116 protein-coding genes and 1 tRNA gene (1 of these 117 running past the window's edge) are annotated in these 112,051 nt (G+C 59.0%); 59 read left to right on the top strand and 58 right to left on the bottom strand.

Annotation, left to right across the window (positions count from 1 at the left end; all coding sequences use genetic code 11):
• Nucleotides 1-240 precede the first annotated feature (240 nt).
• The gene (locus ACR0EL_RS02310; protein WP_353006984.1) at nt 241-480 is read left to right on the top strand and encodes an SPASM domain-containing protein; all 240 of its coding nucleotides are present in this window, start codon (nt 241-243) and stop codon (nt 478-480) included.
• Here the strand turns inward: ACR0EL_RS02310 and ACR0EL_RS02305 are convergent.
• Nucleotides 469-1,092: a helix-turn-helix domain-containing protein gene (locus ACR0EL_RS02305; RefSeq protein WP_353006982.1), complete on the bottom strand. Its 624-nt coding sequence runs from the start codon at nt 1,090-1,092 to the stop codon at nt 469-471. The two genes, ACR0EL_RS02310 and ACR0EL_RS02305, sit on opposite strands and share 12 nt — an antisense overlap.
• Before the next feature lie 64 nt (nt 1,093-1,156).
• Between ACR0EL_RS02305 and ACR0EL_RS02300 the strand changes: the two genes are divergently transcribed.
• The 5 genes from ACR0EL_RS02300 (at nt 1,157) to ACR0EL_RS02280 (ending at nt 7,012) form a co-directional block, all read left to right on the top strand.
• Nucleotides 1,157-2,674 carry a class I adenylate-forming enzyme family protein gene (locus ACR0EL_RS02300; RefSeq protein WP_480497862.1) on the top strand — a complete coding sequence of 506 codons (1,518 nt, stop codon included), beginning with the start codon at nt 1,157-1,159 and terminating at the stop codon, nt 2,672-2,674.
• Nucleotides 2,671-3,327, top strand: coding sequence for a DsbA family oxidoreductase (locus tag ACR0EL_RS02295; RefSeq protein ID WP_480497860.1), 657 nt, complete (start codon nt 2,671-2,673; stop codon nt 3,325-3,327). Before ACR0EL_RS02300 ends, ACR0EL_RS02295 begins: the two co-directional genes overlap by 4 nt.
• Before the next feature lie 78 nt (nt 3,328-3,405).
• Nucleotides 3,406-4,632: a multidrug effflux MFS transporter gene (locus tag ACR0EL_RS02290; protein ID WP_480497858.1), complete on the top strand. Its 1,227-nt coding sequence runs from the start codon at nt 3,406-3,408 to the stop codon at nt 4,630-4,632.
• A gap of 41 nt (nt 4,633-4,673) precedes the next feature.
• A complete protein-coding gene (locus tag ACR0EL_RS02285) occupies nt 4,674-6,338 on the top strand; it encodes a tetratricopeptide repeat protein (RefSeq protein WP_480497856.1) in 1,665 nt (554 codons plus the stop codon).
• Nucleotides 6,335-7,012: an SH3 domain-containing protein gene (locus tag ACR0EL_RS02280; protein WP_480497854.1), complete on the top strand. Its 678-nt coding sequence runs from the start codon at nt 6,335-6,337 to the stop codon at nt 7,010-7,012. Before ACR0EL_RS02285 ends, ACR0EL_RS02280 begins: the two co-directional genes overlap by 4 nt.
• Here ACR0EL_RS02280 and mfd read toward each other — a convergent pair.
• Nucleotides 7,009-10,464 carry a transcription-repair coupling factor gene (gene mfd / locus ACR0EL_RS02275; RefSeq protein ID WP_480497852.1) on the bottom strand — a complete coding sequence of 1,152 codons (3,456 nt, stop codon included), beginning with the start codon at nt 10,462-10,464 and terminating at the stop codon, nt 7,009-7,011. The genes ACR0EL_RS02280 and mfd overlap by 4 nt on opposite strands.
• Before the next feature lie 21 nt (nt 10,465-10,485).
• A complete protein-coding gene (locus ACR0EL_RS02270; protein WP_480497850.1) occupies nt 10,486-11,010 on the bottom strand; it encodes a component of SufBCD complex in 525 nt (174 codons plus the stop codon).
• Nucleotides 11,011-11,128: 118 nt separating this feature from the next.
• Between ACR0EL_RS02270 and hemB the strand changes: the two genes are divergently transcribed.
• The 4 genes from hemB to ACR0EL_RS02250 all read left to right on the top strand — a co-directional run bounded on the left by hemB (nt 11,129) and on the right by ACR0EL_RS02250 (nt 15,979).
• Nucleotides 11,129-12,127, top strand: a complete 999-nt coding sequence (hemB, locus tag ACR0EL_RS02265) for a porphobilinogen synthase (RefSeq protein ID WP_480497849.1) — start codon at nt 11,129-11,131, stop codon at nt 12,125-12,127.
• Between the two features lie 144 nt (nt 12,128-12,271).
• Nucleotides 12,272-12,844 carry a lipid-binding SYLF domain-containing protein gene (locus ACR0EL_RS02260; RefSeq protein ID WP_480497847.1) on the top strand — a complete coding sequence of 191 codons (573 nt, stop codon included), beginning with the start codon at nt 12,272-12,274 and terminating at the stop codon, nt 12,842-12,844.
• Nucleotides 12,845-13,007: 163 nt separating this feature from the next.
• Nucleotides 13,008-15,470, top strand: a complete 2,463-nt coding sequence (locus ACR0EL_RS02255) for a penicillin acylase family protein (protein WP_480497844.1) — start codon at nt 13,008-13,010, stop codon at nt 15,468-15,470.
• A gap of 107 nt (nt 15,471-15,577) precedes the next feature.
• The gene (locus ACR0EL_RS02250) at nt 15,578-15,979 is read left to right on the top strand and encodes an SgcJ/EcaC family oxidoreductase (protein WP_480497842.1); all 402 of its coding nucleotides are present in this window, start codon (nt 15,578-15,580) and stop codon (nt 15,977-15,979) included.
• Here the strand turns inward: ACR0EL_RS02250 and hflX are convergent.
• The 4 genes from hflX to trkA all read right to left on the bottom strand — a co-directional run bounded on the left by hflX (nt 15,976) and on the right by trkA (nt 20,531).
• The gene (gene hflX / locus ACR0EL_RS02245) at nt 15,976-17,247 is read right to left on the bottom strand and encodes a GTPase HflX (RefSeq protein ID WP_480497840.1); all 1,272 of its coding nucleotides are present in this window, start codon (nt 17,245-17,247) and stop codon (nt 15,976-15,978) included. The genes ACR0EL_RS02250 and hflX overlap by 4 nt on opposite strands.
• On the bottom strand, nt 17,247-17,486 hold the full coding sequence (gene hfq, locus ACR0EL_RS02240) for an RNA chaperone Hfq (RefSeq protein ID WP_010440340.1): 240 nt from the start codon (nt 17,484-17,486) through the stop codon (nt 17,247-17,249). Before hfq ends, hflX begins: the two co-directional genes overlap by 1 nt.
• A gap of 130 nt (nt 17,487-17,616) precedes the next feature.
• Nucleotides 17,617-19,155 carry a TrkH family potassium uptake protein gene (locus ACR0EL_RS02235; protein WP_480497838.1) on the bottom strand — a complete coding sequence of 513 codons (1,539 nt, stop codon included), beginning with the start codon at nt 19,153-19,155 and terminating at the stop codon, nt 17,617-17,619.
• On the bottom strand, nt 19,155-20,531 hold the full coding sequence (gene trkA, locus ACR0EL_RS02230; protein WP_480497836.1) for a Trk system potassium transporter TrkA: 1,377 nt from the start codon (nt 20,529-20,531) through the stop codon (nt 19,155-19,157). The genes ACR0EL_RS02235 and trkA overlap by 1 nt, the downstream gene beginning before the upstream one ends.
• A gap of 96 nt (nt 20,532-20,627) precedes the next feature.
• Between trkA and ACR0EL_RS02225 the strand changes: the two genes are divergently transcribed.
• A complete protein-coding gene (locus ACR0EL_RS02225; RefSeq protein ID WP_480497834.1) occupies nt 20,628-21,107 on the top strand; it encodes a hypothetical protein in 480 nt (159 codons plus the stop codon).
• Here ACR0EL_RS02225 and ACR0EL_RS02220 read toward each other — a convergent pair.
• The 7 genes from ACR0EL_RS02220 to dusB form a co-directional block, all read right to left on the bottom strand.
• Complete coding sequence (locus tag ACR0EL_RS02220) at nt 21,099-22,262, bottom strand: MFS transporter (protein WP_480497832.1); 1,164 nt, start codon at nt 22,260-22,262, stop codon at nt 21,099-21,101. The genes ACR0EL_RS02225 and ACR0EL_RS02220 overlap by 9 nt on opposite strands.
• Before the next feature lie 43 nt (nt 22,263-22,305).
• Complete coding sequence (locus ACR0EL_RS02215; RefSeq protein WP_480497831.1) at nt 22,306-22,902, bottom strand: helix-turn-helix domain-containing protein; 597 nt, start codon at nt 22,900-22,902, stop codon at nt 22,306-22,308.
• A 27-nt stretch (nt 22,903-22,929) separates the two neighbouring features.
• A complete protein-coding gene (ntrX, locus tag ACR0EL_RS02210; protein WP_170530335.1) occupies nt 22,930-24,339 on the bottom strand; it encodes a nitrogen assimilation response regulator NtrX in 1,410 nt (469 codons plus the stop codon).
• Nucleotides 24,336-26,624: a sensor histidine kinase NtrY-like gene (locus tag ACR0EL_RS02205; protein WP_480497829.1), complete on the bottom strand. Its 2,289-nt coding sequence runs from the start codon at nt 26,622-26,624 to the stop codon at nt 24,336-24,338. The genes ntrX and ACR0EL_RS02205 overlap by 4 nt, the downstream gene beginning before the upstream one ends.
• A gap of 99 nt (nt 26,625-26,723) precedes the next feature.
• A complete protein-coding gene (locus tag ACR0EL_RS02200) occupies nt 26,724-28,091 on the bottom strand; it encodes a response regulator (protein WP_353006924.1) in 1,368 nt (455 codons plus the stop codon).
• A complete protein-coding gene (locus ACR0EL_RS02195; protein WP_480497827.1) occupies nt 28,091-29,173 on the bottom strand; it encodes a two-component system sensor histidine kinase NtrB in 1,083 nt (360 codons plus the stop codon). Before ACR0EL_RS02195 ends, ACR0EL_RS02200 begins: the two co-directional genes overlap by 1 nt.
• Nucleotides 29,170-30,153 carry a tRNA dihydrouridine synthase DusB gene (gene dusB / locus ACR0EL_RS02190; RefSeq protein WP_480497825.1) on the bottom strand — a complete coding sequence of 328 codons (984 nt, stop codon included), beginning with the start codon at nt 30,151-30,153 and terminating at the stop codon, nt 29,170-29,172. Before dusB ends, ACR0EL_RS02195 begins: the two co-directional genes overlap by 4 nt.
• A gap of 196 nt (nt 30,154-30,349) precedes the next feature.
• Here dusB and ACR0EL_RS02185 point away from each other — a divergent pair, with 196 nt between their 5' ends.
• From ACR0EL_RS02185 to ACR0EL_RS02165, 5 genes are all read left to right on the top strand, one after another.
• The gene (locus ACR0EL_RS02185; protein ID WP_480497823.1) at nt 30,350-31,480 is read left to right on the top strand and encodes a bifunctional 2-C-methyl-D-erythritol 4-phosphate cytidylyltransferase/2-C-methyl-D-erythritol 2,4-cyclodiphosphate synthase; all 1,131 of its coding nucleotides are present in this window, start codon (nt 30,350-30,352) and stop codon (nt 31,478-31,480) included.
• Nucleotides 31,477-31,974, top strand: coding sequence for a phosphatidylglycerophosphatase A family protein (locus ACR0EL_RS02180; RefSeq protein WP_480497821.1), 498 nt, complete (start codon nt 31,477-31,479; stop codon nt 31,972-31,974). Before ACR0EL_RS02185 ends, ACR0EL_RS02180 begins: the two co-directional genes overlap by 4 nt.
• Nucleotides 31,971-32,447, top strand: a complete 477-nt coding sequence (locus tag ACR0EL_RS02175) for a CinA family protein (protein WP_480497819.1) — start codon at nt 31,971-31,973, stop codon at nt 32,445-32,447. The genes ACR0EL_RS02180 and ACR0EL_RS02175 overlap by 4 nt, the downstream gene beginning before the upstream one ends.
• Nucleotides 32,448-32,732: 285 nt before the next feature.
• Entirely contained in the window at nt 32,733-33,410 is a 678-nt protein-coding gene (locus tag ACR0EL_RS02170) for an orotate phosphoribosyltransferase (protein WP_480497817.1), read from the top strand.
• A gap of 201 nt (nt 33,411-33,611) precedes the next feature.
• On the top strand, nt 33,612-35,102 hold the full coding sequence (locus tag ACR0EL_RS02165) for a replicative DNA helicase (protein WP_480497815.1): 1,491 nt from the start codon (nt 33,612-33,614) through the stop codon (nt 35,100-35,102).
• Nucleotides 35,103-35,105: 3 nt separating this feature from the next.
• On the opposite strand, the gene ACR0EL_RS02160 is transcribed toward ACR0EL_RS02165, so the two are convergent.
• The gene (locus tag ACR0EL_RS02160; RefSeq protein ID WP_480497813.1) at nt 35,106-35,645 is read right to left on the bottom strand and encodes a GNAT family N-acetyltransferase; all 540 of its coding nucleotides are present in this window, start codon (nt 35,643-35,645) and stop codon (nt 35,106-35,108) included.
• Between the two features lie 228 nt (nt 35,646-35,873).
• On the opposite strand from ACR0EL_RS02160, the gene alr reads away from it, so the two are divergent.
• The 10 genes from alr (at nt 35,874) to ACR0EL_RS02110 (ending at nt 44,750) form a co-directional block, all read left to right on the top strand.
• Nucleotides 35,874-36,908, top strand: coding sequence for an alanine racemase (gene alr, locus ACR0EL_RS02155; protein ID WP_480497811.1), 1,035 nt, complete (start codon nt 35,874-35,876; stop codon nt 36,906-36,908).
• Complete coding sequence (locus ACR0EL_RS02150; RefSeq protein ID WP_480497809.1) at nt 36,905-37,687, top strand: MlaE family ABC transporter permease; 783 nt, start codon at nt 36,905-36,907, stop codon at nt 37,685-37,687. Before alr ends, ACR0EL_RS02150 begins: the two co-directional genes overlap by 4 nt.
• Nucleotides 37,684-38,430 carry an ABC transporter ATP-binding protein gene (locus tag ACR0EL_RS02145; protein ID WP_480497807.1) on the top strand — a complete coding sequence of 249 codons (747 nt, stop codon included), beginning with the start codon at nt 37,684-37,686 and terminating at the stop codon, nt 38,428-38,430. The genes ACR0EL_RS02150 and ACR0EL_RS02145 overlap by 4 nt, the downstream gene beginning before the upstream one ends.
• Complete coding sequence (locus ACR0EL_RS02140) at nt 38,430-38,813, top strand: hypothetical protein (protein WP_480497805.1); 384 nt, start codon at nt 38,430-38,432, stop codon at nt 38,811-38,813. The genes ACR0EL_RS02145 and ACR0EL_RS02140 overlap by 1 nt, the downstream gene beginning before the upstream one ends.
• A 13-nt stretch (nt 38,814-38,826) precedes the next feature.
• Nucleotides 38,827-39,276 (top strand): paraquat-inducible protein A, encoded by a 450-nt coding sequence (locus ACR0EL_RS02135; protein WP_480497803.1) that lies wholly within the window; start codon nt 38,827-38,829, stop codon nt 39,274-39,276.
• Nucleotides 39,277-39,401: 125 nt separating this feature from the next.
• Nucleotides 39,402-40,763, top strand: coding sequence for a DNA repair protein RadA (radA, locus tag ACR0EL_RS02130; RefSeq protein ID WP_480497801.1), 1,362 nt, complete (start codon nt 39,402-39,404; stop codon nt 40,761-40,763).
• Nucleotides 40,764-40,803: 40 nt separating this feature from the next.
• On the top strand, nt 40,804-41,394 hold the full coding sequence (locus ACR0EL_RS02125) for a CvpA family protein (RefSeq protein WP_353006891.1): 591 nt from the start codon (nt 40,804-40,806) through the stop codon (nt 41,392-41,394).
• Nucleotides 41,395-42,039: 645 nt separating this feature from the next.
• The gene (gene purF / locus ACR0EL_RS02120) at nt 42,040-43,563 is read left to right on the top strand and encodes an amidophosphoribosyltransferase (RefSeq protein WP_480497799.1); all 1,524 of its coding nucleotides are present in this window, start codon (nt 42,040-42,042) and stop codon (nt 43,561-43,563) included.
• Nucleotides 43,564-43,815: 252 nt separating this feature from the next.
• Nucleotides 43,816-44,064: a hypothetical protein gene (locus ACR0EL_RS02115; RefSeq protein ID WP_353006886.1), complete on the top strand. Its 249-nt coding sequence runs from the start codon at nt 43,816-43,818 to the stop codon at nt 44,062-44,064.
• Between the two features lie 41 nt (nt 44,065-44,105).
• Nucleotides 44,106-44,750: an SDR family NAD(P)-dependent oxidoreductase gene (locus ACR0EL_RS02110; RefSeq protein ID WP_480497797.1), complete on the top strand. Its 645-nt coding sequence runs from the start codon at nt 44,106-44,108 to the stop codon at nt 44,748-44,750.
• A gap of 61 nt (nt 44,751-44,811) precedes the next feature.
• On the opposite strand, the gene ACR0EL_RS02105 is transcribed toward ACR0EL_RS02110, so the two are convergent.
• From ACR0EL_RS02105 to ACR0EL_RS02090, 4 genes are all read right to left on the bottom strand, one after another.
• Nucleotides 44,812-45,654: an ATP-binding protein gene (locus tag ACR0EL_RS02105; protein WP_480497795.1), complete on the bottom strand. Its 843-nt coding sequence runs from the start codon at nt 45,652-45,654 to the stop codon at nt 44,812-44,814.
• Nucleotides 45,655-45,771: 117 nt separating this feature from the next.
• A complete protein-coding gene (gene tatC / locus ACR0EL_RS02100) occupies nt 45,772-46,647 on the bottom strand; it encodes a twin-arginine translocase subunit TatC (protein ID WP_170530388.1) in 876 nt (291 codons plus the stop codon).
• Nucleotides 46,644-47,102 carry a Sec-independent protein translocase protein TatB gene (gene tatB, locus ACR0EL_RS02095; protein ID WP_480497793.1) on the bottom strand — a complete coding sequence of 153 codons (459 nt, stop codon included), beginning with the start codon at nt 47,100-47,102 and terminating at the stop codon, nt 46,644-46,646. The genes tatC and tatB overlap by 4 nt, the downstream gene beginning before the upstream one ends.
• Nucleotides 47,103-47,108: 6 nt before the next feature.
• Nucleotides 47,109-47,324 carry a twin-arginine translocase TatA/TatE family subunit gene (locus ACR0EL_RS02090; RefSeq protein ID WP_170373887.1) on the bottom strand — a complete coding sequence of 72 codons (216 nt, stop codon included), beginning with the start codon at nt 47,322-47,324 and terminating at the stop codon, nt 47,109-47,111.
• Nucleotides 47,325-47,545: 221 nt separating this feature from the next.
• On the opposite strand from ACR0EL_RS02090, the gene ACR0EL_RS02085 reads away from it, so the two are divergent.
• Together ACR0EL_RS02085 and ACR0EL_RS02080 are read left to right on the top strand one after the other, a co-directional pair.
• The gene (locus ACR0EL_RS02085) at nt 47,546-47,851 is read left to right on the top strand and encodes a hypothetical protein (protein WP_480497791.1); all 306 of its coding nucleotides are present in this window, start codon (nt 47,546-47,548) and stop codon (nt 47,849-47,851) included.
• A 21-nt stretch (nt 47,852-47,872) separates the two neighbouring features.
• Complete coding sequence (locus ACR0EL_RS02080) at nt 47,873-48,544, top strand: helix-turn-helix transcriptional regulator (RefSeq protein ID WP_480497789.1); 672 nt, start codon at nt 47,873-47,875, stop codon at nt 48,542-48,544.
• 63 nt (nt 48,545-48,607) lie between these two features.
• Here the strand turns inward: ACR0EL_RS02080 and ACR0EL_RS02075 are convergent, their stop codons facing one another.
• From ACR0EL_RS02075 to ACR0EL_RS02035, 9 genes are all read right to left on the bottom strand, one after another.
• On the bottom strand, nt 48,608-49,789 hold the full coding sequence (locus ACR0EL_RS02075; protein WP_480497787.1) for a peptidoglycan DD-metalloendopeptidase family protein: 1,182 nt from the start codon (nt 49,787-49,789) through the stop codon (nt 48,608-48,610).
• A 64-nt stretch (nt 49,790-49,853) separates the two neighbouring features.
• A complete protein-coding gene (locus tag ACR0EL_RS02070) occupies nt 49,854-50,504 on the bottom strand; it encodes a protein-L-isoaspartate(D-aspartate) O-methyltransferase (RefSeq protein ID WP_480497785.1) in 651 nt (216 codons plus the stop codon).
• Nucleotides 50,501-51,283, bottom strand: coding sequence for a 5'/3'-nucleotidase SurE (surE, locus tag ACR0EL_RS02065; RefSeq protein ID WP_353006869.1), 783 nt, complete (start codon nt 51,281-51,283; stop codon nt 50,501-50,503). Before surE ends, ACR0EL_RS02070 begins: the two co-directional genes overlap by 4 nt.
• A gap of 112 nt (nt 51,284-51,395) precedes the next feature.
• Nucleotides 51,396-52,439 (bottom strand): ABC transporter ATP-binding protein, encoded by a 1,044-nt coding sequence (locus ACR0EL_RS02060; protein WP_480497783.1) that lies wholly within the window; start codon nt 52,437-52,439, stop codon nt 51,396-51,398.
• A gap of 121 nt (nt 52,440-52,560) precedes the next feature.
• On the bottom strand, nt 52,561-53,610 hold the full coding sequence (locus ACR0EL_RS02055; protein WP_480497781.1) for a methyltransferase domain-containing protein: 1,050 nt from the start codon (nt 53,608-53,610) through the stop codon (nt 52,561-52,563).
• Nucleotides 53,611-53,706: 96 nt separating this feature from the next.
• Nucleotides 53,707-54,819 carry a hypothetical protein gene (locus ACR0EL_RS02050; RefSeq protein WP_480497780.1) on the bottom strand — a complete coding sequence of 371 codons (1,113 nt, stop codon included), beginning with the start codon at nt 54,817-54,819 and terminating at the stop codon, nt 53,707-53,709.
• Between the two features lie 2 nt (nt 54,820-54,821).
• Nucleotides 54,822-55,601 carry an SDR family oxidoreductase gene (locus ACR0EL_RS02045; RefSeq protein WP_480497779.1) on the bottom strand — a complete coding sequence of 260 codons (780 nt, stop codon included), beginning with the start codon at nt 55,599-55,601 and terminating at the stop codon, nt 54,822-54,824.
• A gap of 55 nt (nt 55,602-55,656) precedes the next feature.
• The gene (locus ACR0EL_RS02040) at nt 55,657-56,364 is read right to left on the bottom strand and encodes a hypothetical protein (protein WP_480497777.1); all 708 of its coding nucleotides are present in this window, start codon (nt 56,362-56,364) and stop codon (nt 55,657-55,659) included.
• Nucleotides 56,365-56,403: 39 nt separating this feature from the next.
• Complete coding sequence (locus tag ACR0EL_RS02035; protein WP_480497775.1) at nt 56,404-56,766, bottom strand: SnoaL-like domain-containing protein; 363 nt, start codon at nt 56,764-56,766, stop codon at nt 56,404-56,406.
• A 110-nt stretch (nt 56,767-56,876) separates the two neighbouring features.
• On the opposite strand from ACR0EL_RS02035, the gene ACR0EL_RS02030 reads away from it, so the two are divergent.
• The 4 genes from ACR0EL_RS02030 (at nt 56,877) to ACR0EL_RS02015 (ending at nt 61,758) form a co-directional block, all read left to right on the top strand.
• Nucleotides 56,877-58,484 (top strand): peptide chain release factor 3, encoded by a 1,608-nt coding sequence (locus ACR0EL_RS02030; protein ID WP_353006855.1) that lies wholly within the window; start codon nt 56,877-56,879, stop codon nt 58,482-58,484.
• Nucleotides 58,485-58,497: 13 nt separating this feature from the next.
• The gene (locus ACR0EL_RS02025; RefSeq protein ID WP_480497773.1) at nt 58,498-59,289 is read left to right on the top strand and encodes a hypothetical protein; all 792 of its coding nucleotides are present in this window, start codon (nt 58,498-58,500) and stop codon (nt 59,287-59,289) included.
• On the top strand, nt 59,286-60,215 hold the full coding sequence (locus tag ACR0EL_RS02020; RefSeq protein WP_480497771.1) for a glycosyltransferase family 2 protein: 930 nt from the start codon (nt 59,286-59,288) through the stop codon (nt 60,213-60,215). Before ACR0EL_RS02025 ends, ACR0EL_RS02020 begins: the two co-directional genes overlap by 4 nt.
• Before the next feature lie 184 nt (nt 60,216-60,399).
• Nucleotides 60,400-61,758 (top strand): DEAD/DEAH box helicase, encoded by a 1,359-nt coding sequence (locus tag ACR0EL_RS02015; RefSeq protein WP_480497769.1) that lies wholly within the window; start codon nt 60,400-60,402, stop codon nt 61,756-61,758.
• 8 nt (nt 61,759-61,766) lie between these two features.
• Here ACR0EL_RS02015 and ACR0EL_RS02010 read toward each other — a convergent pair whose 3' ends face one another.
• Genes ACR0EL_RS02010 through ACR0EL_RS02000 form a run of 3 tightly spaced genes read right to left on the bottom strand, consistent with a single transcriptional unit; the run spans nt 61,767 to nt 63,789 of the window.
• Nucleotides 61,767-62,669: an EamA family transporter gene (locus tag ACR0EL_RS02010; RefSeq protein ID WP_480497767.1), complete on the bottom strand. Its 903-nt coding sequence runs from the start codon at nt 62,667-62,669 to the stop codon at nt 61,767-61,769.
• 21 nt (nt 62,670-62,690) lie between these two features.
• Nucleotides 62,691-63,593, bottom strand: a complete 903-nt coding sequence (locus tag ACR0EL_RS02005) for a fatty acid desaturase (RefSeq protein ID WP_480497765.1) — start codon at nt 63,591-63,593, stop codon at nt 62,691-62,693.
• Entirely contained in the window at nt 63,586-63,789 is a 204-nt protein-coding gene (locus ACR0EL_RS02000) for a DUF2061 domain-containing protein (RefSeq protein ID WP_480497763.1), read from the bottom strand. The genes ACR0EL_RS02005 and ACR0EL_RS02000 overlap by 8 nt, the downstream gene beginning before the upstream one ends.
• 108 nt (nt 63,790-63,897) lie before the next feature.
• Between ACR0EL_RS02000 and ACR0EL_RS01995 the strand changes: the two genes are divergently transcribed.
• The gene (locus ACR0EL_RS01995; RefSeq protein ID WP_480497761.1) at nt 63,898-64,770 is read left to right on the top strand and encodes a helix-turn-helix domain-containing protein; all 873 of its coding nucleotides are present in this window, start codon (nt 63,898-63,900) and stop codon (nt 64,768-64,770) included.
• A gap of 85 nt (nt 64,771-64,855) precedes the next feature.
• Nucleotides 64,856-65,038, top strand: coding sequence for a hypothetical protein (locus ACR0EL_RS01990; RefSeq protein WP_353006831.1), 183 nt, complete (start codon nt 64,856-64,858; stop codon nt 65,036-65,038).
• A gap of 6 nt (nt 65,039-65,044) precedes the next feature.
• On the opposite strand, the gene ACR0EL_RS01985 is transcribed toward ACR0EL_RS01990, so the two are convergent.
• The 3 genes from ACR0EL_RS01985 to bcoG are packed head-to-tail and all read right to left on the bottom strand — an operon-like array spanning nt 65,045 to nt 68,221.
• The gene (locus ACR0EL_RS01985; protein ID WP_480497759.1) at nt 65,045-65,806 is read right to left on the bottom strand and encodes an SDR family oxidoreductase; all 762 of its coding nucleotides are present in this window, start codon (nt 65,804-65,806) and stop codon (nt 65,045-65,047) included.
• Nucleotides 65,803-67,269, bottom strand: a complete 1,467-nt coding sequence (locus tag ACR0EL_RS01980; protein WP_480497757.1) for a carnitine 3-dehydrogenase — start codon at nt 67,267-67,269, stop codon at nt 65,803-65,805. The genes ACR0EL_RS01985 and ACR0EL_RS01980 overlap by 4 nt, the downstream gene beginning before the upstream one ends.
• 28 nt (nt 67,270-67,297) lie before the next feature.
• Entirely contained in the window at nt 67,298-68,221 is a 924-nt protein-coding gene (gene bcoG, locus ACR0EL_RS01975; RefSeq protein ID WP_480497755.1) for a 3-dehydrocarnitine:acetyl-CoA trimethylamine transferase BcoG, read from the bottom strand.
• A 131-nt stretch (nt 68,222-68,352) separates the two neighbouring features.
• Between bcoG and ACR0EL_RS01970 the strand changes: the two genes are divergently transcribed.
• On the top strand, nt 68,353-69,339 hold the full coding sequence (locus ACR0EL_RS01970) for a GlxA family transcriptional regulator (RefSeq protein WP_480497753.1): 987 nt from the start codon (nt 68,353-68,355) through the stop codon (nt 69,337-69,339).
• A gap of 69 nt (nt 69,340-69,408) precedes the next feature.
• Here ACR0EL_RS01970 and ACR0EL_RS01965 read toward each other — a convergent pair whose 3' ends face one another.
• The 3 genes from ACR0EL_RS01965 to ACR0EL_RS01955 are packed head-to-tail and all read right to left on the bottom strand — an operon-like array spanning nt 69,409 to nt 72,419.
• On the bottom strand, nt 69,409-70,455 hold the full coding sequence (locus ACR0EL_RS01965) for an aldo/keto reductase (RefSeq protein WP_480497750.1): 1,047 nt from the start codon (nt 70,453-70,455) through the stop codon (nt 69,409-69,411).
• 34 nt (nt 70,456-70,489) lie between these two features.
• Nucleotides 70,490-70,948, bottom strand: a complete 459-nt coding sequence (locus ACR0EL_RS01960; RefSeq protein ID WP_480497748.1) for a DNA polymerase III subunit chi — start codon at nt 70,946-70,948, stop codon at nt 70,490-70,492.
• 4 nt (nt 70,949-70,952) lie between these two features.
• Nucleotides 70,953-72,419 (bottom strand): leucyl aminopeptidase, encoded by a 1,467-nt coding sequence (locus ACR0EL_RS01955; RefSeq protein WP_480497746.1) that lies wholly within the window; start codon nt 72,417-72,419, stop codon nt 70,953-70,955.
• A 229-nt stretch (nt 72,420-72,648) separates the two neighbouring features.
• Here ACR0EL_RS01955 and lptG point away from each other — a divergent pair, with 229 nt between their 5' ends.
• The 5 genes from lptG to rsmA all read left to right on the top strand — a co-directional run bounded on the left by lptG (nt 72,649) and on the right by rsmA (nt 79,041).
• A complete protein-coding gene (lptG, locus tag ACR0EL_RS01950; RefSeq protein WP_480498414.1) occupies nt 72,649-73,749 on the top strand; it encodes an LPS export ABC transporter permease LptG in 1,101 nt (366 codons plus the stop codon).
• The gene (locus ACR0EL_RS01945) at nt 73,749-75,908 is read left to right on the top strand and encodes an LPS-assembly protein LptD (RefSeq protein ID WP_480497744.1); all 2,160 of its coding nucleotides are present in this window, start codon (nt 73,749-73,751) and stop codon (nt 75,906-75,908) included. Before lptG ends, ACR0EL_RS01945 begins: the two co-directional genes overlap by 1 nt.
• A gap of 41 nt (nt 75,909-75,949) precedes the next feature.
• Nucleotides 75,950-77,152 carry a peptidylprolyl isomerase gene (locus ACR0EL_RS01940; RefSeq protein ID WP_480497742.1) on the top strand — a complete coding sequence of 401 codons (1,203 nt, stop codon included), beginning with the start codon at nt 75,950-75,952 and terminating at the stop codon, nt 77,150-77,152.
• Complete coding sequence (pdxA, locus tag ACR0EL_RS01935) at nt 77,149-78,114, top strand: 4-hydroxythreonine-4-phosphate dehydrogenase PdxA (protein WP_480497740.1); 966 nt, start codon at nt 77,149-77,151, stop codon at nt 78,112-78,114. Before ACR0EL_RS01940 ends, pdxA begins: the two co-directional genes overlap by 4 nt.
• An 84-nt stretch (nt 78,115-78,198) precedes the next feature.
• The gene (rsmA, locus tag ACR0EL_RS01930) at nt 78,199-79,041 is read left to right on the top strand and encodes a 16S rRNA (adenine(1518)-N(6)/adenine(1519)-N(6))-dimethyltransferase RsmA (protein ID WP_480497738.1); all 843 of its coding nucleotides are present in this window, start codon (nt 78,199-78,201) and stop codon (nt 79,039-79,041) included.
• Between the two features lie 197 nt (nt 79,042-79,238).
• Here rsmA and ACR0EL_RS01925 read toward each other — a convergent pair whose 3' ends face one another.
• The 4 genes from ACR0EL_RS01925 to prfA form a co-directional block, all read right to left on the bottom strand.
• Nucleotides 79,239-79,796, bottom strand: a complete 558-nt coding sequence (locus tag ACR0EL_RS01925) for a hypothetical protein (RefSeq protein WP_480497736.1) — start codon at nt 79,794-79,796, stop codon at nt 79,239-79,241.
• A gap of 234 nt (nt 79,797-80,030) precedes the next feature.
• Nucleotides 80,031-80,621 carry a DUF4167 domain-containing protein gene (locus tag ACR0EL_RS01920; protein WP_170530454.1) on the bottom strand — a complete coding sequence of 197 codons (591 nt, stop codon included), beginning with the start codon at nt 80,619-80,621 and terminating at the stop codon, nt 80,031-80,033.
• Nucleotides 80,622-80,862: 241 nt separating this feature from the next.
• A complete protein-coding gene (gene prmC, locus ACR0EL_RS01915; protein WP_480497734.1) occupies nt 80,863-81,708 on the bottom strand; it encodes a peptide chain release factor N(5)-glutamine methyltransferase in 846 nt (281 codons plus the stop codon).
• Entirely contained in the window at nt 81,705-82,760 is a 1,056-nt protein-coding gene (prfA, locus tag ACR0EL_RS01910; RefSeq protein ID WP_480498412.1) for a peptide chain release factor 1, read from the bottom strand. The genes prmC and prfA overlap by 4 nt, the downstream gene beginning before the upstream one ends.
• Before the next feature lie 63 nt (nt 82,761-82,823).
• Here prfA and ACR0EL_RS01905 point away from each other — a divergent pair, with 63 nt between their 5' ends.
• Nucleotides 82,824-83,105: a hypothetical protein gene (locus ACR0EL_RS01905; protein ID WP_480497732.1), complete on the top strand. Its 282-nt coding sequence runs from the start codon at nt 82,824-82,826 to the stop codon at nt 83,103-83,105.
• A 7-nt stretch (nt 83,106-83,112) separates the two neighbouring features.
• Here the strand turns inward: ACR0EL_RS01905 and ACR0EL_RS01900 are convergent, their stop codons facing one another.
• The 4 genes from ACR0EL_RS01900 to ACR0EL_RS01885 all read right to left on the bottom strand — a co-directional run bounded on the left by ACR0EL_RS01900 (nt 83,113) and on the right by ACR0EL_RS01885 (nt 86,751).
• Nucleotides 83,113-83,508: a DUF1499 domain-containing protein gene (locus ACR0EL_RS01900; RefSeq protein ID WP_480497730.1), complete on the bottom strand. Its 396-nt coding sequence runs from the start codon at nt 83,506-83,508 to the stop codon at nt 83,113-83,115.
• Between the two features lie 56 nt (nt 83,509-83,564).
• Complete coding sequence (gene speB / locus ACR0EL_RS01895; protein ID WP_480497728.1) at nt 83,565-84,512, bottom strand: agmatinase; 948 nt, start codon at nt 84,510-84,512, stop codon at nt 83,565-83,567.
• Between the two features lie 89 nt (nt 84,513-84,601).
• Complete coding sequence (gene speB, locus ACR0EL_RS01890) at nt 84,602-85,576, bottom strand: agmatinase (RefSeq protein WP_480497726.1); 975 nt, start codon at nt 85,574-85,576, stop codon at nt 84,602-84,604.
• Between the two features lie 11 nt (nt 85,577-85,587).
• Nucleotides 85,588-86,751, bottom strand: coding sequence for a M20 aminoacylase family protein (locus tag ACR0EL_RS01885; RefSeq protein WP_480497724.1), 1,164 nt, complete (start codon nt 86,749-86,751; stop codon nt 85,588-85,590).
• Nucleotides 86,752-86,817: 66 nt separating this feature from the next.
• Between ACR0EL_RS01885 and mazG the strand changes: the two genes are divergently transcribed.
• The 4 genes from mazG (at nt 86,818) to ACR0EL_RS01865 (ending at nt 89,566) form a co-directional block, all read left to right on the top strand.
• The gene (mazG, locus tag ACR0EL_RS01880) at nt 86,818-87,675 is read left to right on the top strand and encodes a nucleoside triphosphate pyrophosphohydrolase (RefSeq protein WP_480498410.1); all 858 of its coding nucleotides are present in this window, start codon (nt 86,818-86,820) and stop codon (nt 87,673-87,675) included.
• A 61-nt stretch (nt 87,676-87,736) separates the two neighbouring features.
• Nucleotides 87,737-88,678, top strand: coding sequence for a nucleoside hydrolase (locus ACR0EL_RS01875; RefSeq protein WP_480497722.1), 942 nt, complete (start codon nt 87,737-87,739; stop codon nt 88,676-88,678).
• On the top strand, nt 88,675-89,124 hold the full coding sequence (locus ACR0EL_RS01870) for a GNAT family N-acetyltransferase (RefSeq protein ID WP_170530469.1): 450 nt from the start codon (nt 88,675-88,677) through the stop codon (nt 89,122-89,124). Before ACR0EL_RS01875 ends, ACR0EL_RS01870 begins: the two co-directional genes overlap by 4 nt.
• A 160-nt stretch (nt 89,125-89,284) precedes the next feature.
• Nucleotides 89,285-89,566: a hypothetical protein gene (locus ACR0EL_RS01865; RefSeq protein WP_353006772.1), complete on the top strand. Its 282-nt coding sequence runs from the start codon at nt 89,285-89,287 to the stop codon at nt 89,564-89,566.
• A gap of 47 nt (nt 89,567-89,613) precedes the next feature.
• Here ACR0EL_RS01865 and eno read toward each other — a convergent pair whose 3' ends face one another.
• From eno to ACR0EL_RS01840, 5 genes are all read right to left on the bottom strand, one after another.
• A complete protein-coding gene (gene eno, locus ACR0EL_RS01860; protein WP_480497719.1) occupies nt 89,614-90,888 on the bottom strand; it encodes a phosphopyruvate hydratase in 1,275 nt (424 codons plus the stop codon).
• 138 nt (nt 90,889-91,026) lie between these two features.
• Nucleotides 91,027-91,905, bottom strand: coding sequence for a DMT family transporter (locus tag ACR0EL_RS01855; RefSeq protein WP_480497718.1), 879 nt, complete (start codon nt 91,903-91,905; stop codon nt 91,027-91,029).
• Nucleotides 91,906-92,041: 136 nt separating this feature from the next.
• Nucleotides 92,042-92,455 carry a Fur family transcriptional regulator gene (locus ACR0EL_RS01850; protein ID WP_170530477.1) on the bottom strand — a complete coding sequence of 138 codons (414 nt, stop codon included), beginning with the start codon at nt 92,453-92,455 and terminating at the stop codon, nt 92,042-92,044.
• Nucleotides 92,456-92,539: 84 nt separating this feature from the next.
• Entirely contained in the window at nt 92,540-93,244 is a 705-nt protein-coding gene (locus ACR0EL_RS01845) for an endonuclease/exonuclease/phosphatase family protein (RefSeq protein ID WP_353006766.1), read from the bottom strand.
• A 76-nt stretch (nt 93,245-93,320) separates the two neighbouring features.
• On the bottom strand, nt 93,321-94,739 hold the full coding sequence (locus ACR0EL_RS01840; protein ID WP_480497716.1) for a protein adenylyltransferase SelO: 1,419 nt from the start codon (nt 94,737-94,739) through the stop codon (nt 93,321-93,323).
• A gap of 86 nt (nt 94,740-94,825) precedes the next feature.
• Here ACR0EL_RS01840 and ACR0EL_RS01835 point away from each other — a divergent pair, with 86 nt between their 5' ends.
• Both ACR0EL_RS01835 and ACR0EL_RS01830 read left to right on the top strand, forming a co-directional pair.
• Nucleotides 94,826-95,245 (top strand): cupin domain-containing protein, encoded by a 420-nt coding sequence (locus ACR0EL_RS01835; RefSeq protein ID WP_480497714.1) that lies wholly within the window; start codon nt 94,826-94,828, stop codon nt 95,243-95,245.
• Nucleotides 95,246-95,249: 4 nt separating this feature from the next.
• Entirely contained in the window at nt 95,250-96,140 is an 891-nt protein-coding gene (locus tag ACR0EL_RS01830) for a fatty acid desaturase (RefSeq protein WP_480497712.1), read from the top strand.
• Between the two features lie 64 nt (nt 96,141-96,204).
• Here ACR0EL_RS01830 and ACR0EL_RS01825 read toward each other — a convergent pair whose 3' ends face one another.
• From ACR0EL_RS01825 to ACR0EL_RS01815, 3 genes are all read right to left on the bottom strand, one after another.
• Nucleotides 96,205-96,666: a hypothetical protein gene (locus tag ACR0EL_RS01825; RefSeq protein WP_480497710.1), complete on the bottom strand. Its 462-nt coding sequence runs from the start codon at nt 96,664-96,666 to the stop codon at nt 96,205-96,207.
• Between the two features lie 10 nt (nt 96,667-96,676).
• A complete protein-coding gene (locus ACR0EL_RS01820; RefSeq protein ID WP_480497708.1) occupies nt 96,677-96,967 on the bottom strand; it encodes a hypothetical protein in 291 nt (96 codons plus the stop codon).
• Nucleotides 96,968-97,047: 80 nt separating this feature from the next.
• Nucleotides 97,048-98,121, bottom strand: coding sequence for an anhydro-N-acetylmuramic acid kinase (locus tag ACR0EL_RS01815; RefSeq protein ID WP_480498408.1), 1,074 nt, complete (start codon nt 98,119-98,121; stop codon nt 97,048-97,050).
• Between the two features lie 260 nt (nt 98,122-98,381).
• Here ACR0EL_RS01815 and ACR0EL_RS01810 point away from each other — a divergent pair, with 260 nt between their 5' ends.
• Together ACR0EL_RS01810 and tyrS are read left to right on the top strand one after the other, a co-directional pair.
• Nucleotides 98,382-99,674 carry an MFS transporter gene (locus ACR0EL_RS01810; RefSeq protein ID WP_480497706.1) on the top strand — a complete coding sequence of 431 codons (1,293 nt, stop codon included), beginning with the start codon at nt 98,382-98,384 and terminating at the stop codon, nt 99,672-99,674.
• A gap of 87 nt (nt 99,675-99,761) precedes the next feature.
• A complete protein-coding gene (tyrS, locus tag ACR0EL_RS01805; protein WP_480497704.1) occupies nt 99,762-101,006 on the top strand; it encodes a tyrosine--tRNA ligase in 1,245 nt (414 codons plus the stop codon).
• A gap of 81 nt (nt 101,007-101,087) precedes the next feature.
• Here the strand turns inward: tyrS and ACR0EL_RS01800 are convergent, their stop codons facing one another.
• Nucleotides 101,088-101,903 carry a hypothetical protein gene (locus ACR0EL_RS01800; protein WP_480497703.1) on the bottom strand — a complete coding sequence of 272 codons (816 nt, stop codon included), beginning with the start codon at nt 101,901-101,903 and terminating at the stop codon, nt 101,088-101,090.
• A 213-nt stretch (nt 101,904-102,116) separates the two neighbouring features.
• Between ACR0EL_RS01800 and ACR0EL_RS01795 the strand changes: the two genes are divergently transcribed.
• Together ACR0EL_RS01795 and ACR0EL_RS01790 are read left to right on the top strand one after the other, a co-directional pair.
• Nucleotides 102,117-102,872, top strand: a complete 756-nt coding sequence (locus ACR0EL_RS01795) for a 3-hydroxyacyl-CoA dehydrogenase (protein WP_480497701.1) — start codon at nt 102,117-102,119, stop codon at nt 102,870-102,872.
• A 9-nt stretch (nt 102,873-102,881) separates the two neighbouring features.
• Nucleotides 102,882-103,430: a sugar O-acetyltransferase gene (locus ACR0EL_RS01790; protein ID WP_480497699.1), complete on the top strand. Its 549-nt coding sequence runs from the start codon at nt 102,882-102,884 to the stop codon at nt 103,428-103,430.
• Here the strand turns inward: ACR0EL_RS01790 and ACR0EL_RS01785 are convergent.
• The 3 genes from ACR0EL_RS01785 to ACR0EL_RS01775 all read right to left on the bottom strand — a co-directional run bounded on the left by ACR0EL_RS01785 (nt 103,427) and on the right by ACR0EL_RS01775 (nt 106,582).
• Complete coding sequence (locus ACR0EL_RS01785) at nt 103,427-105,235, bottom strand: ABC-F family ATP-binding cassette domain-containing protein (RefSeq protein WP_480497697.1); 1,809 nt, start codon at nt 105,233-105,235, stop codon at nt 103,427-103,429. The genes ACR0EL_RS01790 and ACR0EL_RS01785 overlap by 4 nt on opposite strands.
• Nucleotides 105,236-105,303: 68 nt before the next feature.
• Nucleotides 105,304-106,044, bottom strand: a complete 741-nt coding sequence (locus ACR0EL_RS01780) for a GNAT family N-acetyltransferase (protein ID WP_480497695.1) — start codon at nt 106,042-106,044, stop codon at nt 105,304-105,306.
• Nucleotides 106,045-106,144: 100 nt separating this feature from the next.
• On the bottom strand, nt 106,145-106,582 hold the full coding sequence (locus ACR0EL_RS01775; RefSeq protein ID WP_353006730.1) for an outer membrane protein assembly factor BamE: 438 nt from the start codon (nt 106,580-106,582) through the stop codon (nt 106,145-106,147).
• Between the two features lie 125 nt (nt 106,583-106,707).
• On the opposite strand from ACR0EL_RS01775, the gene ACR0EL_RS01770 reads away from it, so the two are divergent.
• From ACR0EL_RS01770 to ACR0EL_RS01735, 8 genes are all read left to right on the top strand, one after another.
• Nucleotides 106,708-107,244, top strand: coding sequence for a YceD family protein (locus tag ACR0EL_RS01770; RefSeq protein ID WP_480497692.1), 537 nt, complete (start codon nt 106,708-106,710; stop codon nt 107,242-107,244).
• A gap of 206 nt (nt 107,245-107,450) precedes the next feature.
• On the top strand, nt 107,451-107,657 hold the full coding sequence (rpmF, locus tag ACR0EL_RS01765) for a 50S ribosomal protein L32 (RefSeq protein WP_170530503.1): 207 nt from the start codon (nt 107,451-107,453) through the stop codon (nt 107,655-107,657).
• Nucleotides 107,658-107,681: 24 nt separating this feature from the next.
• Entirely contained in the window at nt 107,682-108,770 is a 1,089-nt protein-coding gene (gene plsX, locus ACR0EL_RS01760; protein WP_480497690.1) for a phosphate acyltransferase PlsX, read from the top strand.
• A 21-nt stretch (nt 108,771-108,791) separates the two neighbouring features.
• Entirely contained in the window at nt 108,792-109,763 is a 972-nt protein-coding gene (locus ACR0EL_RS01755) for a beta-ketoacyl-ACP synthase III (RefSeq protein WP_480497688.1), read from the top strand.
• 96 nt (nt 109,764-109,859) lie between these two features.
• Nucleotides 109,860-110,162, top strand: coding sequence for an integration host factor subunit alpha (gene ihfA / locus ACR0EL_RS01750; RefSeq protein WP_008755922.1), 303 nt, complete (start codon nt 109,860-109,862; stop codon nt 110,160-110,162).
• Nucleotides 110,163-110,180: 18 nt separating this feature from the next.
• Nucleotides 110,181-110,765: a MerR family transcriptional regulator gene (locus tag ACR0EL_RS01745; RefSeq protein WP_480497686.1), complete on the top strand. Its 585-nt coding sequence runs from the start codon at nt 110,181-110,183 to the stop codon at nt 110,763-110,765.
• A gap of 60 nt (nt 110,766-110,825) precedes the next feature.
• A tRNA-Pro gene (locus ACR0EL_RS01740) sits at nt 110,826-110,902 on the top strand.
• A gap of 61 nt (nt 110,903-110,963) precedes the next feature.
• Nucleotides 110,964-112,043: a 2'-deoxycytidine 5'-triphosphate deaminase gene (locus ACR0EL_RS01735; RefSeq protein WP_480497684.1), complete on the top strand. Its 1,080-nt coding sequence runs from the start codon at nt 110,964-110,966 to the stop codon at nt 112,041-112,043.
• A gap of 3 nt (nt 112,044-112,046) precedes the next feature.
• On the opposite strand, the gene ACR0EL_RS01730 is transcribed toward ACR0EL_RS01735, so the two are convergent.
• Nucleotides 112,047-112,051, bottom strand: partial view of a hypothetical protein gene (locus ACR0EL_RS01730; protein WP_480497682.1) — the 3' portion only. The gene runs 223 nt beyond the window's last position; only the last 5 of its 228 coding nucleotides appear in the window; the start codon falls outside the window, past its right edge; the stop codon is at nt 112,047-112,049.

Genomic DNA, 112,051 nt, shown 5'->3' with positions numbered 1-112,051 from the left:
TTCATATCAGACACCTAAACAGGCGGGACATTGACCCTGACCTCGTTACATCGGACCGGCTACCACTCACTCACAAACTCAGGTCCAAAGGCCCGTTGCGGACGACCCGCAGCGGGTTTTTCTTTGGCAAACAACCCGCACAACACCTGCGACATTTTGTCATGTCTCACGTTACTGTAACAGCTTCGTACCCTATCGGTGGGGGAGAGCAGTCCAGGTCGGATCACGGGAGGCTCGCACATGTTGAACTGGGCAGAACTTACGAAAGAGCTGGGCGCTACCTATGCCCGCGCAAAACGGCGTTTTCCAAACCTGAGAGATCAGGACATGGACAGCGTCTGGAACAATCGTGAACGGTTCGAGGCCTATCTGGCCGAACGCCATCATCTGACGGTGAATGAAGCCCATGAAGAGGTCGAGGATTTCCTGTTCACCGAACGCCTAAACCACGAACTGGCGCACGCAGCCTTAGCCAAGTGACGTCACCCACAGGATCGTGGCATCTTCGTCGCTGACCGACACGACATTGTGCCCCATGCTGCCATCATAATAGGCACTATCCCCCCGGCGCATTTCAACAGGCTCGTAAAACTCGGTATACAGTCGCACAACACCCGTCAGCACATACAAGAATTCTTCACCATCATGGCGCACCCAGCCGTCAAACTCGTCCATTGACCTCGCGCGCACCCGCGCGCGGTAGGGCAACATCTGCTTCTTGGTCAGCGTCTCTGCCAGCAGCTCATGCTCATAAGTTGCGGTGGCATGGGCCGTGCCATCCCCTACCCGAGTCACTGCCATGCGCCCGATCACCTGATCCCGCTGTGGTGGCGTGAACAGTTGCGGCACCGAAATCTCCAACCCGATGGCCAGCTTTTTCAACGCATCATAGGTGGGCGACATCTGCCCGTTTTCGATCTTGCTGAGGGTCGAGCGCGCCAACCCGGCCTGCGTGGCCGCCTGTTCCAGCGTCCAGTTGCGCGCCTTGCGCAACTCGCGCACGCGCACGCCAAGGTCCAGAGGTTCAACCTCGGCCTCAACGCCGGATTCGCGGGCAATGCGGATTAGGGATTTGGGATCTTGCGTGCTCATGGCCTTTCTATAGGACCAGCCAGCCCTGCTTGCAACGCAGCAGACGCCGCGTTAGCCAGACTGCATGTTATCGATCTTTGATCAGGGGCCACCCGCGCCCTGCCCCATTCCGTTCAATCTGGCCGCCCATGTGCTGCGCCATGCGGATCGCTTGTCAGACAAAACGGCCCTCTCCGTTCTGGGTGCGAACGGCACGGATGACTGGAGCTATAACCGTTTAAACCGCGCCGTCCTGGGAACGGGCACTGGCCTGTTGCGGGCGGGTTTGAAACCCGGTGATATCGCGTTGATGCGGTTGGGAAACACCGTCGATTTCCCAATCTCTTATCTTGGTGCGATCGCGGTGGGGATCGTGCCGGTACCAACCTCGTCGCAACTGACCGAACCGGAAACGGCGCGCATCATTTCCGATCTTTCCCCGTCTGTCATCCTGCGTGATCCATCCGTGGCCTGCGCTACGCATCCGCATCAAATCGACCTTTCGGCACTGCAAGCGATGCGCGACCTGCCCTCTGCCGAGTTTGATCTGGGTGACCCCGAGCGGCTGGCCTATGTGGTTTACACCTCGGGCACATCGGGCAAACCGAGTGCTGTGGCCCACGCCCACCGTGCCATATGGGCACGACAGATGATGATGGATGGCTGGTATGGGTTGACGCAGCAGGATCGCCTGTGCCACGCCGGGGCGTTCAACTGGACCTACACGCTGGGCACGGGGTTGATGGATCCATGGACCATCGGCGCGACGGCTCTGATCCCGGAACCCGGCACCGACCTCGCCGCGCTGCCTGGATTGCTAGGGCGCAGCCGCGCTACGATCTTTGCCGCCGCACCCGGTGTTTTCCGAAAGATGCTGCAAGGCCCGGAACAGATCGATCTGCCCGATCTGCGCCATGGGCTTTGCGCCGGAGAAAAGCTGTCTCCGCAGTTACATAAACGCTGGCAGTCCGCCACTGGCACCGACCTTTTCGAGGCCTATGGAATGTCAGAATGCTCGACCTTCATCTCCTCCAACCCGGCGCATCCCGCACGTGGTGAAGCGCTGGGACAGCCACAACCCGGTCGCCGCGTTGCGATCCTTGGGCCGGAGGGTCCCGTTCCACAAGGACAGGATGGCACCATCGCCATCCATCGATCTGACCCAGGCCTGATGCTGACCTATATCAACGCACCGGATGAGGTCGAGCAGCGTATGCAGGGCGACTGGTTCCTGACCGGCGATCATGGGGCCATGGCCGTCGATGGGCAGATCACCTATCTGGGGCGGGTCGATGATATGATGAATGCAAGCGGCTATCGCGTCTCGCCGGTAGAGGTCGAATCCGTCCTGTCCCGCTATCCCGGCATCACACAGGTCGGGGCCGCAGCGGTTGAAGTCAAACCGGACACATTTGTGATAGCAGCCTTCTATACTGGGCCCCAAAGGCTGGACGAGGACGCTTTGCGCGCCTATGTCCAAGCCAATCTGGCACGCTACAAACAACCGCGCGCCTTCGTTCACCTTCCCGAGTTGCCGACCGGCGGCAACGGCAAACTCCTGCGCCGCGCATTGCCGGCCTATTTCAAGGCGACCTCCGAATGACTCAGACCGTCAAGCTTGATATCCTGTCCGATCCGATCTGCCCGTGGTGCTACATCGGCAAAACCCATCTGGACAAGGCCTTGGCAAAGGTGCCGGACCACCCCTTTGTAATCGAGTGGCACCCGTTCCAACTGAACCCCGATATGCCGGATGCTGGCATGGATCGGCGCGAATATCTGGAACGGAAATTCGGCGGCAAGGACGGTGCGGTGCGCGCCTATGCACCCGTCGTTGAACATGCCGAGAATGCGGGCCTCAGGATCGACTTTGAAGGGATGAAGCGTACGCCGAACACTCTGGACGCACATCGCCTGATCCACTGGGCCGGGATCGAGGGAAAGCAGAACGCCGTTGTCGATGCTCTGTTCGACGCCTATTTCGTTCAGGCCCGCGATATCGGTGACCCGGAGGTTCTGTCTGACATTGCCGACAGTGCAGGTATGGATGCGGCAGTGGTGCTGAAACTGTTGAAATCCGACGCCGACCGCGAAGATATCCGCAACCGCGATACCCATTCACGCGAAATGGGTGTTGGTTCTGTTCCGACCTTCATCGTTGCCAATCAACACGCCGTTCCAGGTGCTCAACCCCCTGAAATGTGGGAGAAAGTGATTGGCGAGATCATGTCTCAAATTGAGGCTTCCTCTGCATAGAAGCACAGAGCTCTGTGCAAAATTCCGGTCTGGCGCAACCTGATCTGCCGTGATAGCGCGAACAGGTAAGGAGCGCCCATGGCCAATCGCATGTCCCGAGGGGAATTCATTGCGCTGATCGCAATGATGTTCTCGACCATCGCCTTTTCAATCGATTCGATGCTGCCCGCCCTGCCCGAGATTGGCGCGCAGCTCAGCCCGGATGATATCAACCGCGCGCAGTTGATCCTGACATCCTTTGTGTTGGGTATGGGGATCGGGACCTTCTTCACTGGACCCCTGTCAGATGCATTTGGGCGCAAGCCGGTGATCTATGGTGGTGTCGTGCTTTATATCGTGGCCTCTGCCGTGGCTTGGGCCAGTTCGTCGCTCGAGCTGGTTCTGGCCGCCCGCGTGGCGCAGGGCCTTGGCGCCGCAGGTCCGCGCGTTGTGGCGATGGCGATCATTCGCGATCTGTATTCCGGTCGGATCATGGCTCGGATCATCTCGATCGCCATGATGATCTTCACGCTGGTCCCAGCCGCCGCCCCGATGCTGGGCGCAGGTGTTATCGCCCTGTCCGGATGGCGCAGCATATTTGCCCTGTTCATTCTGTTCGCGCTGATCGTCTGCATCTGGATGGGCACCCGCCTGCCAGAGTCGCTGCCGGTCGAGAACCGCCGCCCCTTCCGCCTGCCCCTCATGGTTGCCGCCACGAAAGAGATGTTTGCCCATCCCACCGTGCGTCTCTCGATCCTGGTGCAGACCCTCTGCATGGGCATCTTGTTCACCATGTTGACCATGGTGCAGCCTGTTTATGACGTGATCCATGATCGCGCTGACAGCTTTCCGTTCTGGTTTGGCTTTGTGGCTTTGATCTCAGGTTCAGCCAGCCTGCTGAACGCCGCGTTGGTTGTGCGTATCGGAATGCGCCGTATGGTGACCTGGGCTTTGGGTGGTCAGATTCTGATCACGACGCTGGTGATAACGCTGAGCGTCATGCCAATGTCACCCGACGCGTCCTTCGCCTTATTTGTGGCATGGCAGACAACTGTGTTCTTCATGGCTGGGGTGACCATGGGCAATCTCAACGCCATCGCGATGGAGCCGATGGGCCATATTGCGGGCATGGCCGCTTCGGTGATCGGATCGGTCGCCACCGTGCTGGCCGCCGCCATTGCCGCCCCAATCGGGTTGCTGTTCGACGGCTCGATCACGCCTTTGACAATTGGCATTCTGACCATGTGTATCACGGCCTTTGGCTTGATGGTTCACATGGGTCGGATCGAAAACAGATTTCCGCCTGACCCTGTGCAGACAGGTTAAATCGCGTTACCCTGCTTCCAAATTCGGGGGGAGCTTCTGCAATGAGCTATGATTATGATCTGGGCAGCCATACCTGTCCTGTGACCACGTCCTCAACCGAAGCGCAACAATGGTTCGACCGTGGTCTGGTCTGGACCTATGGCTACAATCACACTGAAGCGGTGGCATGTTTCGAAAAGGCTGTCACACATGATCCCAATTGCGCCATGGCCCATTGGGGCGTCGCCTATGCTGCCGGGCCGAACTATAACCTGCCTTGGGATTTGCAGGACGACCGAGGGCGGCAAGAAGCGTTGGCTAAGGCTTACGATGCGACACGGCAAGCCTTAGCGCTGTTGGATGGATGCACCGAAGTTGAAAAGGTGCTGATCCAGGCTCTGCCCACGCGTTACCCGCAACGCGATCCGGTAGAAGATATGCATCGATGGGATTTCGACTTTGCCGACGCCATGCGCGCAGCCTTCGCCACCCAGCCAGAACATCTGGACCTACGCACCATCTACGTCGAATCCCTGCTGAACCTGACCCCCTGGAAAATGTGGGACCTGAGCACCGGCAAACCCGCCGACGGGGCCGCCACACTCGAGGCGCAAGAGGCGCTGGAATGGGCAATGGAGCATGACCCCGCCGCTATGTCCCATCCCGGTCTGCTGCATCTTTACGTTCATCTGATGGAGATGTCCCCAACCCCAGAGAAGGCTCTGAAAGCAGGCGACGTGCTTCGCACGCTGGTCCCCGATGCCGGGCATCTGGTGCATATGCCCACCCATATCGACGTGCTTTGCGGGCACTATCAGAACGTGGTGCACTGGAACGAAAAGGCCTCAATCGCCGACATTAAGTACTATGAGCGGGAAGGTGCGTTCAACATTTACACCGGTTACCGACTGCACAATTATCACTTCGCCATCTATGGCGCGCTGTTTCTGGGACAGATCGAACCTGCGATCCGGGCCAATCAATCCATGTGGGACACTACGCCCGAAGAAATGCTGCGCGTCGAAAGCCCGCCCATGGCGGATTTCTTCGAAAGCTACATGTCGATGGGTCCTCATATCCTGATCCGCTTTGGCCGCTGGGCCGAGGCCAAGGCCCTGGACCTGCCCGAAGACCCCGACCTGTTCCGCACGCTGACGGCAACCACCCATTACGCCCGCGCCATCGCCCATGCCGCAACCGGCGATGTGGCGCAGGCCGAGGCCGAAGAACAGCTGTTCCTCAGCGCCAAAGCCTGCGTGCCCGAGGCGCGCCGGCTGCACAACAACCGCGTCATCGATCTGCTGGAGGTCGCAACCGAGATGCTGCGCGGCGAGATTGAGTACCGCAAAGGCAATTTCGAGATCGCCTTCGCCCATCTGCGCCGCTCGGTCGAGCTGGACGACGCCCTGCCCTATGATGAGCCGTGGGGCTGGATGCAACCCACGCGCCACGCCCTTGGGGCCTTGCTGTTCGAACAGGGCCATGTGGCCGAGGCTGAAGCGGTTTATCGCGAGGACTTGGGTCTGGGCGGCGACCTCAGCCGCGCCTCGATCCACCCGGACAACGTCTGGAGCCTGAAGGGCCTTCATGACTGCCTGAAGGCGCGTGGCGAGTCAGTTGAAATCAAACAGATCAAACAACGGCTTGACCTTGCGCTGGCGCGGGCCGATGGTGCCGTCGGCGCGTCCTGTTTCTGCGCCCAAGCCGCAATGAGAGCTGCTGAATGAAATCACTTATATCTGCGCTGGCTGTCCTTGTTTGCGCACCAGCCTGGGCAGACCGCCAAAGCTTTCCTCCTGTGGATCAGGCTGGCAATGACCCGTCGCTCGCCGCGTTCCGAGATGATCTTCTGACCAAAGTCGTCGCCCGCGATACCGAGGCCGTGATCGCCGCCGCCTGCCCGGATATCTATATCAGCCACGGCACCGAAAGCGGCCCCGAAGCATTTCGCGAAAGCCTGACGGTGCCGCCCGAAACTTTGGAAGAGGAATATCGGGATCAGGCCGACGATATGCGTGCGGAATACTGGTCCGCGCTAGAAAACACCCTGTCCCAACCCGGTTACTTCGACGATCAGGGCGAGTTCTGGATGCCGCATCAATGGCGGATCAGTCTGCCCGCTGCGCTGGACCCGTTTCTAGCCTATTTTGTCACCGGAGACCGGGTCACACTGCGTCGTTCACCGGCGCGAAGCGGGGCCATCGTGGATTTCATCAGCCACGAGGTCGTCCTGATCCCCGACTATCAGGAAGGGGCCGAATACCAACTGGTGCGACTGACCGATGGCACATTCGGCTATATGCACAGCGATTTTCTGTGGTCCATGGTCGGCTACCGGGCCGCTTTTGTGAAATCCGACGCAGGCGACTGGCAGCTTTGCACCTTTGTAACCGGCGACTAGGCTTTCGCCTTTTTCTTCTGGGCCATCAGCTTTTCCGCCAAATCACGGGCAATGGCGAAGGCTCCTTTGATTTTGTCGCTGTCTTTCTTCCAGTCGCGCCGGACCACAATCTTGTTGTCTTTGACCTTGGCCAGACCGCGCTGGTTCTGGATGAATTCAACCAACCCCTCGGGCGAGGCATATTTGTCATTGTGGAACTGGATGGTCGCACCTTTTGGTCCGCCGTCCAGCTTGGCAATCCCGGCCCGTTTGCACATCGCCTTGATCCGCACGACCAGCATCAATGTGTTCACTTCTTTCGGCAATGAACCGAACCGGTCGATCAGTTCAGCTGCAAAGCCTTCCAGTTCTACCTTAGTCGACAGCGAGGACAGACGGCGATAAAGGCCCAACCGCACATCCAGATCGGGCACGTAGTCCTCGGGGATCAGAACCGGGACGCCCAGATTGATCTGCGGGGCCCATTGATCGTCGGCATCCGACAGCCCCTCCATCTCACCCGCTTTGATCTTGGCAATCGCTTCTTCCAACATCGACTGGTAGAGTTCATAGCCCACGTCGCGCATCTGGCCGGATTGTTCTTCGCCCAACAAGTTGCCGGCCCCGCGAATGTCGAGGTCCTGAGAGGCCAGAGTGAACCCCGCCCCAAGCGTATCCAGAGAGCCCAGAACCCGCAGGCGTTTTTCGGCCGTAGCAGTCAGTTTCTGGCGCGGCTTGGTGGTCAGGTAAGCATAGGCGCGGGTTTTTGAGCGCCCAACCCGACCGCGAATTTGATAAAGCTGAGCAAGGCCAAACATATCCGCCCGGTGCACAACCATCGTGTTGGCGGTCGGGATATCCAGTCCGCTTTCCACAATCGTCGTGGCCAGCAGCACGTCATATTTGCCGTCATAAAACGCGTTCATCCGGTCGTCGAGTTCGCCTGCTGCCATCTGTCCATGCGCGACCACATAGGTCAGCTCGGGCAGCTGTTCCTTCAGAAACTCCTCGATCTCGGGCAGGTCGGATATGCGCGGGACCACATAGAAGCTTTGCCCGCCGCGATAGTGCTCACGCAGCAGCGCCTCGCGGATCGTCACTGCGTCAAACTCGCTGACATAGGTGCGGATAGCCAGCCGGTCGATAGGCGGCGTGCCGATGATCGAAAGGTCCCGCACGCCGGTCAGCGACAGTTGTAGCGTCCGCGGGATCGGCGTTGCGGTCAGGGTCAGGACGTGAATATCCGAGCGCAGTTGTTTCAAGCGTTCCTTGTGACCCACACCGAAATGCTGTTCTTCGTCAATGATCAGCAGACCCAGATTATGGAACCGTACCCCCTTTGCCAGCAGCGCATGGGTACCGATCACAATGTCCACTGTCCCACGTGCCATCCCATCGCGGGTTTGTTGCGCTTCCTTCGTTGAGACGAAACGCGATAATTGCCGGACTTCCAAAGGGAAACCCCGGAACCGTTCCTTAAAACTGGCTGCGTGTTGACGCGCCAGCAATGTGGTCGGCGCAACCACCGCCACCTGAACACCAGACATGGCCGCGACAAAGGCCGCGCGCATGGCGACCTCGGTCTTGCCAAATCCCACATCGCCGCAGATCAGGCGATCCATCGGCGCACCAGAGTGCATATCTTCCATGACTTCTGAGATCGCCCGTAGCTGGTCGTCAGTTTCTTGGTATGGGAACCGAGCACTAAACTCGTCCCACGCGTGGGGGGGCGGGTCCATCACCGGAGCCTTGCGCAAGGCACGTTCAGCAGCAATGCGGATCAGCTTATCCGCCATTTCGCGGATGCGCTCTTTCAGTTTGGCCTTCTTGGCCTGCCATGCGCCGCCGCCCAGACGGTCCAGCAGGCCTTCGTCATGGCCGTATTTCGACAGCAGTTCGATGTTTTCAACCGGCAGATACAGCTTTGATTGTTCTGCATATTCCAACAGCAAACATTCGTGAGCCGCACCTGCGGCGGTTACCACCTCCATGCCCATGTAACGGCCAATACCGTGATCGACGTGAACCACCAGATCGCCGGGGGACAGCGATTGGGTTTCGGTCAGGAAGTTCTCAGCCTTGCGCCGTTTCTTGGGCTGACGGATCAGGCGGTCGCCCAGCACATCCTGCTCGGCAATCACGGTCAGGTCAGGGGTTTCGAACCCGTGTTCCAGTGCCCAGACCGCCAGATGCAGCCCACGCTTGCCGACGCGAGTGCCGTTGGTGACCGGGATGGCCTCGGCCAAACCTTCATCCTCGATCAGGCCTGTCAGACGTTCACGCGCACCCTCAGAATAAGACGCGATCAGGACCGGGCCTTTGATAACCTTGTTGGTGATATGGCTGGCCAGAGCGCCAAATAGGCTAATGCTTTCCTGCTGGCGTTCCGGGGCAAAGTTGCGCCCAATCCGACCGCCTGCATCTATGACGCCCGGCCCGCTGGCCTGCGGCAGCGGGCTGAACTGCATCACCCGACGGTCGCCTACGACTTGCTCCCATTCCGCGTCATCCAGATAGAGCAGTCCGGGCGGGGTCGGCTTGTAAACCGTATCCATGCGCGAGCGATTTTCCAGCGCCAGACGGCGGGTTTCATATTGGTCCTCAATCGAGGCCCAACGCGCCAGCCGCGCTGGAGTGACCTGATCGTCCAGCGAGATGGTTGCACCGGGCAGATAGTCGAACAAGGTCTCAAGCTTCTCGTGAAAGAACGGTAGCCAGTGTTCGATGCCCTGATGTTTGCGACCCGCGCTGACGGCTTCATAGAGCGGATCATCCGTACCCGCCGCACCGAATTCGATGCGATAGTTCTGACGGAACCGGGTGATGGCTGCCTCGTCCAGAATGACTTCGGAGACGGGGGCAAGCTCGACCACTTCAAGCTTTTCGGTAGTAAGTTGCGAGACCGGATCAAAGCGGCGCGCGCCGTCCAGAACGTCTCCGAACAGGTCCAATCGGACGGGGCCGGATTCACCCGGCGGGAAGATGTCGATGATGCCGCCACGTATGGCGTAGTCACCAGGTTCCATCACCGTGGGGCTTTGGGTGAACCCCATGCGCACCAGAAACTGTCGCAGTGCATCCTCATCTACCCGGTGGTTCACACGCGCCGTAAACGCAGCCTCGCGCAGCACATCCCGCGCAGGCACCCGTTGCGTCGCGGCATTCAGCGTGGTCAGCAATACGAACCGATCCGGCATCTGGTGGACCAAAGCCGCCAACGTCGCCACCCGGGCCGCTGCTATGTCGGCGTTAGGAGAAACCCGGTCATATGGCAGACAATCCCATCCGGGAAACACCAAGACGGGCAGATCGGGCGCAAAGAAGGCCAATGCGGCGCGCATCGCCTCCATCCGTTTATCATCGCGGGCGACGTGGCAGACTGGAGCCCCAGAACGCGCAATCTCGTTCAGAACAAGCTGCGCATCATACCCTTCCGGGGCGCCGCCGACTGTCACGTGGTTCGGAGCCTTCATCGCCTTGCCTTTCAGATTTTGCTATCCCAGAACGCCAATCGAGAGGTTCTGATACATGCCCCAGAGCGAAGTGACCAGTATTGAGATCATGCCGATGATTTGCGTGTATAAACGGCAGCGCGACAGGGATTTTGCGACCCTGTCCATGGTCAGTTCATGCTGCCGTAAGCGGCGGGCGTGAAAGATGTTAATCAGCGTGACGATGGCCATTGGAAACATCAATAGGAATAGCGCCTGCGCAAACTCGACCCCATAGTAAAAGCCCATCGTCGCCATGCCGGTAAATACAAAGCAAACCAACGCCAACATAATAACCCCGGACATTTCAAGGAAATAGAGCAAACGATTGGTGTTGATCCGCACGATATCCAGCAGGTCAACTTCGACCTGGCCGCCAACCCGACGCGCGCGAACGACCAAATCGTAGGGCACCCCCATCACCCAATGGCTGGCCGTCGACCATATCACTGCAAGGACGATCCAGAACCACAGATTCGAAAAGCTGCGCATGTCGATGAGTTCGAAGATCGAGGTGTACCAGTCCAAACCCAGCCCTTTATTCAAATCCTCAGGGGGTTCTATCGCAGCGGCGCGTTCATTGGTACCCTTGAGCCCTTGGCGAATTCATGCCACCCAATGCGGCAATGTTCAAGGAGCACGCGCCATGAAACCAACCATCGCCCCCTACCCTTTGACCCGCTTTCGTCGGGCGCGGCAATCTGGTGCAATCCGGGCGCTGGTGCGCGAAAGCACGCTGACCACAGATGATCTGATCTGGCCCGTCTTCGTGCGCGATGGTGAAGGGGTCGAAGAACCTGTCCTGTCGATGCCCGGCGTAATGCGCCGTTCGGTCGATCTGATTGCGAAGGCAGCAGTTGAAGCGCAAGGGCTTGGTATCCCTGCGATTTGCATTTTTCCCTATACCGACGCGGCGCTGAAAACCGAAGACTGCGCCGAGGCCTGGAACCCTGACAACCTGTCGAACCGGGCCATCCGCGCTATCAAAGCGGCGGCGCCGGACATTGCAATCATGACCGATGTTGCGCTGGATCCGTACAACATCAACGGCCATGACGGTTATGTGGTGGATGGCGAGATCGTGAATGATCAGACCATTGAGGCACTGGTCAAGATGACCCTTGCGCAGGCAGAGGCCGGGGCCGATATCATCGGACCTTCTGATATGATGGATGGCCGGATCAGAGCGATGCGTACAGCGCTGGAGGACGCAGGCCACCAAAACGTGATGATCCTCAGCTACGCCGCAAAATATGCCAGCGCCTTTTACGGGCCCTTCCGCGATGCGGTGGGCGCTTCCGGTGCGCTGACGGGCGACAAAAAGACCTATCAGATGGACCCGGCAAATTCGAACGAAGCCCTGCGCCTGATCGAACGCGATCTGACCGAAGGGGCCGATATGGTGATGATCAAGCCCGGCATGCCCTATCTTGATATCTGTCGGCGCGTAAAAGACACGTTTGGCGCACCGACCTATGCTTATCAGGTCTCGGGTGAATACGCGATGATCCAGGCGGCAGCGCAAAACGGGTGGATCGATGGAGACAAGGTGATGCTGGAGAGTTTGCTGGCGTTCAAACGCGCCGGATGTGATGGCATCCTGACTTATTTCGCCCCACAAGTCGCGCGCATCATGCAGGGCTAAAACCCCAGTTTGTCGCGGCATTTCGCCGATCTCCGCTGGACAGACCAAAGCTTTCCCGTGACATGACGCGGCAATCGGCGTATTCTTGCACATAAGATCGGGATCACCCGACATATCAGGCACATAATACAAGAGACAGGAAACATGAGCAGTTCCCCAACCCCCCGACTAAGCCGTCGCGGCTTTGCCTTTAGCATGGCCGGTCTGACCGTGACCGCCGCTTGCGGCAACGGAGTAGGCAACTCGAACGCTGCGACGATTGATGCGCGCGTCGATGCAACCTTGACCGAAATGTATAGCCGTTACCCCAACACAGTTGAAATTGCCAACAAAGCCAATGGCTTGCTGGTCATGCCTTTGATCACCGAAGCCGGATTTGTCTTTGGTGGTGGATATGGTCGCGGCGCACTACGTATCAATGATGCATCGGTTGACTACTACTCGGCCGTCAAGGGCACTGCGGGTCTGCAAATCGGGGCCCAGCAATACGCCCATGTGCTGTTCTTCATGACCGAAGACGCGCTGAATGATTTCCGCCGCTCCAGCGGCTGGACCGCCGGGGCCGATGTGGGCTACGTGGTCAGCGATCAGGGTGAATCCCTGTCGACCGACACCACAACGCTGCGTTCACCGGTTTTGGCCGCCGTCTTCGGACAGGCCGGTCTGCAAATCGGTGCCACGGTCGAAGGCACCAAGTACACCCGCATCATTCCCTGAACCAGTTATACCACCCCCCTTGGCCAACCCCGTCGTTGTATTTGCGGCGGGGTTTGTCTTTGTCCGGGTTTGACGCAAGTTCCCGCCGCGTTCCTCTTTCGGTTAAGGGCCCCATCCTTTAGTCTTGACGCAAACAGAAACTGAACGGGTAAGTGGGGCAACTATGGGTCTTGTTTTTCGCTGGCTGGTGCGTATCACCTCAGGCCTGATCCTGCTGGTGCTTGCAGCGATAGGTTTGATCTACTACCTGGCCAGCCAGTCTCTGCCCGACTATGATCAAACCCTTGAAGTAAAAGGGTTATCCTCCCCTGTTGAGATCATACGGGATACCGCAAACGTCCCCCATATTCTGGGGGAAACGGACCCGGATGTGTTCTTTGGCTTGGGCTTTGCCCATGCTCAGGACCGCCTATGGCAAATGACAGTCATGCGCCGCACCGCGCAGGGCCGTTTGTCCGAGATCTTCGGGGCCCGTACCGTGCCCATCGACAAGCTGCTGCGCCGCCTTGATCTGTATGGCTTGGCCCATCGTTCGTTGGATGCCCAGGATGACTATACCAAAGCCGCGTTGCGCGCATATGCGGCAGGCGTCAACGCCCGTCTGAGCCAAATCAACGAAGACGCGCTGGGGCGCGGCGCGCCCGAGATGTTCTTGTTCAACGCTCCGGTGTCGCCCTGGCAACCGGGCGACAGCATTGCCGTAATCAAGCTGATGGGATTGCAGTTATCCGGCCACTTGCAGGACGAAGTTCTCCGCGCCCGCACCTCGTTGATGTTGAACGACCCAGCACGGCTTGCCGACATTTTGCCAGACGTTCCGGGTGCCGGGATTGCAGCTTTGCCGGAATATGCCGATCTGTTCCCGGGCCTGCCCCAATACGCGGCCGGCACAGAGATGCCCGATACGCCTCTGTCGCCCTTTTCAAAACGCGGGCTTGCGGGGGCCTCAAACGCCTGGGCCGCAGCGCCCGCACGTTCAGCCAGCGGTGGCACTTTGCTGGCAAACGATCCGCATCTGGGGTTCACCGCGCCCGGCATCTGGTATCTGGCTCATCTGGGGCTGGAAAACGGTGGCGTAATCGGAGCGACGATCCCTGGCATTCCCGCCGTCATGAGCGGGCGCAGTGATCAGCTCGGTTGGGGCCTCACCTCATCCTATCTGGACGATCAGGACCTGCATATCGAGCAATTGAACCCAGACAACCCGGAAGAATACCTGACGCCCGACGGATACAAGGAATTCCGCACCCGCCCGTCGATCATTGAAATCAAAGACGAGGCGCCAATCACCCTGACCCTGCGCTGGACCGAGAATGGTCCTGTGCTGCCCGGCAGCCACTACGATCTTGAAACCGTGACGCCACCGGGCCACGTCGTTTCCCTGTCGTGGACGGCGCTGAGCCCCAACGACACTTCGATGACCGCGTCGATGGGTCTGATGAACGCGAACTCGGTATCAGAGGCCATCGAAACTGCCGAACTGTTTATCTCACCCTCGCAAAACCTGTCACTGGTTGATACGGACACCATTGGTATGAAGCTGATCGGCGCAATGCCCCAGCGCGATCTGCGCAATCAAAGCAAGGGTCGCATCCCTACACCTGGTTGGATCGAGGCCAACCGATGGCAAGGCCGCCTGCCTTACGCCAATAACCCGGAATTTGTGTCTCCGGTCGGCGGGCTGTTGGGCAACACCAACAACAAGATCATCGACCGGCCCTTTCCCAACCATGTCTCATACGAATGGGGCGATACCCAGCGCGTCCATCGTTGGGAACGTCTGATGCAATCGCGCGAGGTTCACACCCGCGACAGCTTTATCGAAGCGCAGCTGGACACGGTCAGCTTCACAGCGCGGTCTCTACTGCCGCTGATCGGGGCTGATCTGTGGTTTACCGGCGAATCCGCGCCCGAGGGGACACCGGAACGTCAGCGCCAGATCGCCCTGTCTCTGTTGGCCGACTGGAATGGTGAGATGAATGAACATCTGCCCGAACCGCTGATCTATGCCGCCTGGCTGCGCGCGCTGCAAATCCGTTTAATCGCAGATGAACTTGGCCCGCTGGCCAGTGAATACAAACATGTGCAGCCTTTGTTCATCGAACGCGTTTACCGCGATATCGATGGTGCCTCTGTCTGGTGTGATGTGCGCCAAAGTGCGCCGGTTGAAACCTGCACCGACATGGCGCGACTGGCGCTGGATGATGCGTTGATCTGGATCGCCGAGAACTATGGCCGCGCGCTGGAAACGCTGCGCTGGGGCGATGCCCATCAGGCAACCCATGACCATCCGGTTTTGGGAGAGGTCCCGGTGCTGCGCTATTTCGTGAACATCCGCCAATCGACCAGCGGAGGGGACAATACATTGCTGCGCGGTCGCACCTCAGGCGAAGGGCCTGATCCGTTCCAGAACGTGCACGGCGCAGGCTATCGCGGCGTCTATGACTTCGCTGATCCCGACAGTTCGGTCTTTATCACTTCGACCGGGCAATCCGGGCATTTCCTGTCACGCTACTACGATGATCAGGCACAGCTTTGGCGGCGCGGTGAATATATCCCGATGTCGCTGGATATCGATCTGGCCCGCGCCGCCGCCGTTGGCGTTACAAATTTAGTCCCGCAATAATCCGCCCATTCGGCGACTCCCCGCCCTGTTTGGCGGGGCGTGATGGAACGATTGGGCAATTTCCCCTACCATCCCGACACCGATCTTCTGGGACCAAGGGGGCAATCATGGCCAGCATTCGGGACGTCCTGAACAACCTCGCGCGCGACTATGCCATCGCCTGGAGTTCCGGCGACGCTGCGACCGTCGCCGCTTATTTCGCGGCGGATTGCCAGATGGTGATCAACGGCGGCGAACCTTTGGAAGGCCAGGATGCGATTTCTGCTATGGCGCGAGACCTGTTTGCCGAGATCCCTGATCTTGACCTGAGATGCGATATGCTGCGATGGGCCGGGCCCCGAGCCCTGTTCGTCTGGACGCTTGAAGGCAAACATACAGAAACGGGCAATGCGGTCGTGACCCGCGGGTGGGAAGAATGGGAGCTGGATTCAAGCCACAAGATACGGTCCTCAAACTGGTGGTTTGATCTGGCTGAGTATCAACGACAAGTTGGTCGAGACGGAACTTAAAGCCCTGCGTATTGCGCGGCCTGCTTCTCGGTCCACAAGACGGTGATTTCAAACCCGTCTTCAGTTTGCTCTTCAGATCGAACCACATCCTGACGGAACAGCCAGGCGCGCTTGTCGCCTTCGGAAAAGCCCAAAGACAGCGTGATCTGATGGCGCACCCCTTGCAGTTTCCGCGCGATCTCTGCCAGCAACGGGTCGACCCCTTCGCCGGTCACAGCCGAAATCGCAAAGATCGTCGGATCACGCTCGGCCCGGGCCAGTGTAGCCTCTTTCTCGTCAGCCTCCAGTAGGTCGGTCTTGTTCCAGACCTCCAGCATCGGGCGTTCATCATCTACACCCAGCGCGGTTAGAATCGCCTGCACGTCTTCGGCCTGCGCTTCCGAGTCTTCATGGCTGATATCGCGCACATGGACAATCAGATCGGCGGCCAGAACCTCTTCCAATGTGGCGCGGAAGGCGGCGACCAGCTCGGTCGGCAGGTTCGAAATAAAACCCACAGTGTCCGACAGGATCACCTCAGGCCCATCCGGCAGAACAACCCGTCGCATGGTCGGGTCCAGCGTGGCGAACAGCATGTCCTTGGCCATCACCTCAGCACCAGTCAGGCGGTTAAACAGCGTGGATTTACCCGCGTTGGTATATCCCACCAGCGCCACAATCGGATACGGCACTTTGGCCCGTGCCGCGCGGTGCAAGGTTCGGGTTTTGACCACTTTCTGCAATTGGCGGCGCAGCCGGACCAGTTGTTCATCAATGGCGCGACGGTCCGCTTCGATCTGAGTTTCACCAGGACCACCGACAAAACCCAAGCCGCCCCGTTGCCGCTCCAGGTGGGTCCACGCCCGGACAAGTCTCGTACGCTGATAGCTGAGCGCCGCCATCTCGACCTGCAACACGCCCTCGCGGGTGCGAGCGCGATCGCTGAATATCTCCAGGATCAAACCGGTCCGGTCGAGTATTTTAACCTTCCACGCCTTTTCCAGATTGCGCTGCTGAACCGGGGTCACCGGACCATCGATCAGCACCAGCTCGACTTCAGCATCATGCAGCCGTTCGGCCAGTTCCTCGATTTTGCCGCTGCCGAACAGCAGCCCAGGTTGGGCGCGTTGCAGGCGCACGACTTCGGACCCGATCACATCCAGATCGGGCAATGCGGCAGCCAGTGCCACCGCCTCTTCCAGCGCTGGTTCGGGAACGCGGCGCTGTTCATCTGATTTGATTTCAGGATGCAGCACCCAGGCCCGGGTGCGCGCCCTCTCATGTTCCATCAAGAGGCGTCTTCGCCCTCATACAGGCTGATCGGCTGCGATGGCATGATCGTCGAAATCGCGTGTTTGTATACCAACTGCGACTGTCCGTCGCGGCGCAACAATACGCAGAAATTGTCGAACCAGGTGATCACACCCTGCAATTTTACACCATTGATCAGGAAAATCGTGACCGGGACCTTTGCTTTCCGTACATTGTTCAGGAACGCGTCCTGAAGATTCTGTCTGTCCGAAGCCATATTTTATTAACTCGCCGTTGTTCTTGCTACGCGCTGCGGACCAACGCGCTCCCTCCGGGGGAGTATGGAGTGCTGCGCACAGATATTCCAGATTAAAAATCAGGCAGTAACGCCGCAACCGCTCATTGGCTTAATCCCGCCAGAGCGACGGGGTGATTAGGGCGATGATGGCCAAAGCCTCCAACCGACCAATTACCATTGCGGCGCACAGCGTCAGTTTCGCCCCTGCCGATAGATCGATCAGGCGGATCGGCACGTCGGTCGCCAGTTCGATCAACGGCCCGGTTGTACTCAGCGCGGCCACGCTGAGAATCATGGCCTGTTCAAATCCCGCCCCCATTGCGGCAAGCAACAGGTTGAAGACCGCCAGCGTCAGGGCAAACAGCATCAGGAAGATCCACGCAATAAAGGCGCCGTCACTCTGGATCCGCCGATTGCCGCCATCGGCGCCGCTGACCGATGAGGGATGTATCAGGCGGTCAATCTCGCGCGCGCCATTCAGGTACAGCGCAAAAACCCGCAACAGTTTGACCCCACCGGCCGTTGTAGCCACGCCGCCACCAACCAGCGCCAAACCCATTAGGATCAAGCCTGGTGTCCCCAGACCTGAAATTTGCTGTGCATCATTCCAATTGGCACTTTCGAACCCGGCGGTTGTGAGGAACGACAAGCCTGTAAAAAGCATACCCCATAGGACATGAAGAGCTTGCAAGGGCTGCATCTGGCCCCCGATCTCATTCACACCGGCCCAGACGCGACCAAATAGTAAAACGGCAACCCCAAGTACGATCATCAGGCCAATCCTGAATTCCGGGTCCTTGTCCAAGCGCGAAAAGCCGCTTGTCGCTGTGTCAGTCGAGAAAGTCAGCCGGGACAAAGCGAAGAACAGGAACAAAAACAGGATCGCCTCACCCGTTAAACCGGCCTGTGCGCCTTCAAGCCCGCCCACAGGAGAGATACCAGAAGTCGCCATAATCGACATAGCATGGCAGATGGCGGTCAGTTCCCGCTCTCCGGCGATCAACAACAGCACGCAGATTACAGCGGTCAGCCCGGCATAGATCGGCGTCAGGGTCATGGTCACTCGGATCAGACGACCGCGCGGATCAATCTTCTCACTTTGCGCCACGCCCGAGACCGGGCGTCCGGGTTGGCCCTGCGCCGTGACTTCGAACCCGCCCAACGACAAGGGTGCCAGGATCGCAGCAGCAGAAACCCACATCAGCAAACCGCCCATCCACCCCACAAGCGCGCGCCAAAGGTGCAGCGGAGCACTCAGGCGATCCGGATTTGGAAACAAATCGGCTCCGGTCGTCGTCAGCGCGCTCACCATATCGAAATAGGCGTTCAGAAAGGTGGTGTTGCCAAGCGCGTCGTGAAACGGGATCGCCAGAAAGATCGGGAGGATCGTGAAACATCCCAATAGTACCGCCAACTGGCCCAATGTACCACGCCGCGGCACTCGGTTGGACGCCGCCAGTGCGATAGTCGCCACGAGAAACAGACCCAAGAGACCTGAATAGAAAAAAGACCGGGACGTGTCGTGGTCGTCCAGCACCAATGCAAAGATCGCGGGTATCCACATCGAAACCGAAACGCACCCCCAGATCAGCAGAAACAGCGGCAACCGCCGCAATACCCCAACCCGTTGTGGTCTAACGCGCGCCATCAGAAGAAATCGATCGAGACCTGCATCAGCCGTTCCACCTCGGGCACATCCTTGGCCATGGCAAAGATGGCAACCACATCCTTTTCGTCGATCCGCAGGCTGCCAGTGGGTCGCAACAATTCATCGCCTTTGCGAACTGCCCCAACAAGAACGCCTTCGGGGAAATCGATATCACGCAGTTTCTGCCCGGCCATGGGCGAGGTCGATAGAACCTCGGCCTCGATCACCTCGGCCTCGGCATCGCCGATGGAATAGACCTGCCGCACCCGGCCATGGCGAATATGGCGCAGGATCGAGCTGACGGTTGTCGCGCGCGGATTAATATAGGCATCAATACCAAGCGGGCCCATCAACGCCACCATCGACGGATCGTTGATCAGCGCAATCGCCAAGGCACATCCCTCGGCCTTGGCGCGTACAGCCGCCAGCATGTTGGTGCGATCGTCATCCGTGACGGCCAACATCGCATCGGCGCGGTCAATCCCAGCCTCTCTCAGCAGGTTCGAATCCAGCCCGTCACCATTCAGAACAATCGTACGCTCCAGCGCCTCGGCAGCTTTTTCGGCACAGTGGCGATCACGTTCGATAATCTTCGCCCGAACGCGACCTTCACGCTCTTCTAAGGTATGTGCGACTTCCAGACCAACATTACCCCCGCCAACGATCACCACCCGATCCTGACGTTTCTGCGACTTGCCGAACACCTCCATCGTACGATCCACGTCTTGTACGCTGGCAAAGACATAGCACTCGTCGCCAACAAAAAGCTGATCCTCGGATTCCGGAGCGAATAATGTTCCTTCGCGTCGAACACCCACAACGATCGAACTCAGGGTCGAGAACAAATCCGTCAGCTGGCGCAGGGGTGTGTTGACAATCGGGCAATCCTCTTCGATGCGGATGCCCAACAACTGTGCCTTACCATCTATGAACATCTCGGTGTCAAAGGCCGACGGGGCAGACAGGCGACGCATCGCAGCGGCAGCCACCTCGCGTTCAGGGCTGATCACAACATCGATGGGCAGGTGATCGCGGCGGTAGAGGTCGGAATGGATCGCTTCGAGATAGGATTTCGACCGCAACCGCGCGATCTTGCGCTGGATGGCAAAAACCGAATGGGCCATCTGACAGGTGACCATGTTCACCTCGTCCGAGTGGGTCGCGGCGATGATCATATCGGCATCACGGGCCCCTGCCCGCTCCAGCACATCAGGATAGCTGGCGAAACCTGCGATACCCTGAACATCCAGTGTCTCGGTCGCGCGGCGCACCAGATCAGGATTGTTATCCACCACGGTCACGTCGTTCAATTCGCCCGAAAGATGCCGTGCGATCTGCCAGCCAACCTGACCCGCACCGCAAATGATGACCTTCATGTTTCTGGCCCTTCTGCCTGAAATCTTTGAATGACAGATGCCCCCGATACGGTCAATTGAATTGTCATCCTCACCTGTGTGGGGCAAGATAAGCATATGAAAACGCTTGGGCCCCTTCTGATTTCACTGATGGCGCTGTCCGCCTGTGGACCGCTGTCACTGTATTATCAAGAAGGTGAGAGCGTCTCGCGCATGCAGACCGAGACCACGCAATGTCAGGTTCAGGCGCTCAAGGATGCGCCGGTTGCAAATCAGGTCCGGCAAGGGCCGCCAACCTACTGGCCGGGCAGAACATATTGCGATGGGCGTGGGTCCTGCTATCGCTCGCCCGGCTGGTGGGAGCCCGGTCAGATCTACACGGTCGACGTGAACAAGAACCTGCGCAACAAGGTCGAGGCGCAGTGCATGGCCCAAAAGGGCTATCGCCCGGTCAGTCTGCCGCCCTGCAAACGGGCTGTGAAATCAGGTGTTCCCATGCAGCGCACCACGACACTACCACCGCTGACAACACAATCCTGTTTCGTCAAATTCGATGACGGCTCATTCCAGATCATTTCGCCCGGTCAATCAGGCTGATCCTGTTTGAGCGGCCCGCCTTCGGGCCAGCGCCCAATGCGCCAAGATGGCAAGGGCGTAAATAGCGATCACACTGATCAGCATCCCAGCCTCATCGACCCGCCACAGAACCGCCAGCAAAACCGGGGTGCCCAGCAAATTGCCCGCATTGCCCATCTGCGCCATCGCTCCGTAGCCGAGTGCCTGAGTTTCAGCGGTTTGATTCAGGATCGGAACAGCCGCAAAGCTACCGCCTTGCACAAGGCCCAACACCGCAAACAGTGCGATACAGGTCAACTCCAACGGCAGGCCAGCAAAAACGCCCAAGATAGACAGGATCGCAAGCGCGAACCCCAGGTTAACCACCGCAACACCGGACATCACGCTCAGCAAGACCGGCACTGCCACCAGACTCAGCGCAATCCCGGCCAGCGGCATCAGACCCGCAACAGTCGCGCTGGTGTCATCCGGCAAGCGCCCCGGCAGGATCGCCAGCAGTGAAACGAACGTCAGGGTGTAAAAAAACCAGCCTATGGCCGGCGCCGATACGAAGGGAGAGCGATAGGTGCGCAGATGCACTGCCCAAAGCTCTCGCCAAAGCCACGGTGCGGGCTCGGCCGCCTGTATGTCCTTTAGCTGAAGGATCGGGATCAATGCCGCGATCGCGATCATCAGGATGCCATGCAAAGCAAAGTAGACGGACAGGCCATAGATTTCGACCAAGGGCAGCCCAAGCCACGCATTCAGAGCAAAGGCCACGCCGAAGAAGGTGCTCCACAAAACCATGGCCATGTTGCGCGCTTTGCCGGTTGTGATCTGCGCAATCAAGGTTGGTGCGGCCACAACAATTGCCAGATGGGACAGGCCCTCGGCAAATCGGCTGGCGAGCATGATCTGAAACCCCGGCCCCGTCGCCTGAAAGATTGAAAGTGCACCACCAAGCACAAGGCCGAATATCAAAAGTTTGATCGGCCCCACGCGGCCCACGATTGACCCGGATACGGCGCCAAGAACAGCTCCAAGCAGGCTGATGATCGACAGCAGCCAACCCATCGTTTCGGCGTGATCGGGGTAGAGTTGTAGAACCTCTGGGAATGGCACCGCAATCTTGGCAAACTGCGTCGCCGCGCCCAACCCGGCCAACCAAAGCAAGAGAACCTGAAAAAGCTGCGTCATAAGGCGCTTCTACAGCGCCCGGTCAGGTCGGGGAACGCATAAATTATGCGGCCTGGCGCCGCGACCCGCTGACCAGCCGCACGGGCGTTCCATCCGACAGATACAGCCGTTCCCAAATGATCTCTCCGGCGCTGATGCGTATGCGATCATGCACAGCCTCGGAGGTCAGAAAGGACTTTGGGGTTGGTGTATGGGCCTCCCACCACCCTTCCTGGTCCAGCTCAGCCTCGGCCTGTTGAATTTCCTCGGTTGCAAACTGCCAAAGTGACACGCCTAACAACGCGTTCTGGCTGGTTTTCCAGTCCCTTGCCCGGCTGGCGGAATAGGCAAGGCATCTATGGCTGGCTTCCTCGACAAGATGAAGGCAGTCCGATGAGGTCTCAACCAGTCGTCGCAAGGCGCTGTCATCTACGCGTGTCGGTCCGAACGCAGCAAAGACCGCCTGCTGCGTTTCCGGTGGCGGGGTTTGTCCGCCCCGCTCCCAACGCGAAATAGTTGCCTGATCGACCTGCAACAACTCGGCCAGATGCGATTGCTTATAGCCAGTGGATTGACGCAGGCGCTTCAGGCGTTTGCCGAAACTCGGATAGGCATGGGACCTAAGCTTGAAATTGCCCGATCTTGGCGAAGCTGTGTGCATCGGTCCCTACCCTATGAGAGCCGCAGATTACTCTGCCGGTTCCGGCTCATCTATTTGCGCCACCCGCGCTCCGGATTTGTTCGAGGTCACAACCCCCAGCGATTTCAGCTTGCGATGCAGCGCGCTGCGCTCCATCCCGACAAAACTGGCGGTGCGGCTGATATTGCCACCGAAGCGATTGATCTGGGTCAGTAGGTATTCCCGCTCGAACGCCTCACGCGCTTCGCGCAACGGCAGGGTCGCCAGAGCACCCGACAGGACAACACGGCCCGAATCCTCGGTTTTGTCTTCGTCGCTTGGCAGCTCGCGCGCCTCAATCGGACCGGTGCCATCACCAAGGATCAGAACACGTTCGATCAGGTTCTTCAACTGACGCACATTGCCGGGCCAGGTCATGGTTTGCAACAGGGCCACGGCCTCTTCCGACAGCTCGCGCATTGGCAGGCCTTGGGTTTCGTTGCACATCTCGATGAAATGCTGGGCCAGAACAGGGATATCCTCGCGCCGGTCTTCCAGCGATGGCACGTCCACTGGCACAACGTTCAGACGATGATACAGTTCTTCCCGGAACCGTTCGGCTGCGATCTCTTCGTCCAGATCCTTGTTGGTGGATGATATAACGCGCAAGTCCACCCGTACCTTGTCGCTGCCGCCCACGCGCTGGAACTGCTGATCCACCAGCACCCGCAGGATTTTCGACTGAGTACCCAAGGGCATATCAGCAACCTCGTCAAAATAGACCACACCGCCATGGGCCTCTTCCAGCAGACCCGATTCCACGCCACGTTCAGAGCTTTCGCGCCCGAACAACACTTCTTCGACCCGCTCGGGTTCAATCCCGGCACAGTTGACCGTCACAAAAGGCGCGTTGGCGCGGTTTGAATGCGCGTGGATATACCGGGCCGCAATCTCCTTGCCTGACCCGGCTGGGCCGCTCAGCATCACGCGGCCATTCGATTTTGTGACCTTGTCCAACTGACCCTGCATCGCCCGGAACGAGGCGGATTTGCCGATCATGTCCGAGCTGCTGACTTCTTTGCGCTTGAGCGAGGCATTCTCGCGGCGCAGGCGAGAGGTCTCCATCGCGCGGCGTATCACCACCATCAATTGGTCGATGTTGAAGGGCTTTTCGATAAAGTCATACGCACCCTGCTTGATCGCGGCGACCGCGATCTCGATATTGCCGTGACCGGAAATGATCACCACCGGCACATCCGGGTTGTCACGCTTTACAGCTTTCAGGATATCGATCCCGTCCATGCGGCTGTCCTTCAGCCAGATATCCAGGATCAACAACCCCGGCGGCTCGGAATTGATCGACGACATGCACTCATCCGAGTTTGCCGCCAGCCGGGTGGAATAGCCTTCGTCCTCCAGAATGTCGGACACCAGTTCGCGAATATCGCGTTCGTCATCTACGATCAGAATGTCGCTCATCTTTGGCCTGCTTTCAGTTTGTTGATTTTAATCGCCTGTTTTTGTGGCGCTGAATTTGGTGGGAGATTTGCTCCCGGCAAACGGATCACGGCCATTGCGCCGAAATGGTCCTGTCCGTCGAATACGGGCGCGTCTTCCAAAGTCAGCGCTCCGCCATGTTCTTCGATAATCTTCTTGACGATGGGCAGGCCCAGCCCGGTCCCTTCGTCACGCGTGGTCACATAAGGCTCAAACAACCGCGCACGATCCTCAGGAAGGCCGATACCATTGTCGGCAATCGTGACAATCGTTCCCGCATCATCCGTGGAAACAGTCACTTTGATCTGTGGCCTCAGGTTTTCAGGCGCGCCTTTTTCTTTCAAGGTTCCAATAGCTTCGCCCGCGTTCTTGATCAAATTCGTCAAGGCCTGGTTCAGCATGGTTGCATCCAGATCAGCCGTGATCGGCTGTTCCGGCAAATCCGCATCAATTTGCACATCCGGTTGCCCCGCCTGCTGCAGCAAAACGGCCTCGCGCACCAGAGCAACCACATCCTCCTGTCGCCTCTCTGGTTCCGGCATACGTGCAAATTTTGAGAACTCATCGACAATGCGCCGCAGGTCGTTGGTCTGTCGCACAATCACATCGGTCATCGATTCTAGGGTGTCACAATCTGCCTCATCCAGCTTGGATGAGAATTTGCGTTTAATCCGTTCCGCGCTCAATTGAATCGGTGTCAGCGGGTTCTTGATCTCATGCGCGATGCGCCGTGCCACATCGCCCCAAGCCGCCATACGCTGAGCGCTGACCAGATCGGTCACATCGTCAAAGGCCACCACGTAGCCCTCAAGCGAGCCATCCTCACCCCGCCGCGTGGCCATGCGCACGAGCAGGTTTTCCAACTGTCCTTTGCGGGTCACCTTGATCTCGCCCTGTACGGCCTCTTGCCCGCCCTCTTTCAGGCTTTCAAACAGCGGCAGGAATTCGGGCACTGCGATACCGATCAACAGATGCTGTTCGCCCCGCGACCAGTCCAGCAGACGCTCGGCTGATCGGTTTACGAAGGTCACACCGCCTTCGGGATCAACACCGACGACGCCTGATGTGACCGAGCTGAGAACGGAATCGAAAAGGCGGCGGCGGCTTTCGATCTGGCGTGTGTTTTCCAGCAGTGTATCGCGCTGGCCTTTAAGCTGCCGGGTCATTTGGTTGAAATAACGTCCCAGCATCGCAATTTCGTCGTCGCTGGCCTCTTCAATGACCTGTACGCTCAGGTCCCCGGCACCGACGCGTTGCGCGGCTGTGGTCAGACGGCCAACAGGGCGCGACAGGCGTTCGGCAAACCACATGCCCAAAGACATCGCCGCAAGGATAAGGATCAGGGCAAACCCCAAATATAGAAGGCCAAAGTTGAAAAGCACCCTGCCGCGTTCGCTTTCAAGCTGCTGGTAGAACTGCGCAGTTTCCTTAGTATCGTCCAGGAGGGTCAGTAGCTGACCATCAACATCGCGGCTGACATAGAGATATCGGTCCAGGTAGGCCTGCAGCGGAACAAGCGCGCGGAACTCGTTGTTCTCCCAATCGGCGATGATCAACAGACCGGTATCTGCCGCTTCGACCATCTGTTCGGGTGTGGGCTTTTCGTAGCTGAACAGGTAGGATCGATCCCCGCGCGACCGGATTTCGCCACTCCCATCGATCACATAAGCCTCGCGCAGACCCCGTTGGATTTGCGCCTGCCCCTGTGCCAGAACCTCACGCAATTCCGCATCCGAGATATAGAAATCGCGGGCTCGCGCATTGTCCAGAAACAGCGCCAGAACAGCTGCATCCTGGGTCAGACCCTGCCGGTGTTCCAGCTCATACGCCTCAGCCGCAGTCAGCGATGATCCGACGACCTGACGCACACGGTCCGAAAACCAGCCCTCAAGACCGATATTCACGGTCAGACCGGCGAAGATCGCAACTGTGACCGTAGGCACCAGAGCCAAGAGCGTGAAAGCACCGATCAGGCGCAAATGCAGGCGAGACCCCGCCGATTTCGCGCGTCTGGCTGCGACCAGCGAGCCGAGCTGGCTGAGCACGAGGGCCGCCACGACAAGGACGTAAACAAGGTCGGCAAGCAGAATCAGACGAAGGGTCGGCGCGGTCGCGCCCAGCTCAAAGGGACCAATGACCAGATAGGTCGCAAGCGCCAGCGCGGGCCCTAGAAGAACAAGCCCCAAGGTGCCGAAATTGCGCAGTTTTCGGGACTTTCGCCATCGAATAATCGATGGGATTATCCCGCTCTGTGCTCGGGTTGCCACCGTCTGCCCTCATCCTGATGTGTCGCTTGTGCGACTGACCGCCATATGTCGTGGTCGTTTCCCCGGAGATACCCGGATGCCACGGCTTGTGTGGCGATATTACATCAGTTTGCGACGGCGTGTCACCTGAATATCGAGGTCTGTGATCTTTTTCCGCAGCGTATTTCTGTTAATTCCAAGCAAATCAGCGCATTTTGCCTGATTGCCACCGGTTGCCTCCAATGCGATTTCGATCAGCGGGGCCTCAACCTCACGCAATATGCGCTGATACAGGCCCGGAGGCGGCAGCATATTGCCGTGCAAATCAAAATACCGCCGCAGATGCCGTTCCACCGAGGTGGACAGTTTCTCGCGCTCGCCCCCACCCAGAACAGGTTCAGCCTCGGGCTGGCTGCCCAGCACCATCTCAACCTCGGCTTTCGAGATTTCATCGGCCCGGCTGGTTAGGCTAAGGCGGCGAACCGCGTTCTCTAACTGCCGTACATTGCCGGGCCATGAGTAGCGACGGATCAGTTCAACCGCATCCGGGCTGAGCCAGCGCTTAGTGCCGCTATCACGCTCTTCGCGGGCCAGAAAATGCTCGGCCAGCAAGGTGATATCATCCACACGCTCGCGCAGGGCCGGTACGTGGATCGTCGCGCCGCATAGGCGGTAGTACAGATCCTGCCGGATACGACCACCTTCCATACCTTCGGCCAGATCCGACTGGCTCGTGGCCATGAAACGCGGCACGTGATCGCCAGGGGTGTCCATCATGCGTACGATGCGCGCCTGAAGCTCATCATCCAGATCGGCGATCTCATCAATCAACAGCGTACCTCCACGCACGCGCGCCATGACACGGGCGGGCCCCTCCAAATCACGCAGGTCTGCAGCAGTGGCGGTTACAAAGGGCAATGTACGACGGTCTGAGAAATCGTGAATTGCTCGCGCGATCAGAGACTTACCGGTCCCGCTTTCACCAGAAATCATGACGGACAGATCGGTATTCATCACTCGCGCAACCAATCGATACAGAGACTGCATGACGGATGTGCGCCCGACCAGAGGCAACTCATCCGGGCGCTCATTTGCTTCTGCCTCAGGTTCCGATTGCAGCCGCTGCTTTTGTTCCAGTGCGCGCGCAGTGCGTTTCATCAAATCTGGCAAATCGAAGGGTTTAGGCAGGTAGTCATAGGCATCCGCCTCAGCCGCCTGGATCGCCGTCATGATTGTGTTCTGGGCCGAAATCACAATCACCGGCAAACCGGGACGATCTTGCGCGATTTTCGGCAGCATTTCCAAACCGTTCCCATCCGGCATGACGACATCTGAAATCACCACATCCCCTTTGCCTTCACCTACCCAACGCATCAGCGTAGTCAGCGAAGAGGTGGCATGCACCTTGCATCCGGCCCGTGTCAGGGCCTGAGTCAGTACTGTGCGGATCGTGCGATCGTCATCTGCAACCAGAACGGTGCCATCCATCAGGTGCTCTCCTTCGTTATGCTCTCTGCCGGCGCGCGGCGCAGCGACAGTTTGAAAACCGTGCGTCCCGGAACGGAATCAGCCGAGATCCAGCCGCGATGGTCCGAGATGATCTTGCTGACCAGCGCCAGCCCTAGACCCGTTCCATTTTCCTTGCCCGAGACAAACGGGTCGAAAATGTCGCTGCGAATATCCTCGGGCAGTCCGGGGCCATCATCAATGATCTCAATCTGCAATGGCAGCGAATGACCCGAGCCGTCACTGCGACGCAGGCGGAACGAATGTTCAAAATAAGTGCGCAGGCGAATTGTGCCGCCATTCGGGCCAGCGGCCTCGGACGCGTTTTTCAGAAGGTTCAGAACCACTTGCAGGATTTGATCCGGGTCACCATAGGCCAGCGGCAGCGATGGGTCGTAATCCTCGATAATGGTCATATCCGCGCCGAACCCCAGCAAGGCCGAACGGCGGGCGCGGTCCAGAACGTCGTGGATGTTGACCGGTTTGAAGTCGGGTTGCTGCAGGTTTCCGAATTGCTCAACCTGCTCCAACAGCTTCACGATGCGGCGGCTTTCGGCCACGATAAGGTCTGTGAGTTCAAGATCTTGTGCTGAGATATTCATGCTAAGAAGCTGCGCCGCGCCCGTGATTCCGGCCAGCGGGTTCTTGATTTCATGCGCCAGCATCTCTGCCATACCGATGGCGGATTGCGCTGCTGACTTAACCGTGTTGCCACGTGTCATGCGCCCCGCCAATTCGCGTGGTGAGATGATCATGATCATTGATCCCGGATGCCCGACCAGCGGCGCGATCTGTAGTGCGCATTGCAGCGGTGCGCGGTTACCCGACCCGACATCGACATCATTGACGAACAGGGGCGTGCCTTGATGACGCGCGCGCAGGAACGCCTCTTCCAGTGGGGCATCCACGGCGATCTGGTCCCAGACCGGATGACCGATCACCGATTTGCGCGACGCGTTCAGGAAACCCTCGCCCGAGGAGTTCACATCGGAAATCCGATCCTCCAGGTCGATGATGAAGGCCGGAACGGGTAGCGAGTTCCAGATGCTCTGATCCGAATTCATGCGGCGACCTCAGCTGCGCAATCCAGCGCCTCACCAAGCAGGCGCAACACCTCTTGCGTATCACGTGAGGTCAAAACAGCCCGACGCAAGGGCGCGGGCGTTCCGGCTTCGTCCATGTACCACCCCAGATGCTTGCGCGCGACGCGCAGGCCCAGATCGGTGCCGTAGAATTCGAGCATGGCTTGATAGTGCGCGCGCACCATCGCGACCAATTCAGCGCCCTTGGGGATTTCAGGTGCGTCGGTGCCGTAGATGTCATGGCATATCTGTGCCAGAAGCCAGGGTTTTCCCTGCGCGCCCCGCCCGACCATCACGCCATCTGCGCCGGACTGATCCAGCGCCGTGTGGGCCGCTTTGGTATCAACAATATCGCCATTAGCAATGACGGGGATCGACACAGCCTGTTTCACAGCTCGGATCGCCTGCCAATCGGCGTGGCCTTTGTAGAATTGGCAGCGCGTACGCCCATGGATCGTGACCATCTTGATCCCCGCCCCTTCCGCCCGGCGCGCGACATCAGGCGCGTTCAGCAGCGCATCATCCCAGCCCAGCCGCGTTTTAAGGGTTACGGGTACATCGACCGCCTCAACCACCGCTTCGATCAGGGTCAGGGCGTGATCTGGCGTTTTCAGAAGGGCGGAGCCGGAATAACCATTGGTCACCTTCTTGGCCGGGCAGCCCATATTGATGTCGATTACTCGCGCGCCGCGATCGGCGACCTGACGGGCAGCTTCGGCCATCCAATGCGCCTCGCGCCCGGCCAGTTGAACAGCGGTGTTCTCGACATCCGCCGACAGTTCCGCCCGTTCGCGCACGCCCGGCTTGGCTTGCACCATCTCCTGGCTGGCGACCATTTCGCTGACGACCATGCCCGCCCCAAACCGCATCACCAGATCGCGGAACGGGCGATCCGTGATTCCAGCCATCGGCGCCAGCAGCACAGGTGGGTTCAGAGTTTTGTCAGCAAGATGCAGGGTCAACGTGCCTAATCCTTGAGCAGTTGGGGTTTTGATATCGAATCCAGTGCATATGAACAACAAAACGACCACTCACAAGCCTGCAAAATCATCATTCGCTTAATTTTTAGGCAGATTGACGCAGGTGATTGCCTCTGCATTCACCGCCCCCTAAACAATCCCCTAAACAATGGCCTAAATCGCAGGAGCAAACGTCAGTATGACAACCGCCGCCATCATCGTTGCCGCCGGTCGCGGAACCCGCGCCGGAGGAGGCACCCCCAAGCAATGGCGCATGCTGGGCGGGCGCATGGTAGCCGACTGGACGATCGACAGGTTTCGCACACAAGTCGAACATATTGTACTCGTGCTATCACCCGACGATTCGGGGGCTTGGGAGGCCTATCGGGACAGTGATCTGATCCTCGCCGCGGGTGGCGCGGATCGGGCGACATCTGTCCGCAATGGGCTGGATGCGCTGGCGGACCGGGAAGTAGATTACGTTTTGATTCATGATGTTGCCCGCCCCTGCCTGGGTACGGACGTCATTCAGAACGTGCTGCACGCGCTGAGCAAAAGTCAAGCTGCCGCCCCCGGATTGGCCATTACAGACGCGCTTTGGACCGGGGATGAGAGCACGGTTTCCGGAACGCAGGATCGAACAGGTCTGTTCGCGGCCCAAACGCCGCAGGGCTTTCACTATGACGCAATCACGGCCGCGCATGCGACCCATTCAGGCAGCGCGGCGGATGATGTCGAGGTCGCGCGCGCCGCCGGGCTGGACGTGACCATCGTGCCGGGCGATCCGGACAATATCAAAATCACACGACCCGAGGATTTTGCCCGGGCAGCACGGATATTGGGGCTGAATATGGATGTAAGACTGGGCAACGGCTATGACGTGCACCGGTTTGGTGACGGAGATCATGTGATCCTATGCGGTGTGAAAGTACCGCATGATCGTGGGTTGCAAGGTCATTCCGATGCTGATGTCGGCATGCACGCTGTGACGGATGCGATCTATGGCGCGTTAGCGCAGGGCGATATAGGCCAGCACTTCCCCCCTTCAGATCCGCAGTGGAAAGGCGCCGCCAGCGAGAGTTTCCTGCGCCACGCTGTCGAGCTTGCCCAGACAATGGGCTACCGCATCTCGAACGCCGATTGTACGCTGGTTTGCGAATACCCAAAGATCGGGCCCCATGCCGAAAAGATGCGTCAGGAAATGTCCAGAATCATGGGGTTGCAGGTCGACCAGGTCTCGGTCAAGGCAACCACGTCCGAGCGTCTAGGCTTCACTGGCCGCAGCGAAGGCATCGCGTCACTCGCCACTGCATGTCTGGTGAAAGCATGAGCATCGCGCGCCTGATCGGAACCGTCTGTGGCGTCGGATATCTGCGCCCTGCCCCCGGCACATGGGGATCACTTGCGGCCCTGCCTCTGGTCTGGGGCCTGCACATTCTGGGCGGCTTCCCCCTGCTCGTCCTCGCGACGTTCGTCGTGTTCATCGCAGGGCTTTGGGCCACAAAGGTGATGACCGCCGGGCAAGAGAATCACGACCCATCCGAGATCGTGGTCGATGAGGTCGCGGGACAGTTCATCGCGCTCTGGGCCATATCCTACCCAAGCTGGGCACACGGGATCGAGATCAGCGCGCTCTGGCCCGGCTGGGTCGCTGGGTTCCTGTTGTTCCGACTGTTCGACATCACCAAACCCGGCCCTGTTGGCTGGGCGGATCGTCGCAATGATGCGATGGGCGTGATGCTGGACGATGTGATCGCCGGGGTCTTTGCCGCCATCGGTGTAATGGCTCTGGCCGGGATCGCGCACGGAGTGTTGGGGCTATGACCGTCGCTGCACTGCTCGATTTGGCAAAGGCTCGTGGCGTGATGATCGCCACTGCCGAAAGCTGCACGGGCGGTATGGTCGCCGCCGCGCTAACCGACATTCCCGGCAGCTCCGCGGTGGTCGAGCGTGGATTCGTCACCTACACCAACCGCGCCAAGCAGGACATGCTGGGTGTCCGAGCCAAGACGTTGGAAGCCCAAGGTGCAGTCTCAGAACAGGTCGCGCGCGAAATGGCCGAAGGCGCAGTGCGAAACTCTCAGGCGCAATTGGCCATCTCGATCACCGGCATCGCGGGTCCCGGGGGGTCCGAATTCAAACCCGAGGGGCGTGTGTGTTTCGGGCTGGCTGGTGAGGGGCTGACCACCCACACCGAAACGGTGGAGTTCGGCGCACCCGGGCGCGACGCTGTGCGGCGCGCGGCGCGCGACCATGCGCTGAACCTGTTGCATAACGCGCTTTTAAAATTCACCTAAATGGCATGGATGCCTTGGCGTCAATTGCGCCCCTTGCACCGATCAAACCGGTTGCACGGATCGCCTTAGGTCGCATACACGCGGTGGCCGGAACACGGGCTCGATCAGTCAGCACACCGTGACCGGCCCCGAAGACCCAAGCAGCCAAGCCCACCTTGGCCGCACTGCCCGAAAGGGCAAAAAGCGGACCCGCAAGGGTCCGCTTTTCTTTTGTCGCCCTCTCGACTCCGGCCCAAGGGACAGGCTATCAGCCCGCAACACTCTTTCAGCCCAGAGGTTTGCGCCATGATCCCCAGTTCTTTTCCTGACAGCACCGAAATCGCCCGCCTGACCGCGCGGATGCTGCTGGAGATCAAGGCTGTGCATTTCAATGCGCGCGAGCCGTTCACGCTGGCCTCTGGCCTGCCCAGCCCCACCTATATCGACTGCCGCAAGCTGATCTCATACCCACGCATCCGCTCGACCCTGATGGATTTCCTGACCGTAACCGTGATGCGCGAGGCCGGGTTCGAGGCGTTCGACAATATCGCCGGGGGCGAAACAGCGGGCATCCCATTCGCCGCAATGGTCGCCGAACGCATGGCGCTGCCGATGACCTATGTGCGCAAGAAATCCAAAGGCTATGGCCGCAACGCCCGGATCGAAGGTGCGATGAACGAAGGCGAGCGTGTACTGCTGGTCGAGGACCTGACCACCGATGGCGGGTCAAAGCTGTCCTTCGTCGATGCGATCCGCGAAACCGGTGCAACCTGCGGGCATACGGCGGTCATTTTCTACTACGGAATTTTCCCCGAGACAGAAAAGACGCTGGGCGATCATGGCGTGAAGCTGCATTCGCTGTGCACCTGGTGGGATGTTCTGGCCGAAGCCAAGGCGCAAAAGGCCTTTGACGAAGAGACCCTTAGCGGCGTCGAAGCCTTCCTGAACGACCCGCGCGGGTGGCAGGAAGCGAACAAAAGCTGACGTCGCGAAATCTGTTTTCTGAGCGGGAGCAGTGGCAGGTCCGCGGACTTAATCCGCACAATATGTTGACGTCCAGCCCCCTCATGCTTCAAGATGATGGGACCCGGAGATATTCACAGCATATCCCCAGAAAACATACAATTTGCCCCGACTCGCAGGGCTAAGCTATGGACCTTGTCCCAAGGGACGGTGAGAGCAGCAATGAACGAGATCAGCAGTATCGAGCAGGCAGCGGCACAGATTCAAAACGCCGAAACCATGCCACATTCCATTGAGGCCGAGCAGCAGCTTCTGGGTGCAATCCTGACCAATAATGATCTTTATGACCGGGTCGCCTCGATCATCGGGTCCGAACATTTCTATGACCCGGTCCATGCGCGCATCTATGAGGTCGCGGCCAACCGCATCGCCAAGAATGCGCTGGCCTCACCCGTGACGCTGAAATCCTTTATGGCCGAGGATGAGGGGCTAAAGGAATTGGGTGGCCCGGCCTATCTGGTCAAACTGGCCGGGGCCTCGATCAGTGCTTTTGCCGTCCACGACTATGCCCAGATGATCTATGACCTGGCGATCCGGCGCGAGCTGATCCGGCTGGGCCGAGATATCTCGGACAAGGCCGCGCGGGTCGACGTATCCAGCGAGCCCAAGGAACAAATCGTCGAAGCCGAGCAGCAGCTCTATCAGCTGTCGGAACAAGGCCAGACAGAACAAGGCTTTCAATCCTTTCTTAAGGCGGTCACCGAAGCCGTCAACGTTACCAACGAAGCATACCAGCGTGGGGGCGGGATGGCCGGCATCTCGACCGGTCTGGCCGATCTGGATAAGCAGCTGGGTGGCTTGCATCCATCGGACCTGATCATTCTTGCCGGCCGTCCCTCTATGGGAAAAACCTCGCTTGCGACCAACGTGGCCTTCAACGTGGCCAAAGCCTATAAACGCGGCACCAAACCTGATGGCAGCGAAGGCGCGATTGATGGCGGCGTGGTTGGGTTCTTCTCATTGGAAATGAGTGCCGAACAGCTCGCAGGCCGCGTTCTGGCTGAAGCCTCCGAGATTTCCAGCCACAAGATCCGTCAGGGCGACATGACCGAGGCCGAGTTCCGCCGCTTCGTGGATGCCGCCAAAGAACTGGAAGCCTGCCCGCTGTTCATCGACGACACCCCGGCCCTGCCCATCGCACAGCTTGCCGCCCGCGCACGGCGGCTGAAACGGACCCATGGGCTGGACCTGCTGGTGATCGACTATCTGCAGCTGTGCCGCGGCATGTCGGACAACCGTGTCAACGAAATCGCCGAGATTTCGATGGGCATGAAGGCGATTGCCAAGGAGCTGAACATCCCGGTTATCGCCCTGTCCCAGCTGTCGCGCCAGGTTGAAAACCGCGATGACAAGCGCCCGCAACTGTCCGACCTGCGGGAATCGGGCTCGATCGAACAGGATGCGGATGTGGTCATGTTCGTGTTCCGCGAGGAATACTACAAGGAACGCGAAAAGCCCGGCGATCATGAGCTGGACAAGATGGAAGAGTGGAAACAGGCCATGGAGCGCCTGCATGGCAAGGCCGAGGTGATCGTCGGCAAGCAACGCCACGGCCCCATCGGCACGGTCGAGCTGTCCTTCGAGGCCCAGTTCACCCGCTTTGGCAATCTCGTCAAACCCTGGCAACAGGGCGGCGAGATCGAGGGCTACTGATCCCTACCACAAGGCAGGGTTGTTCAGCGCCGCAACGCAATGCGATGGCCCAATTAGCAGGGTCAGTTCGCGCCCGTCCAGAGATTGCCCCAGCCAACCATGCGGATAGCTGAGCTTCAGCGGCGGCTGCGCGATCTCTTCTGAAATGGCCAGAAACCCGGTTTTGCAATAGTAGTTTGGATCGCCATAGGTCAGCACCACATCGACGCCAGAGTTGCGCAGTTGGTCCAGACCGAAGGTTATCAAAGCCTGCCCAATCCCCGATTTCTGCCGGTCCGTTCGCACCGCCATTGGTGACAGGATAAAGACATCTCGGCTGTCTTGCGGATATGTTATCCGGGAAAACGCAACAGCGCCCACCAGTTCCGTGTCTTGATAAGCAGTGTAAAGCATCACATCCGCCTCAGGCGTTATGCTCAGCAAATCTTGCACAAACGCGCCGATCAGCACGCCTTCATCAACGCCCTCCGAGGCTGAAAAGACGTCTTGAAACAGATCGACCACAGCCTGAACATCTGATCCTTTACCGGTCGAAAACTCCATGATCCCCTCCGGGCACTGCATCTGCTTTATCGCTCAAAACTGGAAGGTCACACCTGACCAAACAATCGCGCCTTCGCAATCCCGCAAACCATGATCGCAGCAACAAACTGCCAGAATTCACAAGAACTTGGCAAATTTCGGCGGTTGTCGCGCATACAACGCTGAAACGGCGTCGCAAAAGCGTCATTCCCTCTTGACCTTATACGGCGCAATGTCATGAACAACGCCATGAGTACCGCACGACTGACAATCAATCTTCAGGCCCTTGCCAGCAACTGGCGGGCGCTGGATGCACAGACCGATATTGAAACCGCCGCCGTGGTCAAAGCCGATGGCTATGGGCTGGGCGCCGGGCCGGTCAGCAATACGTTGGCCGAAGAAGGAGTGCGTAAGTTTTTCGTCGCGGTCGCCGAAGAAGGCGCAGCCGTTCGTCAGGCCATTGGACCAGGGCCGCAGATCTGCGTGTTTTCCGGCCATATGGAGGGGGATGCAGACCTGCTGCGCGCCCATGACCTGATACCGATGATCAACGCACCCCAGCAGTTTCAGCGCCATATTCAGGCGCTACCGGATCATCCTTTTGGCATTCAGCTGGACAGCGGCATGAACCGCTTGGGTCTTGAACCAGCCGACTGGGCCGATCTGCGCCCCAAGGCCGAAGCGCTAAACCCGGTTGTCGTGATGTCTCATCTGGCCTGTGCGGACGAACCCGATCATCCGATGAACCAGCAACAGCTGAAGACCTTCCGGGAAATGACTGATGGCATCACCGCACCGCGCTCGCTGGCGGCCACCGGTGGCACGCTTCTGGGGCCGGAATTTCATTTCGACCTCTGCCGCCCCGGTATCGGCCTTTACGGCGGGATGCCCTTTGCCGGGGCGCGGCCTGTTGTCACCGTTGATCTACCGGTGATCCAGGTGCGCGCACTTGAGGTTGGCGAAACCGTTGGCTACGGCAACAGCTGGGCCGCCCGACGCCCGTCGCGCATCGCAACGGTTGCAGCGGGCTATGCGGATGGCCTGCACCGCGCCATCGGTGGCGGGATCGACACATTTGCAGGCGATCAGCCCTGCCCCGTCGTGGGCCGTATCTCGATGGACCTGATCACGGTCGATGTCACCGACCTGCCAGATGACCCTGAACGCCTTCGCATCCTGAACGGGCATCAAACCGTGGATGATCTGGCCGAAGCGGCGGGCACGATCGGCTATGAAATCCTGACCTCGATGGGTCGCCGGTATTCGCGGGGTTATGTGGAATGAATCCTGTCTTACTGCTCAGCGGATTGGGTCGCGCCGTCCTGACCGTGCTGGCAGCGTTTGGACGCGTCGCGCTGTTTGCGCTGGACGCAATCTCTCATATCTTCCGCCCTCCGTTCTACCCGCGCGAATTCGCCATGGCGCTGCTGAATATCGGCTGGCTGTCCCTGCCCGTGGTCGGTCTGACCGCGATCTTCACCGGCGGCGCGCTGGCCCTGCAAATCTACGCAGGCGGCGCGCGTTTCAATGCCGAAGCTGTGGTGCCCCAGATCGTTGCCATCGGCATGGTGCGAGAGCTTGGCCCGGTGCTCGTCGGCCTGATGATCGCCGCCCGCGTGACCTCATCTATCGCGGCTGAGATCGCGACGATGAAAGTGACTGAACAGATTGACGCGCTGGTCACCCTGTCCACCCACCCGATGAAATACCTGACCGCACCGCGCGTGCTGGCGGCGCTGATAACCGTGCCTGCCTTGGTCGCGGTTGGGGATATCATCGGCATCATGGGCGGCTACACCGTTGCCACGCAAAATCTGGGCTTCAACCCGGCGGCCTATCTGAAAAACACCGTGGATTTTCTTGAGGCCCGCGACATCGTCTCGTCACTCGTCAAAGGGGCCGCGTTTGGCATGATCGCCGCCATCATGGGCTGCTATTACGGTATGTCCTCGGGCCGTGGCGCGCAGGGCGTGGGCCGCGCCACCAAGGGCTCGGTCGAGGCCGCAGCCGTGCTGATCCTGGCCGCCAATTTCGTACTCACAGGGGTGTTCTTCTCGCTATGATCCGGATGGAGAACGTAACAAAAGCCTTTGGCGACAACCGCGTGCTGCAAGGCATGAACCTTGAGATTCCCAAGGGCACCTCGATGGTCATCATTGGCGGCTCGGGCACCGGCAAGTCGGTGGCGCTGAAATGCATTCTGGGCCTGATCCAGCCCGACAGCGGCATGATCTACGTGGACGGCAAGGACGCCACCAAAGGCGACCGCGATGCGTTTCTGGCCCGGTTCGGCATGCTGTTTCAGGGCGCGGCGCTATTTGACTCGCTGCCCGTCTGGCAAAACGTCGCCTTCCGCCTGCTGCGCGGCTCACTGAAACGCCCGGTGGATGAGGCGCGAGAGATCGCCATCGAAAAACTGCGCCGCGTGGGCCTGAAACCCGACGTGGCCGACCGCCTGCCCGCCGAGCTGTCAGGCGGCATGCAAAAACGTGTCGGCCTCGCCCGCGCCATCGCCGCCGAGCCCGAGATCATCTTTTTTGACGAGCCCACGACGGGTTTGGACCCGATCATGTCCGGCGTCATCAACGACCTGATCCGCGAGATCGTGACCGAGATGGGCGCAACGGCCATGACCATCACCCACGACATGAGCTCGGTCCGCGCGATTGCCGACAACGTGGCGATGCTGCATGGAGGCGTGATCCAGTGGACCGGGCCTGTGGGTCAGATGGATGTCTCGGGCGATCCGTATCTGGAGCAGTTCATCAGCGGGAGTGCTGAGGGGCCGATTGAGGCGGTACGGTGATGAGTGACTCTCAACTCTTCCTTTTTTCGATACCCGGAATTTATCTTAATACGGTTCTGCTGATTTGGTTTGTTGAAGTGATCAGAAAAAACGGGCTGGTCTTCGCGCCGGTTCGTGGGTTCAATCTAATGACACCGGTATTCAAAGCGTTCTTGATTGGGGTTGTTCCCGGCGCGCTCGTTGCTAACTATCTCGCGTTTCACACAGAAACGCCCCATTTCTTAGTGGGCGTCCCCTTTGTGATTGGCGTGTTAGCCTCCGCCGTCATGCTTCATCGAAACTTAATTTCACATTCCGCTAACGTGTCCAAGACGAACGCTGCCGTTGCCGGAGTTGGACTGGTGCTCGCTGCATTTTGGGGTCTTACTGCCTTCATGTCATAGTAGGGTTGTACAAATGCTCCTCCGCCTCGCCACCCTCTCCCTCCTGATCCTCTACCCCATCGCGTGGTTCGCCCCACTGATGCGCGCAGGCCTGCTGCCAATCTTCGGCCTCAGCGAGATCAGCGTCATCACCGGCCTCCAGTCCCTCTGGAAGTCAGACGTCTTCCTCGCTCTGGTCGTCACCATCTTCGCCCTCTTCGCGCCGTATATCAAAACCATCGGCACCGCGCTGATCCAGTGGAACCTACTCGATGCCCGCGTCCAACCCGCGCTGAACATCCTCGGCAAGCTGGCAATGGCCGATATCTTCCTCATCGCGCTCTATATCACGCTGGCCAAGGGCATTTCTTACGCCACGATTGAAACCGCCTGGGGCCTCTACCTGTTCACGCTCTGCATCCTCGCATCGCTGGTGCTGGGCCTTCTGACCGAAGGTCAGGCAAAGGCCCAAACCCCCACCTGACGCCCGGCGCGGATGCGCACGCTGCGGGTGACAGCCCGCAGGGCCCGAGCCCGCTGCTCGCAATCGGCGGAGATGAAAGCCCACAAGGGCTTGAAGAACCGCCCATCCTAAGGCACCAAAGCCCAATGGCAAAACCAACTTATTCCTGCTCGGCCTGTGGTGCGAGCTTCACAAAATGGTCCGGGCGTTGCGATGGCTGTGGGGAATGGAATACCATCACCCAAGACGTGCCGCTTTCGGCTGGCCCGGCCAAGAAATCCCTCGGCGGCAAGCGGGGACAGTCTGTCACGCTCACGGACCTGTCGACCGAAGAGACACCACCACCCCGAACACTCAGCGGGGTGGACGAGTTGGACCGCGTCCTGGGCGGCGGTCTGGTTCCTGCCTCGGCCCTGTTGGTGGGCGGCGATCCCGGTATCGGAAAATCCACCCTTTTGCTGCAGGCCGCAGCGCGCTTTGCCCGTGCAGGCGTCAAAACGATCTATGTGTCTGGCGAAGAAGCCAGCGCGCAGGTCCGTATGCGCGCGCGGCGATTGGGGCTAGAGGACGCACCTGTTCAACTGGCCGCGGAAACCAACCTGCGCGATATCCTGACGACGCTGGAAACCGAGAAGCCCGGCCTCGCCATCATCGACTCGATTCAGACCATGTGGGCCGACAATGTGGACAGCGCACCGGGCTCGGTGTCACAAGTCCGGGCCGCAGCCCATGAATTGACCACGTTTGCGAAACGACACGGCGTGTCGATCGTCATGGTCGGCCACGTCACTAAAGAAGGTCAGATCGCAGGGCCGCGCGTGGTCGAGCACATGGTGGACACCGTACTGTATTTCGAAGGCGAGCGCGGCCATCAGTTCCGCATCCTGCGCGCCGTGAAGAACCGCTTTGGCCCCGCTGATGAGATCGGCGTATTTGAAATGACCGGCAAGGGTCTGGCACAGGTCACCAACCCATCGGCCCTGTTCCTGTCGGAACGCGGAGAACCCAGCCCCGGATCGGCCGTTTTTGCAGGGATCGAAGGCACTCGGCCCGTATTGGTGGAGCTTCAGGCCCTCGTGGCACCCTCCCCTCACTCCCAACCCAGGCGTACGGTTGTTGGCTGGGACAGCGGACGGCTGGCGATGATCCTCGCCGTACTCGAAGCGCGCTGTGGTATCCCCTTCGCCGGACTTGATGTCTATCTGAACGTCGCCGGAGGGTTGAAAGTCAGCGAACCCGCCGCCGATCTGGCGGTGGCCGCAGCCCTGTTGAGCGCGCGCGAAGACACAGCCCTGCCTGCTGACACCGTTGTTTTCGGAGAAATCTCGTTATCCGGGGCACTTAGACCGGCCCCGCAGACCGAAAATAGGTTGAAAGAAGCCCAAAAACTTGGTTTCACATCGGCAATTGCTCCGGCAGGCGGCAAAACCGGCACTGTGGCAGGTCTGACACTCACCCGACCCTCTGATTTGGTTGGGTTTGTTGGCGAAACCTTCGGAGCAGGTTAAAGTCGCGCCGCGAGGGGCAGAAAAAGAACAGGCGAGGGCCATGGAAGGTTTTACAATAATTGACGGGGTTGTGGCCCTGATCATCGTGCTGTCAGGCCTCTTGGCCTATTCGCGCGGGTTCATGCGCGAGGTTCTGGCCATCGCGGGCTGGGTCGCAGCGGCGGTTCTTGCGTTCATCTTTGCACCGCAGGCTGTGCCTTTGGTCAAAGAAATCCCGGTAGTTGGAGATTTCCTGCGTGACAGCTGTGAATTGTCAGTGATCACAGGCTTTGCCGCTGTATTCGCCATCGCGCTGATCGTGGTCAGCATCTTCACACCCCTGTTTTCGTCGCTGGTGCAGCGTTCGGCCCTGGGTGGTCTAGACCAAGCGCTTGGTTTCTTCTTCGGCATCGCCCGCGGTATCCTGTTGGTCGCCATCGCCTTCTTTGTCTACGACACGGTCATGACCGGCCAGTCTTACACGATCGTGGATGAAAGCCGTTCGGCCAAGGTGTTCGAACAATTCAGCACACAGATCGAAGAGCAAAATCCCGAAGCCGCTTTGGGCTGGGTTACGACTCAGTATGAAGAACTGGTGGGTAGCTGCACCTCGAATGGATCAGCGCCTGCTGCGGAAACCACCGACAACTGATCTCATACACATTACAATATTGAAAAGCCCGGCATTGCCCGGGCTTTTTTCATGGATCAGACAAATCCTTCTCCGCCGCACACCGTGCATCGAATGGTTTTCAACCCAAAACACCCATCGCACCGGCTGAAAATCGGCTTGCCATGAATATCGCGGCCTTTGACGACCTGTCCGGCGCCGTTGCAAATCTGGCATGGTGCACGCCCCATACCGCGACACCGGTGGCACCGCCGCTTGGGTGTTTCTTCTTTCTTAGGCGGCGGCCTGTTCTGCCACATCACACCCCCTTGTCCGCTCAACATGCGTGTTTTGATCCGGTTTCTACCATGTCAGCATAATCGCATTCATATGTCATCAGACTTGCTGCGCGGTCGAGACAACACAAATCTCACCTGCGGCATTGTGTAATTGTGATCCTTTGATGACAGGGGCGTTCTAAGGCAGTATGTGAGGGCCAACCCGCCACGGAATCGGAGCTGCCGGTCTTGTTCTTTGTGTTTTCATCTGCGTGCGTCGCATCGATGATTGGCCATTTGGCTTATGAAACACAGACAATCGCGCACAAGGTGCAGGTAGCATCCCCTTATCGATCCCGACAGTCGGTCAAACCTCTCGTCACAACGCCATAGGAATTGGAGCCCGTACATGTGTGGGATTTTGGGGATCGCAAGCCGGACACATGATGTGTTTGCGGAAATCTATGACGGCTTGCTGATGCTGCAACACCGGGGGCAGGACGCCTCGGGGATCGTCACATATAACGGTGAATTCTTCCGCGAGAAAAAGGCCAACGGTCTGGTCAAGGATGTCTTCAACGCCACGGATGCTGAAACCCTACTGGGGAAAGTCGGCATGGGGCATGTACGCTATCCAACCGCCGGTTCGCTCAGCGCGGCTGAGGCGCAGCCCTTCTTCGTAAACGCGCCTTACGGGATCTATCTGGTCCATAATGGCAACATCACCAACACGGCCGAACAACGCGAAAAGGTCACGGGCAAATACAGCCGCCACCTGCGCACCACCTCGGATTCCGAGATCCTGCTGAACGTGCTGGCCGACAAGGTGGCCGATGCGATCAAAGTCAATGGCAATGTCGAACCCATTCGCAACATCTTTGCCGGGGTGAAGATGACAATGGAGCGGGTACAGGGTGCCTATTCCGTGATCTGCCTGATCGCAGGTGTGGGCATGCTGGCCTTCCGTGACCCGTACGGCATCCGCCCTTTGTCTGTCGCCGTTCGTGAAACCGAAGGCGGCGGCAATGATTACGCCTTTGCCTCCGAAGACGTAGCCTTTGGCATCAACGGGTTCGACAAGCTGCGCGATCTGCGCGCTGGTGAGGCCATCCTGATTGATCTGGATGGCAATATGCATGAATTCCAGGCGGTCGAGGGCAAGCTGACGCCCTGTATCTTCGAGTATGTCTATCTGGCCCGCCCGGATTCGCTGCTGGATGGTGTGTCCGTCTACAAAACCCAGATGCGCATGGGTCAGACATTGGCCAAGCAAATTCAGGACTCGGGGCTGGATATTGATCGGATCATTCCAGTACCGGACAGCGCCCGCCCGGTAGCGCTTGAAGCCGCCAAGATCACCGGCATCCCTTATCGCGAAGGTCTGGTGAAAAACCGCTATGTCGGCCGCACCTTCATCATGCCAGGTCAGGAAGAGCGGCAGAAATCCGTGCGCCGCAAGCTGAATGCCATACCGCTGGAATTCAAAGACCACAATGTTCTGCTGATCGACGATTCAATCGTGCGCGGCAATACGATCAAGAAGATCGTACAGATGTGCCGCGAGGCCGGAGCCAAGAAAGTCTATATCGCCAGCGCGTCTCCTCCGGTGAAATATCCCAATGTCTACGGCATCGATATGCCCACAAAACATGAGCTGATCGCCAACGGCAAAGAGATCGAAGAAATCCGCGAAGAGCTGGGCGCAGATGCCCTGTTCTACCAGCATCTTGATGATCTGGTTTGGGCCGCCAAGGAAGGCAACCCTGAGATCGAGGCCTTCGATTGCTCTTGCTTCAACGGTGACTACATCACCGGCAGCGTCAGCGACGATTACCTCGACAGCCTGGAAAACAGCAGCCGTGTCAGCAAAAAGCGCGAGGATATGGAGGTTGTGGGCGGATCGTGGAACGGGGCCAAACTGGCCTCGGGCTAATCTGACGCCTCGAATCAGATGGGTTGGTTGAGACACCGCGTTTCGCGTTTTTCACCAACTCGCTATCATTCATGAAAACGTGACACACGAGCGTGATCCCGAAATCGCAACGAATGCAAAGACTTCGCAAACCCTGAGTTTTAGGTCAGGCCATGCGACGCTGCGGCAGTCTTTTGTTCCTTTTTGGCCTTTGTTAACCAACCCGCTGCTACCACTCACCAAAGGGGTCTGGGTCCTACCCGACCGCAGCTTATGTCCAATGCCACCGTTAAAGGCGCGGCAACGCAAAAAGGCGCGCTGAAGAAAAACTCTGTGTCTGTGCTTGGGATATTTGGTCCCAAGGCGGATTTGCGCGCGCTGATGCGAATGTCCTCGGGTCGCGTCAAAGAAGTGAAAACCGGCAGCCGCGTTGGGTCGGGTACCATCGTGGCCATCGACGAGCACGGCGTGATGCTGCGACAAAGCGGCCAGACCCGGCGGATCGCGATCCCTGGAGGCTGACGCCTCTTGACGGCCTGCACGATGGGGTCCAAACCGCAGCCATGACCGATCAGACCAAAATCGCCCTCATCACCGGGGCCTCTCGCGGGCTGGGCGCAGCCCTGGCCGAGGCGCTGGCCCCCGAATATCATATCGTCGCCGTCGCCCGCACCACCGGTGGGCTAGAAGAGCTGGACGACCGGATCAAGGTAAAAGGCGGATCTGCCACCCTGGCACCAATGGACATCACCGATCCCAATGCCATGGCCACCCTATGCCGGGGCATACATGATCGCTGGGGCAAAGTGGATCTGTGGCTGCACACAGCCGTCCATAGCTCGGCCCTGACGCCCGCGCATTTTGTCGACCCGGAAGAATGGGCCAAGGCGATGAACACCAACGCCAATGCCACTTCGGTCCTGATCCCCTATGTGACGCCTTTGCTGGGCGAAACGGGTCATGCGGTGTTCTTCGACGACCCCAAAGCGGGCGAGAAGTTCTATGGCATCTACGGGGCTACCAAAGCCGCGCAAATGGCGCTGGCCCGCAGCTGGCAGGTCGAGACCGAACGCACCGGGCCGCGCGTTTCCATCGTGGAACCTGCGCCGATGCCCACCGCCGTACGGGCCCGGTTTCATCCCGGTGAAGATCGGGATGTTTTGACCAGCACCTCGGATGAGGCTGCGCGGATTGTGGCGCTGCTTTAAGGAAATGGCCCTTTTAGGCGATGCCTCCGGCGGGGATATTTTTAGCCAAATGAAGCTGGGATCAGGCGATATGAACGCCGTTGCGCCCTGCCAGATCGACGAAGAATTGCCAAGCGACGCGGCCCGAGCGCGCGCCTCGGGTGGCCTGCCATTCGATGGCTTCGGCACGCAGGGTTTCCGGGTCGACTGAAACCCCGTAGGCACCGCAGTAGCGGTCGATCATGGCCAGGTATTCATCCTGATCGCACGGGTGGAAGCCCAACCACAGGCCGAACCGGTCAGAAAGGGAGACCTTTTCTTCAACTGCTTCCGACGGGTTGATGGCGCTGGAACGTTCGTTTTCAATCATATCCCGCGGCATCAAGTGGCGGCGGTTTGAAGTGGCGTAGAACACTACGTTTTCAGGTCTGCCTTCGATGCCGCCATCCAGCACGGCCTTAAGCGATTTATAGTGCTGGTCATCGTGGCTGAACGACAGGTCATCGCAGAACAAGATGAAGCGGTGCGGTGCAGCACGCAGGTGGTTCAACAGGCGCGCGACCGAGCCCATGTCTTCACGTTGCAGCTCGACCAGTTTCAAGTCTGGGTGATCATCCTGAAGCGTGCCGTGCACGGCCTTCACCAGACTGGATTTCCCCATTCCACGCGCACCCCAAAGCAGCGCGTTGTTGGCTTTGAAGCCCTCGGCAAAGCGACGGGTATTGTCCAGCAACGTATCGCGGGAGCGGTTGATCCCGACCAGCAGGTTCAGATCGACCCGGTTGACTTGTGTGACAGGCTCTAACCGATCCGGGCCGACATGCCAGACAAAGGCGGGGGCCGCGTTGAAATCCGGGGCGGCCAAGGGCGCAGGGGCCATGCGGTCCAGCGCGTCGGCGATGCGGTTCAGGGCTTGATCATCCATCGGGGCCTCCGGATCTTGCTGTGGCGTTGTCAAACCATGATCCGAGCGATGCAACAAGGGCCTCAAACGAAAAAGGCGCGCCGAGCCCGGCGCGCCTATCTTTGCCTTCAGAGCGGGTTATTTGCCCTCTTCCTCCTGGATGATCTCCTCATCCGCATCAGCCTCGTCATCATAGTAACCATCCGCGCGCAGCTGTTCTTCGCGCTTCTTCTCGACCCGTGCGACAAGGAAGATCGATATCTCGTAGAGACCATAGACCACAACGAACAATATAACCTGAGTGATAACGTCAGGGGGCGTGACCAGCGCCGCGAGCACCAAGATTGCGACGACCGCATATTTGCGGACGGAGCCAAGCCCTTCGGCGCTGACCAATCCTGCTTTACCCATCAAAGTCAGCAATACGGGCAGTTGGAAGCAAAGACCAAAGGCCACGATGAACTTGATTGTCAGGTTCAGGTATTCCTGCGCCGAGCCCTGGAACACAACGCTGAGCGGTGCGGCTGTCGCTCCATCGGTTACGGCCTCGCCCTCAGCTCCGAACTGCTGGAAGCCTAGAAAGAAATCATACGCCAGCGGCGTCACGACGTAGAACGCAAAACTTGCACCCAGAAGGAACATGAACGGCGACGCGATCATGAACGGCAAAAACGCGTTCTTTTCGGTTCGGTAGAGCCCAGGAGCAACGAACCGCCACATCTGCATTCCGATATAGGGAAAGGCCAGGATGAACCCGCCCAACAGCGAAACCTTGATGGCAACAAAGAAGCCTTCCTGCGGCGAGATAAAAATCAGCCCGCAATCCTGTCCGCGCTCATTAAGCACCTCGCACAACGGGTGCGTCAGGAAATTGAAGATCGGCGTGGCCACCGTGAAGCAGATGATCATACCGATCAGAAACGCCACAACGCAGTGGATCAGACGTGTGCGAAGCTCGGCCAAATGCTCGATCAATGGGGCCGAGCTGTCTTCGATTTCGTCAGTCTTGCTCATGTCTTGCTTTCAGTCTTCAAAGCGGCTTCGGCCTCTTCGGCCTTGGCCAAAGCATCTGCGGCTTCTTTGGCTTTGCGTTCGGCCGTCGCGCGCGCGCTTGTTGCCTGAATCTTCTTGGCTTGTTCGGCCCGTTCAGCGGCCAACTTGCCGGTTTCGCTCTCAGGATCGAACTTGGTGGGATCGATGCTCTTACCCAAATCCTGAGCCGCCTGTTTCACACCATCCATTGCGGTATTCACCGGATTGGCGGCAGCATTCAAACCCTTTTTGATCTCGTTCACGCCTGCCTGGTCAGCGGCTTCGTTCATCGCGCTGCTGAACTCGCGCGCCATACCGCGGGCCTTGCCAACCCAGCGGCCAACATTGCGAAACAACACCGGCAGGTCCTTGGGGCCTACCACGATCAGCGCAACGATGCCGATGACCAGAAGCTCGGTCCAGCCCAGATCAAACATCTGCGCTTAGACCTTGTCTTTTTCGGTTTCCGGTGTGACGTCCTTGGCAACTTCGGCTGCATCCTGCTCCAGCTCGTCTGCGCCTTCCTTGACGCCTTTCTTGAACGACGTGATGCCTTTGCCAACTTCGCCCATCAGCGAGCTGATCTTGCCACGACCAAACAGCACCAGCACCACAACAGCAATCAGCAGAAGGCCGGGAAGGCCGATATTATTGAGCATGTTTCTTCTCCTTTAACGTCGGCGCAGCACGCCGGGAATATGATCTGGTCTTGTGTTTATGCCCCAAACCCCCATCACAAAAAGGGGGCTTTCACGGTAGCGCCTCCAGAATCCGGTCCAAACATACGATTTTACAAGGCTCGCCTTTCACAACTGACAGGTTTATGTCAGTTGTACGTGACTACAACAGCGATATCGCAACCTGGTCAACGGAGACTCACATGACCCATGTCGCAGAAATCGTCACTTTCACCTTGAACGACGGCACCTCGCCCGAGGCGTTCGTCGCGCTTAGCCAATCCACCGAATCCTTCGTGCGCGCGGCCCCCGGATTTGCCCATCGCCAACTCAGCCAGGGCGATGACGGGCGTTGGACCGACTATGTAGTCTGGCAGGATATGCAGGCAGCGCAAAACGCTGCTGCGCAATTCCCGGAACAGGAATTTGCCCCCGCCCTGATGGCAGCCATTAACCCAGACAGCCTACAGATGCGGCATGAGAATGTACTATGGAACATGACCGCCTAGTCGCGGTCAGAATGGCGCGCCATGCGCCGCACTGATCGCCTGTTCGATATCATCCAGATCCTGCGCGACGGCAAATTGCACCGTGCGCAGGACATCGCGGACCGGCTTGAGGTGTCGGTCCGCACGATCTACCGCGATATGGACACGCTGGTGGCTTCTGGCGTACCGGTCGAGGGTGAGCGCGGCATGGGCTATATGGTGCGCGAGCAGATCACCCTGCCCCCTTTGAACCTGACCCCGTCCGAGCTGGAGGCGCTGAACCTCGGCATGGCCATCGTCGCCGAGGCCGCCGACCCGGATCTCAAGGCCGCAGCCGAGTCCCTTGCCGAAAAAATCGACGCCGTGCTGCCCACACAGGTCGTAGCCGAGGCCGATGCCTGGAAATTCGCCGTCTACCCTTTTGCCGACGCCGCACGCGGTTTGGCCCATATGGCCCCCATCCGTGCTGCGATCAAATCACGTCAGAAACTGCACCTGTCCTATCGCCGTATCGACGGCACGTTGACCGACCGCACGATCCGCCCCCTGCATATGGAATACTGGGGCCGCGTCTGGACGCTGACCGCCTGGTGCGAGCTGCGCGATGGCTTTCGCGTTTTCCGCATCGACCTGATCGAAACGGTCACGCCCCAGCCCGAACTTTTCACGGATGAACCCGGCAAACGGCTTAGCGACTACGACCCCCAGGCGTGATCCCAGCTTCATCTGGCTAAAAATATCCCTGCGGGAGGCATGGCCCGGTACGGGCCATTTGGATCACTGCAGATAGGGCTCTGGGTCGACCGACTCAAACCCTTTGCGGACCTCGAAATGCACATAAGCGTTGTCCCCGCCTCGCAACGCGGCAATCTGTTGTCCACGCTTGACCCGGTCACCTTTCTTAACCGTGATATCGTCGACATTGGCATAGACGGTCAGCAAGTCATTCTTGTGTTTGATCACAATGATCGGCACCTGATCCGCATCCGCAGTGATCGCAGCAACGGTTCCGGCATCGGCGGCCTTTACTGGCGTGCCCGGCGCAGCTGCGATGTCGATGCCCTCGTTCTTGCCCTTCTCATAGGTCCGAATGGTTTTGCCCGTCACCGGCAAGGCCAATGCGGAGCGGCTTGCGTTGCTGGGGGCCTCTGCTGTCACATCAGGGGCCTCCGGTGCTTCGCTGCGGGGTTCGACCTGTTCGTCCGGCAAGGGTTGCGTGGCGCTCGGGGGCGTTGGGGTTGGGGAGCCTTCACCTGGCTGCGTAACGTTAGTCGCACCCGCCGCAGGCGCTGCCGGAGCGGCCCCGCGCGGAGCTGGCTGGTTCTTGACCGGGATAAGAAGGTACTGACCTTCGCGGATTGCGAAATCCGGACCCAGCCCGTTCCACTCGGCCAGCGATTCAACAGGTACTTGGTACAGACGCGAAATCGTATAGGCCGTCTCGCCCCGCTTCACCTTATGCTGAATTGGTTCGGGCCCGGTCGGCGTTGGTGCCGGGGCTGCCGCCGGTTTGGCAGGTTCCAGTGTTGTAGTCTGCACGCCGCCCGTTTCGGGGGCCTGATCGATGGCGGACCCGGCAATCGAGGCGATATCTACCCCGCTGGCCGCACCAACCGAACGCGGCAGCGCGAGGATCTCACCCTCGCGCAGCGTGTCGGTGGTTTGCAGGCCGTTGAACCGTGACAGCTCACTCTCGGGCAGCCCCACTCGGGCAGCCACATCGCGGACGGTATCGCCGCGTCGGGCCACAGCCACCTGATAATTCGGATAGGTGATGACACCACGCGCATCGGGCTTCGGGCGACTGGCGGTGGCGGATTGCGCCGCCCCTGTGGTCGAAAACCCGCCAATCTGACCGCGCAGGTCATAATCCAGTGGTCCTTCGCACCCGGCCAATATGGCCAGTGCCGCCACCCCGGTCGCACAACGGCGCATTGCCGATTTGGAAACTGCTCTCATCACGTTTGCCCTCAACACCTGCCCCTGTTTTCCGGGGTTCCGGTGACCAAACTTTCAATACCTGTTATGTCTCATCCTTCCCGAGCCCCTCAAGCAGGGGTACGAAACGGACGGACGACAATTCGTTATAGTCCAGACCATCCTCGGTGCGCGTGACCTTGATCAACTGCTGCACCGCATCCGACTGTCCTACGGGTAACACCATAATACCCCCGATTTTGAGCTGCGCCAAGAGCGGTCCCGGAGGGTCCTCTGCCGCGGCTGTCACAATGATCCGATCAAAGGGGGCTTGTTCGGGCAAACCAAAGGACCCATCCGACAGCATCGCGGTCACATTGGTCAATCCCATCTCGCGAAACAGCTGGCCGGTTTCGTTCACCAGCCGCCTGTGGCGTTCAACCGTATAGACCCGTCGGGCCAGTTTCGACAGAACCGCCGCCTGATAGCCCGAGCCTGTCCCGACCTCCAGAACCGTATCGCGTGGGCGCACATCCAGCGCCTGAGTCATCAGCCCCACGACCGAGGGCTGGCTGATCGTCTGACCACAGGCGATGGGCAGTGGCATATCCTCATAGGCACGATCCGCGAACAGCCCGGTGACAAAGCGGCCCCGATCCACTTGCTCCATCGCAGCCAGCACACGCGCGTCCGTCACCCCCCGTTTGCGCAGGGCAAACAGGAATTGCATGACGATTTCGGGGTCCAGTCCGCTCATTCGATCGACTTCAACGCCTCTAACGCATCATAGGCGGTCAGATCCGCCCGCATCGGAGTGACCGAGATATATCCGGCCAGATTGGCCGCCGCGTCCGTACCCGGCTCGGTCGGTTTGTCCTGCGGCCCACCCCGGACCCACAGAAAACGCCGACCCGAAGGTGATGTCTGTGGCTCAACCGTATGGCGTGTCTCGCGTCTGAACCCTTGGGCACAGACCTGAACACCCAGAACCTCATCCGCAGGAACGGGCGGGAAATTCACATTGTAAAACAACCGGTAATCCGTCTGATCCGCAGGATTGGCCGCCAAAATCTTGCGCACCACATCGGTGCCGTGTCGTACGGCGGCCTCAAACGGATCGGCCAGATTCCGGTTGCGCGGGCCATTGTATTGCGACAATGCAATCGCGGGCACACCCTGCAAAGCGGCCTCCATCGCGCCACCGATTGTGCCGGAATAGACGGTATTCTCGGCCGAGTTATTGCCCCGGTTGACGCCAGACAGCACCAGGTCAGGCGGCGCGTCCTTCATCACGTCATACAAACCGGCCAATACGCAATCCGCAGGCGAGCCTTCGGCGGCATAGCGACGCTCGCCCAGCTTGGCCACCATGGTCGGATGCGTATAGCTGATGCAATGTCCAACGCCCGATTGCTCGAATGCGGGGGCCACGACCCAGACCTCGCCATCCGGCCCTGCCACTTCTGCTGCAATCGCCTCAAGCACCGTCAGACCCGGCGCGTTGATCCCGTCATCATTGGTTAAAAGTATACGCATCTGCCCGATCATCCCCACGTTTCGCCCTTGATAGACCCGCCCTTGCGTTGCGGCAAGCAAGGCGCGCACGCAATCTGAGGCTTTCGCGCACCACTTAGACGGAAACTGAGCGTCAGAGCGGGAAAACGAAGCAGCGATCGCGGCGGATCGTCAGCCACATGACCCGCCCCGGACTGGGAACAAACACATTGGGCACTGTGGCTTTGAGGATCGAACCGTCATAGTCCATGCGAAACTCGACCAGGCTTTCATTGCCTAAAAAGCGGGCACGTTCGACAACGCCGCGCGCGGCAATCCCTTCAGTGGGCGTGGGCGATGGGCCTTTGCCATTGCGGTCGAAATCCAGCTTGATGTGCTGCGGGCGAAACACGATCTCAACCTCCGTCCCGTCGGGAATGCCAGGGGCCAGGAACTGGCCAAACGGTGTTTCTGCCAGGGCGCCGTTCACATTGGACCGCAAGACATTGACATCGCTAAAGAAGGCCACCGCCTCTTTATCCGCGGGCCGGGTGTAAACGTTGTAGGGCGCGCCCTGTTGTACGATCTTGCCCCGGCGCATGAGCGCGATCTCATCCGCCATCCGCATTGCTTCTTCGGGCTCATGTGTGACCAGCAATACCGCGGCGTCTTCCTCTTTCAGGATCGCCAGGGTTTCATCGCGAATACCATCACGCAACCGGTTGTCGAGGCCGGAAAATGGCTCGTCCATCAGCATGATCCGGGGGCGCGGCGCAAGCGCACGGGCCAATGCGACCCTTTGCTGCTCACCACCCGAAAGTTGATGCGGGAAGCCATCGATGAAGCGCATCAGATCGACCTTGCGCAGCAGCTCTTCGACGCGGGCGCGTTTCTGGTCTTTGCTGCCGGTCAGGCCAAAGGCCACATTATTGGCGACGCTCAGATGAGGGAATAGCGCAAAGTCTTGAAACATCAGGCCAATTTCGCGCCGTTCCGGCGGCACGCGAAACACGGTATCGCAGATCAGTGTGCCATCGACGTAGATTTCGCCTGCATCCTGCATCTCGACCCCGGCAATCATCCGCAGCGTGGTAGATTTGCCGCAACCCGATGGCCCAAGCAGGCAAGTCACCTGCCCCGCCTGTACGGTGAGCGAGACGTCATCCACTACAACCCGCCCGTCGAACCGGCGGGTCATGTTGCGAATTTCCAAACGAGGAGAAATTGCGTCTGCTGTCACCGATGACCCCGTAACCTTTCCCGATCAAAACCATCGGGCTTGGGCGGGGATAGCAACCCCGCCCCTTGGGCGCAAGGGATCAGCAGCAGCCGCCGGCGGTAGCCTCAGCCCCCATCGCTTCAAATGGGCTTTCACCGCCACAGCCTTCGAAAATGCCATAATGGGTCGAGAAATCGCCGATAAAGTCGAAATGGCGGGCAAAACGGGTATCTTTCAGCATCATCCAGGTATTGCCGCAGACCGGGAAGACCTTGCCGGTTTCGATGGCGTGATGGTCATCCAGTTCGAACAGATGGGGCGCGTTGGGGATGGTGCCCTTGTAGATCACGGCCTGACCGTAGTCTTCGCATGCGGGCTCCAGCGCGGGCAGTTTGAACAGACGATAGGTGGCCGACAGGAAGTTCAGCGGGGCGACGCGTTCTTCGAGCACCGGGTTTTCGATGGTCAGCGGGCGGTGGGTCACACGGCGCGGATCACCAAAACCCGCCTTGCGCGAGATCGATAGGAAGTCGTTCCAGTACAAAGCGCCGGACAGGCATTCGCCATAGAGAACCTCATCCTCGGCCATGGCTTGCGGGATACGGCGATCCGCATAGACGTCCGAGAAGTACATCTCGCCACCCTCTTTCAGCAACCGATGCGCGCCGCGCAAAACCGCCTCTTTATCAGTCGCCAGATTGATCACGCAGTTCGACACGATGATATCGAAAGAGCCCGGTTCCAGATCCAGCTCATCCAGTTTTTCGATATAGCCGTGGTGGAATTCAACATTGCCGGTGGCATAGCCAAAGACCTTGGCGTGGTAGTCCTGATGCGCACGAGCCACATCCAGCTGTTCTTGGGTCATATCGACGCCGACCACGCGTCCGCTCTCACCCACCATCGCAGACAAGGCATAGGCATCCCGGCCAGCGCCACAACCCAGATCAAGGATATGCATCCCCTCAAGGTCAAGCGGCGCGATCAGGCCGCAGCCGTAGTAGCGGGTCAGCACTTCATCATGCAGCTTCGAAAGGATTTTCTTCAGATGATCCGGCATGTCATCGGGGGTGCAGCAGGCATTGGTCTGCAAATCCGCACTGCTTTGCAGCACTTCGCCATAGTAGTTCTGCACCGATTCATGCTTCATCGCGGATGTCCTCTGTTCGATATCTGCTTAGCAGCTAGTGCAACTTTTCGGCTCGGACAATCCACCCGGCCCGATTTGACAAAACTGTGAGATGTCTCAGCCCAGCAGGTCGAAATCAACACCTGCCCGCACCTTGCCATTCACCTGAATCTCAAGCCGATGCGCACCGGGGACAAGCTGGAATGTGCTCGCGTTGGCTTTAAGCTTGTGGCGCTTTTCCAAACGCAACGCCCCGTCCTTCAAAGCAGCTTGTTTCAGCTTGTGCACTTTGGCTGAAGTTTTCCCTCCAGGTCTCTGAAAGTGAATGATATAATCCACAAGAACCGGCTGCGTACCCTGGCCTGTCAGGTCCACGGAAAACTCCAGCGCCTCTCCAATCCGCGCGTCTGCCAGTAGTTCAATGGTAACGGCCAGTTCGGCGTCAGGATCATAGCCCAGCATGGCCATCGCGCCCGGATGTCCAGCCTTCACAAGGCCACGCAGCGTGTGTCCGATCATCCAGTCCAGCTCATCCACGTTCTGCTTGCCCGCCCCTTGCCAGGCCTTAAGCTGCACCAGGACCAGATCGGGCTGTTTCTTTGAGATATCGTTCAGATGGTTGGCAACCGAGCGGGTGACATAGCGTGTTTTGTCGCCATGCAACCGATCAAGCAAAGGCATGGGATCATTCAGCTCCAACCCAATCGCCTGCCCCCAAGGCAGGCGTGGTCGCGTGCCTTCGCTGACCAATCGGCGGACATGATAGCTGTCATGTGCGCACCAGTCCTGCATCCGGTTCAGAACCAGATCAGGCCAGCGGTTCAGGAATGGGCGGATCGCCCATTCCATTGAAAACCTTTGGGTCAGTTCCTCAAACAGGTCCAGAGCATCCTCCGGCGCGTCCAGCCCAATCGCGGCCACCCATTCACCCAAAGGTGCAAAGATGAAATCCCCGAAATCATCATCCGTTTTGGTCGGGTCCAAAGGCGGTGGCAGCGCGCGCAGGATCACGGGCGCGACGTCAGGCAGTGTTCCCGGCAGCGCCGATTGCAGGCACTCTGCAATCCAAGTCATGCGCTCTTTCAGCTCCAGCTCGGTGAGGCGAGACATCACCTGCTCATGAAAGGCATCCGGATCAAAAGACGGCTCCGCCTTGGTAAAAAGCCCGGCCAGATACAGGGTTTTCTCATCATTAAACAGCTGATCTTTCAGCGAATATCCTTGTGACATGGCTACATCGTCAAGTTGGTTGCGCCGCCATCCAGCAGGATGTTCTGCCCAACGATAAACCCGGCCTGTTGCGAGCACAGAAAGGCGCAAGTGGCGCCGAATTCTGCCCGCGTGCCATAGCGACGCGCCGGGATTGTTGCAGCCCGCGCAGCCCGCGCTTCGTCGATCGAAATACTCTGCTGTGTGGCAACGCCGCTGTCGAGCGCATCTGCGCGATCCGTTGCATGAATACCCGGCAGCAGGTTGTTGATGTTAATCCCATGAGGGGCCACCTGCCGTGCCGTCCCCGCTACGTAGCCGGTCAGACCGGTGCGCGCCGCATTCGACAGGCCAAGCACGGCAATCGGTGCGCGCACAGATTGCGAGGTTATATTGACCACCCTGCCCCAGCCTTTGTCCATCATCGCAGGCAACAGCGCTTTCATGAAGGCAATCGGCGTCAGCATATTTGCGTCCAGCGCCTTGATGAAATCATCGCGGTCCCAATCCGACCACATCCCGGGCGGAGGACCCCCGGCATTGTTGACCAGAATATCAACACCTTGCGCCGTGTCGATCACCTGAGCCTGCCCCTCCGAGGTGGTTACATCACAGGCGACGACCTGTACATCAACGCCATATGTAGAACGCAACCGTGCAGCCTCGGCCTCCAACGCATCGACACCGCGCGCATTCATCACCAGATCGACACCGGCCTCGGCCAAAGCTTCGGCACATCCCAGACCCAACCCCTTGCTGCTGGCACAAACCAAAGCACGTTTTCCTCGAATTCCCAGATCCATTCACTTCCCCTTTTCGCATCGACCAGCGGTGTCACATAGATTCAGCGCACAAGACTCACGCTTTTTCGAGCGATGTCAGTATCTCAGACAGTGCGTTGAGTTCAGCGCTCTCGCCTGTCCAGTCACCCTGCTGATACAGATTTTGCACAACTTCCGCACACTGCGTGCTGCTACATGCATCAACGTCAACTAGTTTCGCTTCATGATCGGCGAGATAAGTCTCGCGGGTATTCAGATGAGCAAGGCGCATATCCAGACTATTGCGCACATCTGGCGTCAGGTCTGCCGAGTACTCTTTCAGAAACAATTCCAATTCACTGATCAGTTGCTCGGTCGCGCGACGAGCTGAACGCACCGACCGCAAAACCTGTTTGCGCGCTGAGTCCTTAAGCTCTCCGGTGCTTTGAAAGGCCTGAGCAGATTTCGTGACACGGGCGTCGACCGTTGCAATCCGACGTTGCAACAGAGCGCTTTTCTTCACCAGATCCTCGGCATCCGCTGAAAGACGCTGAGCCTTAGTCATCAGCCTGTCGCGATCACTTCCATTCCGCTGAGAACCCGCCGAGGTCGAGCCACCTCGCGATAAACCCGGTCGGTCAGGAGGGCCGTGACCCGGATGGGCAAGAACTAAATCTGATTGATGGGCAATGAATATGATAACGGCCATGAATGCCATCGCCAGTTTATTGAAAACACTGCTCATTTCCAGGCTCGGTCCTTGATGATCTGATCTGTTTAGCCAGTGGGCTGCTGCACGCAACAATAAAAATCGGCTCAAACAGATCAGAAATGTCGCCCGGCGTCAGTAGAAAAACTCCTCCCTCACGATTTTTCCATTCGCGACGTGATAAATCGCCACTTCACGCATATCGAAGCTTTCACCGGTTTCCTTTACTGTGCCCTGAACTTCGAAGATCACGGCAAAACGGTCCTCACCATGCAGGAATGGATCGCTCACTGACGCGCCCGACACCTCGTGGACGTTTTCCCACCAGTCATGCTTGCCGCCAATGCCATCGAGGCCCTGCGTTTCGCGGCCCATGCCTTGCATATCTTGTGCTTCGATGGATACGGCATCAGGCGCATAAAGCTTGGTCAGATTTTCCTTAGCCCTGTTCTCGCGGCAGCCTGCAACCAGTTCGTCAGCAATATCTTTCAAATTCATCGGTCAGCTCCATCATTTTGTTCACTATTTGTTCTTTTTGCCACAAGCAGCCGATTCGTGCCACCCCGTTTGTCTTGCCTCGGCAGGTTTCCCCACCTATACGCGCGCTTATGCTTGATACCGCTTCGAACCAACCTACCCTGCCGCCCGAGATCGCTCGTCGTCGGACATTCGCCATCATCTCGCACCCGGATGCGGGTAAAACGACGCTGACCGAGAAGTTCCTTCTGTACGGCGGTGCGATCCAGATGGCCGGTCAGGTCCGCGCCAAAGGCGAGGCGCGGCGCACACGCTCGGATTTTATGCAGATGGAGAAGGATCGGGGTATCTCGGTGTCCGCCTCGGCGATGTCGTTCGACTATCGCGACTTCCGGTTCAATCTTGTCGACACTCCCGGTCATAGCGACTTCTCGGAAGATACTTACCGCACCCTGACCGCCGTGGATGCGGCTGTGATGGTGATCGACGGTGCAAAAGGTGTCGAAAGCCAGACGCAGAAGCTGTTCGAGGTTTGCCGCCTGCGCGATCTGCCAATCCTGACTTTTTGTAACAAGATGGACCGCGAAAGCCGCGATACGTTCGAGATTATCGACGAAATTCAGGAAATGCTGGCCATCGACGTCACACCCGCCGCATGGCCCATCGGCGTGGGTCGCGACTTCATCGGCTGCTATGACATGCTGCGCGACCGGCTGGAACTGATGGACCGCGCCGACCGCAACAAAGTGGCCGAGAGCATTCAGATCGATGGTTTGGACGATCCCAAACTGGCCGAACACGTGCCCGAACATCTGCTTGAGAAACTGCTGGAAGAGGTCGAGATGGCGCGCGAATTGCTGCCTGCCCTCGATCCGCAAGCGGTTCTGGAAGGGCACATGACCCCGATCTGGTTCGGCTCTGCGATCAATTCCTTCGGAGTGAAAGAGCTCATGGAGGGCATCGGCGCCTATGGTCCGCAGCCGCAGGTTCAATCGGCTGAGCCACGCCAGATCTCCCCGGATGAAAAGAAGGTCGCCGGGTTTGTCTTCAAGGTTCAGGCCAATATGGACCCCAAGCACCGCGACCGTGTGGCCTTTGTACGCATGGCCTCGGGGCATTTCAAACGCGGCATGAAGCTGACCCATGTGCGGTCAAAAAAGCCCATGGCGATCTCGAACCCTGTGCTGTTTCTGGCATCCGACCGGGAACTGGCCGAAGAAGCCTGGGCCGGAGACATCATCGGCATCCCGAACCACGGGCAACTGCGCATTGGCGATACGCTAACCGAAGGCGAAGCGATCCGCGTGACCGGCATCCCGTCCTTCGCGCCGGAACTGCTGCAGACCGTCCGTCCGGGCGATCCAATGAAGGCCAAGCATCTGGAAAAAGCCCTGATGCAGTTTGCCGAAGAAGGTGCAGCCAAGGTGTTCAAACCCTCGATCGGCTCGGGCTTTATCGTGGGTGTCGTGGGCGCATTGCAGTTTGAAGTGCTCGCCAGCCGCATCGAGATGGAATACGGCCTGCCGGTTCGGTTCGAGGCGTCTCAGTTCACCTCGGCCCGTTGGGTCAGCGGTGAGAAGGCCGAGGTTGAGAAATTCGTCAACGCCAACAAGCAGCACATCGCTCATGACCACGACGGCGACATTGTCTATCTGACCCGCCTGCAATGGGATATTGACCGCGTCGTGCGTGACTATCCGGCGCTGAACCTGACGGCCACCAAAGAGATGATGGTTTAAGGCAAAGGGTTGATTGCACAGCAGACTCAGGCTGTGCAATCCTGCAGGCATGTGCGATGACGATCTGACCTTTCCCGGCGGCCTGCCCGACATGCTGGATGGCTATGACAAGCGCCGAACCCCGTTTGAGTTCGGCGCGAACACGCTGCCCCCGCTGGAAGCAGACCTAGAGGCACTGGCCGGACAAACCGTTCCGCAAAGTGCAACCGAATTGCCACCCTTGGACATCCAGTCATCTTGGGATCGCAAACGCGTGAAAATCGCGGAAGAGTTCATTGGACAGTCAGAACTCGCCTTTCTGAATGCCCAACTGGTTGCAAATCTGCGCAAACGGTCGTTCCCGCGCCACGCCCCTGATCTGTTTCAGCGGCTCTGGGCTGAACAATCCGCGCATCTTCTGTCTGTGCTGGACCTGCGCTGGCTCGTCTCCTCGGTCCAGACCTTCGCCGATCATGGGCAAACCCCAACACAGCGCGAGGTCGGGCAAGCCCTGCGCATGCTGTTTGGGTTGATGAAGATTTACGAATACGAACGCCTGTTTTCCGGCACGGCGCCGGAAACTGCCTATGGATCACGCAACAAGGTTCACACGTCCTTGCCCCTGCAAATGAAATCCTTCTCTTTGGATTCCGGCGGGCTGGATACCAATCTGATCGCACCCATCTGGACCAAAGCCCTGAATGACCCAACGATTGCCCCGCTTGCCGATCACTTGCTGAGCGCGTTAAACGCCGATCCCGGCACCGTGTTTCGCCGGCTGAAACATATGCGCAACCGCCGCGCGACGCTGCGGTCCCGTACATGACCCGTTGGGGTATTGTCTCGATGGTACGTGGCCGGGCCGAGGATATCCTTGGCTTTGCGGCGCATCACCTCGATCTGGGGGCGGACCGGCTTTACATCTTTCTGGACGAGCCGAACCCGGCTGCCTTTCAGGCGCTCAACCAGCATCCAAAGGTGCAGGTGCAGTCGTGCGATGAGGCGTTCTGGTCAAAACGCACGCGCGGACGCCCGGACAAGCACCAGATTCGCCAGACCTTTATCGCAACCCATACCTATCGGCGTGCCGATGTGGACTGGCTGGCCCATATCGATGTGGATGAGTTTTTGTGGACGTCAGAGCCCGTCACGGATGTGCTGGCAACAGTCGCGCCAGATATCCCCGCGGTCCGCGTGCGACCGTCAGAGGCGATGTCAGGCGGCGATGACCTGTATAAGGCACATATCCCCAAAAGCCCCACCCGCGAGGCGCTTGTGCAAGAGATCTATCCTACCTATGGCGCCTTCGTGCTGGGCGGGTTCCTGAGTCATGTGCAGGGAAAGTTGATCGTGCGTACAGGGCTGGAAAACCTCAGCTTTCGGATACACAACCTGTTTCAGAACAAGAAACTGCTGCCCTGCAAACACGAACAGCCTCAGTTTGAACTTTGCCACCGTCACGCACCGGATTGGGATCACTGGATCGCGCATTATGATTTTCGGATGACCAGAGGGTCTTACCAGCCCGGCATGTCGCCCAACGTGCCGCGCGAAAAAGGTGGCTTGAACAAGAATGAGCTGTTCAGCTGGATCAAGGATGAACAAGGCATGGACGGTCTGCGCGCCTTCTATGCCGAGATCAGCGGTCAGGACCACGATGTGCGCGCGCGATTGGAACGTTACGGCCTGATCCGGCACAGGCCATTGAACCTGAGCCAGAAAATCGCACAACATTTCCCCGGAAGTGGCTGAATTGTTGCGTAGAATCCCGCATTGACGCCTTGCATGTGCGACAGGCTGGTCTTTGTTTGACCCTGACCTACCTTTTTGTTATGTCCGCGCCCAAGCCGAAATGCGCAAAAAGCGCATGGCCATCCGGGCCCGGCATTTTTCAGACGCGCGGGCCAGGTCAAGTGTCCGCATGAACCGGACATACATGACAAAGTTTAACGAACTGAACCTGAACCCGAAGGTCCTCAAAGCCATTGAGGAAGCCGGATACGAAAGCCCCACTCCGATCCAGGAAGGCGCGATACCACCTGCGCTTGAAGGGCGCGATGTTCTTGGGATTGCGCAAACCGGCACGGGCAAGACCGCCAGCTTCACATTGCCAATGATCACCCTGCTGGCCCGTGGCCGCGCCCGTGCGCGCATGCCGCGCTCGCTGGTTTTGTGTCCTACGCGTGAGTTGGCCGCGCAGGTGGCTGAGAATTTCGACACCTATGCCAAGAATGTAAAGCTGACCAAGGCGCTGTTGATCGGCGGAGTCAGCTTCAAGGAACAAGATGCGCTGATCGACCGGGGCGTCGACGTTCTGATTGCCACACCGGGCCGTCTGCTGGACCATTTCGAACGCGGCAAGCTGCTGCTGACCGGCGTTCAAATCATGGTGGTGGATGAGGCCGACCGGATGCTGGATATGGGCTTCATCCCTGATATCGAGCGTATCTTCTCGCTCACGCCGTTTACCCGCCAGACGCTGTTCTTCTCGGCCACCATGGCCTCGGAGATTGAGCGGATCACCGACACCTTCCTGTCCGCCCCCGCCCGGATCGAGGTTGCCCGTCAGGCCACCGCGTCCGAGACGATCGAACAGGGTGTCGTCATGTTCAAAGGCGGTCGCCGGGATCGCGAGGCCAGTGGCAAACGCAAGGTCTTGCGCGCGCTGATCGACGCCGAAGGTGACAAGTGCACCAACGCGATCATCTTCTGCAACCGCAAGACGGACGTGGATATCTGCGCCAAGTCGCTGAAGAAATACGGCTATAACGCCGCAGCGATCCATGGCGATCTGGATCAGTCTCAGCGGATGAAAACGCTGGATGGCTTCCGTGATGGGTCTTTACGCCTGCTGGTGGCCTCTGATGTCGCCGCGCGGGGCCTGGATATTCCGTCGGTCAGCCATGTGTTCAATTTCGACGTGCCCGGTCATGCCGAGGATTACGTCCACCGCATTGGCCGTACAGGCCGAGCCGGGCGCGAAGGCAAGGCCGTAACGATCTGCTCGGGTCGGGACGAAAAGGCTCTGGATGCGATTGAGAAGCTGATCCAGAAGGACATTCCGCGTATCGACAATCCGGTGAAGGAAGAGCCCAAGCCAGACGCCTCAAAGCCCGAGAAAAAGACCAGATCCTCGGACGACAAAAAGCACGACCGCAAGAAGGATGAGCGCAAGCAGGACCAACCTGCCAAGGGGCGTGGCCGTCGGGACGACCATGGCCCAAAGGTTGTCGGCATGGGCGACCATCTGCCCAGCTTCATCGCGCTCAGCTTCGACGAGCGTCGCGCCAGCTAGGCCCTCTGTCAGATCGCCAGTACCAGCGCCAGTATAGAGATACCCAACAATCCAATCCCGGCAATCTCACGCCGGGTGATTGTCTCGCGAAAGAACAGGATCGAAGCCAAAAGGCTGAGGATAAGCTCCACTTGCCCTAGTGCTTTGACATAAGCCGCGTTCTGCAACGTAAAGGCCAGGAACCAGCAGAACGACCCGCCAAGGCTGGTCAATCCAACGAAGACACCTGTGGATCGTGTCTCCCAGACGGCTAGCAATTCGGCCCGGTCACGCCACAGCAGCCACAGCCCCATGCTAAGAAACTGAAACGTAACCACCGCCGCCAGAGTGATCAGGGCGCGGAACCATGCATCGATGTCGCCAAGCTCTAGTGATGCGCCGCGATAGCTGACGGCCGAGAACGCAAACAGCACGCCAGACCCAAGCCCAAGCTGCGAGGCGCGGTTGGCCAGATGACGCCACCATGCTCCGTCCCCGCCCGGTGTTTTGGACAGCACCAGAACCGCCAACAACCCCAAAAGGATCGCACCAAGCGCCCCGGCAGAAACCTCATCCCCAAGGATCAGAAACCCGACGATTGCCGTTTGAATCACTTCGGTTTTCTTAAAGGTGATCCCAACCGCGAAATTGCGCTGTTTGAACAGGGCCACCACGCAGATGGTCGCCAAAATCTGCGCCGTCCCGCCAATGGCTACGAATAGCCAGAACTGTGCGGTCAGGGATGGTATCGCGGCCTGCGTCACCCACAGCGTGACGACCAGCCCTAAAACCGCCAATGGCATCGAATAGGCAAACCGCGCAAAGGTTGCGCCGGCGGCGGATAGTTTCACGCTGCTGAGCGACTTCTGCAGCATGAACCGCACCGTCTGGAACGAAGCGGCGGCGATGGTGACGGGAATCCATAAACTCATGGCGCCCCTTCTGTCGTGAAATCAGGGCTTTGGCCAGAGCGGATGCGCCACCGGATCTTTCGCGCGCCAGAAGTATTCTTTGAAAATCTGCGCGTATGAGCGATAGACATAGGCTTCGTTGCAGGCCTGATAGCGGTCTTTTCCTGCCTGATAGAGTGCAGGCAGACGGTACCATGGGGCAGAAGGGTTCATGTGATGAACAACGTGCAGGTTGTTGTTCAGAAACAGAAAGGCCAACAGCCCGCGGTCCTCGACAATCACCGTCCGTGCCCGTGATTTCTCATGCGCGCGGTGTTCAAGAAAGGTCCGGATTTTGACCAGACCCAGCCCGATGTAGGCCGACAGCACAAAGGCCCAGATCGGCATCGCCGATAGCGCGACCACCCACAAAACCACCGCTACGCCGGGGATATGCATTGCCCAAGCCAGAAGTATGGCGCGGTCCCCTCGGATCATCCCATGCCATTCATCGCGTAGAAACATCACTTGTCCAATTACGGGGCCCAGCACGATACGGCCCAGAAGCGTATTGTTGGCCACAAACAGCCGCTTTTGCCACCACGACAATCGTGCCCAAACTTTCGGGTCCAAATAGTTCGTTTCGGGGTCGTCATAGGGGTCGGTCAGGTTGGCATCCTGATGATGCGCCAGATGCAGATCGCGGAAGCGGCTGAACGGGATGAACAAAGTCAGCGGCAGGGCCATCAGCGCCTCGTTCAACCATTTGGCGCGAAACGGATGCCCATGCAATGCCTCATGCGTCAGTGAGGAATGCAAGGCGGCAATCAGCCCCAAGGCCGGGATTGCCAGCCATAGGGACCAGTCGGCCAGCCAGAACAAACCTGCCAACCAGGTGGCGTAACAGGCCACGATCAGGGCAAATGTCCCCCATTCGGGCGTTTTGGGCAGCGTTGATTCAGCCATTGCGGCCCCAAGCGATTCCAGCCCAGACCCGTTCATAGGCGACATACAGCGTCAAACCTATGACCGTATTGACCAGTGCCAACGCACCGCCGATGGCCGCTGACCCGGTGGCAATCAGACCGACCACAGTCATGACCGCCAACCCCATGACGTTCCAAATCAGTGCCTTCACGACCGATCTTTGCCGCGTCTCCATTCCGGACCCCGTTTTTATTGTTCTCACAAAAGCGTTATCTACGGGGCGGCCTGTTGGGAATTCTGAATATGATTAACAAAATTCATCACTTGTGATATTTTCAAACACATGGATGAAAAACTCGACAAACGCGTGCGCGCTGCGCAGTTTCGCCTGCGTCTGGCGCGCGCGATGGAAGACCGCCAAATCAGCCAAAGCGCCCTGGCCCGCAGCATTGGCGTGGACCGGTCTACCGTCTCGCAACTGCTGGCGGATGACGGCGCGCGCCTGCCCAATGCCCATGTGATTGGTGGCTGCGCAGCGGCGTTGGGGGTTTCCGCCGATTGGCTTCTCAGCCTATCAGACCGACCCGAAAGCGCGGCGGAACTATTGGCCGGGTCCCTCAGCATGACAGAGGCCCCGCGCGCATTGGTGGATGAGCGGATTTTCCAATGGCATCAAGAGGCTGCGGGCTACAAAATTCGCTATGTCCCGGCCACCCTGCCCGATATGCTCAAAACCCGTGCCGTGCTGGAATGGGAATACGCCCCGCATCTGGGCCGCACGGCGGATCAGGCAATCGGGGCCTCGGAGGATCGGCTAACCTGGATGCGCAGCGCGCAATCGGATTATGAGATCGCGATGCCCTTGTTCGAAATGCGCAGCTTTGCCCTTGGTGAAGGCTATTACCAAGGCCTACCGCTGGAGGTTCGGCTGGAGCAGATCGACCACCTTCTGTCCCTGTGCGAACAGCTCTACCCGCGTCTGCGGATCTATCTGTTTGACGCAAAACGTTTGTATTCTGCGCCGGTGACGATCTTTGGCCCGCTGCTGTGCGTCTTCTACGCCGGCAGCCACTATATGGCGTTCCGCGATCGGGACCGGATCGAGGTGTTTACCCGCCACTTCGACACTTTGATCCGAGAGGCCGATATGACCGCCCGTCATTTCCCCCAGCATCTGCGCGAATTGCGGGCCGAGGCTGAACAGACAACCGCTTAAGGGAATCCCCCAATCGTGCGATCCGTCAGGGCCTGTAGTATAGTACCCGCGCGAACGCTCAGACATTCCACGGAGGATGACCGAAATGGACGCACTCAAAACGGCGCAATATGCACGTGCCTTGTACTCGGTTCATGGAGACCGGGCCGAGGCGGAAGCCGCTCAAAAGATGCGCGAATCTGAAGCTGCCGGAAACGCACAGCAGGCCAAAGACTGGCAAGCCGTCCGCAGCACGATCCGCCAGATCAGAGGCCCGAATCAAGGCTGACCCAAATCAGAGTTTCGGGTCAGGATTGACCGTATGTCCGTCCACAGCGATGACCTGACCCGAAACCAGCCGCGCTGCATCCGAGGCCAGAAATACCGCCATCTCCGCAATATCCCGTGCTTCGACGAAACGGCCCATCGAGGTGCCCGAGGCATAGCCCTCATAGACCTGATCGCGGGTCATGCCCTTGGTCACGGCCTCGCGCTGCAATACCCCTTCCATGCGTGGGCCTTCGACAGAGCCGGGGCAGATCACATTGCAGCGTATACCGTGCGGGCCAAGCTCCATCGCCAGCGTCTTACCCAATCCAACCATCGCCCATTTCGCGGCGGCATAAGGCGAGCGGTTCGGATAGCCATATTGTCCAGCGGTCGATGACGTGATCAAAACAGCCCCGCGCGCCTGTTTCTTGAGCATGGGAACCGCGTATTTCGAACACAGAAACGCCCCTTCAAGATTGACTGAAAGGCAATTTTTCCAATCACTTAAAGACACATCCTCAACCAAGGCCGTTGGCCCGGCGACACCCGCATTGGCACAAAGCACATCCAGCCCGCCCCACGCCTTGGTAATCTGGTCGAACAAATCAGCCACCTGCGCCTCATCCGAGACATCGGTTTTGCATGTCTGCCAGTTCTCCGGGCAGCTATTCAGCGCCGCATCGTCGATATCGACAACCCAGACCCGCGCCCCTGCTGCATCAAACGCCTCGGCCATCGCGCGCCCGACGCCCGAGGCACCCGCCGTGATCAGAACCCGCTGCGTCATACGGGTTTCCGGATCGCGGCACCTGCCCCCTCGGGATAAGGCAGATCGGCTTGCGCCTGGGTAATCCGTGCCATCGCATCCTCGATCTGATCCGAAGGCGCTGAGGGGCGTCGTGTTTCAAGATCGACATGCAACAGGAAACTCTCGCCCGTCGCCAGAAGCTTGTCGCCCTCATACATGCTGTGGAACACGTGCAGCTTCTTGCCTTGGCCCAACAGCATCTGAGTACGCACTTCGATCCGGGCTCCGGCATGGGTTTCGTCCAGATACCGGATATGGTTCTCGGCGGTGAAGTAGCTTCCACCGGAAGTGATGTACTCCATGTCACATCCGATGATTTCCATGAAGCGGTCCGTGGCCGCGGCAAACGCCTCCAGATACTTCGCTTCATTCATATGGCCGTTATAGTCGGTCCAATCCAAAGGAACCGCGCGCGACAGGGTCAGGATCGGCTGGCTCAAGTCCGCCTGATCCAGTGTCGGCAAAGCACCGGATTTCATCGCCGCGTCGTGCTGGTTCAACACGGCCCCCGCGCCATAATTCTGCGCCTTGAGCGCGCGCATCATGCCGACAAGGTTGTTGTCACGGATACGCTCCAGCTCGCGGATCGAGTGCATTCCGGACTGCGCATCCGACTGATCGGCAATCATATCGACAAGTTCATCTGTGAACTCAGGCACATCCATCAGTTTGGTCCAGGGCCATTTCAACGCGGGCCCAAACTGCGCCATGAAATGCCGCATGCCAGCTTCGCCACCTGCCACGCGATAGGTCTCGAATAGTCCCATTTGCGCCCAGCGAATGCCAAAGCCCATGCGGATGGCCTCGTCGATCTCTTCGGTTGTGGCGATACCATCCTTGACCAGCCACAGCGCCTCGCGCCAGACCGCCTCAAGGAACCGGTCCGCGATATGCGCATCGATCTCTTTCTTGACGTGGAGCGGGAAGAACCCCACCGATGTCAGTACATCCTTGGCCTTAGAAACCATCTCGGGCGGGTTCTTGTCGGTGGGCACCAGTTCGATCAATGGCAGCAGATAGACCGGGTTGAACGGATGCGTCACCACGATCTGCTCGGGGCGCAAGGCACCGTCCTGCAATTCTGAAGGTTTAAACCCACTGGTCGACGACCCAATGATCGCATCATGATCGCAGGCCTCTTGCAAGCTCTTGTAAACCCTCAGCTTCAGGTCCAGCCGCTCTGGAACACTCTCTTGAATCCAAGTGGCATCCCGAACAGCCTCCGCAATGTCCTCATGAAACGTCAGCGTGCCTTCAGGTGGCAGCGGCACATCGCTCAGCCCCGGCAACGAGCGCCGTGCATTGTACAGAACCTCACCGATTTTACGCTCGGCCTCGGGATCTGGGTCAAACACACGCACGTCCCAGCCATTCAGCAAGAACCGTGCGGTCCATCCTCCACCGATTACACCACCACCGATGATTGCAGCAATCTTTGTCATATCGCTTGACCTATTCGTAGGGCGGGCTTCAGCCCGCCACCCCTGCTGGCGCCCGTTTCACCAAGCCTAACTTCTCACGCACTTCCTGCGGCCCAATCACCCGTGCGCCCATGTTTTCGATAATCGACCCGGCCCTTTCGACCAACTGCCAGTTCTCGGCCAGCACACCCTTCTCAAGCCACAGGTTATCTTCCAACCCAACACGCACGTTGCCGCCCGCCAAAACCGAAGCCGCCACATACGCCATCTCGTTCCGACCCAGCGAGAAGGCGCTGAACGTCCAGTCATTGGGTACGTTGTTCACCATCGCCATGAAGGTGTTCAGATCATCCGGCGCGCCCCAGGGCACACCCATGCACAGTTGCACCAGAGCATTCGGCTCCAGAATGCCCTCTTTCACCAGTTGTTTGGCAAACCACAGATGACCCGTATCAAAGGCTTCGATCTCTGGCTTTACACCCAGATCGGTCATCATCTGCCCCATTGCCCGCAACGCGCCGGGCGTGTTGGTCATGACATAGTCCGCTTCAGCAAAATTCATGGTGCCGCAGTCCAAAGTGCAAATCTCGGGCAAACATTCAGCCACATGCGCGACCCGCTCGGTCGCACCCACCAGATCGGTTCCGCCCTCTGCCAAAGGCAGCGGGGTTTCAATCCCGCCAAACACCATATCACCACCCATACCGGCAGTCAGGTTCAGCACTGCATCAACCTCAGCCTCCCGGATGCGGTCCGTCACCTCGCGATACAGCGCCAGATCGCGCGAGGGTGCACCGGTCTCAGGATCACGCACATGGCAATGCACCACGGCGGCGCCTGCCTTGGCTGCGGCTATCGCGCTCTCGGCAATCTGCTTGGGCGAGCGCGGCACATGCGGGCTGCGATCCTGCGTTCCGCCCGAGCCGGTTACAGCACAGGTGATAAAGACCTCGCGGTTCATTTCCAAAGGCATGTTGTTTTCCCCACGTTATACCGGGTTTCCCGCCAGGTTTTCCCCAGACTTCTCCCCGGTTATCGATTTGCGTTGCGCGCAAGTCTGACGCAGCTTTGGGAAAACACTTGCCAGAATGCGAATCGAACTTGATGAAATCCGCAAAAAACATCCTGGAACCAGAACATCGTGCCCTGAAAACAGCGGTGCTGGTGCTGGACGAATGCAACACGCTCAGCTTTGCCTCGGCTGTCGATCCGATGCGCGCGGCAAACCGACTGGCCGACCGGCCTGCTTTTGACTGGGACTATGTGACCGCAACATCGGACCCTGCGATGCTGACCAGCGCGCTGCACGTCCCGGGCACCCCGTTGGCCCGCCTGCAAAGCTGCGATCTGATGATCGTTGTGGCCGGGTTCCAACTGGCCCGCCACGCCACCCCCAGCCTACTGGCCGGTCTGCGCCGCATCGCAGGCACTGGCGCAACCATGGCCGGCATTGATGGCGGGCCGTGGTTGCTGGCCGAGGCCGGCCTTCTGAATGGCCATGCTGCCACCACCCACTGGGAAGACCTGGACAATTTCGCCGCGCGCTTCCCCGACATCGATGTCCGCCCAGACCGCTTCACCGTGTCCGGCAATCGCCTGACCTCGGGCGGCGCAATCCCTGCGGTCGAGATGATGCTGCACATTATAGCGGCACGTCATGGCGCGGGTTTCGCTGCGCGCGTTTCGGGCCTCTTCCTCTACGAGGGCGCACCCGAACCGACCAAACCGCAAAGCCGCACCGGCGCGCCACATCGCCATACCGCCCTGACAGCCAAGGCCAACAGCCTGATGGAAGCGGCGCTTGACGATCCGCTCCCGCTGGCCTCCATTGCAGACCGCCTCGGCACCAGCCCACGCACGCTGCAACAACAATTCCGCCTGCGCCTGAACACCACGCCACAGGATCACTACCTGCAACTCAGGCTGGCCGAGGCGCGCCGTCTGGTCACTGACACCGACATGCCCTTGATGGATGTGGCGCTGGCCACAGGCTTCGCTTCACAATCCAGCTTTGCCCGCGCTTTCCGTACCGCCCACGGCCTCTCGGCCCGCGACCTCAGGCACGAGCGCGCGCCCCACACCCATCACTGACCGGATCCCCTTCATCTGGCCCAAAATATCCCGGGGGAGACGCGCGCAGCGCGGCGGGGGCAGAGCCCTCTAGAACGGCATGGGATGCGCGCGGTGCGCCTGACTAATTGCGTTCAGAACCTCCGACGACAGCGTCAGATCATCACCATCCAGAATATGTTCCAACTGCGCCACCGTCGTCGCACCAAAGATTGACGACATCATGAAAGGCCGGGTCCGGCACCAGGCCAGCGCCATATGGGTCGGGTCTAATCCATGGCCAGACGCAATCTCGAGATAGGCCGCAACAGCGTCATAAACTCGGTCCGAGTCACGCCCGCCCAGTTCGGGCGAGATCGACTTACGCGATCCTGCGGGCACTGCACCACCCTGATATTTGCCGGTCAACAACCCGGTGGCCAACGGCGAAAACGCCATCAGGCCCACATCCTCATGCATGCTCAGCTCTGCCATATCCGTGTCGAAATGACGGCACAGCAGCGAATATTCATTCTGCACCGACGCCACACGCGGCGCGCCCATCTGCTCGGACAGCCGCAGCCATTGCGCCGTGCCCCAAGCGCTTTCATTCGACAGACCGAAGGCCCTGATATTGCCCTTCTCGACCTGCTCCTGCAGCGCCGTCAGGCAGCCCTGCATATTTTCAAGCACGTCACCAGTGTTTTGCCCCGAAGGCGCATAATCCCAGTTCTGGCGGAACATATAGCTGCCCCGATTGGGCCAATGAAACTGATAGAGGTCGATATAGTCAGTCTTCAACCGCCGCAGTGATCCCTCGATTGCCTCGGGAATGGTCTGTGCCGAAATTGGCGCGCCATCGCGGGCATGGGCAAACCCGGCACCTGAATGTTTGGTGGCCAACACATAATCACTTCGTCGCGATGCGTTCGCGGCGTTCCAGTGCCCCAAAATCTCTTCGGTTCGGCCCACAGTTTCCTTCGAGATCGGGTTGACCGGGTACATCTCGGCCGCATCCAAAAAATTGATCCCCGCACCCAGCGCCAGGTCCATCTGTGCATGCGCTTCGGGTTCTGAAGTCTGGGTTCCAAAGGTCATCGTTCCCAGACACAGGTCAGACACCATGATTCCGGTCCGGCCCAAAGGCTTCATTTCCATCCGTCACTCTCCTGATTTCTGCAATCGCCGTGCGCTACGCCTCGGCTTTCTTTTCCCAACGGCCCGACTCCTCGGACCAATATTGCGCTGAACAGCCCGCCTGCGTAAGCGTCTTCCACTGGTCGCGCGCGTGTTGAACGGCCTGATCGTCATTGCCGTCGAACAGGATACAGACACGCTCCAGCGCGGTGACCTCATCCGGGGCCACTTCGGCCCCGTCCACCGACATGACACAGGTGGCCTCATTGCCCGCCTGTTTGTCTGAGGTCAGCAGGATCGGCTGCATCCCATCATGCGGACCGCCTGAGCGACCATGGGGCAAGAACCCGTCTTCGGGGCCCAGCCAAAGCTTTTCGTCCAGCCAGTCTAACCGGGCGGGATCAGTACCCCGCACCGCAATCCGCCACCCGGCCTGCCGCGCCTTATCCAGCAGCACCGGCAAGGTGTGCTCCAGAGGCCTTTGGGTCAGGTGGTAGAAATAGACGACGCCCATAGGTTTACTCGAAATTGTCCTGCACAAAGCGGCTGAGCGCACGGACACCCCAGCCAGTGGCCCCTTTCGGCGCGTAGGAGGTCTCAGACGCGACCGAGGCCACCCCGGCGATGTCGAGATGAATCCACGGTGTCTCCTCTTTGACAAACCGCTGCAGGAATTGCGCCGCAGTGATCGAACCCGCAGGCCGCCCGCCCACATTCTTCATATCCGCGATACGCGATTTCAGCAGCTTGTCGTAAGCATCCCCCAACGGCATCCGCCAGGCCCCTTCATCCTCGGCCTTGGCCGATTTCAGGAAGGCGTCGCAGAACGTGTCGTTGTTCGAGAACACACCTGCGTTCTCATGCCCCAGCCCTATGATGATCGCACCCGTCAGTGTGGCAAGGTCGATCATACCAACGGGTGCGAACCGTTCCTGCGCGTACCACATGACGTCACATAGAACCAAACGCCCCTCAGCATCGGTGTTGATGATCTCGACGGTGTCGCCCTTCATCGATTTGACCACATCACCCGGTCGCGTGGCATTGCCCGAGGGCATGTTTTCAACCAGTCCTACAAGACCGACAACATTAGCCTTAGCCTTGCGCTTGGCCAGCGCGCGCATGGTGCCCGCGACAACGCCTGCACCGCCCATATCCATGGTCATGTCTTCCATGCCGCCAGCGGGTTTAAGCGAGATCCCCCCGGTATCGAACACAACGCCCTTGCCGACCAGAGCCAGCGGCGCATCGTCCTTGTCGCCCCCGTTCCACTGCATCACCACCACTTTGGACGGGCTGTCCGAACCCTGCCCCACGCAAAGCAATGTGCGCATGCCCAGTTCAGCCAGTTTGTCTTCATCCAGCACTTCGACCTCAAGGCCCAGTGATTTCATCTCGTCCAAACGAGCGGCAAATTCACTGGTGGTCAGGACATTCGCAGGTTCATTGGTCAGGTCACGGGTCATCCGCACCCCATCCGCAACTGCATACATCGGTGCAAACTGGGCCTCGGCCTCTTCGGGCTTGTTGCAAGAGATTGTGACCGAGCCCGCGGCGTCGCTATCCTTTGTTTTATGCGCATCAAAATCATAGCTGCGCAGGGCGATCCCCATCGCCAGATCCTCGGCCCGTGCCTGATTGCCTGCCATCACCAGCATCTCGCGCCCGGCCGCCAGTTTGGCCAACACGGCACCAGCCTTGCGCGCCTCATCCGCCTCGGGGCGGCGGGGCAGGACCAGAACATCCAGCGCCTCAGCAGCCATTCCAACCGGCCAGGCCAGCGAGATAACATCGCCGGTCTTTGCCTTGCCAAACGCATCGCTCTCGACCAGTCGTGCGACGGCCCCTTTGGTCAGGCGATTAGCGCGACGGGCTGCCGGGCTCATCTTGCGGTCCGCGGGAATCACAATGGCAACGCGCCCTTCGGCCTGCGCCATAGCTTCCACGTCGAAGGCTTGAAAACGGATTGGGACTAGACTGCTCATTGCGCGCTCCTGAAACTGTGTTCCCCAAGACCTAGCCCGCGCCGCCCGGCTTGACCAGATAGCAGTTTTCCCTGACCGCCAATTGCATTAAGGTCCCCGAAAAATATCCGGCAGGCTCGGGGGAGACGACAGTGGCACGACAGGGCAGGCATAGACCGTCGCGCATGGGTTTATGCAAGGGCAATATTGGCCTGAACGCCAACGCTGCAAACCCAGCGGGGTCACGCTTGTGATTTTGGACCGCTATTTTGCCCGCCGCTTTATGCAGAGCTTTCTGGTTATCGGCGGCATCTTTCTAACCCTGATGATTCTGATTGACCTGATCGAACAAGTGCGCCGGTTCGACGAGGTTGATCTGTCCTTTGGCCGCCTGTTGCAGCTGACCTTGCTGAACACGCCTGCCGCGATCAGCGAGATGCTGCCCCTGCTGGTGATCCTGGCCACCATAGCGCTGTTTGTCGGGTTGGCGCGCACCTCGGAACTGGTGGTAACCCGCGCGACTGGCCGATCCGGCATACGCGCGCTGGTAGCGCCGGTCTTGCTGGCACTTGTGATCGGGGCCCTGGCCGTGACCCTTCTGAACCCGATCGCAGCAGCCACCTCGGAAGAGTACAACCGCCTTTCTGATTCCTATCGAAACAATGGCAGCTCAGCGCTGTCGATCAGCGGCGAGGGTCTATGGCTGCGCCAAAGCACCGAGACGGGCCAGGCGGTGATACACGCGCGCGGCACAGCAAATGGCGATGAGTTGAAATTGAACGATGTGACCATCGTTTCATTCAACCCGGACGGAAAACCAACGCAACAGATTGCCGCTGAACAGGCCCGATTGATCGATGGCAGCTGGGTCCTGAGCAACGCCAAAGTCTGGAACCTTGAAGACGGCCAGAACCCCGAGACACAGTCGGTTGAGCATGCTCAGCTTGACCTTCCGACGACGCTGACCCGCCAACGTATTCTGGATACGCTGGGGCAGCAGGATTCTGTGTCGGTCTACGATCTGCCCCAATTGATAGCGGACCTGCGCGAGGCCGGCTTCTCAACCAAACAATATGAGGTCTGGCTACAAGTCCAACTGGCCCGCCCGTTCTTTCTGGTTTCGATGGTTCTGATCGGCGCAGCCTTTACCATGCGCCATGTACGCTTCGGCGGCACCGGCGTTGCGGTTCTGACCGCTGTATTGTTGGGGTTTGCCATTTATTTCGTACGCAACTTTGCGCAAATACTCGGGGAAAACGGACAATTGCCCATCTACGTCGCTGCCTGGGCACCGCCCGTTGCTGCCATCTTACTGTCACTCGGCCTGTTGCTACATGCGGAGGACGGCTAATGCCGCGCATTCTGCCTGCGCTGATGGCAAGCGCCCTGGCTGTCACGGCCCCTGCTGCGCTGCTGGCTCAAACTGCACCAGCACCCGCGACCAATCAGGCCACCCAACAGGATGAGCCCGCCCTGTTGGTCGCGGATAAGATATTCATCACGCCCGAACGCGTGCTGGTCGCCGAAGGCAATGTCGAGGCGTTTCAGGGTGATGCCAAGGTCAGCGCGCAGCGTATCACCTTTGACCGCGAAACCGGAAAACTGTCACTTGAGGGACCCATTCGGATCGATCAGGGCGGGCGGACAACCTTGCTGGCAGATTCAGCCGAGCTGGATGATGGCTTGCAAAACGGGTTGCTGATCGGTGCGCGTATGGTGTTTGATCAGCAGGTTCAGGTCGCCTCGGTCCAGGCGCGGCGTGCCTCGGGCCGGTACACACAGTTCAGCAAGGTCGCGGCCACCTCCTGCCATGTTTGTGCAAGTGGCAAACCTCCGCTTTGGCAAATCCGGGCGCGCAAAGTGACCCATGATCAGCTAGAGCGGCAGCTTTACTTTGAAGGCGCGCAATTGCGCGTGCTGGACTACCCGGTCTTCTATTTTCCCTATCTGCGCCTGCCCGACCCGACGCTTGAACGCGCGACCGGGTTTCTGGCACCGTCCTTCCGCAGAACCTCGCAGCTGGGTCTGGGACTGCAAGTGCCATACTTCATCAAGCTGGGCGACGACAAGGACCTGACGCTGACACCGTTTGTCTCGGCCAGCACCCGAACGCTGGGCTATCGCTATCGGCAGGCCTTCGTGAACGGGCGCATCCAGTTTGAAGGTGCCTATACCCGCGATGATGTGCAGCGCGATCAGGATCGTGGTTATCTGTTTGCCAACGGCTTCTTCAATCTCAGGAATGACTTCCGGCTGACATTCGACCTCAAGACCACGTCGGACGATGCCTATCTGGCGGATTACGGCCTGCCCGATCTCGACCGGCTGCGCAGTGAGATCGCGCTGACCCGGATCAAGCGTGATACGGCCTTCAAAACCAGCCTGATCCACTACAAGACACTGCGCGACAGTGAGGAACAGGATGAGATCCCCTCGCGCGTGTTTGACCTGAACTACGAGAAACGGTTCTTCCCAAACACGGTTGGAGGCGAAATGCGGCTTGGCTTTGTGGCTCATGCCCATGAACGCACCAGTGACGAGAATGTTGTCGGGCGCGATATCGCGCGCGCGACGTTTGATGCGGAATGGCTGCGCAGCTGGACCTTTGCATCGGGGCTGCGCGCGGATGCCCGGATCGGCGCTGCGATTGATACGTTTAACATCCGCAATGATGACGCCTTTCCCAGCAACGTCACGCGCACTACGCCCCGCGCGGCGCTGACCCTGCGCTATCCCATGACGCGGCGCGAACAAACCGGTGCGACCCAGTTTCTGGAACCAATCGTGCAATTCGGCTGGACCGATGTTTCGGACACAGATGTTCCAATCGATGAAAGCACGTTTCAGGAATTCGATCAGGGCAACCTGTTGTCCCTGTCCCGCTTTCCTGCCGAAGATCAGCGCGAAGACGGGGCAACAGCGGTGGTTGGCGTCAATTGGGCGCGTTACAAATCGAACGGGTGGCAAGCCTTGGCCACAATCGGTCAGGTCTTCCGCGCTGATGCCGACCCGAATTTCAACCTGACCTCGGGCCTGCAGGGTACCAAATCCGATCTGCTGTTGGCTGGTCAGATTAAAACCGCCAATGGTTGGTCGCTGGCCGGGCGCGGTCTGCTCGATAGCGATTTCAGCTTTACACGCGCCGAGCTGCGCGGCGCCTGGACAGGTGAGAATAGTGCGATATCAGGCAGCTATGTCTGGCAAGAGCCTGATCCGGCTGAAAATCTCGATGAAGAAGTGTCCGAGATCTGGTTGCGCGGGCGGCACCAAATCGATCAGAACTGGTTGACGCGTGCTTCGGCCCGCTACGATCTTGCCAATTCCGAACCCATCCGCCTGGGTCTGGGTGTGACTTATCAGAACGAATGCGTTCAGTTTAACATGTCCGTAAACAGACGCTTTACCTCAACAACGACTATTGAGCCTTCGACCGAATTCGGGTTTACCGTTACCCTGACAGGATATGCCGTTGAAGGCGGCGGAAAGACGTACAAGAGAAAATGCAGTTGATTTCAGGTTTCTTCAGGTTTCTCCGGGGCGGATGCGCCCGTTTGATCTTATCGGGGTTGGCTGCCGCTGTTCTGGCGGCCTCTGCCCCGCAGGCCAGCGCGCAAAGCCTGTTTTCCCCTGCGATCCGCGTCAATCAGGATATCATCACCTGGTTCGAGCTGGAACAACGGCTGGGTTTTCTCACTGCGCTCGGCGTCCCGGGCGGGACCGAAGCAGAAGTACGCCAGGCCCTGATCGACGATCGCCTGCGCCAACAGGCCATGCGCGAGGCCGGGGTTCAAGCCGCACCTGAAGACGTACAGGTTGGCATTGATCAGCTCGCCGCGCGCGGGCAGCTCAGCACAGAACAATTCCTGCAACTGCTCGGCGAAGCGGGTATCGAGCCTGAAACCGTTCGTGATTTTGTTGCCGATCAATTGTCATGGCGCGACTATATCAGCGCACGTTTCCTGTCGCAGGCCCGCCCCAGTGAAGACGAGATCAACCGGGCCCTGGGGCAATCCGGCGGTGGTGGTCTGCAGGTTCTGCTGTCCGAGATCATTATCCCGGTGAATCAGCAAACCGTCGCGCAGGCGGAACGGCTGGCAGAAGAAATCTCTCGCCTCGAAGGGTATGACGCCTTTTCGGCAGCGGCCGCGCAATATTCAGCCGCTGACACCCGCAACAATGGCGGTCGTCTGGACTGGTTGAACATCAGTAACCTGCCGCCCGCGTTGCAACCCGTGCTTCTGGGCCTCAAAAACAGTGAGATAACGGAACCGCTGAGTCTGCCCAACGCCATTGCGCTGTTCCAGATGCGCGGCGTGCGCGAAGTCTCAACCGGGGCGCCGAACTATTCCAAGATCGACTATGCGATTTACTACTTGCCTGGTGGTCGCAGTGCGGACGCCCTGGCACAGGCCGCGCGCCTGAGCGAAGAGATCGACACCTGCGATGATCTTTACGGCGTCGCCAAAGGGCAGCCCGCCGAAGTGTTGGAGCGGATCGAAGCCGCCCCCTCTGATATCCCGCGCGATGTCGCCGTTGAACTGGCCAAACTGGACCGCAACGAAGTATCAACCACCCTGACCCGCAACAACGGTCAAACGCTGGTGTTTCTGATGCTGTGCAACCGCACACGCGATCTGGGCGAAGATACATCGCGCGTCGACGTGGCCAACGCCCTGACGCAGCAGCGCTTGCAAGCCTTCTCAGAAAGCCTTCTGGAACAGCTGCGCGCCGACGCCACTATCGTCGAGCAATGATTGCGCCCATCGCGCTCAGCTGTGGCGATCCGGCTGGTATAGGCCCGGAAATCGCCGCCAAAGCCTGGGCAGAGCTGCGCGATGACTGCCCGTTTTTCCTGATTGGCGACGCAACCCACCTGCCCGCAGATACGCCAGTCACCCGGATCACCGATCCGGCTGACGCGATGGACGCAAGCGCCCAAACACTGCCCGTTCTGCACGTGGATTTCCCGGTCTCCAACATCCCGGGTCAACCGGAACCGGCCAATGCGCCCTCGGTCATTGACGCAATCGAGCGCGGCGTTTCTTTGGCTCAATCGGGCGCGGCCTCGGCCCTCTGTACCGCGCCTATCAACAAAAAAGCGCTGATCGACGGGGCCGATTTCGCCTATCCCGGCCATACCGAGTTTCTCGCCGCTCTGGCCGGGCGCCAACATGTGGTAATGATGCTGGTCAGCGCGCAGTTGCGCGTCGTGCCAGCCACGATCCACATCCCCCTCTCGCGCGTGCCACAAGAACTGACACCAGATCTGTTGATCCAAACCATCGCGCTAACTGCGCAAGGCCTGCAACAACAGTTCGGCATCACACATCCCCGGATCGCCGTCGCGGGGCTGAACCCGCACGCAGGGGAAGGCGGCAAGATGGGCACAGAGGAACTGGATTGGATCGCCCCCCTGCTGGAAGGCTTAGACAGCCCCGATTACACCGTCACCGGCCCGCACCCGGCGGATACGCTGTTCCACGCCGCCGCCCGCGCCCGTTATGACGCCGCCATCGCCATGTATCACGATCAGGCCCTGATCCCGATCAAGACGCTGGATTTCGACAGGGGCGTGAATGTCACGCTGGGTCTGCCTTTCATCCGCACCTCGCCCGATCACGGCACCGCGCTGGATATCGCCGGGCAAGGCATCGCCAATCCCAACAGCCTGATTGAGGCCCTGAAACTCGCCCAACAAATGGCACGCACGCCTTGATCCTCCACCTGTCTGAAAATATCCCCGCCGGAGGCAAAAAACCTCTGGCGCTGTCCCATCAATCCGCGCGACGGTAACCGGATCATGAGCGCTATCGACACCCTTCCCCCGTTGCGTGAGGTCATCGCCACCCACCAGCTTTCGGCCCGCAAATCGCTGGGCCAGAACTTCTTGCTCGACCTCAACCTGACCGCCAAAATAGCGCGCCAGGCAGGGAATCTGACCCAATGCGATGTGCTGGAAATCGGCCCCGGCCCCGGCGGCCTGACCCGTGGGCTGCTTTCTGAGGGCGCGCGCAAGGTGGTCGCGGTGGAAAAAGACAGTCGCTGCATCGCGGCGCTAAACGACATCGCCGCTGCTTATCCCGGTCGGCTTGACGTGATCAACGGCGACGCGCTGGAAATCGACCCGCTCGAACACTTGACCCCTCCGATCCGCATCGCCGCCAACCTGCCCTATAACGTGGGCACCGAGCTTCTGGTCCGCTGGCTTACCCCACCCCAATGGCCACCCTTCTGGCAAAGCCTGACCCTGATGTTTCAACGCGAAGTGGCCGAACGTATCGTCGCCCAACCGGGCAGTAAAGCCTATGGCCGCCTCGCCATCCTGGCCCAATGGCGGGCTGAAGCGCGCATTGCCATGTCTCTGCCACCCGGTGCCTTCACCCCGCCACCCAAGGTCTCCAGCGCTGTGGTCCACCTGCGCGCCCTGCCCGAGCCACGCTATCCTGCAGACGCCGCAACCCTATCCCGCGTGGTCGCAGCCGCCTTCAACCAACGCCGCAAAATGCTGCGCGCTTCTCTGAAAGGTTTGACCCCGGATATCGAAGACCGCCTGATCGCATCTGGCATCAAACCCACAGAACGCGCAGAGCAGGTGCCGTTGAAGGCGTTCTGTGCCTTGGCCCGGGAAATCCGTAAAGGCTGACAATGAGAACCTGACTTGTAAGGTCACGCGAACTCGAAAATCGGTCTTCTTGTTCGTCGGGTAATCGACATACACCGGCACGCATATTTCCGCCATGCAAGATAAAGCGGCGATTCGCGTCGCTATAACAAAGGTTTACGTTTCAACGGAATTAGTCGCTCTTTGAGCCCGCAAGTGTTCGTTCTGCCCGAGCGAAACTAATAGTTTTCAAACGTTTCCTCATAGGGCACGCCAACGGCCCGTATTTTATCAACCACCCAAGACAGGCTGACGCCGGAGAATGACCTGAGTTGGATCGGATCCCGCGCGTGGAAATGCACCCAATACTGACGCACATCCATGTCTTCTTGTTTTTGAATGGTCTTGAGTTCTATCCGCTTGATCTCAGCTAAAGATGCGGCAAAACCTTCCTCTTTGCCATGTGCGTGATCAGGGACCTGCCAAAGCAGATCGCGGTCGGTAAGCCGGAAATGCCACTCACCCGTCGTTGACCGCGCACGCAGCGCAAAGATCAGTTCCTTTAACAGCCTGTAAATCCCTGTGCCTATCATTATGGCCCCGAGAAAGGACCAAACGGTCCAGGCTTCGATTGTGTCAATATCGAGTGATTGGATCTTGTCTTCAGACAGCAGGCGCATCCCAAACCAGATTAGACCCACTGCAAACAACGGAGCTATGATGAGCCGTGTTCGGTTTCTTCCCCGAACGGATTGACGCACATCGAAATATGGCTCGCCTTCGGCAATTTCAGTCACTCTACCCCCCGGGATGGTTTATGCTAGCGGCATAGCGCCATCCTGCGGAAGTTTGCACAAACTCTCAATAAGCGATGGTCCTGCTGTCACAGCTTTCCCGACGTCCAAACGCGCTGCGGCTTGCGTTGATTTCGGGCCGGCAGCACCCGCAGCTGGTAGTATAATCAGAATGTTAACATCCAACAAAAAAGCCCTGCGTTTATCGGCAGGGCTTCTTCGCATTTTGCCTCTATCTCACTCCGCCGCTTCGGGCGTGTCGCCGCCATTTGCGGCCGGTTCGTCATTGGTTTCAGCCGCAGGCTTTGGCTTGCGCTGACGTGGGCGACGCGGGGCTTTTTCCTTGCGCTCTTTCGGCTCAGGGGCTTCGGCCTCACCACCTTGATTTTCCGGTGTTTCCACCAGACCCGATTCCGGAGAAGCTGCGGGCGCGTCAAAACCCATGACATCGGGCTGAGGTGCCTCGGCAGGGTCCGCCTGACGGGCCGCTTCGCGTTCCTGGCGTTCGGCCCGTTCGCGATCCCGCTCGGCCTGACGTTCGCGATTCTGGCGTTCCTGCTCTTCGCGGCGGGCCTCGATTTCACGCTGCGCTTCGCTCAACATGCGCAGATAGTGCTCTGCGTGTTGTTGAAAGTTCTCGGCCGCAACACGGTCGTTAGACAGTTGCGCATCGCGCGCAAGCTGGTTGTATTTATCAATGATCTGCTGCGGGGTGCCGCGCACTTTGCCTTCGGGGCCCGAGCTGTCAAAAACACGGTTAACGACGTTACCGCCGGAAGGACGATTGCGGTTGTTCTTGGCCCGCGAGCGGGATTTGGAAGATCTCATCTTACTTTTCGTCAGCCTTATTAATACGCTGTCGATCAACCCCGTTTTTGCACTGCTCTTAGGCGTTTGCCGCGACGGAATCTCGACTTTTTGGGCTTGGCGTCAGGGGTGCGCTGCAACAGCGTCAACCTCGCCGACTAATCTTGAGTAAGCATGTCCAGCACCGGCAGACAAGAGGATTCTCAGAATTTTCGCAGGTTTTTTACATAAACCGGCGTTTTTCGGCCTCAGTTTCTGGTTTTCATCCTGGCAAACGGGCCCCGAGCACACGGTCACGACCGTCCAGATCGGGGATAATGCGGATGTCAGACAGGCCTGACGCATCAAACAACGCTGAAACCTGCTGGGCCTGTGTCGGACCAATTTCAACCAATAGTCGCCCGCCAGGCAACAGAAAGTCTGGCGCATCCGCGGCGATGTGGCGATAGGCGTTCAGCCCGTCGCCTTCATCGGTCAGCGCCATCCGAGGTTCATGCTCGCGCACTTCGGGCGACAGCCCAGTCATCTCGGACAGTGAGATGTAAGGGGGGTTGGATACGATCAGGTCGAACTTGCCCTGAATGGTCGAGAACCAGTTGGACTGGACCACCTGCACCCGATCCTGCACCTGGTGCTGCACGGCGTTGGCGCTGGTTTGCAGGCAGGCAGCCTCACTCAAATCAACTCCAACGCCTGTGGCACTGGTGCGTTCGGCCAAAAGCGTGATCAGAATGCAGCCAGAGCCGACACCAAGATCCAGAACATGATCAAAGGGCTCGCTGAGCGCGGCCTCAATCAGTGCTTCGGTCTCGGGGCGCGGATCCAGCACATCATTGCTGACGCGGAAGCGGCGTCCATAGAACTCACGCTCGCCCAGCAGATGGGAAACCGGGACTCGGATCGCACGGAGTGAGATCAGTTGATCATAGCGTTCGGCAATATCGGGGGCTAACTCCTCGGGCGCAATCAGCGTCACGCGGCTGGCTTCGATCCGGGCGGCATGCGCCAGCAAGACACGGGCATCGCGCGCCGGATCGTCGACGCCAGCCGCCCGCAAGCGTGCCGTCGCGGCCACCATGGCCTGGGCTGCCGTTTGCGCGCCGGTCATTGCGCCATCTCGGCCAGCAGCCGGGCCTGATCGTCCGCCGTCAGCGCGTCGATCACCTCATCCAGGTCGCCCTGCATCACCTGATCCAGCCTGTAAAGCGTCAGGTTGATGCGATGGTCGGTCATCCTGCCCTGCGGAAAGTTATAGGTTCTGATCCGCTCGGACCTGTCCCCTGACCCCACCTGGCTGGCCCGATCGGCCGAGCGTTCGCTGTCAATGCGCTGGCGTTCCAGATCGTAAAGGCGTGTCTTCAACACCTGCATGGCGATTTCTCGGTTACGGTGCTGGGATTTCTCTGAGCTGGTCACAACCAAACCTGTCGGCAAGTGGGTGATCCGCACCGCCGAGTCGGTCGTGTTGACGTGCTGCCCGCCCGCGCCCGATGACCGCATCGTGTCGATCCGGATGTCATTGGCGTCGATCTGGATGTCAACATCCTCGGCCTCTGGCAAAACAGCGACCGTCGCGGCCGAAGTATGGATACGTCCGCCGCTTTCGGTTTCGGGCACCCGCTGAACTCGGTGAACACCGGATTCGTATTTCATCCGGGCAAAGACGTTGTCGCCCTTGATATGGGCCACCACCTCTTTGATCCCGCCAAGGTCCGAGGCCTGTTCCTCGATAATCTCAAACCGCCACCCCCGTGCCTCGGCATAACGTTGATACATCCGCAGAAGGTCCCCGGCGAACAGCGCGGCTTCATCCCCCCCTGTTCCGGGACGGATTTCCAGCATTGCCGGACGTGCATCGGCAGCATCCTTTGGCAACAGCGCCAGTTGCAGCGCATGTTCCGCCTCGGGGATGCGTGCCTTTAGCTCGGGGATTTCTTCTTCGGCCAGCTCTTTCATATCCGGGTCGGCCAGCATCGCCTCGGCTTCGGTCAGATCAGCAACCAACTGTCGCCATCCCATGATCTGATCGACCACCGGCTTGAGGTCGGAATACTCTTTAGCCAGGGCCGCAATATCCCCGCCCGAGGCACCATCGGCCATGGCCGCTTCGAGGTATTGGAATCGCTGGGTTATCTGCTCAAGGCGTTCTTCGGGGATCATCCCGGCGGTGTCTATCATCCGGGGGCTTTGGTCAAGGGCTAGCCTTGTGCTAAGCTGCCCTGCATGAAGGGGTTGATTATCGTTTTATCGCTGCTCGCCGTACCCGCAATGGCCGACTATGTCGGTCCCGACGGCAAGGTTCGCGATTGCTACTGCACCGACAAAGCCGGTTCACGCGTGGAGCTGGGTGAGATGATTTGCCTGCAAGTCGATGGCCGCATGTTCACGGCTCAGTGCCAGATGTCGTTGAATGTGCCGATGTGGCGCGAGGTGCAGGAGGGGTGTTTGTCCTCGGGTTTGGACTGGCCCGATCTGGATCAGACCCTCAAGACTTCCGAGTCCTAACTGCCGCCTACAGCTGTGCCAACCACCCATCAACGCGGGCTTTGTTCACCCCGAAATCCTTGCCGCCAAAGCGCAACCGGCCATGGATTCGCAGCGTGTCTCCCTCCTGCTGGGCCGTGGTATAATCAGGAAAGCCAAACACCTTAGTGCGGGTGATGTAGGTGACCATCCCTTCGCTCACCGAACCGGCCAGAACGCGGGTACGCGGCGTTGCACCAACGATGCTGTCAAAGCGCGCCAGCCCATCAGGACCGGTCTCGACGATCCGAACTACACCACCCGGCAGATCTCTCTCCGCGCCTTCAGGGGCCACGTGCCAGCGCGCAGGGTCTGAAGGCGCAAGACGGATATAAGCGCTCATTGCAACGCCCATCGCGATCAATACCCAAAGCACCATCTTCATCTGTCCGCTCAATCCATTTGCGTGCAGCCTATCGGCATCGCGCCTCGGCCACACCCCTACCGTGACGTCACGCCCGGCAGGATGCAAAGCAACTCAAACAAAAGGTTTGCTGCCGTCAGTGCTGTATTGCCGGAGGAGTCGTAGGGCGGTGAGACCTCGACCAGATCACAGCCCACCACATTGATCCCCTGCAAGGCGTGGATCAGTTGCAGCGCCTGAGGTGTGGTCAGACCGCCGATCTCGGGCGTGCCGGTCCCAGGGGCATAAGCCGGGTCAAGGCTGTCGATATCATAGGTGACATAGACCGGATGATCCTCAACCGTCTTGCGGATTTGCGAGCCGATCTGAGTCAGGTTCTGCTGCCACAACTCCCACGCAGGAAACTGGCGAAAACCCCAGCCCTTGGCCTCGGTAAAATCGGTGGCGGCATAGCCCGAGCCGCGAATGCCGATCTGAAAAGTCTTATCGGGGACAATCAGCCCCTCTTCATAGGCGCGGCGGAAGACGGTGCCGTGGGTTTCACGTTCGCCAAACATCTCATCGTTTACATCCGCATGGGCATCCACATGCACCAGCGCCACCGGCCCGTGTTTGGCCGCAATCGCCCTTAGGATCGGCAGGGTGATGGAATGATCGCCACCCATAGCGACAGGGGTCACGCCCTGAGCTAGTATTCCGTCATAGCTGTCCTTGATGATCTTCAGGCTTTCAGGCAGCGAGAAGGTGTTGATCGCCAGATCACCGATATCCGCAATCTGCAATGCATCAAACGGGGCTGCCGATGTGGCCATGTTATAGGGCCGGATCATCGCGCTTTCACTGCGGATTTGCTTGGGCCCGAACCGAGTGCCCGACCGCCAAGAGGTTCCAATATCCATCGGGATCCCCAACAGCGCCACGTCCAGCCCCGCCAGCGAGGTCGCCTGCGGCAGCCGCATGAACGTGTTCGGCCCGGAAAACCGCGCCAGATCATTGCCGCTAATGGGTTGATTGTATTCAGTCATGCGCGTTTGGGTCCCATTCCGTACATTCACTTGCTTAAGCACATACCGGAGGTATGGCTAATCATCGGTTAACGCGCGCCGTTGCGCGTTTACTTTTTGTCAGCCATGAGCCTGTTCCACCCCAGAAGGCAAATAATCTGCGTCGCCACATGCGCGCCGGCAATCGCCGTTGCCCCAGACGTGTCGTAGGGCGGAGAGACCTCGACCACATCCCCGCCCTTGATGTTAATCCCGGCAATATCACGCAAAATGATCTGCGTCTGGATCGAGGTCAGCCCGCCCCAGACCGGCGTTCCAGTGCCCGGCGCGAAAGCCGGGTCCAGACCATCGATATCGAAACTCAGATAGACGGGGCTATCGCTAAGGATGCCCTTGATCTTCTGCGCGACGGCGGCAGGCCCAGATTCGTAAACCTCGCGCGCGTCGATGATGTTGACGCCCAGAGTGTCTTCGTTATGCGTTCGAATACCAACCTGGACCGAGCGTTTCGGGTCCACAATCCCCGATTTCACCGCCTTGTAGAACATGGTGCCGTGATCGACGCGGGACATATCATCGTCCGCCCAGGTGTCCGTATGCGCGTCGAACTGCAACAGCGACATGGGCCCGTATTTCTCTGCATAAGCTTTTAGGATCGGAAAGCTGATATAATGATCGCCACCCAAGGTGACCGAGGCCACGTCAGCCGCCAGAATCGTTCGGATATGATCGGTCAGCGTGTCCGGAAATGCCGGAATATTGGCGTAGTCATAGGCCATATCGCCATAGTCGACGATGGCCAGCTCGCTCAGCGCGTCAAAGGGCCAGCCATAGGGCGCGTCGGGAGATTGCAGCGCACTCGCTTCGCGGATCGCGCGGGGGCCGAGCCTTGTGCCCGGGCGGTTCGTCACCGCTTGGTCAAAGGGCACTCCGGTGACGGCGATATCCACTCCCTTCAGATCCTTGGTATATAGCCGCCGCAGGAACGAAGTCGCGCCGCCAAAGGTGTTCTCATAGGACAGGCCCTTGAGGTCGGGGTTGGTAAAGGCCTCATCGACCTGATGTTTTGCGTCTTCCAGTGCCATGTCTTGTCCCCTCAGCCCAGCGGCTGCGCCTTTTCCACGATCCGGGCAAAGAACGAGGCCCCGACCGGCGCGATATCATCGTTGAAGTTGTATTTCGGGTGGTGCAGCCCGGCGCCCTCACCCTGACCCAGAAACAGATAGGCCCCCGGACGCGCCTGCAGCATGTATGAGAAATCCTCGGCCCCCATGTCGCGCCCCATATTGTCGACAACGCGGTCCTTGCCTGAGACCTCGCGCGCCACATCTGCGGCAAAGGCTGTTTTCTCAGCGTCATTGATAGTCGCCGGATAGCCGATCTGATAATCCAGCGTCGCCTCAACCCCGTAAGAGGCCGCCTGCCCTGCCACGATCTGCTCCATCCGCTCCATCACCATCTTCTGCACCGACGGGTCAAACGTGCGGACCGTGCCGTTCAGATAGGCGGTATCAGGGATCACGTTGTTCACGGTCCCGGCATGGATTTGAGTAACTGAGACCACCAAATCATCGACTGCATAATGGTTGCGGCTGACGATGGTCTGGATCGCCTGCGCGATCCCACAGGCCGCCATCACCGGATCCTTGGTCTGATGCGGCAAGGCCCCGTGGCCACCAACGCCCTGTACATGAATCTCAAACGTATCGACAGCGGCCATGATTGGCCCGGCCGTAGTGTAAAATGCGCCCTCGGGGTTTCCCGGATCGTTATGGATGCCGTAAACCTGAGAGATGTCGAACCGATCCATGATGCCCTCCTGCACCATCACGTCAGCACCGCCGCCCTCTTCCTCAGCCGGTTGAAAGATCAGCGCCACACGGCCCGCGAAATTCCGCGTCTCAGCCAGATAGCGTGCAGCGCCCAGCAGCATCGTGGTGTGCCCGTCATGGCCGCAAGCATGCATCTTTCCGGGGTTCTTCGAGGCATATTCAACGCCCGTCTCCTCGAGGATCGGCAACGCGTCCATATCCGCCCGCAAGCCGATGGTTGGCCCGTCCTCCTGTCCGTTGATGATCGCCACCATCCCGGTCTTGGCAATGCCTTCGTGCAGCTCATCCACGCCGAACTCCCGCAGACGCTCGGCCACGAAGGCGGCTGTCTCATAGCATTCGAACTCCAGTTCAGGGATCGTGTGCAAGTGCTGGCGCCACTTGGCCATATCGGCGGCAAAATCGGCAATTCGGTTGACGACGGGCATCTGGGGTGGACTCCTGATCGGGACTGCGGAATGGATGCATCTGACACCGGAACGAAAGGGTTCGCAATGGCTGAAAATCCTCTGATCCATGACAGTGACGCGGGTATCGAGCGCCTGCTGGAAATCATGCGCCGCCTGCGCGACCCGCAAAGCGGTTGTCCGTGGGACATCGAGCAGGATTTTGCCACCATCGCCCCCTACACGATCGAGGAAGCCTACGAGGTCGCCGATGCCATCGAGCGTGAGGCCTACGATGAGTTGAAGGGAGAACTGGGCGACCTGCTGTTCCAATCTGTCTTTCACGCGCAAATGGCTGAAGAAGCTGGGCATTTCTCCTTTCAGGACGTAGTCCGCACCATGTCCGACAAGATGGTCGCCCGTCATCCGCATGTCTTTGGCGACGAATCGCGCGACAAATCCGCAGATCAGCAGACCAAGGACTGGGAAACGATCAAAGCCGCCGAACGCGCTGGCAAGGAACAGAAAGGCGCGCTGGATGGTGTGGCCGCCAACCTGCCCGCCCTTCTGCGTGCCCAGAAACTGCAAAAACGCGCTGCCCGCGTGGGATTTGACTGGCCCGATGCCAGCCATGTGCTTGCCAAGATCACCGAAGAGGCTGCCGAACTGGAAGAGGCGCGCGACAGTATGGATGCGGACGCGCTGGAGGATGAGTTCGGCGATCTGTTGTTCGTGATGGTGAATTTGGGCCGTCATTTGGGCATCGAGGCTGAAACCGCGCTGCGTCGCACCAATGCCAAGTTCACACGTCGCTTTGAGAAGGTCGAGGCGCGGCTGGCCGACCGCGGCAGAACCCCCTCTCAAAGCGATCTTGCCGAGATGGATGCGCTGTGGGATGAGGTCAAAACCGAGGAGCATCGCGCCAACGGCAAACTCCCGCCTGCTGATGCGAAGATTGGGGCCTGAAACCGCTGGACAAGTGTGGTGACACTTGCGAGTGTCCGCGCTTCAAGACACCGGAGGCACAATGGCACCGCGCAAGATCATCATCGACACCGACCCCGGACAGGACGACGCCGTCGCCATTCTGCTGGCCCTGGCCAGCCCGGAAGAGATCGAGGTTCTGGGCATCACCGCCGTTGCCGGAAACGTCCCGCTGGAACTGACGGCCAAGAACGCACGCATCGTTTGTGAACTGGCGGGGCGCACGGATATCCCTGTCTATGCTGGGTGCGACCGCCCGCTGAAGCGCCCGCTGGTCACCGCCGAACATGTCCACGGCAAAACCGGGCTGGACGGCCCTGTTTTGCCGGACCCACAGATGCCTCTGGCCGAGGGTCATGGGGTGGACTTCATCATCAAAACCCTGCGCGCGCATGAGCCGGGCACAGTAACGCTCTGCCCATTGGGGCCGCTGACCAATATCGCCACGGCGTTCCAGAAAGCACCCGATATCATTGACCGGGTGCAAGAGATCGTTCTGATGGGCGGCGCGTATTTTGAGGTTGGGAACATAACACCAGCAGCCGAATTCAACATTTATGTCGATCCGGAAGCTGCTGAAATCGTGTTTAAATCTGGCATTCATGTTGTTGTGATGCCGCTGGATGTTACCCATGATGCGCTGGTCACACCCCATCGCAACGATGCGTTCCGCGCACTCGGCAGCCAGGTTGGCCATGCGGTTGCCGAAATGACCGATTTCTTTGAACGGTTTGACAAGGAGAAATACGGATCAGAAGGTGCGCCGCTGCACGACCCCTGCGTGACAGCCTATCTGATACAGCCAGAGCTGTTCTCGGGCCGTCACATCAACGTTGAGATTGAAACCCAATCAGAACTGACTTTGGGCATGACCGTCACGGATTGGTGGGGCGTAACCGACCGTACACCAAACGCCATGTTCATGGGCGACGTGGACGCGCATGGCTTTTTCACGCTTCTGACAGAAAGGCTGGCCCGCCTATGACCGCCGCGCTCCGCTTGGCCCGCCCCGAGGATCTGGATCGCCTGATGACGCTGGTTTCGGCCTTCCATGGCGAAGAGGGTATTGAACAGGACGACCAGAAACGCCGCGCCGCGCTAACCCCCTTGCTGGAGGGTATACCGCATGGATGTGTTTACCTGATCGGCCCGGGCCGCGCGCCGTTGGGCTATGTCATCCTGACCTTCGGCTGGTCGGTCGAGTTTGGTGGCATGGATGCGTTTGTCGATGAGATTTACATCCGCCCTGCCGTTCGCGGCCGAGGCATCGCAACCGAAGTTCTGCTGGAACTGCCCAAAGCCCTGGCCGGGGCCGGCCTGACCGCCCTGCACCTTGAGGTCGATCGCACAAATGAGGCTGCGCAAAAACTGTATCTGCGCACCGGCTTCAAAGCGCGTGAGCGGTACATGCTGATGAGCAAGATCCTCTGAGCGCTCAACTCTTTGCATTCCGCAACCCCTTGTGTCCGCATGGCCCAGCTTTCAGGGCTATAACGGTTGTTTTTGATCCATCTTTCCCCGTGACCGTTTGTTGCTCTGCCAATTAGACAGCGTGCACCACCAAAAAACGAACATTTGAAGGGGTATGAAGATGGAACAGTTGATCGGACAGTTGATCGGCGGTGCAATTGGTGGCACCGGCGGTGGTAAAATCGTAAAAGGCTCGGATATGGGCAATCTGGGCAACATGCTCGCCGGTGCCGTTGGCGGCGTCGGCGGAGGTCAGTTGCTTAGCGGCCTGCTGGGCGCAGGCGGCGCGGCGGCAGGCGGAATGGATATTGGTGCGCTTGCGGCAAACTTTGTCGGCGGCGGGGTCGCCGGGCTGGTTGTTCAAGTCGTTGTCGGCATGATCATCAAGAAGATCAAGGGCTAACACCTTCTGCACCAGCAAAAACGGGGGCGCTTGGCCCCCGTTTTTATTTATTTCAGGATCGACGCGCCCGCGTATTCCGCGACCTCGCCCAGAGATTCCTCGATACGGATCAACTGGTTGTACTTTGCCAACCGGTCCGACCTTGCCAACGAGCCGGTTTTGATCTGACCGCAATTCGTTGCAACTGCCAGATCGGCAATCGTGGCATCCTCGGTCTCGCCCGAGCGATGCGACATCACGTTGGTGTACCGCGCGCGGTGAGCCATATCGACGGCGCGCAGCGTTTCGGTCAGCGAACCGATCTGGTTCACCTTGACCAGCATCGAGTTCGCGCAGCCACGTTCGATGCCTTCGGCCAGACGCGCGGGGTTGGTCACGAACAGGTCGTCGCCCACCAGTTGCACCTTGTCACCGATCGCGTCGGTCAGGGCCTTCCAGCCGTCCCAGTCATCTTCGGACATGCCGTCTTCGATCGAGATGATCGGATAGTCATTCACCAGCGCAGCCAGATAGGCCGCGTTTTCGTCTGATGTCAGGGTCGTACCCTCACCCGCCAGAACGTATTTGCCGTCTTTGAAATATTCAGTCGCCGCGCAATCCAGCGCGAGATGGATTTCCTCACCGGGCTTGTAACCTGCTTTTTCAACGGATTTCAGGATGAAATCCAAAGCTTCGCGGGTTGATGCGATGTTCGGGGCAAAGCCGCCCTCATCGCCCACACCGGTCGCCAGTCCTGCCGACGACAGCTCTTTCTTCAGCGTGTGGAACACCTCGGACCCCATGCGCACCGCCTCGCGGATATTCGCGGCCGAGACCGGCATGATCATGAATTCCTGAATGTCGATTGGGTTATCGGCATGTTCGCCGCCATTGATAATGTTCATCATCGGCACCGGTAGAACGCGCGCTGAGGTGCCCCCGACATAGCGATACAGGGGCTGCGTGGTGAAATCCGCCGCTGCTTTGGCGGTTGCCAGCGAGACACCGAGAATGGCGTTTGCGCCCAAACGGCCCTTGTTTTCAGTCCCGTCCAACTCGATCATCGCCTGGTCGATGGCCACCTGCTCGGTCGCGTCAAACCCAACCAGTTCCTCGGCGATTTCACCATTCACCGCAGCGACAGCTTCCAGCACGCCCTTGCCCATGTAACGCGCCTTGTCGCCATCACGCTTTTCGACCGCCTCATAAGCTCCGGTCGAAGCGCCCGAAGGTACGGCGGCGCGGCCCATGGTGCCGTCTTCCAGAATCACGTCCACTTCGACCGTCGGGTTGCCCCGGCTGTCAAGAATTTCACGTGCATGGATGTCGATGATGGTGCTCATGAGGCCCGTCCCTGTGGCTGAAATCAGTTGCACGCCTCATAGCAGCAACCAGCAAAAAGTAAACCTATCACGTTATCGCTAACACCCATATTCTCTGGCCTTTAGGGCTAACAGTTTGCTGTTTGCGCCAACAAACGATCAGGCTGGAACCATCTGCCGCGCCAGCCGACGCTCACGGACGAAGGTATAAAGGCCCGAACCGATGATCAGCGTCGCGCCTGCCAGGGTCAGTGCATCCGGGCGCTCGTTGAACATCAACATGCCTGCGATCATTGAGAACACAAGCCGGGTATAGCGGAAGGGCATCATGGCCGATGCCTCACCCACTCGCATTGCAGCCACGATGCCGTAATAGCCCAACATGCTGAACACAAAGGCGGCTAAGTACGGCAAAACCTGAGTCGATTGCACCAGAGCATATGTTTGCCCCGTGGTCACCATCAACACGCCACCGGCGATGATCGCGGCGATATAGGCTTGCATCGCAACCACGGTCGAGGCGACCCGAACGTCCAGCCTGCGGGTGATCAGATCCCGCGCGGCAATCAGAAAGACAGTTGCAACAACCAGCAAGGTTTCGGGCTGGAACCCCTCCAACCCCGGACGGATGATCATCAAAACGCCGATGAATCCGACGCCAATGGCGCTCCAACGGCGCCAGCCCACCTGTTCGCCCAAAAACAGCGCAGCCCCCATTGTTACCGCCAAAGGCAGCGCCTGAAAGACCGCTGCCACGGTGGACAGGTCAATCAGGGACAGCGCCGTCACGAACAACACTGCGCCCAGCCCTTCTGAGGCCGTGCGCGCGAGCGGCAGGAGCCCCCACGCAGCCGGATCAAGGACCCGCTTGCGCGTTGCAACTGACAAGATGGCAAAGCTGAAACCACAGACGACACCCAGCGCAATCAGAATCTGCCCGGTCGGCACAGTTGCTGACAGGTCCTTGATAAACATATCTTCGATTGCAAAAGCTGCCATCGACCCGATAAGCAGCAAGATGCCGTTTACGTTGTTCATGCGCATTTCCACTGGAACGGACTGCAACCCAGCAGGCCCGTTGATCACCAAAACCGAAACGCCCGCGACGTCGCAAGCGGAATTGCGACCTTTTCAATGAAATCGCGTGTGCTGACCAATCGTGTTTCGTGATATGTCAGTCTTTGTCCAACGGCACACCATAAAGTTCCAGCCGATGGCCTTTCAGCTTGTACCCCAGCTTGGCAGCGATTTTTTCCTGCAAGACCTCGATTTCGGGATCGACAAATTCAATCACCTCGCCCGATTGCATGTCGATCAGATGATCATGGTGATCACGTTCTGCATCTTCATAGCGGGCGCGCCCGTCACCGAACTCAAGCCGTTCGAGAATCCCCGCTTCTTCAAACAGTTTGACGGTGCGGTATACCGTGGCGATCGAAATACCGGAATCCAGTGCCGAGGCACGGGCATACAGCTCTTCCACATCGGGGTGATCGGCGCTCTGTTCCAGTACCTGCGCGATGATGCGCCGCTGGCCTGTCATGCGCAGGCCCTTGGCCTCACAACGCGAGATAATCGTATCCGACATGGTGCCCCTCAGCCGCTTCTTGGGTTGCTGTCATAACCGGTCTGAACGCCCAGCGCTACAGGGATTCGACGACCCAGGCTGAGATCATCCCGCGCGCTGCAAATCTGCCCAGATCGGCAAATGATCCGAGGCTATATGGGCTGGGCGATCCTGATGCGCCCCGTGATCCAGTGCCGTGATCCCCTGCCCCAGGGCGATCCGATCCAGCGCGCCCAGCGGCTGCGCCGCGGGAAAGCTGGCAACCGGTGGCAAAAACCGCATCTCGGGCACCAGCTTGTCCAGCACGGGCTGGCGTGACCATTCGTTAAAATCCCCGGCCCACACGGTGGGCATTTCATCCAGCCCGTCATCACACCGTCGGATATGCGTGATCTGCTGACGCCGGGACGCAGGCAGCAACCCCAGATGCACGCCCATCACCCGCAGCGGCCCGATCTGCGTGTCGAATTCAACCCGAACAGCGCCGCGTGGCTCGAACCCCGGCAAATCATGATGACCTGTTGTGCGAACCGAGATCTGGTCGCCCCGCCAGATCACCGCATTGCCATGCCAGCCCAGACTGCCCGCCCCGCCCAGATCAACGATCTGCCAACCCGCCTCATCCAGCATGAAATGCGGTAAAGCGGCAGGGCGCGGTGGCAGGCGTTTATCGGCCTCCTGCAGTACAACGATATCCGCCTGCATCCCGTCGAGGACCTGCATAATCCGCTGCGGTTGGCGTCGGAAATCCAGCCCGACGCATTTCTGGATATTGTAACTGGCAAGACGCAGGGTCTGGGCTGAAGTCATAATCGCAGTCTAAGCAGTTGAGCAAACGGTCATTTTATGTAGCGACAAAGCCAGACGCGAAACAAGCCCACGCCGCTCATGTCCCGCAGAACGTTGCCTGAACAACCTCACTGGATGTCGGGGGCCGCATCAGGTCTGCCGCCTCGGGCTGATCCTCATAAGGCTGCGCCAGAACACTGGTCAGTCGATGGAACGGGGCATAATCGCCCTGCACGGCGGCCTCGATCATCTGCTCGACACGGTGATTGCGCGGGATGAATGTAGGGTTCGCGGCGTTCATAACCGCCTGAGGGGTCTCTTCTCGTTTCAGGCGCGCAGTCCATCCTTCGGCCCAGCCGTCAAAGGCACTTGGATCGATGAACTGGTCCCGCGCGGCATCGCCTGCCAAAGCACGGAACGTATTGGTGAAATCCGCCTGGTTTTCAGCCATGCACTTCAACAGGTCCGAGATCAGCTCCTGATCCCCCTCTTCCGTCCGCGTCAGACCGATCTTTGCGCGGAACCGCGTCAGCCATTGTTCCTGCAACAAATCGGGCATCGCATGCACAATCTCGGTCGCCTCTTCCACGGCGGCCTCCTTATCCTCCATCTGCTGGATCAGAGCGGTCGCCAACTGCGCCAGATTCCAAACCGCGATATCCGGCTGATTGGAATAGGCATAGCGCCCCATCCGGTCAATCGAACTGTAGACGGTATTCGGGTGATAGCTGTCCATAAACGCACAAGGGCCGTAATCAATGGTCTCACCGGCTATCGAGGAGTTATCGGTATTCATCACCCCATGAATAAACCCAACGCTCATCCAATGCGCAATCAGCCGCGCCTGCGCATCGCGCACCCCGCGCAGCAGGCCCATTGGCCCGTCGGCCTGCAGGTAGTGGCGTTCGATGGCATAGTCAGTCAGCCGTCGCAGATTTTCCAACTGCCCGCGCGCCGCAAACACCTGAAACGTGCCGACCCGCAGATGGCTGCGGGCCACGCGGGTCAACACTGCCCCTGGCATTGCCGCTTCACGATAGACAGGCTCACCTGTTTCCACGGCCGCCAGCGCCCGGGTGGTTGGCACGCCCAGCGCATGCATCGCCTCGGACACCACATATTCACGCAAAACCGGCCCCAGCCAGGCGCGCCCATCCCCCCGACGCGAAAACGGCGTGGGCCCCGAGCCCTTGAGTTGGATATCCCGCCGCACGCCATCGGCCCCAATGGTCTCACCCAGCAATACGGCGCGCCCATCGCCCAGTTGCGGATTATAAGTCCCAAACTGATGCCCGGAATAAAGCTGCGCCAAGGGTTCAGCCCCATTGGGCAGCACATTCCCGGCAAAGACTTCGGCCATTTCTTGCGCTTCGCCGGGCGAAATCTGCAGCAACCGCGCCAGATCTTCGTTGAACGCGATCAGCGTTGGCACCCGCACGGGCACAGGCGCTTGCCGGGAAAAGAACGCATCGGGCAAACGGGCGTAACTGTTGTCAAACGGGATCGTCAGGGTCATGTCGCAAACATATGAGCTGCGCCGACAATTGCTATAGCAGATCACGCCCGCCCGTGCATAATCCACACAGAAACGCCGAGGATACTATGACCGCCGACGACATCATCACCCACCTGAACCTGCAACGCCATCCAGAAGGCGGCTGGTTCAAGGAAACTTGGCGCGCCGATAATCCCGGCCGCGCCACAGGCACCTGTATCTACTTTCTACTGCAAGCCGGAGAGAACAGCCATTGGCACCGCGTAGATGCAACCGAGATCTGGCTGTATCACTCTGGTGCGCCGCTCATCCTGTCGCTCAGCGAAACGGATCAGGGTCCGGCCAAAGATCACCTGCTGACCCCCGACCTGACCGCAGGTGCGCCGCAGTTGATCGTTCCCAAGAACCATTGGCAAGCCGCGCGCAGCACTGGCGATTTCACTTTAGTCAGCTGTACCGTTTCACCGGGGTTCGAGTTCGAAGGCTTCGAACTGGCCACGCCCGGGTTCGACATTCCAAAGGCGTGAACTGATGGACCACCGCGCCCTGATCGCAGCGATCCCGGCCAAGACCAAAGAGCAACTGCAACAGAGGTCTGACCGCGCCGGGCTGCGCCATCTGGCGCTCTATGCCGTTTTGCTAGGGGCGAGCTCAGCTGGCATCGCGGTACAGGCGCCGCTTTGGCCAATTCTACTGATCCCACAGGGGTTGCTGATGGTGTTTCTCTTCACGCTCAGTCACGAATGCACGCACAAAACTCCGTTCAAATCGGGCTGGATCAATGAATCGGTTGGGCATCTGGTTTCGGTGCCCATCGCCTTACCCTTCACGTGGTTCCGATATTTCCATCTGGCCCACCACAAGTGGACAAACCATCCCGAAAATGACCCAGAACTTGCGGGAAAAACCCGCCCTGAGAATTGGATCAGCTTACTCCTCTACCTCAGCGGCTGGCCGTATTGGCTCGGGATGGTCAAAACACTGCTGCGCAATGCACTGGGGAGGATCGACGCCCCTTATCTGCCTGCCCGCCAACATCGCGCGATCCGCACCGAAGCCCGCATTCTGCTGGGGCTCTATGCGCTGGCGATATTCAGCCTGTTCTTCACGCCAATTCTGTTCTGGCTCTGGATTTTACCGGTGCTGATCTGCCAGCCTGCGCTGCGCCTCTATCTGCTGGCCGAACACGGCCTCTGCCCGCCCGTTGCCAACATGCTGGAAAACTCGCGCACCACATTCACCAACCGGATCATCCGGTTTCTGGCCTGGAATATGCCCTATCACGCAGAACATCACGCCTTTCCGAATGTGCCCTTCCACCAGCTTCCCGCGTTTCATAACTGGACCCAAACCCACCTGAAATCCACATCAAACGGTTACACCGAATTCACCAAGGACTACGCCCGAAGCCTCAATTCCTAGGATCCAGTCTTCATCTGGCCATAAATATCCCGGGGGAGTCGCAAAGCGACGGGGGCAGAGCCCCCTACTCCTTGCTGCGGGACTTGAGCAGCAGGCTGATAAGTGGAACCAGCACCGCAGTGAGTGACCCCAGAGGATTCTCACCGATGCCTTTGACCGCACGCGCAACATCGCGCGCCTCGGTCGCCAGTTCCTCCAGTTCATCTTCGATATCTGCTATCGCCATATCCCGAACTTCTACCGCCGGCGCGACCTCGTCTTCGACATTCGATCGCCGCGCAATCAGAACAAGCAATCCAGCCAGAGCAAGATTGCCGAACGACAGCGCCGCAGCCGCCGTTGCGGGCGACATCACGTCTTTCAAGGCCAAAAACAGAGCAATATCCAATAGAACAAGGGCTGATAAGGCCGATATTCCCGCCAGCACCATCAGAATGGTCTGCTGACGCATCACAGCCAAACGGCGACGCGCGATCAGATGTTCGGTTCGGTAGATCGTCACCAGATTTCTGCTCAATCTGCTCATCGCATCACTCCTAACCCTGTGCCCGTCCGACCACGTAGCCAAGCGAAAAGGCAATCACGAGCGCTGTGAGCGGATAGTCTTTCTGCAAGCGCCCGAACTCCTCGACCACATCCTCGCCCAGCGATTGCGCCTTGCTCAGATCAATCCCGTGATCGGCCAGCAATCTGCGGATTTCATCCGATGTTTTGACCGGTTCGCTCTGATCTTCGGGTTCTGGGTCTGATCCGGTCTTTGTCTCCAGCTCGGCATTGCGTTTTCGCAGCGTATCAAGTTCGGCTTCAAGCTCGGCTTTTGTGGCCATTCTACCTTACCTTCATTGCATGGGTCCGACCCAACCGTCGCACAATGAGTTGTTTTTTTGAACTGTTTTCCGATCGTGCCTCAACCCGTGCTTCGGACCGAGACCGTGCTGACAACGCCACCGCCCACCAAAGCTGGAACCCCCGTTGTTCCCGGGCATGAGGTCGGCAATCCGCGCGCGACCCGTACCGCAAGATAGGCGAAGGCCTGCGCCTCTAACATATCGCCATCCAGACCCACCGCTTCGACCGGTTCGACCGGGCAGTCGAGCGCCACCCGCAACATCTCCATTAAAACCGGATTGTGCCGCCCGCCCCCGGTGACCAGCAGCCGTGATGGAGGTTTGGGGCAATGATCCATCCCCTGCACCACGCCAGCGGCACACATACCAGTCAAGGTTGCCACCGCGTCCGCATCGCTGAGTTCCTGAACCAGTCCGATCATCTCGGCAAAGTCATTCCGGTCCAGCGATTTCGGCGGCATTTTGCTAAAGAATGGTTCATCCAGAAACAGCTCGAGGGCGCCATTTTCTACAGTCCCCTCCCGCGCCAGTGCCCCGTCTCGGTCCATCGGCAGGCCAAGGCGCGCCTGCATCAGATCATCGACAGGCGCATTGGCAGGCCCGGTATCAAAGGCCAGCAATGCGCCCGGCATCTCGGGGCCATCAAAGTTGGGGTCGACATAGGTCAAATTGCCCACCCCCCCCAAGTTAAGGAAACACAAGGGCGCATCCGCGCCGATCCACTTGGCACAGGCAAAGTGATAGAATGGCGCGAGTGGCGCCCCCTCACCCCCCATCGACACGTCATCACTGCGGAAGTCCCAGACCACCGGAACGCCCAGCGCCTGCGCCAACCCAAGCCCATCGCCCACCTGAAGCGTGCCACGTCCGCGCGGTTCATGCGCTAGGGTCTGGCCGTGGACACCGATCAGATCAATCTCATCGAACTCGGACAGCGCCTCGGCATGGGCCACAGTCACCAGCTCAGCCGCCGCATCAACGTCCGCGCCATGCCACTGGCCCAGTGCGACCCGTAACACCGCGCGCTCTGCCTCGGAATAAGCGCGATAGCCGCTTTCACCGAACCCAAAGATCCTGTGACCATCCGTTTCGACGACCGCCGTATCCACCCCGTCCAGCGAGGTGCCCGACATCGCACCCAGCGCGCGGATCGGTCCGTTTGTTCTTATGGTTCGGCGCACCTGCTGCTCTCCTGCCCAAGGGTTAGATGCTGCTGCGACACTGCCCGCTTTTCGAATCCCAAGGCAAGGCGAATACCCGTGCGGTTTGTGTTTTTTGCCATGCGCGACCCGGGATCAACACCCAAGATTAATGTGGTGGTTGAGCAATTTTCAGTTTCACGTCAGCATAGTATCTTCGCAATACACCGACTCTTTCGAACGACACGCAGCATATGGCACAGCAACAAGCACCCAAGGACGTCGACGCGGTCGAAAGCCGCAATTATCAACTGATCTTCTGGTCCGGGTCTCTGGCCACGATTGGCGGCCAGTTGGTGAACCCGCGCCTTGTTCTGCCCTTTCTATACCTGGCTTTGGGGGCGCCAGCCTTTGTTGCAGGGCTGCTGTTGCCGTTCGTCACCGGCGCACGGTTGATTGCCGAAATCTTTGTTTCGCCACTGATTAACCGCATCACCCGTGCAAAGGTTGCGGTCTATATCCCAAACCTGCTGACCGGAGCGATCCTGGCCCTCGTCGCCCTGTTTGCGACCAACCTGCCGCAAACGATGGTCATTTTACTGTTCCTACTGACGGCGATCATCATGGGCCTGTGTCAAGGCATCACCAGCCTCGGCACCAGCCAGATTTATGGCACCTCGGTCCCCGAGGCGAAGCGCAACCGAATGGTCTTTGCCCAGGCGACCATATCGGGTGTGCTCGCAATCATCGTGGTATGGGCGACCAAGGATCTCTTGTCCTCAGACCAGCCGATGCAACGGCATATCGTGGTCATGTGGTGCGGCGTGATTGCCATGTTTGCAGCCGGGATCAGCTTTGCCGGTGTGCAGCTGTTTGAGGATGAAATCAAACGTCCGCCAAAACCGTTAATAAAGCCAAAGCCGCTGCAAGAACTGGCAACTGGTTTTGAAACCGGAATGGCCATGCACTGGTATCGCAAATTCCTGATTGCGCGGCTGCTGTTCGTCTCGGTCGAACTGGCCATGCCATTCTACACGATCCACGCCGCAACCTACCATATCGGCACCAAACACTCGCTCAGCTATTTCGTGATCGGAGCCAGCGCCGGTGTGGTCATCGGCTCGCTTCTATGGGGCGGGCTGAGTGGTCGCGTTTCGGTCAAACATGTGATGTGGCTGGGCTGCCTGACATCGGCAATCTCGGCTATCGCAGCGCTTGGGTTCACGATGATGGGCTATGCGTCCAATGTCTGGATCTACGCCTTTGTCATTCTGCTGTTATCGCTGGGTGGCAACGGCGTAATCTATGGCCGCTACCTGTATCTGATCGAAATGACCGGCGAGAAAGAGCGCCCCTATCTGGTCGCGTTGGGCGATGTGACGGCGGGCCTGTTCGGGATTGCCTTTGCGGCAGGCCTCGGAGCGGTGGCACACCTGCACGACCCGGTAACGCCTATCATCGCATTGGCCATATTGAACGTCTGCGCAATGCTCTATGCATTCACACTGCCCACCACCCCGGCCAAAGGTATGGCACCCACTCAATAGGCAGCCATTTCTTGCGAATTGGTGCCTTTCCCTTACCCCATCTGCCGCCTATACAGTGCCCCGCAACATAAACCCAAAGGGCAAACTATGACCTACCACCCCAAATCGGATTTCATCGCCACGATGATCGAGCGCGGCTTTCTGGCTGACTGCACCGATTATCAGGGCCTTGACGACGCGCTGATCTCTGGGGTGCAGACGGCTTACATCGGCTATGACGCCACCGCGCAGTCGCTGCATGTGGGTCACCTGATGAACATCATGGTGCTGCGCTGGCTGCAAAAGACCGGACACAAGCCCATCACTCTGATGGGTGGCGGCACCACCAAGGTGGGCGACCCCTCCTTCCGTTCGGATGAACGTCCCTTGCTGGGCCCTGAGCAGATCGACGCGAATATCGCGGGTATGAAGCAGGTGTTCTCGAAATACCTGTCCTATGATGACAGCGAGACCGGCGCGCTGATGCTGAACAATGCCGAATGGCTCGACAGCCTGAACTACCTAGATTTCCTGCGCGATATCGGGCGGCATTTCTCGGTCAACCGGATGCTGAGCTTTGAATCGGTAAAATCCCGGCTGGACCGGGAGCAATCGCTGTCCTTCCTCGAATTCAACTACATGATCCTGCAGGCCTATGACTTCCTCGAACTGAACCGCAGGTATAGCTGCGTTCTGCAGATGGGCGGCTCGGACCAGTGGGGCAATATCGTCAACGGTATCGACCTGACCCGCCGGGTGCTGGATCATGAGATTTATGGTTTGACCACGCCCTTGCTGACCACCAGCGACGGGCGCAAGATGGGCAAATCGCAGGGCGGTGCAGTCTGGCTGAACGGCGATATGCTGTCGGCCTATGAGTTCTGGCAGTTCTGGCGCAACACGACCGATGCCGATGTGGGCCGGTTCCTGAAAATCTTCACCGAACTGCCTGTGGACGAATGCGACCGGATGGCCGCGCTGCAAGGATCCGAGATCAACGAGGCAAAAATCCGTCTCGCCAACGAGGTCACAACTCTGCTGCACGGGTCTGAGGCCGCCGCAAACGCCGAGGCCACCGCGCGCGAAGTGTTCGAAAAAGGCGGCGTTGGTGATGATCTGCCGACCCTGACCCTGTCGGGCGATGATCTGCCGGTTTCGATTGTGCAACTGATCGTCAAATCCGGCCTCGCCAAATCCGGCAAAGAGGCCAAACGCCTGATTTCCGAAAACGGGGCCAAGCTGGACGACGCGCCACTGACCGATGCCGGTTTGATGATCGATGCGGCTGCCCTGTCCTCACCCATCAAACTCAGCGCCGGTAAGAAACGGCATGCGCTGGTGCAAATGGGATAAACTGACGCCAAAAGGTTCAACAAGACAAACGGCCACCAGATGGTGGCCGTTTTTTCTTATGCCATTGCGAAGCAAGATGGTTTAGCCTTTTCCTTTACCGTCTCCGCCTTTTCCGTTTCCGGAACCATTGCCCTGACCGTTGTTGTTGCCGTTGTTTCCAGAACCCGGTCCAGAGCCATTGTTGTTTCCGCCGCCGTTACCGGGGTTTCCAGCATTCCCGTTGCCATTGCCGGGACCATCGCCGCCTTTGCCGCCACCCTTACCAGGGCCATCACCACCTTTGCCGGGACCGTTTCCTTCCCCGTTACCGGGGTTATCACCACCGCCATCACCGGGGCCGCCACCGCCATCGCCAGGACCGTCACCGCCGCCATTGCCGGGATCGCCTCCGCCATCACCAGGACCGTCACCGCCACCGTTGCCGGGATCGCCGCCCCCATCTCCGGGGCCATCTCCACCGCCGTTGCCAGGATCGTCTCCGCCGCCATTACCCGGCCCTTGGCCTCCGCCACCGGAATCACCACCATCACCGTTTTCACCCGCACCCGGTGCGCCTTGTGATGGACCATCCGAGCTGCGATCTTCTCCGCGATTGCTGGTCGGGTCAGAGATCGACGCCGTTGGCAGATCCGTCAGCAAGGCCGCAAGACCCGGGCACATGGCGCCGGTATTCTGCAAGGTCGTCTCAAAATCCGCGCGCCTTTGCAGTTGCTTCAGAAAACTCGGTGTTACCTGCGAACAGGCGCAGAGTGCGGCGTAATCTCCGTTATTCGCCGCCGTGCGGGCGGTTTTCCAGTTACAGACTTCTGTTGCGGCAGCCGCGCTGCCTGCCATCAGAATTCCAACAAATGGCGCAATTGCAAATGCGCCCAGTTTACCTTTGGTACTCGTTAACATTTTCAGATCCTCCTGACCTAGAAACACCCGAACATGTCAGGTTATTCGATCAGCAGATGGTGGTGGTCCGTAAAAACTCGATGAGCGCAAGCTGAAGATTTCTTAACCTAGGATCACCTGACACCATAGTTCAGAGACGCAGTTTCAACTATCTGGACAGATCCCGCCTCATCCGGTTATTGAACATATGTTCAGAAAAATTGGAGGGCCGCCATGAACCTGTCAAATACCGCTGCCATCGTCACCGGGGGCGCCTCGGGGCTGGGAGAAGCTACCGCCCGCCATTTTGCTGATCAAGGCGCACAGGTCACAATTCTGGACCGGGATCAGGATCGCGGCGCACAGGTCGCCCGCGAGATCGGAGGCCATTTTGCACAGACCGATGTGACCGAGGAAAGCTCGGTCTCGGCAGCTATCGCCACCGCAATGGAAAAAATGGGTCGGATAAATGCGGCGGTGAATTGCGCAGGCATCGCCTATGGTATCAAAACAGTTGGCAGGGACGGTCCGCACCCATTGGACGCCTTCCAACGTACCATCGACATCAATCTGGTCGGCACCTTCAACGTCTCGCGCCTTGCCGCTGCCGAGATGGCCAAAAATGAGCCAGAACCGGATGGCGCACGCGGCGTGATCATCAACACAGCGTCGATTGCGGCCTTTGACGGGCAGAAAGGCCAAGCGGCCTATGCCGCGTCCAAGGGCGGCGTGGTCGGGATGACCCTGCCGATGGCCCGCGACCTGGCCTCAGCCGGTATCCGGGTTATGGCCATCGCGCCGGGTATTTTCATGACGCCGATGCTGGCGGGCCTGCCCGAGGAGGTGCAGCAGCAACTGGCCGCTGACGTGCCCAACCCGGCCCGTCTGGGCGATCCGAAGGAATACGCCCGACTAGCCGGTTTCATCGTCGAAATGGGGTATCTGAACGGAGAGGTCATTCGCATCGACGGTGCGCTGCGGATGCGGTAAATCTGCCCCATGACTGAACGAGAAAAAATGCAGGCTGGTGCGTGGTATTGCTGCCTCGATCCCGAACTCGAAGCCCTGCGCGCCGCGGCACGGCGCGCGGTTCACGCACATAACTCGTGCGATCCTGATGCACGCGGCAACATGGACCCGGCGCTGCATGCACTGCTAGGTGATCCGGGTTCCGATTGCTATGTCGAGGCACCATTTCACTGCGCCTATGGCCTCAATATTCACCTAGGCAAACGGGTCTATTTCAATACAGGCTGCGTGGTTCTGGATACAGCACGGGTGCAGATCGGCGATGACACGATGTTCGGGCCTCAGGCGCAAATCTATTGCGCGCAACACGCCAAAGACCCGGCAGAGCGCGCCCGCGGGCTGGAAATCGCACTGCCAGTGACAATCGGTAACAACGTATGGGTCGGTGGCAGCGCCCTTATCCTGCCTGGCGTGACAATCGGCGATAATGCAATCGTCGGCGCGGGTGCTGTGGTCACAAGAGATGTGGCCGCCGGTGAAACCGTAGTCGGAAACCCTGCGCGGCCAATGAACGCTTAAGCGCCCTCGGCCTTTTCTTCCAGCGTCAGCCACTCTTCCTCAGCCGAGGCCAGCTTTTCCTGCCGTTCGACCAAGGCGTCGGTTGCTTTCTGGAACTTGACCGGCTCGCGGGTGAACAACTCGGGGTCGGACATCAATTCTTCCAGCTTCGCGATCTCGGCCTCCAACCGGGCGATCTCGGCTGGCAGTTTCTCAAGCCGATGTTTTTCTGAGAATGACAGACCTGATTTCGGTTTCGCCTCTTGCTTCACCTTTGGCTTCGAGATCTTTGCTTTTTCTTCCTTTTTCTCCGACGCACCGCCGCGCTGCGCGATGTAATCTGACCATCCTCCGGCATAGACCGTCGCCCGCCCGTCGCCTTCCATGGCAATGGTTGTCGTCGCGACGCGATCCAGAAAATCCCGGTCGTGGCTGACCAGCAAGACGGTGCCGTCATACTCGTCCAGCAGTTCCTGCAGCAAATCCAGTGTTTCCACGTCCAGATCGTTGGTCGGTTCATCCAACACCAACAGGTTCGAGGGTTTTGCCATCAGTTTGGCCAGCAGCAACCGGGCCTTCTCGCCCCCAGACAGAGATTTAACGGCGGCGCGGGCCTGTTGTTCGTCGAACAGGAATTCCTTGAGGTAGCCCACCACATGTTTGGGCTGCCCGCCCACCATCACCTGATCGGCCTTGCCAGAGACCCGCATTTCGGGGTCACCGGTTAGACTGTCCCAAAGGGTCATCTCCGGGTCCAGCTGCGCGCGGGCTTGGTCGAATACGGCTAACTCAAGGTTGGTGCCCAAAGCGACACTGCCTTCATCCGGTGATTCCTGCCCCAACAGCATTTTCAGCAGGGTGGTCTTGCCCACACCGTTGGGGCCTACGAACGCGACGCGGTCGCCGCGCTGCACCAGCAGATCAAAATCCCGCACGATCTGCTGGGCGCCAAAGGATTTGACCAACCCCTTGGCCTCAATCACCTTTCGGCCGGATTTCGGTCCGGCCTCCAGCGTCATCGCGGCAGAGCCCCGGCGTTTGATCTGCGCTGCCTTTTCGGCCCGCAAGGCCTGCAATGCCCGAACCCGGCCCTGATTGCGTTTACGCCGGGCGCTGATGCCTTCGACGGCCCATTTAGCCTCGGACTTGATCAAACGGTTCAGCTTGTGGCGCTGCTGATCTTCTTCTTCCCAGATCTTGTCGCGCCAGGCTTCAAACGCCTCGAACCCCTGTTCCTGCCGCCGGACGGCACCGCGATCAATCCACAACGTCGCCCGGGTCAACGCGCGTAGAAACGCACGGTCATGCGAGATCAGCACAAAAGCTGCACGAGTTGACCCCAATTCGCGTTCCAGCCAGGCAATCGCCTCGATATCCAGATGGTTGGTCGGCTCGTCCAACAGCATCAAATCCGGTGCTTCGGCCATCAGCTTGGCCAAGGCTGCCCGCCGCCGTTCCCCGCCCGAGGCGGTTTCGACCGCACGTTCGGGATCGAATTTCAGCCCCTCGCCCGCGCGTTCCACCTTGTACAGCTCGCCGGGCTCCAACCCGCTGCAGGCATAATCGCCCAGCGTGGCAAACCCCTCCATTCCGGGGTCTTGTTCCATATATCCGACGGATTTGCCGGGGGGCACGATGATCTCACCCTGATCGGCCTCAACCAGACCGGCCATCACTTTCATGAGTGTAGACTTGCCCGAACCGTTCCGCCCCACAAGCGCCACGCGGTCGCCGGGCTGAACCACCAGATCAAGCTCGGAAAATACCGGATCACCCCCGAAGGTCAGGGAAATGTCGGACATCTGCAACAAAGGAATTCTCGCCATGCCCGCCAGCTAAACCGGCAGGCACAAGGCGTCAACGCCCCGGCTCCACCTTTTCGGAAATACGCGACTTACCCGGCCACCGCCCGCAGCAGACGTTTCCGCGCCGGAGGAATCGATCCGATTTCCAGCCCGGTGAACACATGCAGCGTGTTCATATGCCGGTCGACCACCGCATGATCGCTGACCCAGCCGCCCATCATTAGGTAAGTGCGCAACAAAGGAGGCATTCGCAGCATCGCCTTTTTCGCATCGGGCCTACGTCGCAAACGCGAGGCAAAGCGGAAGACATCCGGCGCTTTGACCCGAGGCAACCACCGTTTCGGGGCCAGATGGCGGTGTTTCAGCATCGCAAACGCATCCAGATAATGCGCGGTCTCGGTTCCAGCAAATGAGGAGCAGCCAAACAGCATCTCGACCTGATTCTGGTCAACAAAGGCGGTCATTGCACCCCACGCGACGCGCAGAATATCCGGATCAGTCCAGTCCGGATGGATACAGAATCGCCCCATCTCGACCATGCGGCCATCGAAATCTTCGAGACTGGAGAGATCATAGAACTGGGCAGAATAGCTGCGCCCGATATCCGCACCATTGGCCATGGTCAGCATCCGAAAACAGCAAACCAACTGCCCATCGGCCTGCAAATCCTCGACCAGAACATGGGCGCAGCCGGCATCAAACGCGTCCGTATCGATCTGATCCGTTCCAAAGGCCAGGGTTCTCAGGCGCTGCGCTGCCTCCAAATCGTCGGCACTTTGCGCCAGTCGCGCCTGATAGCGTCCCTTGCTTAACAAGACGGCCTTGGTCATGGTCGCTTCCTCCGCGCTTGCGGACCGGATTTCTGAGTTACGCTCCCGTTACCACAGAAGATGTGACCGCCATGTGAAGCAAACAAGACGGTCAGCTATGTTATTCGGACGCGCCCGGAATGTTCGCCGGGTTGAAGTTGCCGATATTGCCCAGCAGCTGACGCAGGAAACCTGTGTCGCCGACGCTGGATTCGGTCACACGGCGTTCCAGCGGAATCACAAGCCCGTCTTCAAGCCCGAATCTTTCGATATTCCGGACCACCCCGCGCTGATCAAAGCTGATCGCGACCAGCTCTCGCGAAACGACCTCGGGCCGTTTGGGGCCGTAATGGCGCACGCGTGAACGCACATAATAAAAGCCAGAATCATTCACAACACCGGAAATGCCAGGTGCGCCGATGGCCTCGGTCACGCTATCGCGCGTGTCGGTGCCGACCTTGATCTCGGCCAGTTCATCCGCAGGCGGCACATAACCGTGATTCCTGAAAATCGGCGTACAGGCGGTAATCGCAGTAAGGCAAGCAAGGAACGCAACCATTCGCATCGCCGATTTCGACCTGATTCCAACCATCAACTTGTTCACCCTCTTGCCTTGGCCTCTTGCGGCTTCTATCCGATTACAGAAACCGCAGCCACGGTTCAACACATAGAAAGGCTCAGGACATGGGGAACGTTACATCCCTGCGGGTGGCCGACCTGCCACAAAACACCCCAACCTCGTTTGAGCTGCGCCCGGAAAAGGACGCGCTTGAGGCAATCAAACAGGATTTGGGCCTGCTTGGGTTGCGCAAACTTAGCTTTGTTGGGCAAGTGCGCGCCGATGGTAAGCGCGACTGGGTCTTGACCGGCACATTGGGTGCAACGGTGATCCAGCCCTGTGTCGTGACGCTGGAACCGGTGACAACCCGGATCGATATGCCTGTTTCACGCCTGTATGTGGCCGATTGGTCCGATCCGGATGAACCGGAATACGAAATCCCGGAAGGTGACGAGACTGAGCCGCTTGGGGCCGAGATCGACCCCGAGATCGTGATGATCGAAGCGCTGTCGCTGGCCCTGCCTCAATATCCCCGCAAGGACGGGGCCGAGCTGGGTCAGGCTGACTATACAGAACCCGGCAAACAGGCGATGACAGATGAAGATGCCAAACCCTTTGCTGGGTTGGCCGAACTGCGGGATGCGCTGAAAAAAGACGAGTGACAGAGCCTTGATTTCCTGTCATAGCAGGCGGTCAGAAAAATCGCTTGATCATGACGAGAATCGCAGTATTTTCGCGCGCTCATCGGATTTTAGGTTGGACAACGTGGGGCATGTACCCTAAACGCGCGTCAAACCACGATAAAATGAAATACGAAACCCGGTCGGCAGCGAATCTGCTGGCCCACAGTCAGACAAAGGTTGAGACCATGGCCGTCCAACAGAACAAAGTTTCCAAGTCGCGTCGCAACAACCGCCGCGCACACGACGCTCTGGTTGCTGCAAACCCGAACGAATGCCCGAACTGTGGCGAACTGCGTCGCCCTCACCACGTCTGTGGCGCATGTGGCCATTATGATGACCGTGAGGTGATCGCACAGGCCGACGAAATCGACCTGGACGACGAAGCAGCCTAAGCCTGATTGAACGCTGGCCCGGGAATGACTGAACAGCCCACGCACGCCGAACGGATCACCATCTCGGTTGACGCTATGGGTGGGGACGCAGGTCCCACAGTTGTTGTTGCAGGCCTTGCGCGATCAGCAAAGAAGAACCCTAATATCGGGTTTCTGCTGCATGGTCCCGAAGACACGCTACGCAAGCTAGTAGCGAAACGGCGCGTCCTGGATGGGCGCGTCGATTTTCGTGATTGCACCGACGTGGTCACGATGGAAGATAAGCCCAGCCAGGTTGTTCGCAACGGCAAGCAGACGTCGATGTGGTCGACACTGGAAGCCGTGCGCCAGGGTGAAGCACACGGGGCGGTTTCGTGCGGCAACACCGGTGCCCTGATGGCGCTGTCGATGATGCGCCTGCGCAAATTGCCGGGGGTCAACCGTCCGGCGATTGCGATCCTTTGGCCTTCGCGCAATCCCCAGGGCTTCAACGTGATGCTGGATGTGGGCGCCGATGTCCGGGCCGATGCCAAGGACCTGCTGCAATATGCGCTGATGGGGGCCTCTTACGCCCGCAACGGTATGGCGCTGAATCGCCCCCGGATCGGCCTGCTGAACGTCGGCACCGAGGAACACAAAGGCCGGGCCGAGTTGAAAGAGGCGCATGCCTTGATCGCCGATTTTTCCGATCCCGCAAACTTCGATTTTGTGGGCTTTGTCGAAGGCAGCGATATTCCCGGTGATAAGGCAGATGTGATCATAACAGACGGGTTCACTGGCAACGTCGCCATCAAGACAGGTGAAGGCACCGCCAGTCTGATCGGCGATCTGCTGCGGCAGGCATTCAAGTATACGCCTCTTTCACGTCTTGCATCGATTTTGGCAATTACTTCGTTGCGGCGTTTGAAGAAACGCATCGATCCTCGTCAAGTAAACGGCGGGGTATTCCTTGGCCTGAACGGCACAGTCGTGAAATCGCATGGCGGTGCGGACGCAACCGGTGTTTCGGCGGCCGTCAAGCTGGCCTTTACACTGGCCGAGTCCGGATTTGCCGAAAAATTGGCCGCACGGGTTGCATCAACAGCCCAGCTTGCACAAGATGCCGCGCATGCCGCGCCGCAGGCGGAAGAATAACAAAGAAGGCAGTACCCAAGAATGGCAGGCCGTTCAGTCGTTGTAGGTGTGGGGCACTATTTGCCCGAACGTATCGTCCCGAATTCCGAGTTCGAACGAACTCTGGATACGTCGGACGAATGGATCCGAACGCGCTCCGGTATCGAACGCCGCCACTTTGCAGCCGAAGGGGAAACAACCTCGGATATGGCCACCAAAGCCGCCGAGGCCGCCTTGGCCGATGCGGGGCTATCCGTAGATGATATCGATGCCATCGTGCTTGCAACCTCAACCGCGGATCTGACCTTCCCTTCCGCTGCGACGATGGTGCAGTCTCGCTTGGGCATGACGAGAGGGTTTGCCTTTGACGTACAGGCGGTCTGTGCGGGGTTCGTCTATGCGATGACCAATGCCAATGCGCTGATCCTGTCTGATCAGGCCAAACGCGTTCTAGTGATCGGGGCCGAGACATTCTCTCGAATCATGGACTGGTCGGATCGGTCGACCTGTGTGCTGTTCGGAGACGGCGCAGGCGCGTTGATCCTGGAACTGCAGGACGGCAATGGCACCTCCGACGATCGCGGGATTCTGGCCACCGATCTGAACTCGGATGGGCGCTACAAGGATCTGCTCTATGTCGATGGCGGGGTGTCGACCCAGACCACCGGCTATCTGCGAATGAAGGGCAACCAATTGTTCCGACAAGCGGTTGAGCGTTTAACCTCCACCGCCGAAACCTGTTTGGAAAAAGTTGGGCTGAAACACGAAGATGTGGACTGGATCGTGCCGCATCAGGCCAATATCCGCATCATTCAGGGCACCGCCAAGAAACTGGGTGTGCCAATGGATCACGTTGTTGTCACCCTACAGGATCACGGTAACACTTCGGCGGCCTCGATTCCCTTGGCCATGTCCGTGGCCAAGCAGCGCGGGCAGTTCAAACCGGGCGATTTGCTGGTGACAGAGGCGATCGGTGGCGGTTTGGCCTGGGGATCGGTACTTTTGCGTTGGTGACAAGCGCATTCCAGCTTACACAGCCGCGCGCAATTCATTGATATTGACAGTGAATTTGCCCTGACCCTATGGTTTGGTAGCAACAGGGGAAAAAACATGGGCGACAAAACACTGACCCGAATGGATCTGAGCGAGGCCGTCTTTCGTGAGGTTGGCCTGTCACGCAATGAAAGCGCACAGCTGGTCGAAAGCGTTCTGAACCACATGTCCGATGCGCTTGTGCGTGGCGAACAGGTCAAGATTTCGTCTTTTGGCACCTTCAGCGTTCGGGACAAAACCGCCCGTATCGGTCGCAACCCCAAAACCGGCGAAGAGGTTCCTATACAACCCCGCCGCGTTCTGACCTTCCGCCCGTCGCATCTGATGAAAGATCGCGTCGCCGCCGGGAATCGCAAGTAACGCCGGAGCTCTGCGGACATGAGCAAATCGCCCGACGCATTTCGCACGATCTCTGAAGTTGCGGATTGGCTCGGTGTTCAGGCCCATGTGCTGCGATTCTGGGAAAGCCGGTTTACCCAAGTCAAACCCGTCAAACGCGCTGGAGGGCGGCGATATTATCGCCCGAACGATATGCTGCTGCTGGGCGGCATCAAAAAGCTGCTGCATGAAGATGGTGTGACGATCAAAGGCGTTCAGCGGATTTTGCGCGAACGCGGCGTTGCCCATGTCATTGGGCTGTCCCATGGGTTGGATGACACACCCGTGGCAGCGCCCCAAGCTGGTGAAGACACCGTTGTCCCCTTCTCGCCTGCGCCTGCATCGGAACAGATCGACATGAACCTCGACGCACCTGTCGCGGCTCAAGCAGACGTAGAAACAGAGCCAGTGGCTGATCCGGCGCCGCAAGAGCCCGTGCTTGACACGGCACCTCTGACAGGTGGCCTGACGTCATTGGTCTGGAATCGTACCGAGTTTGACGCCGATCTTCTGAACAAAATCGCACCCATTGCACGGGACCTGCGCAACTGGCTGGACCGGGTCGAAGCCAAGACGGCGGGATAGGAAAAAGGCATTGTTTTCCTCTTGCCCCTGCCGGGAATTTCTTTATGAACACTCCAACGTCGGGCTATGGCGCAGCCTGGTAGCGCGTCCGTCTGGGGGACGGAAGGTCGCAGGTTCGAGTCCTGCTAGCCCGACCATATCACACCGACGTTTGTGGCACATTGGCCAGATCCCGCTCTGGCATCAGGGGGGATCGGAATGACAGGTGTATGCCCAAACCAACAGATCGAAGCGATGATCGCGCGCGGTGAGATCACTGCCACACCCGATGTCATCCCTGCTCAGGTGCAGCCAGCCAGCCTTGATCTACGTTTGGGAACAGTGGCTTACCGGGTTCGCGCATCCTTTTTAGCTGGTGAAACCCGATCCGTCGCTGACCGACTGACCGAGTTCGAGATGCACCGGATCGACATCACCGACGGGGCCGTTCTGGAAAAAGGCTGCGTCTATCTGGTGCCGCTGATGGAAGCACTGGACTTGCCCGGCCATACCAGCGCCGTGGCCAATGCCAAAAGCTCGACCGGGCGGCTGGACCTGCTAACCCGCACCATCACCGATGGCGGGACCGAGTTTGACCGTATTCCGGCAGGTTATACCGGGCCACTTTATGCCGAGATTTGCCCTCGCTCCTTCTCGGTTCTGGTCCGCCCAGGCATGCGTCTGAACCAGATCCGGTTCCGTCAGGGTCAGGCGGTTCTAACCGACGCCGAACTGAACGATCTGCATGCTGAATCGCCACTGGTGGATGGCCCTGCTGTCATCCAAGATGGGCTGGGTTTTTCGGTCGATCTGCAACTGCCGGATACTGATCTGGTCGGCTATCGTGCCAAGCCGCATACGGGCGTTATCGATTTGGACCGGATCGGCGAATACGACCCGCAGGAATACTGGGAAGAGGTGCGCACAAAGGATGGGCGTATCATCCTCGATCCCGGTGCCTTTTACATCCTTGTCAGCCGCGAAGCAGTGCATATCCCACCGATGTATGCCGCCGAGATGGCCCCCTATCTGGCTATGGTCGGAGAGTTCCGTGTGCACTATGCAGGCTTCTTCGATCCCGGTTTCGGCCATGCCGAGGCTGGTGGTGCCGGATCGCGCGGCGTGCTTGAGGTTCGCTGCCACGAGGCGCCCTTCGTGCTGGAACACGGGCAGGTCGTCGGGCGATTGGTCTATGAGAAAATGGCCGAGATGCCCACGCAGCTATACGGCGCTGGCATCGCGTCGAACTATCAGGGACAGGGCCTGAAACTGTCCAAGCATTTCAAGGCCATAGATTAAGCTTCAGA

Source organism: Ruegeria sp. AH12 (assembly GCF_056541465.1).
Note: the sequence above shows the minus strand (reverse complement) of the source record. Positions and strands in the feature narration are given on the sequence as shown.

Coding starts and splice junctions, on each gene's coding strand:
- ACR0EL_RS02310 (WP_353006984.1), top strand. CDS start 241: ATGTTGAACTGGGCAGAACTTACGAAAGAGCTGGGCGCTACCTATGCC.
- ACR0EL_RS02305 (WP_353006982.1), bottom strand. CDS start 1,092: ATGAGCACGCAAGATCCCAAATCCCTAATCCGCATTGCCCGCGAATCC.
- ACR0EL_RS02300 (WP_480497862.1), top strand. CDS start 1,157: ATGTTATCGATCTTTGATCAGGGGCCACCCGCGCCCTGCCCCATTCCG.
- ACR0EL_RS02295 (WP_480497860.1), top strand. CDS start 2,671: ATGACTCAGACCGTCAAGCTTGATATCCTGTCCGATCCGATCTGCCCG.
- ACR0EL_RS02290 (WP_480497858.1), top strand. CDS start 3,406: ATGGCCAATCGCATGTCCCGAGGGGAATTCATTGCGCTGATCGCAATG.
- ACR0EL_RS02285 (WP_480497856.1), top strand. CDS start 4,674: ATGAGCTATGATTATGATCTGGGCAGCCATACCTGTCCTGTGACCACG.
- ACR0EL_RS02280 (WP_480497854.1), top strand. CDS start 6,335: ATGAAATCACTTATATCTGCGCTGGCTGTCCTTGTTTGCGCACCAGCC.
- mfd (WP_480497852.1), bottom strand. CDS start 10,464: ATGAAGGCTCCGAACCACGTGACAGTCGGCGGCGCCCCGGAAGGGTAT.
- hemB (WP_480497849.1), top strand. CDS start 11,129: ATGAAACCAACCATCGCCCCCTACCCTTTGACCCGCTTTCGTCGGGCG.
- ACR0EL_RS02260 (WP_480497847.1), top strand. CDS start 12,272: ATGAGCAGTTCCCCAACCCCCCGACTAAGCCGTCGCGGCTTTGCCTTT.
- ACR0EL_RS02255 (WP_480497844.1), top strand. CDS start 13,008: ATGGGTCTTGTTTTTCGCTGGCTGGTGCGTATCACCTCAGGCCTGATC.
- ACR0EL_RS02250 (WP_480497842.1), top strand. CDS start 15,578: ATGGCCAGCATTCGGGACGTCCTGAACAACCTCGCGCGCGACTATGCC.
- hflX (WP_480497840.1), bottom strand. CDS start 17,247: ATGGAACATGAGAGGGCGCGCACCCGGGCCTGGGTGCTGCATCCTGAA.
- hfq (WP_010440340.1), bottom strand. CDS start 17,486: ATGGCTTCGGACAGACAGAATCTTCAGGACGCGTTCCTGAACAATGTA.
- ACR0EL_RS02235 (WP_480497838.1), bottom strand. CDS start 19,155: ATGGCGCGCGTTAGACCACAACGGGTTGGGGTATTGCGGCGGTTGCCG.
- trkA (WP_480497836.1), bottom strand. CDS start 20,531: ATGAAGGTCATCATTTGCGGTGCGGGTCAGGTTGGCTGGCAGATCGCA.
- ACR0EL_RS02225 (WP_480497834.1), top strand. CDS start 20,628: ATGAAAACGCTTGGGCCCCTTCTGATTTCACTGATGGCGCTGTCCGCC.
- ACR0EL_RS02220 (WP_480497832.1), bottom strand. CDS start 22,262: ATGACGCAGCTTTTTCAGGTTCTCTTGCTTTGGTTGGCCGGGTTGGGC.
- ACR0EL_RS02215 (WP_480497831.1), bottom strand. CDS start 22,902: ATGCACACAGCTTCGCCAAGATCGGGCAATTTCAAGCTTAGGTCCCAT.
- ntrX (WP_170530335.1), bottom strand. CDS start 24,339: ATGAGCGACATTCTGATCGTAGATGACGAACGCGATATTCGCGAACTG.
- ACR0EL_RS02200 (WP_353006924.1), bottom strand. CDS start 28,091: ATGGATGGCACCGTTCTGGTTGCAGATGACGATCGCACGATCCGCACA.
- ACR0EL_RS02195 (WP_480497827.1), bottom strand. CDS start 29,173: ATGAATTCGGATCAGAGCATCTGGAACTCGCTACCCGTTCCGGCCTTC.
- ACR0EL_RS02185 (WP_480497823.1), top strand. CDS start 30,350: ATGACAACCGCCGCCATCATCGTTGCCGCCGGTCGCGGAACCCGCGCC.
- ACR0EL_RS02180 (WP_480497821.1), top strand. CDS start 31,477: ATGAGCATCGCGCGCCTGATCGGAACCGTCTGTGGCGTCGGATATCTG.
- ACR0EL_RS02175 (WP_480497819.1), top strand. CDS start 31,971: ATGACCGTCGCTGCACTGCTCGATTTGGCAAAGGCTCGTGGCGTGATG.
- ACR0EL_RS02170 (WP_480497817.1), top strand. CDS start 32,733: ATGATCCCCAGTTCTTTTCCTGACAGCACCGAAATCGCCCGCCTGACC.
- ACR0EL_RS02165 (WP_480497815.1), top strand. CDS start 33,612: ATGAACGAGATCAGCAGTATCGAGCAGGCAGCGGCACAGATTCAAAAC.
- ACR0EL_RS02160 (WP_480497813.1), bottom strand. CDS start 35,645: ATGGAGTTTTCGACCGGTAAAGGATCAGATGTTCAGGCTGTGGTCGAT.
- alr (WP_480497811.1), top strand. CDS start 35,874: ATGAGTACCGCACGACTGACAATCAATCTTCAGGCCCTTGCCAGCAAC.
- ACR0EL_RS02150 (WP_480497809.1), top strand. CDS start 36,905: ATGAATCCTGTCTTACTGCTCAGCGGATTGGGTCGCGCCGTCCTGACC.
- ACR0EL_RS02145 (WP_480497807.1), top strand. CDS start 37,684: ATGATCCGGATGGAGAACGTAACAAAAGCCTTTGGCGACAACCGCGTG.
- ACR0EL_RS02140 (WP_480497805.1), top strand. CDS start 38,430: ATGAGTGACTCTCAACTCTTCCTTTTTTCGATACCCGGAATTTATCTT.
- ACR0EL_RS02135 (WP_480497803.1), top strand. CDS start 38,827: ATGCTCCTCCGCCTCGCCACCCTCTCCCTCCTGATCCTCTACCCCATC.
- radA (WP_480497801.1), top strand. CDS start 39,402: ATGGCAAAACCAACTTATTCCTGCTCGGCCTGTGGTGCGAGCTTCACA.
- ACR0EL_RS02125 (WP_353006891.1), top strand. CDS start 40,804: ATGGAAGGTTTTACAATAATTGACGGGGTTGTGGCCCTGATCATCGTG.
- purF (WP_480497799.1), top strand. CDS start 42,040: ATGTGTGGGATTTTGGGGATCGCAAGCCGGACACATGATGTGTTTGCG.
- ACR0EL_RS02115 (WP_353006886.1), top strand. CDS start 43,816: ATGTCCAATGCCACCGTTAAAGGCGCGGCAACGCAAAAAGGCGCGCTG.
- ACR0EL_RS02110 (WP_480497797.1), top strand. CDS start 44,106: ATGACCGATCAGACCAAAATCGCCCTCATCACCGGGGCCTCTCGCGGG.
- ACR0EL_RS02105 (WP_480497795.1), bottom strand. CDS start 45,654: ATGGATGATCAAGCCCTGAACCGCATCGCCGACGCGCTGGACCGCATG.
- tatC (WP_170530388.1), bottom strand. CDS start 46,647: ATGAGCAAGACTGACGAAATCGAAGACAGCTCGGCCCCATTGATCGAG.
- tatB (WP_480497793.1), bottom strand. CDS start 47,102: ATGTTTGATCTGGGCTGGACCGAGCTTCTGGTCATCGGCATCGTTGCG.
- ACR0EL_RS02090 (WP_170373887.1), bottom strand. CDS start 47,324: ATGCTCAATAATATCGGCCTTCCCGGCCTTCTGCTGATTGCTGTTGTG.
- ACR0EL_RS02085 (WP_480497791.1), top strand. CDS start 47,546: ATGACCCATGTCGCAGAAATCGTCACTTTCACCTTGAACGACGGCACC.
- ACR0EL_RS02080 (WP_480497789.1), top strand. CDS start 47,873: ATGCGCCGCACTGATCGCCTGTTCGATATCATCCAGATCCTGCGCGAC.
- ACR0EL_RS02075 (WP_480497787.1), bottom strand. CDS start 49,789: ATGAGAGCAGTTTCCAAATCGGCAATGCGCCGTTGTGCGACCGGGGTG.
- ACR0EL_RS02070 (WP_480497785.1), bottom strand. CDS start 50,504: ATGAGCGGACTGGACCCCGAAATCGTCATGCAATTCCTGTTTGCCCTG.
- surE (WP_353006869.1), bottom strand. CDS start 51,283: ATGCGTATACTTTTAACCAATGATGACGGGATCAACGCGCCGGGTCTG.
- ACR0EL_RS02060 (WP_480497783.1), bottom strand. CDS start 52,439: ATGACCCGCCGGTTCGACGGGCGGGTTGTAGTGGATGACGTCTCGCTC.
- ACR0EL_RS02055 (WP_480497781.1), bottom strand. CDS start 53,610: ATGAAGCATGAATCGGTGCAGAACTACTATGGCGAAGTGCTGCAAAGC.
- ACR0EL_RS02050 (WP_480497780.1), bottom strand. CDS start 54,819: ATGTCACAAGGATATTCGCTGAAAGATCAGCTGTTTAATGATGAGAAA.
- ACR0EL_RS02045 (WP_480497779.1), bottom strand. CDS start 55,601: ATGGATCTGGGAATTCGAGGAAAACGTGCTTTGGTTTGTGCCAGCAGC.
- ACR0EL_RS02035 (WP_480497775.1), bottom strand. CDS start 56,766: ATGAATTTGAAAGATATTGCTGACGAACTGGTTGCAGGCTGCCGCGAG.
- ACR0EL_RS02030 (WP_353006855.1), top strand. CDS start 56,877: ATGCTTGATACCGCTTCGAACCAACCTACCCTGCCGCCCGAGATCGCT.
- ACR0EL_RS02020 (WP_480497771.1), top strand. CDS start 59,286: ATGACCCGTTGGGGTATTGTCTCGATGGTACGTGGCCGGGCCGAGGAT.
- ACR0EL_RS02015 (WP_480497769.1), top strand. CDS start 60,400: ATGACAAAGTTTAACGAACTGAACCTGAACCCGAAGGTCCTCAAAGCC.
- ACR0EL_RS02010 (WP_480497767.1), bottom strand. CDS start 62,669: ATGAGTTTATGGATTCCCGTCACCATCGCCGCCGCTTCGTTCCAGACG.
- ACR0EL_RS02005 (WP_480497765.1), bottom strand. CDS start 63,593: ATGGCTGAATCAACGCTGCCCAAAACGCCCGAATGGGGGACATTTGCC.
- ACR0EL_RS02000 (WP_480497763.1), bottom strand. CDS start 63,789: ATGGAGACGCGGCAAAGATCGGTCGTGAAGGCACTGATTTGGAACGTC.
- ACR0EL_RS01995 (WP_480497761.1), top strand. CDS start 63,898: ATGGATGAAAAACTCGACAAACGCGTGCGCGCTGCGCAGTTTCGCCTG.
- ACR0EL_RS01990 (WP_353006831.1), top strand. CDS start 64,856: ATGGACGCACTCAAAACGGCGCAATATGCACGTGCCTTGTACTCGGTT.
- ACR0EL_RS01985 (WP_480497759.1), bottom strand. CDS start 65,806: ATGACGCAGCGGGTTCTGATCACGGCGGGTGCCTCGGGCGTCGGGCGC.
- ACR0EL_RS01980 (WP_480497757.1), bottom strand. CDS start 67,269: ATGACAAAGATTGCTGCAATCATCGGTGGTGGTGTAATCGGTGGAGGA.
- bcoG (WP_480497755.1), bottom strand. CDS start 68,221: ATGCCTTTGGAAATGAACCGCGAGGTCTTTATCACCTGTGCTGTAACC.
- ACR0EL_RS01970 (WP_480497753.1), top strand. CDS start 68,353: ATGAAATCCGCAAAAAACATCCTGGAACCAGAACATCGTGCCCTGAAA.
- ACR0EL_RS01965 (WP_480497750.1), bottom strand. CDS start 70,455: ATGGAAATGAAGCCTTTGGGCCGGACCGGAATCATGGTGTCTGACCTG.
- ACR0EL_RS01960 (WP_480497748.1), bottom strand. CDS start 70,948: ATGGGCGTCGTCTATTTCTACCACCTGACCCAAAGGCCTCTGGAGCAC.
- ACR0EL_RS01955 (WP_480497746.1), bottom strand. CDS start 72,419: ATGAGCAGTCTAGTCCCAATCCGTTTTCAAGCCTTCGACGTGGAAGCT.
- ACR0EL_RS01945 (WP_480497744.1), top strand. CDS start 73,749: ATGCCGCGCATTCTGCCTGCGCTGATGGCAAGCGCCCTGGCTGTCACG.
- pdxA (WP_480497740.1), top strand. CDS start 77,149: ATGATTGCGCCCATCGCGCTCAGCTGTGGCGATCCGGCTGGTATAGGC.
- rsmA (WP_480497738.1), top strand. CDS start 78,199: ATGAGCGCTATCGACACCCTTCCCCCGTTGCGTGAGGTCATCGCCACC.
- ACR0EL_RS01920 (WP_170530454.1), bottom strand. CDS start 80,621: ATGAGATCTTCCAAATCCCGCTCGCGGGCCAAGAACAACCGCAATCGT.
- prmC (WP_480497734.1), bottom strand. CDS start 81,708: ATGACCGGCGCGCAAACGGCAGCCCAGGCCATGGTGGCCGCGACGGCA.
- prfA (WP_480498412.1), bottom strand. CDS start 82,760: ATGATCCCCGAAGAACGCCTTGAGCAGATAACCCAGCGATTCCAATAC.
- ACR0EL_RS01905 (WP_480497732.1), top strand. CDS start 82,824: ATGAAGGGGTTGATTATCGTTTTATCGCTGCTCGCCGTACCCGCAATG.
- ACR0EL_RS01900 (WP_480497730.1), bottom strand. CDS start 83,508: ATGAAGATGGTGCTTTGGGTATTGATCGCGATGGGCGTTGCAATGAGC.
- speB (WP_480497728.1), bottom strand. CDS start 84,512: ATGACTGAATACAATCAACCCATTAGCGGCAATGATCTGGCGCGGTTT.
- speB (WP_480497726.1), bottom strand. CDS start 85,576: ATGGCACTGGAAGACGCAAAACATCAGGTCGATGAGGCCTTTACCAAC.
- ACR0EL_RS01885 (WP_480497724.1), bottom strand. CDS start 86,751: ATGCCCGTCGTCAACCGAATTGCCGATTTTGCCGCCGATATGGCCAAG.
- mazG (WP_480498410.1), top strand. CDS start 86,818: ATGGCTGAAAATCCTCTGATCCATGACAGTGACGCGGGTATCGAGCGC.
- ACR0EL_RS01875 (WP_480497722.1), top strand. CDS start 87,737: ATGGCACCGCGCAAGATCATCATCGACACCGACCCCGGACAGGACGAC.
- ACR0EL_RS01870 (WP_170530469.1), top strand. CDS start 88,675: ATGACCGCCGCGCTCCGCTTGGCCCGCCCCGAGGATCTGGATCGCCTG.
- ACR0EL_RS01865 (WP_353006772.1), top strand. CDS start 89,285: ATGGAACAGTTGATCGGACAGTTGATCGGCGGTGCAATTGGTGGCACC.
- eno (WP_480497719.1), bottom strand. CDS start 90,888: ATGAGCACCATCATCGACATCCATGCACGTGAAATTCTTGACAGCCGG.
- ACR0EL_RS01855 (WP_480497718.1), bottom strand. CDS start 91,905: ATGAACAACGTAAACGGCATCTTGCTGCTTATCGGGTCGATGGCAGCT.
- ACR0EL_RS01850 (WP_170530477.1), bottom strand. CDS start 92,455: ATGTCGGATACGATTATCTCGCGTTGTGAGGCCAAGGGCCTGCGCATG.
- ACR0EL_RS01845 (WP_353006766.1), bottom strand. CDS start 93,244: ATGACTTCAGCCCAGACCCTGCGTCTTGCCAGTTACAATATCCAGAAA.
- ACR0EL_RS01840 (WP_480497716.1), bottom strand. CDS start 94,739: ATGACCCTGACGATCCCGTTTGACAACAGTTACGCCCGTTTGCCCGAT.
- ACR0EL_RS01835 (WP_480497714.1), top strand. CDS start 94,826: ATGACCGCCGACGACATCATCACCCACCTGAACCTGCAACGCCATCCA.
- ACR0EL_RS01830 (WP_480497712.1), top strand. CDS start 95,250: ATGGACCACCGCGCCCTGATCGCAGCGATCCCGGCCAAGACCAAAGAG.
- ACR0EL_RS01825 (WP_480497710.1), bottom strand. CDS start 96,666: ATGAGCAGATTGAGCAGAAATCTGGTGACGATCTACCGAACCGAACAT.
- ACR0EL_RS01820 (WP_480497708.1), bottom strand. CDS start 96,967: ATGGCCACAAAAGCCGAGCTTGAAGCCGAACTTGATACGCTGCGAAAA.
- ACR0EL_RS01815 (WP_480498408.1), bottom strand. CDS start 98,121: ATGTCGGGCACCTCGCTGGACGGGGTGGATACGGCGGTCGTCGAAACG.
- ACR0EL_RS01810 (WP_480497706.1), top strand. CDS start 98,382: ATGGCACAGCAACAAGCACCCAAGGACGTCGACGCGGTCGAAAGCCGC.
- tyrS (WP_480497704.1), top strand. CDS start 99,762: ATGACCTACCACCCCAAATCGGATTTCATCGCCACGATGATCGAGCGC.
- ACR0EL_RS01800 (WP_480497703.1), bottom strand. CDS start 101,903: ATGTTAACGAGTACCAAAGGTAAACTGGGCGCATTTGCAATTGCGCCA.
- ACR0EL_RS01795 (WP_480497701.1), top strand. CDS start 102,117: ATGAACCTGTCAAATACCGCTGCCATCGTCACCGGGGGCGCCTCGGGG.
- ACR0EL_RS01790 (WP_480497699.1), top strand. CDS start 102,882: ATGACTGAACGAGAAAAAATGCAGGCTGGTGCGTGGTATTGCTGCCTC.
- ACR0EL_RS01785 (WP_480497697.1), bottom strand. CDS start 105,235: ATGGCGAGAATTCCTTTGTTGCAGATGTCCGACATTTCCCTGACCTTC.
- ACR0EL_RS01780 (WP_480497695.1), bottom strand. CDS start 106,044: ATGACCAAGGCCGTCTTGTTAAGCAAGGGACGCTATCAGGCGCGACTG.
- ACR0EL_RS01775 (WP_353006730.1), bottom strand. CDS start 106,582: ATGGTTGCGTTCCTTGCTTGCCTTACTGCGATTACCGCCTGTACGCCG.
- ACR0EL_RS01770 (WP_480497692.1), top strand. CDS start 106,708: ATGGGGAACGTTACATCCCTGCGGGTGGCCGACCTGCCACAAAACACC.
- rpmF (WP_170530503.1), top strand. CDS start 107,451: ATGGCCGTCCAACAGAACAAAGTTTCCAAGTCGCGTCGCAACAACCGC.
- plsX (WP_480497690.1), top strand. CDS start 107,682: ATGACTGAACAGCCCACGCACGCCGAACGGATCACCATCTCGGTTGAC.
- ACR0EL_RS01755 (WP_480497688.1), top strand. CDS start 108,792: ATGGCAGGCCGTTCAGTCGTTGTAGGTGTGGGGCACTATTTGCCCGAA.
- ihfA (WP_008755922.1), top strand. CDS start 109,860: ATGGGCGACAAAACACTGACCCGAATGGATCTGAGCGAGGCCGTCTTT.
- ACR0EL_RS01745 (WP_480497686.1), top strand. CDS start 110,181: ATGAGCAAATCGCCCGACGCATTTCGCACGATCTCTGAAGTTGCGGAT.
- ACR0EL_RS01735 (WP_480497684.1), top strand. CDS start 110,964: ATGACAGGTGTATGCCCAAACCAACAGATCGAAGCGATGATCGCGCGC.